The following is a 115,343-nucleotide window of genomic DNA, read 5'->3' as shown; positions in this document are numbered from 1 at the left end:
GTGCGCAACCTGTGCTCACGGGCCGCAACCGCAGCCCCCGCGATGGCACACACCTTGCGTAGCCCTGCGCCACGATGCTGCCGCGCTCCGACGGCAGCCGACCGGCTCGCCACCACCACCACGCCACGACTACCCCACCACGACTACCCCACCACGGCTAACAGACCATGAAACGACTCTTTCCCCGCCCCGCGCGCCGCGCATTGATCGCCGCACTGCTGTTCGCGCCCATCGCCGCCGACCTCGCCTTTCATGCGGTCGCCGCTCACGCCGATACGCTCGACACCATCGCGAAGGCCGGCGTGCTGAAAGTGGCCGTGCCGGAAGACTATCCGCCGTTCGGCTCGGTCGGCGCCGACATGAAGCCGCAAGGCTACGACATCGACACCGCCGCGCTGCTCGCGAAGTCGATGAACGTGAAGCTCGAACTCGTGCCGGTCAATAGCGCGAACCGGATTCCGTATCTGCAAACGGGCAAGGTCGACCTGGTGATCTCGTCGCTCGGCAAGACGCCGGAACGCGAGAAGGTGATCGACTTTTCGACTGCCTATGCGCCGTACTACCAGGGCGTGTTCGGCCCGGCCGACATCAAGGTGACCAGCCCCGCCGATCTGACCGGCAAGACGGTCGGCGCAACCCGCGGCGCACTCGAAGAAATCGGCCTGTCGCAGATGGCGCCAAATGCGACCATCAAACGCTTCGAGGACAACAACGCAACCATCGCCGCGTTCCTGTCGGGCCAGGTGCAGTTGATCGCCGCCGGCAACATCGTGGCGGCTGCGATTCTCGCGAAGAATCCGCCGCGCCGGCCGGAGCCGAAGTTCGTGATCAAGAATTCGCCCTGCTTCGTCGGCATGAACAAGAACGAGCCGCGCCTGCAGCAGAAAGTGGACGCCGCGATCGCGCAGGCGAAGCAGGACGGCACGCTCAACACGATGTCGAAGAAGTGGTTCGGCGCGCCGTTGCCGGCCGATCTGTAAGCGCGCCGTTAGCCGGACTTGATACCGTGGCTGGCTCGTCTGGCATTGCATCCGTCGTGGACTGATCGCGTGCGCCGCGTGCGCCGCGTGTCGATCGCGGCCGCGACGCGCAGCGCCTATGATGGTCGCCTCAGACCCTTGGCGAGACCCGCACCACAACCGTCGCAACCAACGCATACATTCGATGAAGCTGACACCTCGCGAGAAGGACAAGCTGCTGATCTTCACCGCCGCGCTGCTCGCCGAACGGCGCCGCGCCCGCGGCCTCAAGCTGAACTACCCGGAAGCGGTCGCGTTCATCAGCGCGGCGCTGATGGAAGCGGCCCGCGATGGCAAGACCGTCGCCGAAGTCATGCACTACGGCACCACGCTGCTCACACGCGCCGACGTGATGGAAGGCGTGCCGGAGATGATCCCCGACATTCAGGTCGAGGCCACCTTCCCCGACGGCACCAAGCTCGTCACGGTTCATCACCCGATTCCCTGATCTTCCCGATCCCTCCTGATCCGATAAGGCAAGCATGATTCCCGGCGAACTTCTGATCGACGACGGCGAACACGAGCTCAACGCGGGCCGCACCACCATCACGGTGGTCGTGTCGAACACCGGCGACCGGCCGGTGCAAATCGGCTCGCACTACCACTTCTACGAAGTGAATGAAGCGCTTTCTTTCGATCGCGATGCGGCGCGCGGCTTCCGGCTGAATATCGCGGCGGGCACCGCCGTGCGCTTCGAGCCCGGTCAGGAACGCACGGTCGAGCTGGTCGAACTGGCGGGCGAGCGTATCGTCTACGGCTTCAACGGCAAGGTGATGGGCAAGCTGTGATGCCCCTTAGGGCACTGGCCCAAATCGCACTGCTCATTTCCGGACCCACACCATGACACTACGCATTGGCCGCCGCGCATACGCGGAAATGTTCGGCCCCACCACCGGCGACCGCGTGCGCCTCGCCGATACCGAGTTGCTGATCGAAGTCGAGCGCGACTTCACCACCTACGGCGAAGAAGTCAAATTCGGCGGCGGCAAGGTGATTCGCGACGGCATGGGCCAGTCGCAGCGGGTGCATGCCGAGGTCGTCGATACGGTCGTGACGAACGCGGTGATCCTTGACCATTGGGGCATCGTGAAGGCCGACATCGGCATCAAGGACGGCCGCATCGCCGCGATCGGCAAGGCCGGCAATCCGGACATCCAGCCGAATGTGACGATTGCGATCGGCGCGTCGACCGAAGTGATCGCCGGCGAAGGCCTGATCGTGACGGCGGGCGGCATCGATACGCACATACACTTCATCAGCCCGCAGCAGATCGAGGAAGCGCTCGCGAGTGGCGTGACCACCATGCTCGGCGGCGGCACCGGCCCCGCCACCGGCACCAACGCGACCACCTGCACGCCGGGTCCGTGGCATCTCGAACGCATGCTGCAAGCGGCCGATGGTTATCCGATGAATCTCGGCTTTCTAGGCAAGGGCAACGTGAGCCAGCCGCAGCCGGCGCTCGAGCAGATCGCCGCGGGCGCGATCGGTCTGAAGCTGCACGAGGATTGGGGCACGACGCCCGCCGCGATCGACAATTGTCTGTCCGTCGCCGACGACACCGACACGCAGGTCGCGATCCACACCGACACGCTGAACGAAGCGGGCTTCGTCGAAGCGACGGTCGCCGCGTTCAAGGGCCGCACGATCCACACGTATCACACCGAGGGCGCGGGCGGCGGCCACGCGCCGGACATCATCAAGGTGTGCGGCGAAGCGAACGTGCTGCCTTCGTCGACCAATCCGACGCGCCCGTACACCGTCAACACGCTCGAAGAGCATCTCGACATGCTGATGGTGTGCCACCACCTGGACCCGTCGATCGCCGAAGACATCGCGTTCGCCGAATCGCGCATTCGCCGCGAAACCATCGCCGCCGAAGACATCCTGCATGATCTCGGCGCGCTGTCGATGCTGTCGTCGGATTCGCAGGCAATGGGCCGCGTCGGCGAGGTGATCATCCGCACGTGGCAGACCGCGCACAAGATGAAGGTGCAACGCGGCGCGCTGCCCGAGGACAACGCGCGCCACGACAATTTCCGCGCGAAGCGCTATGTCGCGAAGTACACGATCAACCCGGCGATCACGCATGGCATCGCGCATGAAGTCGGCTCGATCGAACCGGGCAAGTGGGCCGACCTGGTGTTCTGGGAACCCGCGTTCTTCGGCATCAAGCCGTCGCTGATCCTGAAGGGTGGCATGATCGCGATGGCGCAGATGGGCGATCCCAATGCGTCGATTCCGACGCCGCAACCGGTTCACTATCGCGAGATGTTCGCCACGCGCGGTGGCGCATTGGGGCGCACGTCGCTGACCTTCGTGTCGCAGCTGGCCGCCGACGCGGGCGTGGCCGAACGTTACGGTCTGAACAAGCGTATCGTGGCTGTGAAGAACTGCCGCAACATCTCGAAGGCGGACATGATTCACAACGCGTGGCGTCCGGCGATCAGCGTCGATCCGGAAACCTATCAGGTAATCGCCGACGGCCAATTGCTGACCTGCGATCCGGCTACCGTGCTGCCGATGGCGCAACGCTACTTCCTGTTCTGACCATGCGTACTCTCGACAAACTGCTCGCGCCGCATCTGAAGCTCGCACCGGTGCTGGTGAAGCGCGCGCCAACCCTGACGCTCGCGTTCGACGAGCGTCGCCGGAGCCGGCTCGCGGCCACGCTCGACAGCGGCGAAGAAGTCGCGCTGCTGCTGCCGCGCGGCACCGTGCTGCGCGACGGCGACGTGCTCGTCGCCGACGACGGCGGCCTCGTGCGCGTGGTTGCCGCGCCGCAAGCGGTGCTGGTCGTGCGCGCAAAAGATGCGTTGACGCTGACACGCGCCGCGTATCACCTCGGCAATCGCCACACGCCGGTCGAAGTGGGCGCGGATTACCTGAAGCTCGAATACGATCCGGTGCTGGCCGACATGCTGGTGCGCATCGGCACGACGGTCGATCAGGTGTCGATGCCGTTCCAGCCGGAGTCCGGCGCGTATGGCGGCGGGCACAAGCATGGGCATGACGAGACGTTCGCCGAAGACTATGCGCTCGCGCAGCAGGTGTTCGGTGAGCATCACGGGCATGAGCATGGCCACTCGCATGAGCATGGCAACGACCATTCGCACGACCACGGCCACTCGCACGATCACGACCACGATCACTCGCACGACCACGACGAATCGTGCGGCCACCCGCATCACTCGCATCATGCGCATCATGCGCATCGCTGAACTCACCGCGCTGCTGCATCTCGCGTCGCCGGCGCTGCCGATTGGCGCGTTCAGCTACTCGCAAGGACTCGAAGCCGCGATCGAAGCACAACTGATCACCGATGCCGATTCCGCCCGCGCGTGGATCGCGAGCGGCCTGACCGACGTGCTCGCGCACGGCGAGCTGCCGTTTCTCGCGCATCAGATGGAACGCTGGCGTGCGCATGACGCCGCGGGTCTCGCCGACGCCAACGGCGAATTTCTCGCGAGCCGCGAGTCCGCGGAGCTGCGCCGCGAAACCGAACAGATGGGCTGGTCGCTGCGGCAGTTGTGCGTGTCGCTCGAATGGGGCGATGCGGCAAGACGCGCGACGCTCGCAACGCTCACGCCGCTCGCGCAACCCACCGCGTTCGCGTTCGCCGCGTACGCGCACGACGCCGCCGTCGACGCCGCGCTCGCCGCTTACGCTTTTAGCTGGGTCGAGAACCAGGCCGCCGCCGCGTTGAAGGCCGTGCCGTTGGGACAGCTCGCGGGCCAGCGCATCATCGTTGCATTGCGCGAGACGATCGACGCCGCCGTCGCGCGTGCGCTCGCCACGTCGCCGGAAAACATCAACACGTTCGCGCCGCAACTCGGCATTCTGTCGGCGCGTCACGAGTCGCAGTATTCGCGGCTCTTTCGCTCATAACACGATCCATCATGAACGCACCTCATCAGCCAGCTGCCCGCACCAGGAAACTGCCGCCGTTGCGCGTGGGCGTCGGCGGTCCGGTCGGCTCCGGCAAGACCACGCTGCTCGAAATGCTCTGCAAGGCGATGCGCGACCAATATGATCTCGTCGCGATTACCAACGACATCTATACGAAGGAAGATCAACGTCTCTTGACAGTGGCGGGCGCGTTGCCGGCCGAGCGGATCATGGGCGTCGAAACGGGCGGCTGCCCGCATACGGCGATCCGCGAAGACGCGTCGATCAACCTCGAAGCCGTCGACCGCATGCTGTCGCGCTTTCCTGACGCCGATATCGTGTTCATCGAATCGGGCGGCGACAACCTCGCGGCGACGTTCAGTCCGGAGCTGTCGGACCTGACCATCTACGTGATCGACGTGGCGGGCGGCGAGAAGATTCCGCGCAAGGGCGGCCCCGGCATTACGAAGTCGGACCTGCTGGTGATCAACAAGACGGACCTCGCGCCGATGGTCGGCGCGAATCTCGACGTGATGGCTGCGGACGCAAAGAAGATGCGCGGCGAGCGGCCCTTCGTGATGTGCAATCTGAAGGCGCTCGACGGATTGAACGAGGTGGTGGCGTTTATCGAGAAGAAGGGATTGCTGAAGGTGTGAGGCGGGGAGTGAAGTGGGGAGTGAGGCCAAGGTTCGAAAGCCGCAGCCTCGATGCACGCTTCACGCACTTCACGCACTTCACGCACTTCACACGCTTCACGCACTTCACGCACTTCACACGCTTCACGCACTTCACACGCTTGACATGCTTCAAACGCTTCAAGCCCTTCAAACGCTTCGCGCACGTTGCGCACGCCGAGGCTTCACGCCCTCTGCGCCACAAGTCACTGATTCACTGCGTCACTCCATCACTGCATCACTCCGGCACCAACGCCATCAACACATCCACGGTGCGCGCGGTGGCGCCACGGTGACGCGCGGCGAAGGCCGACGCCGCGCCGCCCATCGCCAGCCGCCGCGGCTTGTCACCGAACAGCTCGCGTAAAGCTCGCGCCAGATCGGCTGGGTCTTGCACCTGCAAGGCGGCGCCCGCCGCGACCGCATCCGCAGTGGCCTGCGTGAAGTTGAACACGTGCGGCCCGATCAGCACCGGCACACCGACCGCACACGCTTCGATCAGATTCTGCCCGCCGAGCGGCAACAGACTGCCGCCGATAAACGCCAGATCCGCAGCGGCATAGTACGCGCCGAGTTCGCCCATCGAATCGCCCAGCAACACGTTCACGCCGGCAGGCAAAGCCGGCACGCGGCCGCTCGTGCTCAACGCCGCGGACGCCACCTTCGCGTCCGGCGCCCAGTTCGAGCGCCGCTCGAGCCGCAAGCCCGCCTTCTCGACCAACGCCGCCACTTCGTTAAAGCGTTGCGGGTGACGCGGCACCAGGATCAGCAGTGCATTATCGATGCCGAGCGCCGCGAACGTCTGCAATACCAACGCCTCTTCGCCTTCGCGCGTGCTCGCCGCGACCCACACTGGTCGCGTGCCGATCGCCGCGCGCCACGCATGACCGCGCGCCGCCAGTTCCGGCGGCGTAGTCATGTCGAACTTCAGATTGCCGAGCACCGCGACGTTGCGCGCGCCGAGCGCAGTGAGCCGCTCGGCATCGGCCGGGCTCTGCGCCAGCACGCGGGCGAAACCACCGAACACATCTCGGGTCGCGCCGCCGAATTTGGCCGCACGCTTATACGAGCGCGCCGACATTCGCGCATTGGTCAGCACGAGCGGCACATCCGCGCGACGGCATTCGTCGATCAGTGTCGGCCACACTTCGGTTTCCATCACCAGACCGAGCGACGGCCGCCACGTGCGCAGGAACCGCCGCACCGCATGCGGCATGTCGTACGGCAGATAGCTGCGCAACACGGTGTCGCCGAAAATCTGTGTGCCGGTCGCCCGGCCACTCGGCGTCATGTGCGTCAACAGAATGCGCGCGTCGGGACGCGCCTTGATCAGCGCGTCGATCAACGGCTGCGCGGCGCGCGTCTCGCCCACCGACACCGCATGCACCCAGATTAACGGCGCGTTGTCTTCGGGCAGCCGGCCGCGCGAATAACCAAAGCGCTCGCCGATATGCTCGCGATAACCGCGCTCCTTGCGCGAACGGATCAACAGACGCAGCACAGCAAGCGGCGCGATGAGCCACCAGAGCGCATGATAAATCGCCCTCAGCATGGGCGCTCCGCATGCTTCGCGTTATTCACGTGCCGCGCGTGCTTCACATGCTTCACATGCTTCACGTGCTTCACGTGCTTCACGTGCTTCACGTGCTTCACGCGCTGAACATGCTTCACATGCTGAACATGCTTCACGCGCTCCGGCGCACGGCGGCACGCGCGTCGCCCAATCCCCACCAGCACCGCGGCGCTCAAACCAGCGCCCTGCTCTGCAGGCGCTCGAGAATGCCGAGCGGCGCGCATTCGGGCTGCGCCATCGCCTTGACCGGCAGGAAGAAAGTCTGCTCCAGCATGAACTGGCCGGACATCACCGCATGCGAAGTCTGGTCGGAGAAACATACCCACACGCTGCCCGGCGGAAACGGCATGGTCTCCTGCGGGCTCGACTTCTGATAGTCGAGATCGGCCTTCATGCCGTCGTGCAAATGCAGCATCAGATGGTCGTACTCGCTGCGCTGCGACTTGGTGACGTGCAGCAGGTTCAGCAGCCACGCCGAACCCGGCATCTGCGGTTTGATGCGCGGCAGGAAGCGCCGCGCCATGTCCTCGAACGGCTCGCCGACGCGCCATACGCGCGGCACGCCGTGCGGGTTGACATTGGTGAACACGCGCAGAATCCGCTCGCCGTAGTTCGGCCGCGACGGGAATGCGTCGACGTGCAGACGGCTATCGTCTTTACGCCATGAGGTCTCGCGCGTCTCGACCCGATGCAGCCGCAGGCTGGTGGGCGCGACGCGCAGCCTGCCGTCGTATTCGGGAAAGAGCCCGTCGACCAGCGTGCGCGCATTGGCCTGGTAACGCGCGATCAACGCGCGCACCGCCGATTGCGTGACGGCGTCGCCGGCCACGCCATGCAGCGCGCCGCCGTTGGGTTCGAGGCTGATGTTCTTGCGGCTCGGATCGGCGAGCGCGGGATCGAGCAGCGCCTGTTCGCCGCCTTCGATCGCGAAGCGCAGGTTCGGAAAGTACAGCACCTTGCCGCGTTCAACGCCGGCGAGCAGCGTCTCGCGCGGCACGGACAGGTTGCGTCCGTGCCAGTCGGCGTTCGCTACTTCGATGATCTGGGTTTCGTTCATGGTTGCCCTGGAGAACGGAAGGTGCGCGGAGCGTACGCGCAAGCCGCGCCACGCGCTGCGCACCGAGGGGTTACAGCAGGCCCGGGTTACAGCAGACCATAACCGGCCAGCGCCGACTTGACCTGTTGCAGCGTGGGCGGCTGGCCCGCCGAGCCGAGATTGACGACGTCCGGCGACCAGTAGCCGCCGGTACGCCATGCCGTCGAGAAATTGTACAACTCGACCGTGGGCCGCTTCAGCGCCGCCGCGATGTGAACCAGACCTGTGTCAACCCCGACCGTCGCGGCCGCGCCTTCGATCAGGCCGACCACCGCGGGCAACGACAGCTTCGGCGGCACGATCGCCGCCGCGCCGAATTCCTTCGCGAGCCGCTCGCTGGTCGTGCGCTCGGCATCGCTGCCCCACGGCAGCACGATCGACGCGCCGCGCCGCACCAGCGACTGCCCAAGCTCGATCCACGCGGCGTCGGGCCATTGCTTGTCGGCGCGCGAGGTCGCATGCACGAACACCACGTACGGCACCGGCAGGTTCAGATTGGCCTGCGACAGCGCCAGCGCGGCGCGCCCGGTGTCGAGGCCGAAGTCGATGTCGTCGGTGGGTTGCGGCGGCGGGTCGTTTAGCGCCGCGGCCACCAGTTGCCGCGTGCGTTCCACCACGTGAGTGCGCGCCTCGATCGGCACGCGCCGGTCGTAGAAGAAGCGCACCGGCCATTCGAAGCCCGCGCCGTCGGTACGGTTCGCGAGGCCGACGAGCGGCCCGCGCGCCATGCGCGCGACCCAGGCGGTCTTGATGAGCCCCTGGCAGTCGATCACCAGATCGTAGTGCTCGGCGGCGAGCGCGCGGCGAAACGCGCTGATCTCGCGCCAGTTGTCGGCCGACAGGATGCGCTTGCGCCAGCGCCGCAGCGACACGGGAATCGCCCGCCGCACGCCGCTCACCAGTTGCACGAGTCCGACGAAGCTCTCCTCGACGAGCCAGTCGATCTCGGCCTCGGGATGGCGGCGTCGGATGTCGGCGATCACCGGCATGTTGTGAACGACGTCGCCCAATGACGACACCCTCACGATCAATATCTTTTGCACGCTCAAGAGTGGGAAAACCGGTTATCCGGCCCGAAGATGCATTGAAAGAGTCCCTGCCTGCCGCCTTGCCTTGGACCCTAGGCCCCACGAAGGGGTGGGAAGACCTGAGGCCGCCCGGCGTTTCAGCAGGAGCGCCCCCAACCTGCCGCCTTGCGCCAGGTTCCACGAGGGGATGAGAAAAGCGGGACGGCCCGGCGTTTTCTCACGAGGACGGCAATTCTAGCGCGTCGCATGTCGATTACACGAAAAAACGCGGCGCGGTAAGTGAAACCCGCGCCGCGTTCGACGGCGGCGGCGCTTCAAACCGGCTTGAACCGGATCGCAGCGCGCGCCGCTTCAATTGTTAAAACGGCAGCTTCGCGTCGGCCTTCTCCGCGAGGATCACGCGGCGAAAGTCTTCCTGGATGCGCTTGAGCGCCGCATCGTTATCCGCTTCGAAACGCATCACGACCACCGGCGTGGTGTTCGAAGAACGTGCCAGACCGAAGCCATCCGGATACTCGACGCGCAGGCCGTCGATCTTCACGACGTCGTCCGCGCCAGTGAATTTAGCGTTCTGCTGCAGGCGCGCGATCAGTTCGAAGTTCTCGCCTTCTTCGAGCTTCAGTTGCAGCTCCGGCGTGGAGTTCGAGTTCGGCAGCGAGTTCAGCAGCTTGCTCGGATCAGCCACGCGCGTGAGGATTTCGAGCAGACGCGCTCCCGTGTACAGGCCGTCGTCGAAACCGTACCAGCGGTCCTTGAAGAACACGTGGCCGCTCATTTCGCCCGCCAGCGGCGCGCCGGTTTCACGCAGCTTCGCCTTCACGAGCGAGTGGCCGGTCTTCCACATCAGCGGTACGCCGCCCTTGTCCTTGACCCACTTCGCGAGATTGCGCGTGCACTTCACGTCGTAAATGATCTGCGCGCCCTTGTTGCGCGACAGCACTTCTTCCGCGAACAGCATCAGTTGACGATCCGGATAGATGATCTGGCCGTCCTTGGTGACGACGCCGAGGCGGTCGCCGTCGCCGTCGAACGCGAAGCCGATTTCAGCATCCGTCTCCTTCAGCGCGCGAATCACGTCCTGCAGGTTTTCCGGGTGAGCCGGGTCCGGGTGGTGGTTCGGGAAGTTGCCGTCGATCTCCGTGAACAGTTCGACCAGCTCGCAACCGAGCTTCCTGAACAGCTTCGGCGCGAGGCCGCCGGCCACGCCGTTGCCGGTGTCGACCACGATCTTGATCGGGCGCGCGAGCTTGATGTCACTGGCGATGCGATCGAGATAGGCGTCGGCGATGTCGTACTCGGTGTACGTGCCGCTGCCTTGCGTGAAGTTCTCGTCGACGATGCGCTGATGCAGCGCGAGGATCTGTTCACCATAAATCGCGGCGCCGCGCAGCACCATCTTGAAGCCGTTGTAGTCCGGCGGATTGTGGCTACCCGTCACGACGATGCATGAGTCGACACGACGTTCGCCGCCCGCGAGCTGCAACGGCACGCTGGCCGCGAAGTAGCCGACCGGCGTCGGCACCATGCCGACGTTGACTACGTCGACGCCGGCCGCACGCAGACCGTCGGACAGCGCCTGAACCAGCTCGGGACCCGACAGGCGTCCGTCGCGGGCGACCACGACCGCGTCGCCGCCCTGCGCCCGCACTTCGCTGCCGAATGCACGGCCGATCGAGCGCGCAGCGTCGGCGTCGAGCGTCTTGCCGATTACACCGCGAATGTCATACGCCTTGAAAATGGATTTGGAGATCATGTTGGCTCACTTGCGTGCAATGGAAAATTTTGACCGGCGCACCGAAGACAAATCGGTAAAACATGGCGGTGTCACACCGCCGTGCGCCCTTGCCGGAAGCGATCCGGTTCCAACTTATAATTGCGTTTTTCTGACCAGCCTGAACAACGCCATTCTAATGCCTAGACGCCCTGCTTTTGTAAAGTTGCCGCGACGGCCGGCCAGGCGGGCGAACGCGCACGGTGCCGCTGCCCATTGCACCCATTGCGCCCATGCGGACCGGCGAGCGGCCCGCGGATGCTGACGCTCAAACGCTTCGCCAATCCCGACGTCACGCGCGCCTTCACGAATATCGTCTGGCTGGGCCTTGAACGGCTTACGCAGATCGGCGTGGCGATCGCGATCAGCGGTGTGCTGGCGCGTTACTTCGGAGCGGACGTCTTCGGCAAATGGCAATACGCGAACACGTTGCTGCTGGTGCTCTCGCCGATCACCTGGGTATGCGGCGCGGAGATCCTCGTGCCCACCATCGTCAGCCGGCCGCCCGCGCAACTCGGCACCGTGCTCGGCAGCGCGTTCGCGTTGCGCTTCGCGGTGTCGGTCGCGGCGTTGCTGCTCACGTGGCTCGGCATCGCGCTCAACGTCTTCGAGCCGCTGGTCGGCGCGATGCTCGCGGGCCTCGCGGTGACGATGCTGTTTCGCGAACCGTTCGTCGGCGTGATCAACGCGTGGCTGCAAAGCATGACGTACAGCAAGCCGCAGTTGCTCACCAGCATGAGCACCGCCGTGCTCAAGGCCGGGCTGGTCTATCTGCTGGTGCGCGCGGCAGCCGCGCCCGCACGCTTTGGCTGGCTCTGGGCGCTCGAATCCGCGGCGATCGGCGCGGTGCTGCTGATCTACTTCATGCGCCGACATGGCGGCCGGCTCGGCTGGCAATTCGACCGCGCGCTCTTCAGGCACTTCGCGAGCGCAGGCACGGTGTTCTGGCTCGGCCTGATCTGTATGTATCTCTTCCTGAAACTGGACCGGCTGATGCTCGAACGGGCGATTTCGTTCGCCGACCTCGGGCGCTATTCCGCCGCCCAGCAGTTGAACGAGAACTGGATCACGCTTGCGCTGATGCTAGCGCAGACTATCGCGCCCGCGTTCGTCTATCGCGTGCAGGACGCTGCGCAACTGCGGCGCAACCTGTGGCGGCTCACGGCGATGACCGCCGCGTTGATGGTGAGCGGTGCGCTCGTGCTGGACCTGCTGGCAGGGTTCATCATCCGCCGGGTGTTCGGGCCGGACTTCGAAGGCGCGATCGGCATCTTCCGCTGGGCCGTGTGGCTGTCCGTGCCCGCCGGCATCGAAGCGATCGGCAATCTGGTGGTGCTGAAGTACCAGGCCAAATTCGTCCTGCTCGCCAAGTGGCTGCTCGCGCTGGCCGTCGCGTTCGCGGTTAATCTGCTGGCGATTGCCAGGCTCGGCTCATACGGCGCGCTGGTGGGCCTCGCGGCCGGCTATCTGGCCGCTGCGTCGGTTAATCTTTATTACATTCGTTTCAAATTGCGCCCATGACGAACTCATCCGCCACCGCGCCGATGGCCCTCGATGATGTCGCGGTGCTGATGCCCGCCTACAACGGCCAGGCCGACGTCGATCTCACGCTCGCGTCGTTCAGCGAAAGCGCGCCGGTGCACGTACTGATCGTCGACGACGGCAGCACGCCGCCGATCGTCGCGCCAGCGCTCGCCAATCTGCGCATCGAGGTGTTGCGCCTCGCGCAGAACGGCGGCATCGAGCGTGCGTTGCAAACCGGCATCGACGCGCTTGCGCAGCGCGGCTTTCGCTATGCGGCACGCATAGATGCGGGCGACCGCGCGGTGCCGCAACGGCTCGCGAAGCAACGCGCGTTCATGGAACAGCATCCGCACGTGGCTGGCCTCGGCATGTGGACCCAGGTTGTCACGCGCGCCGGCAAGCCGCTCTTCATGCTGACGCCGCCCGCCGACCCTGACGCGATCCGGCGCATGCGGTTCTTTCGCTCGTGCCTCGCGCATCCGTCGATGATGCTGCGCATCGACGCCGTGCGCGCGGTCGGCAACTATCGCGCCGAGTATCGTGCCGCCGAAGACCTCGATCTGTTCGTACGCCTGATGGAACGCTACGACTGCGCGAATCTGCCCGAACTCGGGCTCTACTATGAGCTGAACGAAGGCGGCATCAGCGCGACCCGGCGGCGTCGCCAGATAGGTTCGACATTGCGTTTGCAACTGCGCTACTTCAACGCCGCCAATCCGTACGACTGGCTGGGTCTCGCGAAGAATCTGCTGCATCTGGTGATGCCGTACCGCGCGCTGCAGCGGGTCAAACGCGTGTTGCTCGCGCCGCGTGCCAGCCACTGATTCGTTCACCGTGTCCCTCACCGCGCGCTGCACTACGCCATGCCTCGCCCCATTCACCGCCAAGCCCGTTACCGCATGAAGCCTGCCCCGAAGTCGACGCCCGCGCTGCGCATCACACTGGTCTGCAACACCGCGTGGGCCATCTATACCTATCGGCAAGGACTGATCCGCATGCTGGTCGGACGCGGCGTCGACGTGACGGTGCTCGCGCCGCGCGACCGCACGTTCGCCCTGCTCGCCGCGATGGGCTGCCGCTGCATCGAACTGCCGGTCGCCTCCAAGGGCACCAATCCGCGCGACGACCTGCGCACGCTCGCCGCGCTGTACCGTCAATACCGGACGATCCGCCCGCATGTGGTGTTTCACTACACGATCAAGCCGAACATTTACGGTTCGATTGCTGCGAAGCTGGCGGGCGTGCAGTCGGTTGCGGTCACCACCGGACTCGGCTATGTGTTCATCCAGCAGAGCCGGGCCGCGCAGGTGGCAAAAAAACTGTATCGTTTCGCGTTCCGCTTCCCGCGTGAGATCTGGTTTCTGAATCGCGACGACCAGGCCGCGTTTGTCGAGCAGAATTTGTTGGTGCATCCTGAGCGTGCGCGGCTCCTGCATGGCGAAGGCGTCGATCTCGAGCAGTTTGCGTTCACGCCGTTGCCGCAGCGGCCGGACTTCAGGTTCGTGCTGATCGGGCGGCTCTTGTGGGACAAGGGCGTCGGTGAATATGTCGAGGCCGCGCGGCGTTTGCGTGAACGTTATCCGCACGCGCGGTTCCAATTGCTCGGTCCGGTCGGCGTCGACAATCCGAGCGCGATCACGCGCGACGAGGTGGCGGCGTGGGAACGGGAAGGCATCATCGAGTATCTCGGCGAGGCGCACGACGTGCGGCCCTTCATCGCCGATGCGGATTGCATCGTTTTGCCGTCGTATCGCGAAGGCGTGCCGCGCACGCTGATGGAAGCATCGGCGATGGGTCGGCCGATCGTCGCGACCGACGTGCCGGGTTGCCGCGAAGTGGTGACCAACGGCGTCAATGGATTGCTGTGCGAAGCGCGCAGCGCAGATAGTCTCGCCGCGCAGCTCGCGCGCATGCTCGACATGAGCGGCGCGCAGCGTCGCGCGATGGCGGAACGCGGCCGGCAGAAAGTCGCGCAAGAATTCGACGAGCGAGTCGTCGTCGAAACGTATAAGGACCTGGTGCAGAAAATAACGGGTGTCTTACTTTAACGGAGTGACAGCATGACCACGAAGGGCACGATTCTGGTAACGGGCGGCGCGGGCTTTATCGGTTCGCACACCTGTGTCGAACTGCTGAACGGCGGCTATGACGTCGTAGTGATCGACAATCTCGTGAACAGCAGCCGCGAATCGCTGCGGCGCGTGGAAAAAATCACCGGCCGCGCCGTGACCTTCTACGAAAACGATGCTCGCGAAGAAGCGGTGCTCAACCGTATCTTCGACGCGCACCCGATCACCGGCGCGATTCACTTCGCCGCGCTGAAGGCGGTGGGCGAGTCGGTGGCCAAGCCGATCGAGTACTACAGCAACAATGTCGGCAGCCTGCTGAGCCTGCTCGGTGTGATGCGCGATCGCAACGTCAGGCAGTTCGTGTTCAGCTCGTCGGCGACGGTGTATGGCGTGCCGAAGAGCTCGCCGATCGACGAGTCGTTTCCGCTCTCGGCCACCAACCCGTACGGCCAGTCGAAGCTGATCGCTGAACAGATCCTGCGCGATCTGGAAGTGGCCGATCCATCGTGGCGGATCGCCACGCTGCGTTACTTCAATCCGGTCGGCGCGCATGCGAGCGGCCTGATCGGCGAAGACCCGGCCGGCATTCCGAACAACCTGATGCCGTACGTCGCGCAGGTGGCGGTCGGCAAGCTCGAAAAGCTGCGCGTGTTCGGCGGCGATTATGAGACGCCCGACGGCACCGGCGTGCGCGACTATATCCATGTGGTCGACCTGGCGCGCGGACACCTGGCCGCGCTCGACGCGCTGGTCAGGCGCGATGCCAGCTTCGTCGTGAACTTGGGCACGGGCCAGGGCTATAGCGTGCTCGACGTGGTGCGCGCGTTCGAGAAGGCGTCCGGCAAGCCGGTGCCGTACGAGATCGTTGCGCGCCGTGCGGGCGACGTCGCGTCGTGTTTCGCCGATCCGGCCGCGGCCGAAGACATCATCGGCTGGCGCGCGCAGTTCGGCATCGAGCAGATGTGCGCGGATCACTGGCGCTGGCAGTCGGGCAATCCGCGCGGCTTTGCGTGAAGCTGAGGGGCTGGCAACGGGCCGGAGGTCGCGGGCGCGATTCGGAAGACGGGTGGCACACGGCCCTCGAAGACCGATATTCAGGGTCCTGTGCGAAGCGCAGCTTCCAGTCAGCGCATCCTGATCCCGACGGCCTTCTCAATCGGGGCCGGTGAAATTGCGCTCTGCCCACGATAGGGCTCGTCGAGGATCACGATCAACGCCACCACCATGCCGATTGCAGCCATGTGTAATGCAATCACGCCGAGCGTTGCTGGCGTGATTGGGAAGCGCCCGTTCATCACCATCGCGCCCAGCAGAAAGACCCAGATAACCCACCAGAATACGCGCGGCACCGTGCGCGTGGCATTTTCCAGCCGCATCTGGCGACTGTCTTCGATTTCGCGTAAGGACGTCTGCAATTCCTCCGCATAGGCCGGGGCGTGGACCGCGACACGCAGCGTTACTTCGACCAGGTGATCGAGCGCCTCGTTCGCGCTCGACGACAATTCCGGCTCGGCCCTGGCGAGTGCGGGCCAGTCGTCCTCCGCCACTTTCTGCACGTAATCTCTGAGTGCATCGCGCGCCACCTCAGCATCGGTTCCGCCAATCGAACGTAGCTGGCGGTCAAGCCGTGTCACGAGCGAGGCTTCGCGCAACGCCTGGTCTGCCGCCCGGCCTTCATTGGCACGTACGTCACTCAACACGTGTGCGAGGACGAATACGATGAACGCCAGCAGGCTGCCGTGGACCACATCCGTGATGGTGCTGCGTGGATTGCCATGACCGTACCGTCCGAGCACGCGCCGTGCAATCCACGCGATGGCCACGGCGATGGCGGCGGTCGAAATCCCACCCGTGAAGAGGATGGCGAAATCCGACAGATGCGCAACGACATCGATTATCCAGATCATCTTTTCCCTGCGCTGGAACCGGTGCCGCGTCGGTGCACGACGCGCGTACGCGGCTAGTGATCAGTTGTTTCCCTGCTAGAGCTTCAATATTAGAGGCAGCAATCAATCGGTGGAGGACCCAGAGGAACGGCTGATGGTGTTGGTCCAACGAAGTGGGCATCGCCCGTTGAACGCGACGCCCAGCCGCGCGGCCTCGCCTGCCTCGACCCCATCACTGTAGTACACCGATCGGTATTCAGGCTGGTTCCAGTCGCCTGACACTGCGCCGGGCCTGAGAACGCATGCAGAGCACGGTCGTGCATTTCCCAGAGACCGGTCGAGGCGCGCCACCGCAGTGCGAACGGCGGTCCGCCCGGAAAGTTTCGAAACGGGTACGTCTGCGGACGTGCTTCAAAACGTTTCGCGCACAACTGAGTGATCTGCTATAACACCACCAGAGCGAAAGTGTGACCACCTGCCGTTTGGCCCGCAGGTACGCTGTGCGCGTGCTGGAAGATCCGGCAGTTTGATTGGAGAATCCTATGGAGGATTCCGAATCATCCCGTGAAGCGATACGTCCGCTAAAGGGCCGGACAGGATCGCGCGGGCTGTGGCGAAGACTGGCCGTATCCGGTTGCGCGGTAGTGCTGGCCGCCGCGTGCGGGGGTACCCTCGACAGTGGCAGCAACGGTGGCGGTAATGGTGGTGGTGGTGGTGGCGGCGGTGGCGGTGGCGGCGAGCCGGCTCATCCCGGTGATCCACTCGTCATGTACCAGTGGTACCTGCAGAATGTTGGACAGGACGTGTTCACCGGTGTACCCGGAACGCCCGGCATCGATCTGGACGTGATGGTGCCTCTGGGCCAGGGGATCAACGGGCGCGGCGTCAATGTGATGGTCGTGGACTCAGGCGTCGAGATTGCACATCCGGATCTGAAGGACCGCATCGATGCATCGATGCTGCGCAATTTCGATCCTGTGGCTGCTGACGCGAACGATCCAACGCCGCCGGTCGGGAGTGTGGGCGACGCGCATGGGACAGCGGTCGCAGGGATTATCGCCGCCACGGCTGACAATGCCATAGGCGGGCACGGCGTGGCGCCACAGGCAACGCTCGGCGCGGCGCGCTATCTCTGTGATCCCGCGAACTGTCAGACGCCAGTCAACACCCTCAGCATCTTTGGCGGAGCCCCGTTTTCGCAGAACGTCGCGGTCTTCAACGCTTCGTACGGCGGTGCGGGATCATCGCCGCAAGAGTTTGACCTCGAGAGCGGTTTCGAAAGCATTCTGCTGCAGCACCTGGAGACCATGCGTGGTGGCCTCGGTGCGCTGATCGTCCAGTCGGCGGGCAACGAGTTTCAGAGCGCGGACGGCGTTGATTGCGAGAGCGCGAATAAAGAGGATGTCACCTGCGTAAACGCGAATTTCAGTCCGGAACGGGCGATGCCACAGGTCGCAACGGCGGCAGCCGTTAACGCGGTGGGCAAACGTTCCAGCTATTCATCTGGTGGCTCCAACATTCTCGTTTCCGGGCTCGGAGGAGAATTTGGCTTGCGGCCATTAAACGCCGGTGGGCGGCCTGCCGGGCCGGCGATGGTGACGACCGACCTGACCGGCTGCAATCAGGGATATTCAAGCACCCGGGGGGTTGATTCTGATACGAATCCATTCGACGTTCCGGGTTCCGACATAAACGCCGCGCTGAATCCCGATTGTGACTATACGGCGAGCATGAACGGCACGTCGGCGTCAGCGCCGACGGTCTCCGGTGTTGTCGCACTGGTGCTGCAGGCCAATCCGGCGCTGACGTGGCGTGATATACGCTGGATCCTGATGATGACAGCGCGCCGTATCGACACAACGCGCGTGCCGCCGACCGTGGAGTTGCCATCGGGCGAGGCGTACGTGCCGGAACCCGCCTGGACGCGCAATGCCGCCGGCAACTGGTTCGATAACTGGTACGGTTTCGGCCTCGTCGATGCGGCGGCAGCGGTCAACATGGCCCGCCAGTACAACATCCGTCTCGCAGGGTCCATGCTGACCAACACGGCGTCTGAGGAAGCGGATCTGCGTGGTGACCCAGCCGGCGTGGAGGTGGTGCCTCAAGGCAGCGCGCAGGGACTGGAGATCCCGATGAACGTGTCCGGGCCTGCGCAGGTGGTCGAATACGTGCAAGTGTCGATCAACATGGTATCGGCGAACCTCCGCGATCTCGCGGTCGAGGTAATCTCGCCAGCTGGCACCCGCAGCGTGCTGCAGAACGCCTATAACGGATTCGAGAACACCGGCGCAGCCGTTTCCAACTGGCTTCTCGCATCGAACGCGTTCAATGGCGAGGCTGCTTCGGGGGAATGGAAGGTCCGCTTCGTCGACGTGGATACTCGCGAAGGCGGGCCGATGGGGGTGGAGAGTGTCACCCTCAACGTGCTCGGTCACTGAGGGACGGGAGGGTCAGAAAGGATGAGCTGGTTTCGATTCGTCACCATGGCAGGTGCGATGCTACTGTGCGCAGTGCTCGCACACGCTCAGGGCACGGCACTCAGGCAGGGTGTCCGGGCCTCCGCGGCGCAGGTGCAGCCGTTGAGCCGGACTGCCCCGGTGACGATCGGCAGCACGAGCGTGTGGCCGATGCCGAATGCTGCGGCGCTCGACCAGGACGGTAACGTACAGCCGAATTCGACGCTGGTGATCCGGTCAAGCGACTGGTTCGCGGGCCTCAGCACGAACGATCTTGTCGTGATCTATCCGGACACGGGCGCAATCAGTGCGGCGGCCGGCGGCCTGGCGCAGCAAATACAGGCTTTCCCGCAAATGGGCATCACCGTACTGCACGTGAACACCTTTTCCAGCCTGCCTCCCCTCTATCAGACGCTTTCCACGAAGTTTCCGTCGGCCAGATTCGACTTGCCGGTCAGCTACGTCAAGCAGCGAACGCAGTGAGACGCTCGTAGTCAGGTGTCCTGACGATGGAGAAGTCCATGCAAAGTGCATTCTGCGCCATGTCAGCGCTTGCCTGACCGCGGTGGTTCATGGGTATGCTCACGGCCGGCCAGTTTTCGCCAAATTCGTCGTCCGGATATAACGCCTCGTCGCGTCGTGTTTCGCCGATCCGGCCGCGGCCGAAGACATCATCGGCTGGCGTGCGCAGTTCGGCATCGAGCAGATGTGCGCGGATCACTGGCGCTGGCAGTCGGGCAATCCGCGCGGGTTTGCATGAAGCGGTCGAAGTGGTCGAAGCGACCAAAGCGACCAAAGCGGCGGTGGCGCGCTGATGCGCGCTGAATTGGACTGAACATCGACGGCGGATCTGGCGAGTCGCGACGCACGGACTGCGCCGCCGTCGATTGCGGGATTGCACCACGCGGGTAAGTCCGAATATTACTCAGACATTACGGTTCCTATACTGCCTCACCGACGGACGGTCAGGTATCCTGAGAACGTCCGGTCGGCGCGCATGGGAGCCGCATCGAGGCTCCGTGCAAGAAAAGACATGCTACGGAGACAGTTATGGGAATTCGCTTGAAGAGCGTTGTGAGCGCGCTCGCGCTGTGCGCCCTCGCTAACGTCAGCTACGCAGCCGAGCCGATCAAGATCGGCGTCGACGGACCTTTCACCGGCGGCTCGTCTTCGATGGGCGTGAGCATGCGCGACGGCGTGCGTCTCGCCACCGCCGAAATCAACAAAGCCGGCGGCGTGCTCGGCCATCAGATCGTGCTGGTGGAGCGCGACGACGAAGCGAAAAACGAACGCGGCGTGCAGATCGCGCAAGAGCTGATCAACAAGGAAAAAGTCGTCGCGGTGGTGGGCTACATCAACACCGGCGTGGCGCTCGCGTCGCAGCGCTTCTTCCAGGAAGCGAAGATTCCGGTCTTCAACAACGTCGCGACCGGCAGCGTCGTGACGAAGCAGTTCACCGATCAACCGGACAACTACGTATTCCGCAACTCCGCCGCCGACCGCATTCAGGCGCCGATGATCGTCGACGAAGCCATCAGCAAACGCGGCTTCAAGAAGGTCGCGATTCTCGCCGACTCGACCAACTACGGCCAGCTCGGCCGCGAAGACCTCGAAAAGGCGCTGGCCACCAAAGGCGTGAAGCCGGTCGCCGTCGAGAAATTCAATATCAAGGACGTCGACATGACCGCGCAGCTGCTCAAGGCCAAGGAGGCCGGCGCTGAAGCGGTGCTGACCTACGGCATCGGGCCGGAACTCGCGCAGATCGCCAACGGCATGGCCAAGCTCGGCTGGAAAGTGCCGCTGGTCGGCAGCTGGACCCTGTCGATGGCGAACTACATCGACAACGCGAGCACCAACGGCGAAGGCGCGCGCATGCCGCAGACCTTCATTCAGGAAGCCAACACGCCGAAGCGCAAGGCGTTCATCGACGCGTACCTGAAGGAATTCAAGCCGAAGAACAACCGCATCGACTCGCCGGTGTCCGCCGCGCAAGGCTACGACTCGATCTATCTGCTGGCCGCGGCGATCACCCAGGCCGGTTCGACCGATGGCCCGAAGGTGCGCGCCGCGCTCGAAAACCTCAACGCCAAGGTGGAGGGCGTCGTGATGGTGTACGACAAGCCGTTCACGCACGACGACCACGAAGCGATCAGCCCGAACGTGCCGGTGGTCGGCGAGGTCAAGGGCGGCCGCGTGATCTATGCGTATGAGGCCGATCGCAAAGGCGGCAGCCAGTTGCGCAGCAAGCTGGCGTCGAACTAGGCGCTAAAGGCGCGAAGCCGGCGCGCAGCGCGCGCCGGACAAACGCCAATGCAAGCTCCTGTACAAGCGCCGTTGCAAGCTCCTGTACAAGCGCAAATGCAAGCGCAGACATACGCGCGAACCCAAGCGCGGCAGCATGCTCCGAAGCCGCACCCGCTTGCCAGCGGGGGCGGCTTTGCTTCATAGACGGTGAACTCCAAGGCGTTCGACGATGGTCATTCTTCTGCAGCTCATCTATAGCGGCATTGCGCTCGGCATGATCTACGCCGTGATCGCATTCGGCTACCAACTCACGTTCGCCACCTCCGGCACGCTGAACTTCGGCCAGGGCGACGCGCTGATGCTCGGCGCGCTGGTCGGCCTCACGCTGGTCTCGCTCGGCGTCAACTACTGGCTGATGATCCCGCTCGTGTGCGGGTTCGGTCTGTTGCAAGGCGCGTTCGTCGAACGGATCGGGGTGCGGCCCGCGATCAAGATCAAATCCGAATTCGGCTGGATCATGTCGACCATCGCGCTCGGCATCATCTTCAAGAACGTCGCGGAGAACATCTGGGGCCGCGACGATCTGCGCTTCCCGTCGCCGCTGCCGGAAGCGCCGCTCAAGGTGCTCGGCGCGAACGTGCTGCCGATGGAACTGCTGGTGGTTGGCGGCGCGCTGGTGATGATGCTGGCGGTCGAGTTCTTCAACCGCAAGACGATCTTCGGCAAGGCGGTGGTGGCCACCGCGAACGACCGCGACGCTGCCGCGCTGATGGGCATCAACACCGGCCTCGTGATCACGTTTTCGTATGCGCTCTCGTCGCTGACCGCCGCGTTCGCCGGCGTGCTGATCGCGCCGCTCACGCTGACCGGCGCGACCATGGGCGCGGTGCTCGGGCTCAAGGCGTTCGCGGTGGCGATCATCGGCGGACTGTCGAGCGGTCTGGGCATCGTGGTCGGCGGCGTGATTCTCGGCATCGCCGAGACCGCCACCGGCTTTTACATCTCCACCGGCTACAAAGATGTGCCAGGGCTCGTGCTGCTGCTGATCGTGCTCGCGATGAAACCCGCCGGGCTGTTCGGCAAGACCACGATCAAGAAAGTGTGAGGGCCGCCGTGAATCTGAAGAAACTCATTGCGTCGGCACTCGCGCTGATCGCGCTCGCGGTGTTCCCCGTGCTGTCGGGCAACCCGTACTACATCCATCTGTTCGAGACCATCATGATCTACGCGATCCTGCTGTTCGGTCTCGACATCGTGGTCGGCTACACCGGCCAGGTTTCGCTCGGGCATGCGGGGCTGTTCGGGGTTGGCGCTTACACGGCGGGCGTGCTGTTCATCAAGCTCGGCATGCCGTTTTTCGTCACCGCGCCACTCGCGATTCTCATCACGGCCGGCTTCGGCGCGATCCTCGCGTTGCCCGCGCTGCGCGTGTCCGGCCCTTACCTCGCGATGGTGACGCTCGCGTTCGGCACGATCCTGCAGATCCTCATCAACGAGATGGATTTTCTGACCAACGGGCCGATGGGCGTGAAGATTCCGAAGCCGTCGCTCGGCGCGCGGCCGATGAACGAAGTCGAATACTACTGGCTCGTCGCGGCGCTGCTGGTGGTGTCGCTGATCGTCGTGCACCGCGTGCTCAAGTCGCACCTGGGCCGGGCGTTCGAAGCACTGCGCGACAGTCCGATCGCGTCGGACTGCATGGGCGTGTCGGTGTACCGCTACAAGGTCTACGCGTTCGTGATCAGCGCGGGCTTCGCCGGTCTCGCCGGCTGCCTCTACTCGTATTCGGAGCAGTACATCTCGCCGAATACCTACAACTTCGAACTGACCATCCTGTTCCTGCTCGCGATCATCATGGGCGGGCGCAAGACGCGCAGCGGCGCGCTGCTCGGCTCGGCGATCATCGTGCTGCTGCCCAAGCTGCTCGATGACATCGACATGTTCCGCACCGTCGCCTCGGCGCTGGCGGCGGTGGTCGTGATCGGCGCGGGCGTGGCACTCGCGCGCAAGGTCTCGACACCGCGCAAGGTGGCGATTCCGGTGCTCGGCACGGTGGGGCTCGCCGCGTTCTCGTACCGCATCGACACACTCGCGGACTGGCGGCTGACCATCTTCGGCCTGATGATCCTGCTCGTGGTGTACTACCTGCAGGACGGCGTGGTCGGTTTCGTGCGCAAGATCGTGATGCACGGCCGGGTGCGCACGGTCACCGTCGACACCACCCAACCCGCGACGAGCGGCGGCGACGCGATTGCGGCCGTGCACGCGGGCGGCGCGGAAGACATCCTGCAACTGCGCGGCATCCTGATGCAGTTCAGCGGCCTGAAGGCGCTCAACAACGTCGATCTGACCGTGCGGCGCGGCACGATTCACGGACTGATCGGCCCGAACGGCTCAGGCAAGAGCACGATGATGAACGTGCTGACCGGCATCTATGTGCCGACTGCGGGCACGCTCGACTATCGCGGCACGTCGCTCGCGGGCAAGACCTCGGCGCAGATCGCGCTGGCGGGCATCGCGCGCACGTTCCAGAACGTGCAACTGTTCGGCGAGATGACCGCGCTCGAAAACGTGCTGGTCGGTCTGCATCACACATTCCGGACCAATCTCGCGGACGTCGGGCTGATGTCCGCGCGTTACCGGCGCGAGGAGCGTGCGGCCCGCGAGCGCGCGTTCGGCATGCTGCGGTTTGTCGGGCTGGAGCACGCCGCTGGCGAAGAAGCGCGCAATCTGCCCTACGGCAAGCAACGGCTGCTCGAAATCGCGCGGGCGCTCGCGCTCGATCCGCAAGTGCTGTTGCTCGACGAGCCGGCCGCCGGCCTCACCGCGCCGGACATCAAGGAGCTGGTCGCGATCATCCGCAAGGTGCGCGATCACGGCATCACCGTCGTGCTGATCGAACATCACATGGACGTCGTGATGAGCGTCTGCGATCGCGTGTCGGTGCTCGACTTCGGGCAGAAGATCGCGGAAGGCAATCCGGCCGACATCCAGTCGAACGAAAAAGTCATCGAAGCTTATCTCGGCGGCGAGACGGTCGGGCAACCAGCCTGAGCCGCGCCGGCCTCTTTCGGGACCCACGGGACCCAGGGGACCCACGAGACTCACAGGAACAGACATGCTATCGGTCAAGAATCTGCATGCAGGATACGGCAAGGTGAAAGTGCTGCACGGCATTTCGATCGACGTCCCGAAGGGCTCGGTCGTCACGCTGATCGGCTCGAACGGTGCGGGCAAGACCACCACGATGCGCGCGATCTCCGGCATGATCCGCCCAAGCGCCGGCGAGATCACGATGGGTGTGGGCGCGAGCGCGAAGCGGATCGACGCGCTCGACTCGCATCGTATCGCGCGGCTCGGACTCGCGCATTCGCCGGAAGGACGGCGCGTGTTCGCGACGATGAGCGTGACCGACAACCTGATTCTCGGCGCCTTTGCGCGCCTCACCTGGGCACGGCCGCGCGGCGATGTGAACGCCGATCTGGAGCGCGCGATCGAACTGTTTCCGCGTCTGAAGGAACGGCGCCATCAACTGGCCGGCACGCTCTCCGGCGGCGAGCAGCAGATGCTGGCGATGGCCCGCGCGATCATGCTGAACCCGGAACTCGTGCTGCTCGACGAACCGTCGATGGGGCTCGCACCGATTCTCGTCGAAGAGGTGTTTCGCATCATCGAGAATCTGAAGGGCCAGGGCGTGACGATGCTGCTGGTCGAGCAGTTCGCCGCGGCGGCCCTCAATGTGGCCGACTACGGCTACGTCATGGAAAACGGCCGGATCGCCGCGCATGGGCCGGCGCTGCAATTGCGCAACGATCCGTCGGTGAAGGCCGCGTATCTGGGTACGAGTCATTGACGCAACGCACGGGCTCGGCGATTGCCGAACCCGTGCCGAAGCGTACCTCGCGCGAACTCCGGCCTCGGTGCCGGGCCGCGTTAGCAACAGCCTCGGCTATGCCGCCTTCGCATCGAGCCGAAACACCGCCACCGCGTCGCACAGCGCAACCGCGTGCTCTTCCAGCGACTTCGCCGCGGCCGCGGCCTGCTCGACCAGCGCCGCGTTGTGCTGCGTGACTTCGTCGATCTGCGAGACCGCCTTGTTGACCTGCTCGATGCCGTCGCTTTGCTCGAGCGCCGACGCCTCGATCTCGTTCATCACGCCGGTGACGCGTTCGACCGCGCTCATCGCTTCGTGAATCGTCTTCTGCGCGTCGGACACGAGCGAAGCGCCCTCCTCCACCTTCGCCGCCGATTCGCCGATCAGTTCCTTGATCTCCTTGGCCGCCGCGCCCGAGCGCTGCGCGAGGCTGCGCACCTCCGAGGCCACCACCGCGAAGCCGCGTCCCTGCTCGCCGGCGCGCGCCGCCTCGACCGCCGCGTTCAACGCGAGGATGTTGGTCTGAAACGCGATCCCTTCGATCATGCCGATGATCTCCGTCACCTTGCGCGACGACTCGCTGATGCCATCCATCGTTTCGGTCACGCGCGACACCACCGTGCCGCCACGCGTCACCGTGTCGAGCGCGCCATGCGCGAGGCGGTTCGCCTGCTTCGCGTTGTCGGCGTTCTGCTTCACCGTCGCCGACAACTGCTCCATGCTCGCGGCCGTCTGCTGCAGCGCGGCCGCCTGCTGCTCGGTGCGCGCCGACAGATCCGCATTGCCCGAGGCAATTTCGTTCGCGCCCCGGGTGATCGCGGTGGTATTGCCGCGCACCTTGGCGACGGTCTCGACGAGTCCATCACGCATCTTCGTCAATGCGGCCAGCAACTGACCCATCTCGTTGCGTGACTTGACGTTGATGGCGACGCTCAGATCGCCGGCGGCGATGCGCTCGAAGTGCTTGACAGTCGCATTGACCGGCTTGATCAGCGCCGCCGACAACCCGACGCGCGCCACCACGCCGATCGCGAGCGAGATCGCGCCGATCGCGGCGAACAGCAGCGTCGCCAGCTGGAAGCGCTGCGCGCCGGTGGCGGCCTGCTGATGCTGATTGCCGATCTGCGCGGTTTCGAGCGCGTCGATGGCCTTCGAATAGGTCGCGTAGAGACTGTTCGCGGTGTCGCCCTGGATGGTGCGGAAGGTGTTGAAGTCGAAGTCGCTGAGCGCCTTGAACTCCGGCTCGATCGCCTTGTCGACCAGCGCGTTGCGCGCCTGTTCGACGCTCTGCGCGAGCTTGCGCTCGTCGTCGCTCACGAACGAACCGGCCATGTAGTTGCGGAAGTCCTTATTCGATTCGACCAGCACTTTGTGCGCGGCCGGCAGCAGTTCGTCGGTCTGCTTGCCGACGCTGAAGAGCGCTTGATAGCTGCCCAACGCGAGCTGCGCCTGCAGCAGCTTCTCCGAGCTTGCCTTCAGATGCGACAGCGCGATCGCGCTGCGCTGCGTGTCGTCGAGGCTGCTGTTGGCGAGCTTGAGCGCGCCGTAGCCGACCGCGATCACCGTCAGAAGAAAAGCGACGAACACGCTGATCACCAGCGTCAGCCCGCCACGAATTGTGATGTTGTTTAGCATTGGGTCTCCGGAACGTCTTGCCGAGTTGCGGCGCAACAGATTGGCGCACGCGCGTGCCGCGTTGTTGCGCGTTGTTGCGTGTTGTTGCGCGTGACGCACACTGCGCCGCATCCTGGTTTACGACCGTGCGCGACCCGCGCCACATAGGTGGAATCCATGACTGGCGCGCGTTTTCAGCCGTTTTCGGCCGCTCAAACCTCACTATCTGGGATTCGCGTGGGCTCGCGCGCCATCGACGCCCACGCGCCGCGAGCCGGGCGCCGCGCGTTTCGTTTGTATAATTCGGCGTCTTTGCTCAGGCCCACTTTCATGCTCAGTTTTGCGCTTGGCTTTCTCGTTTCACTGCTGATCACGCTGTTGATCGTGCGCTATGCGCATCTGCATGAAAAATTCTCCACCGATACCGATCTGGCCGGCGTGCAGAAATTCCATGTGCGCCCGGTGCCGCGCATCGGCGGGACCGGGATTCTGCTCGGGCTGATCGTCTCGGCGCTGCAGTTGCATCGTGCGTATCCGGCCGTGTCGGGCGGCATTCTCGGGCTGACCGCGTGCGGCATGCCGGCGTTCGGTTCGGGTCTCGTCGAGGACCTGACCAAGCGTGTGTCGCCGCTCGCGCGTCTCGTCTGCACGATGGCGGCTGCCGCACTGGCCTTTTTCCTGCTCGGTATCGCGGTCACGCGCATCAGTGTGCCGCCGCTCGACTTTCTGCTGTCGTACGCGGCGATCTCGTTCGTGGTCACGGTGCTGGCTGTCGCGGCGCTCGCTAATGCGATCAATATCATCGACGGCTTCAACGGTCTCGCGTCGATGGTCGCGTTCATGATGTTCGCGTCGCTCGCCTACGTGGCGTTCCAGGTGGCCGATCCGGTCGTGCTGTCGGCGTCGTTCATGATGATGGGCGCGGTGCTCGGCTTCTTCATCTGGAATTTTCCGGCGGGGCTGATCTTTCTCGGCGACGGTGGCGCCTACTTCATCGGCTTCATGCTCGCCGAACTGTCGATCCTGCTGGTGATGCGCAATCGCGATGTGTCGGCGTGGTATCCGGTGCTGCTGTTCATGTATCCGATCTTCGAGACCTGCTTCTCGATCTACCGGAAGAAGTTCATTCGCGGCATGTCGCCGGGGATTCCCGACGGCGTGCATCTGCACATGCTGGTCTACAAGCGGCTGATGCGCTGGGCGGTCGGCGCGCGCACCGCACGCGAGCTGACGCGGCGCAATTCGCTGACCTCGCCGTATCTGTGGCTGCTGTGCCTGATCGCAGTCGTGCCGGCCACGCTGTTCTGGCGGCATACGCTGCATCTGTTCTGCTTCGTGGTGGTGTTCGCGGCGACTTATGTGTGGCTGTATATGAGCATCGTGCGCTTCAAGTCGCCGAGGTGGATGGTGGTGAGGAAGGGGAAGCGGTAATTGAAAAAGGCGCTTGGGGCGCCTTTCCAATGGTTGACGTCAAGCGTCCGTCGCCGTACCTACGACACCCGCGTCGCCGGCGTCACGCTGCGCAGTGCGGCAGTGGTGGCCGGCTGGTACTCGGGCACCCAGCGGCGCAGGTCGCGGCGCACTTCGTCGTCGGTCGGCACGCGGTGCTGCATCAGCCACGGCAGCAGATTGTCGACCAGGCTGTCCGGCACTTCACGCGCACGCGCGATGCGCAGCTTCGAATGCGGTGTGCGAGTGGTCGTTTCATCGTCCGCCAGCAGTTCTTCGTAAAGTTTCTCGCCAGGCCGCAGACCGGTGAACACCACGCGAATCTGCTCCTCGCTAAAACCGTACAGGCGAATCAGATCGTGCGCGAGATCGGCGATGCGCACCGGCTTACCCATGTCGAGAATGAAGATCTCGCCGCCGCGGCCCATGCTCGACGCCTGCAACACGAGTTGCGACGCTTCGGGAATCGTCATGAAGAAACGGGTGATCTCCGGATGCGTAACCGTGACGGGACCGCCGCGCGCAATCTGCTCCTGGAACTTCGGAATCACGCTGCCAGCGCTGCCCAGCACGTTGCCGAAGCGCACGGTTTCGAACTGGGTGCGCCGCGTGCCCTGCTGCTGCAGCGCCGAGCAGGCCATCTCCGCGAGGCGCTTGCTCGCGCCCATCACGTTGGTCGGGTTGACGGCCTTGTCGGTGGAGATCAGCACGAAATGCGCGACGTCGTGGCGGATCGCTGCGCGCCCCACGCGATACGTGCCGAGCACGTTATTGCGCACCGCCTGCCAGGTGTTCACTTCTTCCATCAACGGCACGTGCTTGTAGGCCGCCGCATGAAACACGATGTGCGGACAGTAGCGCGCCATCACCTGATCGAGCAGCAGCGAATCCTTCACGTCGCCGATGATCGGCACCACCGACACTTCGGGATATTTGTCGCGCAGCTCTTCGTTCAGACGATAGATGGAAAACTCGGAGATATCGAACGCCACCAGTTGCACGGGGCCGAAGCGCAGGATCTGCCGGCATAGCTCCGAGCCGATCGAGCCGCCCGCTCCCGTCACCATGACGACGCGGTTCTTCAGCAGCGCTCCGACATGCTCCGTGTCGATCGTCACCGGGTCGCGGCCCAGCAGGTCTTCGAGGTCGATCTGACGCACTCGCGACAGGAACGCCTGGCCCTGGGTGAGCGGCGTGAGCGCGGGCAGCGTCATCGCCCGCACACCAGCGCGCACGCACAGCGTGGCGATGCGCCGATGCACTTCCACCGGCGCCGACGGCACGGCGATGATCACGTGCTCGACTTTCAGGTCGGCGGTGATCTTGTGCAGATCGGTGATCGCGCCGAGCACGCGGTAGCCGTAGATTTCGCGGCCCTGCTTGACCAGGTCGTCGTCGAGCAGACCCACGAGACGCCATTCGCCCGAGCGCTTCAGCTCGCGCACGAGGTTCGCGCCGGCATTGCCCGCGCCGAGCACCAGCACCGGCTTGCCCTGGCCAACCAGGCCGCCATAGCGGTAGAACTCCTTGGCCGCGCGATAGAGCGCGCGCGAGCCGCCCATCGCGAGGAACAGCAGCATCGGCGAGACGATCAGCACGGAGCGCGGCACGACTGGCACCGGTTGCAGCAGCGCCGAGCCGATCACGACGACCAGTGCGCCGACGCCAATCGCCTTGGCGATACGCACGAGATCGGGCAGGCTGGCGAACACCCACATGCCCCGGTACAGCCCGTAGCTGCGGAACATGACCGCGTAGATCAGCAGCACCCACACCAGCGCATGCATGCCGCTCGACCAGAACGGCGTTGGCACCGGACCGTTGAAACGGATCACGTATGCCAGCATCCAGGCCAGAGCCACCGCGCATAGATCGAACGCAAACGCACTGAACGAAAGCCATCGGGCTTTGAATCTTTTCATTGCGTATAACCTCAGGATTGCCTGGAACGGGACGCATAACGGCGCCAGCGGCAATCAATGCATAGCCCGGCGACCGCCAGCACGGCAGCCCAAACGACGACAACCAGCCATTGATACAGGACAGCAAATTGTAGTGCCCAGACAGCAAGCATTATGCCCGCCGCCATGAACAAATACCAAATCCATGCCGTTGATGCGTGTCCCAAACCGGACTGCACCAGTCTTTGATAGTAGTGTTCACGGTGCGCTTGCCAAAATTTTTCGCCGCGCACGAGGCGCTTGAGCAGCGTCACCGATGCATCGCCAATGAACGGCGCGAAGCACAGCGCCGGGAACCACACTGGCCACACGCCTTCGCGCCAGCCCCAGTAGCCGAGCGCGCCGGCGAGAAAGCCGAGCGGGATCGAGCCGGCGTCGCCGAGAAAAATCCGCGCGGGGTGGAAATTGAACAGCAGAAAGCCCGCCGCCGCGCCCGCCACGATCACGCACGCCAGCGCGAGCGCGAAGTCCGGATGGTTCGCGACAGACGCGGCGATCGCGTAGCCGCCGAAGCCGAACAACGCCATGCCGCCTGCGAGACCGTCCGAGCCATCCATGAAATTGTATAAATTGACCAGCCAGACCAGCAGCACCGCCATGGCCGCCAGCGCCCACCAGGGCACCTCGGCGGGGTAGATGGCGATCAGCGCCGCCACTGCCGCCGCGTGGCCGCCGAAGCGTATGCGCGCGGGCAGGCCGCGGCGGTCGTCGATTTGCGACAACGCGGCCAGCAGCGCCGCCGCCAGCGCAGGCAGCCAGAGCGCCGGCGCGGCCAGCCAGATCAGCACCACGGTCACCGGCACGATACCCCAGCCGCCGACGCGCGGTGTCGGCCGGGTGTGCAGCGAGCGGTCGTTGGGGATGTCCGTGGCGAGACGCCAGGCGAGACCGCTCGTGAGCAGCGCCCACAGAATCGCCGCGCACGCGCCCAGCGCGACGACGCCCCACAGCAACAGAGGGACGGCGGGAAAGGCAAGATCTGAAGCAATCGACATCGTTAGTCAGCAGTCCGGAGTCAGTTCAGTGCGGTTCAGTTCAGTTTGGTTGCAACGCGTTTCAATGCGTCGCGCGATACCAGGCGGCCGTCTCCAGCAAGCCATGCTCGACGGTATGCGGCGGGGACCAGCCAAGACATTCGCAGATGTGCGAACTATCGAGGCGCAGCTCGCCGATCAGACGGTCGACCTGCGCCGTGCGGCCGGTCAGGCGGCCGGCGACGCGCAGCACGCCGACCGGCACCGGCACGAGGCGCGCCGGCGCGTGCAGTTGCTGCGCCAGCGCCCGCGCCAGCTCCGCAACGCTCAGATCGCGGCCATCGGTGACGTGGAAGGTGTGGCCGGCGGCACGCGGGTCGGTGATGCAATGCACGAGCGCGTCCGCGAGGTTGTCGACGAACACGAGGCTGCGCCGCGCGGCGATCGCACCGAGCGGCAGCGGCACGCCTTTGGCGAGCGCGTTCATCAGTTGCAGGAAGTTGGCGCGCACGCCCGGACCGTAGACCAGCGGCGGTCGCACGATCACGATCTCGAGACCCGACTTGCGACCGTAGTCGACGAGCGCGCGCTCGGCTTCGAGTTTGGAGATGCCATAGGGATCGGATGGTGCGGGCTCGTCTGTTTCCGTGATCGGCCGGCCTACGCTGCTCTCGGCCACCGCCTTGATGCTGCTGACGAAAACCAGGCGGCGCGCGCCCGCGCGACGCGCCGCGGCGGCGACACGCAACGCGCCATCGACGTTAGTCGCGCGATAGGCCGGCAATGGATCGGCCAAGGTTTCGCGCATCATATGGACGCGCGACGCGAGATGGACGACCACATCGCAATGCAGCGCCACCGGCCAGCGCTGTTCGATGCCCTGAAAGTCATCCGCGTCGAGCAGCCATTCGCGCACACCGTCGACGACCGTTTGCGCGCGGCGCACCACACCGACGACGCGATCACCACGCTGCAGCAGTGCGCGCGAGAGCGCCTTGCCGACGAAGCCGTTAGCGCCGGTGATCAGAACACATAGGGTCATGGGCGCACTTCCTGTGAACCGACCGAGCCGACCCGCCATGCCAGGAAACGCGAGCGTGCGCGCTCAGAACTTGTCCTGATTGCATGCGACAGGAATGGCGGATGAGACACGATACAATCTGGCATCGGCGGTGCTTCTCTGGAAGTCTGATTGGGAACGTATTGTATGCGGTCAACTTGCGCCGCGGCCCGCTACACGCGATGTTTAGGCGCTAGAATGCGTCAGCGGCTAACAGACCGAAAGCAGAACTGAATGCATGGTGAAAGGCTTCGGCCGTGATAATAAAGCGGACGGACGCCCACCGGGGTGTAGCCCCTACATTTCGTAACAACTCAAACATATTCGCGCATGTGGAATTCGTGGTTTCGATCCGACGTGCTCGACGACAGCACACTCACGCTCGCCCCCGAGTGGCGTGAGCGACTAGCGGCCCGCACCGCGGTGAGCCAGCGCCTGAAGGCCATGAAGCCGCGCAGCGCGTCCCCGTGCGAAGATCGCGCAGCATACCGACCCGGGCGCACTCGCACCTCTCACGGATTGCCGTTCCGCATCGTTTAGGTCCGCAGTGTCCGACGCCGTGTCGGCACGCGTCGCACGATGCGCTGGTCTGACGAAAAGAAAACGTTTGAGCATATAGAGCCCATTCATGAAAGTGCTGTTCGCCACCTACCCCATGGCCTTCCACACCCCCGGCGGCGGAGAGATCCAGTTGCTCGCCTATCGCAGACACCTGCCCGCTCATGGCGTGGATGTCACGTTGTTCGATCCGTGGAACCCACGCTTTCTCGAACACGATGTGGTTCACTTCTTTTCATGCGTCGGCGGCTCGGTCCACTTCTGTAACTTTGTTAAACAATTGGGCTTGCCGCTGGTGGTTTCGTCTAGTCTCTGGGTGACCGAGGAGACGAAGCATCTTTATCCGATCGGCGAGATTCATCATCAGTTCTCGCTCGCGGACCGGGTGGTGGCGAATTCGGAAATCGAGTGCGAGACGCTCGCGCGAATCTTCGACCTGCCGCGCGAAAAATTCGTCAGCGTGCTCAACGGCGTCGAAGAGAGCTTTTATGAGCCGGTCGCGCCGGAGCTGTTCCGCAGCGAATTGAGGATCGAGGATCGCTTCGTACTGAACGTCGGCAATATCGAGCCGCGCAAAAACCAGCTGGCGCTCATCAGGGCGATGAAGTCGTTCCCCGACCTCAAGCTCGTGCTGATCGGCCATCAACGCGATCCGCAATACGCGCAGGCGTGCTTCGCGGAAGGCGGCGACCAGCTCATCTATGCGGGCACGCTCGCTCATGATTCGCCGCTGCTGCGCTCCGCCTACGCGGCCTGCGAAGCGTTCGTGCTGCCCAGCACGCTGGAGACGCCCGGGCTCGCCGCGCTCGAAGCGCATGCCGCGGGTGCACGCATCGCGGTGACGAAAGTTGGCTCTACCGAAGAATACTTTGCGCGGCACGTCGCTTATCTCGATCCGCAGGATGTGGAGAGCGTTGCGCGGTCGATCGGCGAGGCCCTCGCACAACCGCGCGCCGGCACTCTGGACACGGCGCGCGACCTGACGTGGCAAGCTGTCCTGTCTCCCCTGAAAGACCTCTACGATTCCCTGCTGACAAAATGAACTTCGAACTTCGTCCTCTGAATAACGTCGAGATATCCTCGAACCCCGCCTTCTCCTGGCAAGCCACCAACAACGACCCGCAGTTCGAACTGGTGGGTTGGGAAGCGCTGTCAGAACGAGCGGCGCATATTTCGTTCGAGCTCAAGGTCGACACGCCGGCGTCATCTCCTTGCATGATTTACGTCGATGCGGGATCGGGCATGTCCGAACATAGCGCGATTGGCCTGCTCGTCGACGCGAGCGGCAAGGTCGAACAGGACGTTGCGTTCCCCACGCTGGTCGGCCCGATTCGTTTCGACCCGATCGCACTTCCGGCGTCTTTCTCCGTGCAAAACCTGAAGATCGAACTTCTCGACGAATCGGAATGCTCGCAGGAACTTCTGGCGCGCGCGCGCCGGATCGCGGCATGGCGAGGCGGTCCTCTGCCGGCTACCGCGCCGATCGTCGGCGAGTCATATCAGGAATGGCTCGACGCACATGAACCGCCCGCGTCCATCTATCCGCGGTTGCGCGAACGGTCGAAAACGTTCGAGTTGCAACCCACGGTCAGCATTCTCATGCCGACGTACAACACGCCGGAGAAGTGGCTGCGCAAGGCGCTCGACTCGGTGATCGACCAGGTCTACGAAAACTGGGAAATCTGCATTGCAGACGATTGCTCGACCAACGCCGAAGTCAAAATTGTGCTGGACGATTATGTCGCCCGGTATCCGGAACAGATCAAGGTCGCCTATCGCACGAAGAACGGCCACATCAGCGAGTCGAGCAACACGGCGTTGCAGCTGGTGACCGGCGAGTTCGTCGGTCTGCTCGATCACGACGATGAACTGCATCCGCTGGCGCTCTATTGCATGGTCGAAATGATCAACGCGCATCCGGACGCAGCACTGATCTATAGCGATGAAGACAAGATCTCCGAAGAAGGTGCTCGCTCGGAACCGTACTTCAAGTCAGACTTCAACTACGACCTGTTCCTTAGCCAGAACATGATCTCGCACTTCGGCGTCTACAAAACGTCGGTAATGAAAGAGATCGGCGGTTTCCGCACCGGGCTCGAAGGCTCCCAGGATTACGACCTCGCGCTGCGCGTGATCGATCGGGCCGGGCATGACGTGGTCTATCACGTTCCACGCCCGCTTTATCACTGGCGGATCATTCCGGAGAGCACCGCGAGCGGCCATGAAGCCAAGCCATACGCGCACATCGCGGCAATGCGCGCGATCGACGACCACCTGCAGCGCAACAACATCAACGCGCACACGATCCACGCACCGGGCACTCACGCGTTCAACAAGGTGGTGTACGCGCTGCCGGACGTGCTGCCTTCAGTCGACATCATCATTCCGACACGCGACTCCGCGGCGCTGGTCGAACAATGCGTCGAATCGGTGCGCCAGAAGTCGAGCTATCAGAACTTCCGCATTACGATCATCGACAACGGTTCGGTGAAACAGGAAACGCACGATCTGTTCGCGCGTCTGCAACAGGACGAGCGTATCAAGGTCGTGCGCGACGACTCGCCATTCAATTACTCGGCACTGAACAATCGCGTCGCACTAGGCAGCAGCGCCGACTTCGTCTGCCTGATGAATAACGATATCGAAGTCATCAACGCCGACTGGCTGGAAGAAATGGTCTCGGTGGCATTGCAGAAGAGTGTGGGGGCAGTCGGCGCCAAGCTGCTGTATCCGGACGACACCATCCAGCACGCCGGCGTCGTGCTCGGCGTGGGCGGCATTGCGAGCCACGCCCACAAGCACTTCCCCAACACGATGGCAGGCTATTTTGCCCGCGCACGCCTGCGCAACGCAATGAGCGCCGTGACCGCCGCCTGCCTGTTGATCCGTCAATCGATCTACAAGGAAGTCGGCGGCCTCGACGAGGAACTGCACATCGCGTACAACGACATCGATTTCTGCCTGCGTGTGCGCAAAGCGGGCTACCGAAACGTTTTCACGCCGTATGCCGAGTTGTATCACCACGAGTCGGCCACGCGCGGCGCTGAAGACACGCCTGAGAAGATCATCCGCTTCAACCAGGAATCCGAGCTGGTCAGGCAGCGCTGGGGCGATCTGTTGATGAACGACCCCTGCTACTCGCCGAATCTGACGCTGAACGCCGACGACTTCTCTTTCGCATGGCCTTCGAGGATCGCAGATCTTGGTTAATCAGGCGGGGAGAACGAACAAGACCGGGTGGCTGGCCGAGTACCGCCACCCATCGCCGAGCGAGCTGTTTTGCCTGCCGAGCGCGATCTATTTTCTGATGAAGTTCAGAGCCGATCTGGCGCGCTTCAATTCGAAGGCGCTCGATGACCGGCTGACGCTCTATTTCTGGTGGGAAATGACGGCGCGGGAAACTTATCCCGACTTCGAGTGGGTCCTTCGTCCTGAGGACCTGGAGTACTTGCATCAACTCGATAACGAGTCGCTGATCGCGCGGCATCCACGCGCCGTCACCTATTGGCTGGGCTCGACCGCGCCGAGCGTGCTCGATACGAGGCATCTCGCCGAGACGATGCTCGAGTCGCAAACGGTGTGTGAACAAGCCGGGCTGCAACTGCCCAGGTTGATCACGATGATAGTCGGCACCCGGAACGATCTGTCCAGCGCGTTCGATCTTGGCACATTGACCGGCTATCTGAATTGCCTCGACTGGTGGGAAGCGCATGGTCAGGCTGCCTGTCCGAGAGTGACGTGGAGTGTGCCCGTCTCGTGGCCGAAACTGGTGGAGGCGATCGACGATGCCGATGCCGACGCAATGCCCTTTCCGCGTTTCCTCGCGCTCATTGCGACCGAACGCCCCGACCTGCGCAGCGCATTCGACCTGAACACGTTCACCGGCCGGTTGGCCTGCCTCAGTTGGTGGAAAGAGCACGGCCACCGCGAGTATGCGCGGATCAGGTGGGCGGCCCCGCCGATCGGCAGGGCCATGCTTGAGCCGGAACAGCCGGTCGACGACGAAGGTCTGGACATTCCGCGCTTCATCTCCTTGATCATCAAGGAGCGGCCCGACCTGCAAACCGCATTCAACCTGCTGAGCTTTACCGGGCGGATCAGTTGCCTTTCATGGTGGCTGGAACACGGACAACTCCAGTATCGGGCGATCAAGTGGGTACCGCCCGGCATGCCCGCGCCCCTGTTCGTGATGGAATGGGGCGCGCACCCCGACTGGCTGCCGGTGCCGCGATTCCTTCGGCTGATCCTCCAGGAGCGGCCGGATTTACAGGGCTCCTGCAATCTCGACAGTTTTATCGGCCGCCTCAACGCTCTTTCGTGGTGGGTCGAACATGGACAGTTCCAATACCCGGCGATTCTCTGGGACGCGTCGGCATTGCCCGCGGCATTGTTCGATATGGAGCCCGGCGAACATTGCGCTTTGCCACTCATTCCGCGATTCCTGCGTCTCATCTGGAGTGAACGACCCGATCTGCAGTCGGCATTCAACCTCGACAGCTTCGGCGCGCGCCTGAGCTTCCTGACGTGGTGGGACGACGACGGTAAAGACGAGTATCTCGCGATCAAGTGGGTGCCAGCCGGCGTGCCCGGCCCATTGTTCGAGATGGATTGGGGCGCGCACCCCGATTGGTTGCCCCTGCCGCGCTTCCTGCGGGCGATCCTCGACGAGCGGGTGGACCTACAGGCCTTTTGCGCCGAGGACAGTTTTATCGGCCGCCTTAACGCTCTTTCGTGGTGGGTAGAGCATGGACAGTCCCAGTACCCGTCGATTCGATGGGTCACACCAGGTTTGCCGGCGGAACTGTTCGAGATGGAACCGGGCGAACATTGCGCGTTGCCGCTTATCCCGAGATTTCTGAGCCTGATCCACAACGAACGCCCCGACTTGCAAACCGCGTTCAACCTCGACAGCTTCGGCGCTCGCCTGAACTACCTGTCATGGTGGAATCAGAGCGGTCAAAACGAGTACCACGCGATCAAGTGGTCCGCGAGAGGTCTGGCCGATGCGCTGGCTCGTATGGGCGACGAGCAGGCGGCCGGTGCGTCGCCGGTCGCTCGTTTCCTGGAGATGATCGCCAACGAGCGCCCGGACCTGCGGGCCGCCTTTGACATCCGCACCGACGCGGGCCGCGAACAGCTGGTGCATTGGTGGAATGAATTCGGCGGTCACGAGTATCCGCTGCTGGGCTCGCTGAAGGTCCATCGCGGGGAAACCCCCGCTGGTGCGAAGTCAGACGAACCGCCGCGTTACTACGCCCGTGTCGAACACGGATATGGTTTCGGGGTGAACATCGTGGGCTTTCCGCAAGGGGTGTTGGGCCTCGGCGAAGATGCACGGATGGCCGCGCGCGTTCTCCAACTGACGTCGACACCGGTCGTCCTCGTTAATGCGCCGATGTCCGGGCCGGCAAAGCTGGACACGTCGGTCGATCACCTGCTGAGCGACGAGCTCAAGTACGGCATCAGCCTGATTTGCCTGCCGGCGCCGGAGATGGTGCGCCTCGCGCTGGAAGGCGGCCGCAAGCTGATCGACGCGCCCACGCACAAGATCGGCGCGTGGCCGTGGGAGCTGCCTCACTGGCCCAGCGCGTTCGGCAAGGTCCATCAGATGGTCGACGAGATCTGGGCGCAAAGCAAATTCGTCCAGAGCGTTTACAGCCGGCTGGGCGACACGCCGGTCTATCGCATGCCGATGGCGGTCGAAGTGCCCGCGCCGGTGCATCCTGATCGCGCACGCTTCAACCTGCCGGCCAACGAGTTCCTGTTCTATCTGATGTTCGACGGCAATTCGTGGCTTAGCCGCAAGAATCCCCTCGCCGGTGTGCAGGCATTCCGGCAGGCCTTCGGTGAGACCTCGCCGGGCGTCGGGCTCGTCATCAAGGCGATGAACGTGCGCGACGACGATCCGGTATGGCGCGCCGTGTGCGATACCACCGCCGGCGATAGCCGCATTCACATCGTGTCGGAACGTCTGAGCCGCCAGGACTCAATCGACTTCATGGCCTGCTGCGACAGCTACATCTCGCTCCATCGTAGCGAAGGGTTCGGACGCGTGATTGCCGAAGCGATGGCGTTGGGTCAGCCGGTCGTCGTGACCAATTTCTCGGGCAACGTCGACTTCTGCGAACCCGATACGGCCTTCCTGGTGGACGGGGATCTCATCCCGCTGCGTGCTGGCGACTATCTGTTCTCCGAGGGCCAGTACTGGTGCGACCCGGACGTTTCGATCGCGGCTGAACAACTCAGGCGCGTGATCGACGACGTCGCGCTACGCGAGTGCATCGCGAAGGCGGGCCAGCAACGCATTGTTCGAGACTATTCGGTCGAAGCGGTCGCGCGCGCGTACGCGCGGAGGCTTGCGGAGGTAAAGGGCAAATGACGCTGCGCGTGTGTGCTCCGGATATTTTCTCTGGCGACGCGGTGGGCAACCACTGCCTGGGCATCGCCCGAGCGGCCTCGCGGCTGGGCCTTGCCGCGGAACTCTACGCGCAGTTCTACGACGTGGGCATGTCCGGTGTTCGACCGCTTGAAGAGTTGTTCGCCACCGTGGCTGAAGACGACGTGGTGCTGCTGAGCTATTCGATCTTCGATCCCTATCTCGAACGGCTGCTCGCACTGAACTGCAGAAAGATCTGCTACTTCCATGGCGTGACCGATCCGCAGCTGCTGCGCGAACTCGAACCGCCGACTGCACGCTTGTGCGAATTGGCCCTCGCGCAATTGCCCCTGCTCGCCGGATTCGATGTCGTGGTGGCCAATTCGCACAGCACCGCGGCAAGCCTTGCCGGCATGCTCGATGTCGCGGCGGTGAAAGTCATTCCACCGGTGTTTGCCGACATGCCGGTCTTCCAGCGCGAAGCGGCTGCGGCGGGCGCCAGTTCACGCGAGCCCAATCTGCTGATGGTGGGCCGCGTCGTGCCGCACAAGCGCATCGAGGACGGAATCGACATCCTCGCGCTGTTGAAACAGCGCGAGCTCGACGCGACGCTGACGATCGTCGGCGGCTCACCGAACTATGAGTACCAGAAGCTTCTGATCAATCACGCACGGCGGCTAGGCGTGCTGGAGCGCGTCGACTTCAAGGGCACGCTCGACGACGCGGATCTGTTCGACTGCTACGACGCCACCAGCGCGCTGCTCGCGATGAGCCGGCACGAAGGTTTTTGCGTGCCCGTGCTCGAAGCGATGCACTTCGGTAAGCCGGTCTTTGTCCGGGGCGGCACGGCGGCCCAGGAGCTCTGCCTGCCGGACTGGGTGTTCGCGCCCGAAGCCGATCTCTCCGTCTGGGCATTGGCGATCGCAAACCGCCTCAGCAAATCTGCAGCGGGGAACCGGATCGATTCGGCGTATGTCGCGCACGCAAACGAAATCCTTCAGCGCACCAGCGATTCTGCGTGGCAAGACTTACTTGTTGAAGCAGACGCACAGCGGAGCAACGCATGACCGGCCTTAAATTCATTCTGACAACGTACAGCACCGCTTTCACCGTTAGCGGAGGCGGCGAATCGGAACTCGTCCAGGTGGCGGAAATACTCAAGGCTTCCGGCGTCCACATCGACATCTATGGCATCGGCAGCCGCCCGCTGAGCTTCTACGACGGCGTGATTCATTTCTCCGTGCACGCCGACAGCCACGCGATCCTGCGCGAAGCAGCAGTCAGAAACAAGCGCATCTTCCTCTGGCCGAACGTCTGGTGGCTCGGCCCCATTCCGGCCAGCGAGGTCGAGCGCGTCGAGGAAATTACGCGGATTGCGCACAAGCTGCTATTCAAGTCTCAGGCGGAACTCGACAACTTCACGCAATACATCCGGGTGCCGGCGGAGAAAATCGAAATCCTGCCCACCTGCGTGTCGAACCGCTTTCTCGCGCAACCCGACAAAGATCTGCTGTCGACGGTTTCCAACGCTACGGACTTCGCACTATGCCTGGGGTTGATCGAACCCATCAAAAATCAGTTGCAGACCATCCGCGCGCTGAATCAACTCAAGCTGGACGCCCTGTTCGTGGGTGGAGCCCGCGACGACGACTACTATCGGCAATGCGTCGCGGAGGCTCATTCCGGAATCACCTTCCTGCCGTTCATCCAGCCTTGCAGTGCCCTGCTCCGCTCGATCATCGCCAATTGCAGCGTGATTGCGGAACCGAGCATCGATCCGCCTGGCCGATCTAGCCTGGAAGGCGCCATCATGCAGAAACCTCTGGTGATGTCCGACGGCCCCTGGCAGCGCGAGCACTTTGAAAACGGTGTCTGGTACGCGTCGCCGGACTCGGTGGACTCGATAGCTTCGGCGATCGCGGGCGCGATCAACGACACCGACCGGCACGCCAAGGTAGCTGCAACTTACGACCGTGCGATGGCCCATCACTCCGCATCCATCATCGGTCCGCAAATCGCTGCGCTGCTCGCACGGGAAAGTATCTGAAATGCCGAAGATTCCGCGCTTATTGGTGGTTCAGCGAATCTCGCTATCGCACGACAGATTGATGTCGCGCTCGATTGCCGCGCGCTTTGGCCCGTTACTGGGCTATATGGCCCACAACGGCATGCTCGAATGGGAAGAGATCGTTGAAAGCGAGGTCACCGTCGGGCAGTTGCGCCGGTTCGATGCCGTGCTGTTCAACAAGCACAGTTCGAATCGCGCAACCGATGTCATGCGCATGGCCAACGACCTCGGTCTGCGCACCATCTACGATATGGACGACTGGATCATCGATTTGCCGATGTACAGCGTCACCGATCTGAACGATGACTTGCTGGCCAACATCACCTGGCTGATCCGCCAGGCGTCGATTGCCACGGTCTCGAACGAGGCCCTGCGAGACAAGCTGCGCAAGATCAGGCCATCGGTCGTCGTCATCCCGAATGGGTTCGATCATCACGCGCTACCGTCCGACCCTTCGACGTGGCACGAAACGAATCCGCCCAAAATCCTGTTTTCCAACACGGACGGCATCAAGCTCGTCCAGTTCAGGAAAGAGTTTTTCAAGGTCGTCGTCGAATTCCTGGAACGCCATCCCGATGTCACTTTCGAGTTCTGGGGCGACGGGTTCCCCGAGATGTCGCGCATTCCGCGACTTGTTTCCAAGGGCTTTCTGGAAAACGCAGCGTACAAGGCGGCCATTCGCGACGCCGGCTATCTGTTCTCGATCGTCCCGCTGGGCGGTCGCGAGGATCCCGGCACGCTCTTCTTCAATAGCTGCAAATCGTGCATCAAGTACATCGACTACGGCAGCCTGGGTATTCCGGGAATCTACTCGCGCTCGCCCGTCTACGAAGAGGCGGTCTCGCACGGCGACACCGGCTTGCTCGTGAACAACACGGGGGAAGAATGGGCCAGCGCGATGGAAGCGTTGTATCAGGACCGGCAACTGCGTGATTCGATGCGACTCAAGGCTTACGTGGATACGCATGAGCGGTTCGGCCTCGCCGGACCAGCGAAGACTTTTCTGGAACTCGTGACCGACGAGAACCCAGCTTAATTGGAATACGCCCTATGGATCTCTTACTGATCAGACACGGCCAATCCGTCGCCAACGCCAAAGGATTGCTGATTTCGACGGACAAAGACGGACTCACCGAACTTGGCAAAGCCCAATCGGTCAATCTCGCCGCGACGCTCGAACGCTTTGCCTTTCAGCCGTCGCAGATTTACTGCAGCCCGTGGACTCGCGCGCGTCAAACCGCCGAACTGCTTTTCGGCGAGTCGCGGCCGATGGTATTCGACGCGAGGCTTGCAGAAACCCATCCCGGCATATACGGATCGTGGCTCGAGGCGGATTTCAATCAAGCCTATCCGGATTTCAACAAGAACATCCGGAACCGCTACGAACAGGGCGAATCGCATCTGGATATGGCCGAGCGAGTGCAAGCGTGGGTTGATTCGGAAGTCAAGCCACAGGTCCAGAACGCCGGCCTGATGGTTGCGGTCGCCCATGGTGGCCCCATCAGCGTGGTGCTGCAGCATCTGCTCGGAGTGCCGATCGAGACGCACTATCCCAGCTTCACCGTGCCGAATGCATCGTTTACCTATCTGAAATGGCGCGCGGACCTGAACCGCTACTGCCTCGAACGTGCAGGTCACGTATGAGCAAAACCGTCGCGGTATTCGAGCCGATCTACTCGCCGGATCAGACGCTGAACTGCGCGGAATTTTTACCCCTCGTGCGAGCCGATAATTCGCGCCCCGAGTGGCGCGAATTCAAGATCCTGATCGACATGTACCGCAACGGTGATCATCTTCGGCACGATTTCACCGGACTCTTTTCCCCGAAATTCACGCTCAAGTCGAAGATCTCCGGTGCCGCGTTCCTCGATTTCGTGCAACGCCATTCAGACTCCGATATCTGCTTCATCAATCCTTTTCCTCAACTCGCGTACTGGTCGTACAACGTCTGGATGCAGGGTGAACACGCACATCCCGGCTTGATGCAAGCGGCTCAGGCACTGCTGGATGCGAGCGGCGTGAGTGTGACGATTCGCGATACGCCACGGCATGGTCCGAAATCGTTGGCATACTGCAACTTCTGGGTGGGCTCGCAACGGTTCTGGGACGAGTACGTCGGCCGCACGCTGCTTCCAATTGCCGACTTTCTCGAAGCGAACCCATCGCACGATGCGGCGCTAGCCGTCATGACGGATACGATGCATACGGACCCGGCGCCGTTTTTGCCCTTTATTGTCGAACGGTTGTTCAGCACCTATATCTCCCTGCATCCCGAACTGCCCTGCTCGGCCTATGCATTCGGTGCGCAAGAGGTCCACGACTATTGCATCAATGACTATGAAAAGCTGCTGCTCGACCGCATGCGGGCGAAGATCGATGAAGCGGACGCGTCGACCGTGTTCGATGCTGCGCTAGTCGATCAGATGGATCTGGTCTGCGCATTGTGGCAAAAGCATTTTTTTGATTTCTATGCGACGCGGCCGCATCCTCATACCGGACAGCCAGTTCATCAATCATAATCAGAACCAGCCATCCTGCCGAGGGCGATCAAGTAAGAGCTTTCTTCGGTAGAAGCAGTACATGCACTGTGCGTGTCCGGCGCCGCTCCGCTGCCAGGCGATCTGTCTCTCCGTGCGCTCCAGACGTCCCACAAGGGCTCTAACTACGGTTGAAAAGAGGTACCATGCAGTCAGCACTCATCCACCCACACGACGACATGTTTCATGGGTCCACCGAGCACTACGCATCCGTCGGAACCCAGATGGCGGAGTTCGTTTCCTATGCGGCCAAACTTGCACAAGCCGATTCACCAAACGTGCTCGAACTGCCATGCGGTTACGGACGGGTCACACGTCACCTCGCCGCTCGATTCGATCCGCAAAAGGTACACGTGGCCGACATCATGGTGCCGGCCGTCGAATTCTGCGTGGCGACATTCGGCGTTACAGGCTACTCCATTGTCGATCCGGTCTATGAGTTCCAGAATGTCCCCGATTCGTTTTTCGAAGTCGCCGCGCTCGGCTCACTGATCACTCACCTGTCCGGGCACAATGCCCGTACGGTCATGAGGCATTTTTTCAAAAAATTGAAACCTGGCGGCGTCGCGGTCGTTACCACACATGGTGCCCGTTCGCGCGAGATTCTGGAGACGGCGGACTGCTATCAGATCGGTGAGACTGCACGCGCCCATTTGCTGAGCAGTTACGATGCGGGCCAGTTTGGCTTCGTCAACTACTTGCCCGACCACTCGCTTGAGGCGAAGACGGTCGATTACATCGGAGACAGCTATGGGATTGCGCTGATTCCGCACAATTGGGTCGGCGACCTTTGCAACGACAATGGCTTGACCATCCTCGAATATCGTCCCGGCGGCTGGGACAATCATCAGGATGTCTTTTTTATCACCCGTGCGTAATTGAAGAAATTACCGATTGCTGCCAAGGTACGGTAAAACAATCTCAAACACTGCCAGCGGTTGCTACTGACAAGTCGAATTCGACTCGAGGAGGCAACATGCGGAAGGAAGATAACGGTCACGAGATTCCTGGTGTTAAAGAAAAACGCCGAAACCATCTGCTAAACGGTTTGGATATTCAAAGCAGTGTCGGTGTGGAAATAGGTCCGCTCTGTTGCCCCCTCGTACGGCGAAGCGATGCCGGGACGATTATCTACGTCGACCACACCGACACTGAGCGGCTGCGTCAAAAATATCAAAACGACGCTCATGTCATTGCCGATGAAATCGTCGACGTCGACGCCATCTGGGGCAAAAACACCCTGCACGAAGCCATTGGCGGCCGGTATGTCGATTATGTGATCGCGTCACACGTGGTGGAGCACGTTCCGGATCTCGTGACTTGGCTACGCGAACTGGCGGCTGTGCTCAAACCGACAGGCGAAGTCCGCCTCGTCGTTCCCGACAGACGTTTTACTTTCGACTATTTTCGCCGGGAGAGTCGTCTGCCTGAAGTCTTGACGAGCTATATCGAACGCGCACGGATTCCTCATCCCTATTCTGTGCTCGATTTTTGCCTGAATGCCGTTGAAGTCAATACCGTGGAGGCATGGCAAAAGCGCATTGATCCTCAGTCTGGGGGGCAATCTCACGCTGCAGAGGGTGCGATCCACGTCGCGCGCGATGCGTTCGAGAATGGCGTGTACTACGATGTGCATTGCTGGGTTTTCACGCCGAGGTCGTTCGCAAAACTCATGGGCGACCTATGTCAACTCGGTCTGCTCGATTTTGCATGCGAGCATTTCAGCGATACGGTCAAGAACGAACTGGAATTTTCAGTCATCCTGAGACGTTCCCTCGACCGGAAACATATAGCCGACAGCTGGCTGCGAATGGAACACGCAGCCAGCAACGCAACGCCAGGCGTTCCCTTCTGGCGGCTTCGCCGCAAGCTGGAAGCATTGCGCGCGAGGCGGCTCGACGCATGGCCCACTCAACGTATCTCAGGACAAAGCAGCGACCTCGACCCTGTCGAACCCACCATCTTCCCACCTGGTTTTGTTCCTGCCGATTATCTCGCGGCCAACCCGGATGTTTTCCACGCGGGCGCGGACCCGGTCACTCATTACAAGCATTTTGGTTGGCGTGAAGGACGTCCAATCCGCCCGTCATCCACGGCTGCGGCTGCAAAGCCTCCGGTTGAATTAGGAACGATGTGATGGCCACGCTCGCCAAGCCGCTCGTCGCACAGAACGCCTGGCTATCGTAACGGCTCAACTAAGACCTGGATAACTTGCCTGGCGCAGGAGACCCATGATTTCGACAGTCCGTTCTTCCCTCACCCGAAAGCAAAAGCTCCTCGCCGGCCTCAATCAGAAGGACAGTCTCGGCCTGGAGATCGGCGCGTTATGCCGGCCGTTTCTTCTCAAGGACGACGGGCCCGTCATCTACGTCGATCACGCCGATACGCAGACACTGCGTGACAAGTACAAGGACGACCCCAACGTACACGCGGACGCGATCGTCGAGGTGGACGCCGTCTGGGGCGCCAACACGCTCGAACAGGCACTGGGCGGAAGGCAGGTCGACTACGTGGTCGCGTCACATGTCATCGAGCACGTGCCGGATCTCATAGCATGGTTGAGCGAACTGCGTTCCGTCCTGAATCCCGGCGGCGAGGTGCGGTTGATCGTCCCGGACAAACGCTTCACGTTCGATTACTTCCGTGAAGAGACGCGCATCGCTTCGGTCCTGTACAGCAACCTGATACGCGCACGGGTTCCCCAGCCACAGATCCTGATCGACTATTGCCTCAACGTCGCCAAGGTGGATTGCATCTCGGCCTGGAAGTCGCCCCTCGACCCCTTCTCGACCGAGCGGCACCACGACGTCAAAACCGCATTGGATGTGGCGCGAGACTGCCTCGAAAATGGGGCCTATCACGACGTGCACTGCTGGGTATTTTCGCCCCGCTCGTTTGCGCGTCTATTCCGTGAAATGGCGGAACTCGACCTGATCGATCTTGCCTGCGTCAACTTCTTCGACACCGCGCGAAATGATATGGAGTTCTTCGTTGCGCTCAAGCCGTCTAACGACAAATCTCACATTGTGAATAGTTGGCGCCGGATGGAAACGGGAGTCCGCGACGATGCGCCCGGACGTCCGTTCTGGAAAGCCAGACGGGCGTTGCACTTCGCGCTCGCTCCCTGTTGATCCTTGCAATCAGCAGAGAGCGACCGCCAAAGCCAGTTCATTGCTAGCGGAAAATATTGCGCTGATACAGCGCCACGTTCCTGATGCCAAATGTCCCGCACGCGTTCGCGTCGGCGAGGGTCATTTGCAGACCCAGCACTCGTTGCAGCGTGAGCCATCGCGGATAGGCATCCAGCGGGACGATCAGCACGCCGTCGTCGCCCGTGAAGGTCAAATGGGCAGCCTCGGCCGGACCCGACTGCGCGTCGCCCCACCACGCCACTTTGAACCGCGGCGTCGCGCGGCGGTCCATGCAGGCAAACTCGAAGCGCAGCAGCCCAGCGCCGTGACCCGAAACGTTGAGCGTAGACAGGTCGAAGCTCAATTGCGGATTGCCGCCCGTCACCTTGTAGACGCCTGACTCCGCTTGCAGATCGTGCAGGGTCGGCGGCAACGCGTCGAGCGTCGTGACCTGGGTCATTTTCTTCGACAGCGAGCGGTCCGAACGCCCCCAAGCCACCGGAATCTTGCCCAACTCAGGCTTCGCAAACGATGTGTCCTGCAGCGCCAACCGGTATTGCGCTTGCAGTGCCGGTTCCAGCGTCACATCAATGACACCCGGATAGCCAGCCTGCGCAGGGTCGAGCGGTCCGCCGTCGAGCCAGATCACATGCTGTTCAGCCGACAGCTTTGCGACCTTGTGCGTCTCGCCGTTATGCAAACGAATTTGTGTGCCGGGCGCGAACGCGGACATCGGCGTGCTCACGTCCAATGACAACGCGGCTTCGGTGCGGCTCACGCCCCGGTCCCATTTGTCGTCCGTCAGGTCTCTCATTCCGACGGTCAGGCGTTGCCCCTGCGTGGCGGCCATCGCCGGCGCGCTAAAGCCGAGGATGGCGCCGTCCGCCCACACCGGCGTATAGCGATCCATCACGAACCGGTACAACACAGGGTCTCTCAACGCGAGGCCGCCGCCATCGTACGTGATGTTGTCCGCCGAGAGCAGCGCGATGCTGGGCAAATCGCGCGACAGCCTTTCGACCGCTCGTTGCTGCTGTCGAACCGGCGCCATGTTGTAAGCCGCCGTCACCGCCATCGTGACCGGCCTGCCGAAATAGAACGTCTGCGCATTGTGCGACGTCAGATCGAGGTAGCCCGCACCCGGCGCCAGCTTGCTATTGAGCAACGTGTTGAGCTTGATGAGCCGCGCCCATTGCTCATCTTGCACCATCGCGTGCCCGACGTTGGGCATCCCCACGTCCGCGCCGTTTTTCAGCGGCCCGATCGGCGTAAATGACGATACCGCAGATACGGCCGTGGAAAAGGCGAGCGTCGTGTACGTCAACGTTGCGCTCATCCCCGCGACAAGCACGACCAATGCCACGCGGTTGAACCTCAGAGTCGAGTGCCACGCAATGATGGGAATCAACACGGACCAGCCGAAAATTGCCGCCAGGCCCGCGCGAGACATATCACCTGGATCGATACGCCCCATCGAGTAAGGCGTCAGCAGCAGCGCGAACAGCATCACCACGACCGCCGGCAGAAACGTCGCGGTTTTGGTCGCGCGATTCTTGATGCCTGAGTACACCATCATCAAACAGAATGCCGGTGCACCAAGCCACAACATCCTGATCGATTCGAAAACAAGGCCGGACTTAGGGCTGCCTGGCTTCCAGCTGTTCTCCCACGCAATGCCGTACGCAACCTGATTGATGGGACCGTTTTCGAGTACATACCGGATCGCGCCGATCAACATGGCGGCCAACGGAGTCGCCAGCGCAAGCACCAGAAACGCCACGCAGACCGCTGCCAATGTTTTCCAACCTTCGCGCTCGCCGCCACGCCACATGCGCCATACCGCTTCGAGCGCCAATATGCCGGACGCCGCAGCAAGCAGCAGACCCGCCGGCGGCACGCCCAGCACTACCATCGACGCCGTCACAAGCCATACCGCAAGCCAACGCGCAGGCTGCGCCCGCAGTGCGCCACTGAACCACAAGCACATGAACGGCGTGAAAAACAGAAAAGCCGTTCTGCCGCCAATAAAGAATGTCGAGACCAGCGCGAGACCCAGGCTCCCGGAAAATTCAAAGAGCGCGAAGAAAGCGACGAGCGCCAGCAGCGTCGAGCTCAGCCGGGTTGCATCGAAAATGCTGGCCGCCGTGCCGTCATAGAACACGACCGAGAGTAGTCCGGGTAAATCGTCCTCCATGAAGCCGTGAGGAGAGATATAGCCGACATAGGGAGCCACACCCTTCAGGTACGACGACCAGCCGAGCAGGTTCTGTCCAAACTCGTAGTCATTCGGGGAAATTGACGGGCCGATCGTATTGCCAAACTTGAAAGCAATCAGCAGCCCAAACAATGCAAGCGGCGAGAACAGTACCTTGTAGCTCTGCCTGTCATCGCGGCAATAGCCGACGTAGCGCCGAAACACGTCGACCACACCGGCGACGACCAACGCGATCGCGAGCGCCTTCAACGCCCACGTCGTCGAATATTTGGTCAGTGAGCCGTCCGGCAGCGCGAGCCGCGCCGGATAAAGCGTCAGGAAAAACAGCGGTAATCCCAACTGGCCGACGACGACGCTTTTGGGCAGGATGCGCAACACGAGTCGGGGCGTGAAGGCCGAAGCCAACACCAGCAAAAACAGCCCGCCGATCAGCAGATGCGATACCTTGGCGTAGCGTGTCACGTCGATCGGTCCCGCGAGGCCAACCGGCGCGCGGCCCAGCACGAGCGCAATTTCGAGCGGTACGAGTGCCAGCAGGAATGCCGAGAACAGACTCAGCCCGGTCACCCATGGCGACACGCGCTCCGACTTATCCGCCTGCAACCACGCCGATACGCCGAGTATCAGCAACCCAGCCGCGGAAACCAGCTGTATGGTCCTGTCGATCGATGAGCCGGCAATCAGTCCCGCGATCACCACGACCGACGGAATCGACCACCACAGCAGTTGCTCCGCAAGATCTTGCGCGTATGCAGACTGCGTACCATGGCTCTTAAGTTTCCTGATCTGCGCCGACAGAAATGCCAGGCCGGCAAGCAACACGCCCATGAAAAACAGCGGCGCGAACATATCCTGAAACTTCGTATTGGCTCCCCATGTAATGCTGCCGACAATGAAATCGGCATACGTCGGCGCAAGCGTAAAGCGCAAGCCCAGCGCCAGCGCGGCAGCGGCCAGCGAGGCCGACGCCACCACCACGCTGGTCTTTTCTGTGTTTGTTAGTTGGTTTTGCATTGAACAGCTCATTCGTCGCAGCTTACGCGCGTGCGAGTCGCGCTTTCATTTCACACCGGGTTATAAGCCCCAAAGCACGCCTTGAACAGCACCTGCAACACCGACAGATTGCCCTTCACACTACTGATCTTCGTCGGCACCTCGCCCTTCGGATAACGTCGCGTGGTCGCGACTTCGAGACACCGGTAGCCGAGCTTCGGCGCGCGATACGACAGATACGCGAGCAACTCGTACGTCGAGAAGACATCCCTGAACGGTGCGACACGCGAATCGAGCAGCATCTTGCGGCTATAGGCCCGGAAGCCCTGGGTCGTATCGGTCCAGTGAAAACCGGAAAAGAGACTGAGCATTGGCGCATGAATCAGCCGGATTGCCAGATCGCGCGACTTGGGCGTGTTCTCCGCGATGCCGCCAGCCAGATAGCGTGACGCCTGCACGAAATCCACACCACGCTTTAACTCTTCGATGAAGCGGGGAATCGCGTCAGGGTCGTCCTTGTCGTTGCCGTCGATCGTGACGATGCCCTCGTACCCTTGATCCAGCGCCAACGCGTAAGCGCAGCGCAATTGCGCGCTCAGCTTGCCGGGCCCCGTCTTGAGCAACAGCGTGTGAACGCCCTTGCTCTTCAGGAACTCGAGATCGAGCGAACCATCGGTACTGCCGCCGTCGACGATGATCACATCCGCTGCGACGGGAATACCGAGTGCCGCCATCCGTTCGAGCAGATTGCGAATGCGCGCGCCTTCGTTGATCACCGGAATCACGACGCACCATGGGCTGCGCGATTCCGACGTCATCTGAATCCTGCAAGCGGGAACCTGCCACGTCGCGCGGACTTGCTGGGGAATGTCGAGTTTCATTGAAGTCTGTGATCCTTTTATCTCACCCTACGCGGGCCGTAATGAGCGCAACGCCTGCGATGATGAACAGGATTCCCGCACCGACGGTCCACGGAAAAGGCTCACGAAATATCACCACTGACAGAACCGCCACACTCGCAATCGCGCCGGCGGTCAGCACAGGTTGTGCCACGTTCAACGGCAGCCGGCTAAGCGCCGCGGCGTACAGCAGAAAGGCCGCGCCGTACAGCGCGAGGCCCAGCCAGAACGGCCCATTCTTCAGCGCGCCGATCGGATCGCTAAGACTCGGGAAGCGCCGCGGCGGCATCATCGCGATCTTGACCAGCACGCTTGCGGAAGCATTCGACGCAATCCCCAGCACCAGAATCAGCCACTTCATGCGCACGCTCCCCCATCGGAGCGGTAGCACCGAACGGCCTCGCCGACGGCACGACGAACCGCGTCCATGGCCGAGCCGGATTTCGGTGCGAGCATTTCGATCGACACCACCTGCTGCGGCAACAGCTCGGTCAATACGTCGGCGACCGCGCGGTGATTCGTTCCGCCTTCGCCAAGCGTGACGAGATTGGGTTCGCTCGCGTGGACATGGCCGATCAGCTGCGCGTATTGCGTCACGACATCGCGCACGTTTTCTTCGTTGATCGTGACCGCGCCCGTGTCAAGCTGCATGCGGATCGCAGGATGCGCAACGGCCGACACGACCGTGGCAGTATCGCGGCTATTGGTCATGAAGTTCGCTCCATAGCACGGTGGATTGGGTTCGAGGCAAACGAACACCCCCTGCTCGGCAGCGATGTCGCCGACGCGGCGGAAGAACGTCACCGCGATATCGTGCGCGGCATCATCGGTGAGTCCGGTGCGATCGCGATTGCGCGGTGAACCGAATACGAGCCGTTGTGCGCCCAGGCCCGCACCGACCCGGCACACCGCGCGCAAATGCTCGAGCATCGCCTGCTGAGATTCGGCCGTGCCGAACACATTCAGCCCGGTGGTCCCGAACAGCAGCGACTGCATTCCGGTGATGGCGATACCGCGCCCCGACCACCATCCGCGAACGCGTGCGATGTCGGCCGCCTCGGCGGTCTTCGGGTCCGGAAAATACTTGCCCGGCGCAACGTCGATTGCATCGACGCGATACTGTTGCAAAATGTCCGCGACGTGTTGATCGTCGGCGACTTCCCATGCAATGTTCGAAATGGCGATTCTCATGCGTGCCCCGCCGATCCGGCAGCGGCCTTCAGCGGCTCGGATTGCGCATACGCGCGGACCGCCTGAATGGTCTCCCGCTTGCTGTATTGATACGAGCCGGTGGCGCCGAACAGCCCCGCATGCACGGTGCGGAAGTCGTAGCTGGCGGGTTGCGCCACGGTCGCCTGATCGAACGGTCTGCCGAAGCCCGCCTCCGACACTTCGGCCACCGTGATCGGCTCGGCGGTCAGATGCACGAGCTTCAGACCCGCAGCGAGCGCAGTCTGAATGTCATGCCAGAGATTCACCATCGGATAGAACTGGAAGGAGCCGCGGCTATCGATCGCATGAAGATTGTTGCCGTTCAGAAAATCGAAAATCACGTTCTTGCGAAGTCCCGGTCCAACGAGCCCTGGCAGACGGACGATCAGATGGCTGGGAAAGTGCGTCTCGACGAATTTCTCCAGCAGGCGCCGATGCAAGCCATACGCATGCAAGCCTTGCTCGTCCACCGGCGTGTTCTCGTCGACGCCGACCGGATTGCGAAACACGTCGACCGTGCTGATCAGGACGAACGTATCGCACTTCACCGTCGACAGATGCGCGATCAACCCTTCGATCTTCTCGCGGTCCGCCTCGGGTTGCGCGTTCGCAATCCACTTCTGCGCCGGTGCACCCGCGCCGACCACCAGACCGAACGACGACCCGCGGATCTGTTCAATGTTGGTCGAGCGGAATTGCGCGTCGAAATGCTTTTGCTTCAGCAGGGTCGATCCTACGAACCCCGAATATCCAATCAATGCATCGTTCATTTGCCTGTTCCCAATACCGTGTGTGTTTGCGAAGTGGCAACGAAGGTCTCCGCGTCCAGCTTCTCGAGCACGTCGTAGATGTTATCGATCTTGCCGCCCAGGATCGAATAGAGGCCATTCGACGCCGGATACTGCTCGAACAATATCGGGCGACCGTCGTCACCTTCGTTTTTCACGAGGACCGTTTTGACCTCGAACAGCGAGTCGACGTAACGCGCATCATAAACTGCCGGAAAGTAGCGCCCGACGTCCCGCATCATGCGGTCCACGCGGCTGTCGCGCTGATACTCGTGCAATCTTTTGTACGGGTCTTCGCCCGGCGCATCCATCCAGCTCGAATGCGGCGTATAGCGCACGTGCGAGAGCGTGTGCAGGCCGCGAGCCGGAAACGGCATCATCGAGAAGAACGGGCCGTCCATCACGGTCACGCCAAGCCCGCGCAATTCCGGTGGCGTCTCGACCAACGCCATCTCGGTGATCTCGTGCTTCAATTTCGTCTGCGTGCCATGAAAGTCGCCGGCGAACTGGTTCAGACCGCTATACGTGCAGTTGAAAACGTATCGGGCGTGCAACGCCGAACGGTTCGCATCGTCGCACTCCAGCACGAAACCGTCGCCCTGCCGGTGAATTCGCTCAACTCGCGTATTCAGCCTGACCTCGACGTCGAGTTCGGCGAGTTCGCGCCTTGCCCAGTCCGCGAGCCGGGTTGAATCGAACGCGTACTCCTCCACCAGAAACACCTGCTCGATCAGGCGCGGTTCGAACAGATCGCGAATCGCCTGCGGAGCGGGTTCGAGACTCGCGCCGATCTCGCGGCAAAACCGCTCGAACTGCCGCGCCGTCACTTTGGAATTGCGCCGCGCGATCGCGTAGACCTTGGTGAAGTCGCGCTTTACGGCGTCGGGAAAGTCGCGCACGAAGCGAGGTAGATTGACGCGACTGCGAAAGGCCGTCGTGAAGCTGCGCGGATAGTGATAGCCGTTGTGAACGCGCGCCTGATTGTTGTACGAAGCGCGCACCAGCAAGGCCGGCTCACGTTCGATCAACGTCACCGTCTTCAGCCCGCGCTGCTTCTTGAGGTAAATCGCGATCGCCGTTCCGTAGAAACCGCCGCCGATGACTACAGCATCTTGCATGAGCCAATCCTCCCGTTCAGTCAGGAGGAATGCATCGAGTCGTTCACGTTCGCGCGATGTGGCTCAGGCAATCTGACGTCTTCGATATTCAGTTTCTGACGACGCGTCATCACGCTGCTCGTGAATTCCTGCGCGACATGGTATAGGGGACCTTCGTTGCTCAGCCGCGCCATCTGCAGAATGTACTCGCCGAGCACCAGCAGCACGAGCGAGATCAGAAAGAACATGCCGGACTGTTGCAGCGACAACGTCACCCAACCTGGCGCCACATCCGCCTTCAGCAGCGCAATCGCGATCACGTAAGCCGAGTAGATCAGGTTCGACACCGCGCCGAATAGCGACAGCGCGGTCACGAGCCGCATCGGCGCCCGCGTGGTCGACACGAGCAGGCGGATGCCGCGATCGATGCTATGCCACAGGTGCTTCGCATGCGCGGCCTTGGGCGGCACACTATAGGTCAGGTTCACGCGCGCAAAGCCGCCAGTGGCCGGCAGATACCGGTAAGTCATCGCGGGCATCGGATGCTGCAGCATGAAATTGATCACGCGTTTGCTGAGCAGCCGGTACTGGGGCGCATCCTTGGCCAGGTGCACGCCGTTGGACCATTTGTACATCGCATTGAATGCGCTCAGGCACGTACGGTACGCCCAGCTTTGCACCGGCTTCTGTTCGTTGTCGGCGAAGACCACGTCCGCGCCGCTTGCCGCCCTGTCGAGCATGGTCGGAAGGAAGCGGATGTCGTCGACCAATGGGTCGACCACCGCGACGAAATCGCCGAGCGCATTCTCGAGCCCCACCCACGAGGCCGTGTCTGAATCGACCTCCTTGGTCAACGCATATACCTGCAGATTCGGCAAGCCGCGCTCGCTCGCCAGTTGCTTGAGTACGGCGACACTGTCGTCCGCGGACGCGTTGTCCACGACAATCAGTTCGTAGTCGCTGACGAGCGTCCCCATGACCGCGGCGGCATCCTTCAGCATGACTTCGAGCTCTCGCGCCTGATCGCGAACGACAAATACGACGGACAAAAACACCGGGAAAAACACGACCTGCCCCCTGGCAATAAATCGGCCTAAGCGCAACGCTCCGTGAACCTGCAACGCCAGCCTCGCGCAGAACATTTATCGGCAAGGATCGACATTTTGTGCGGCATTGCGAAAAGCGCAATGCGCAAAATGAGCGTCGGCGCTCGGAGAGGCATTGAACACGCCCCCGCCGTGTACGGATGCGCGCAAACAGCGTTGGAAAATTGCTTCCGGCGCTTTGCCTGGCCGGAAAAATGAGTCCAACTATGCCGTTACCCGCTATTTATTGCAAGTTGTTTCAGGGTGTAAGAAGTATGCGCGACACCGCGCGCCAGCGCACCCGCCGGCCGCTTTATAGCCCCAATACCTCCTCATACAGTCCGCGATACGCGTTGCCCAACGCCGGCCCGGAAAACAGCCGCTCATAGCGCTCACGCGCCGCCGCCCCCATTTTCAGCGCGAGCGGTTCGTTCTGCACCAGTTGATTGACCGCCGCCGCAAACTGCGCTGGCGATTCAGGCGGGACCACGAACCCGGTCACGCCATGCTCGTTCACATACGAGGTGCCCGAGCCGACCTCACAGCAGACCATCGGCTTGCCGAACATTTCGGCCTCGACGAGCACCATCCCGAACGCCTCCGAGCGCAAGTGCGATGGCATCGCCAACGCGCGGCAGCCGCTCAGCAACGCGACCTTCTCCTCGTGCGACACCTGCCCCGCGAACACGACATTCGACGCACCTACCTGCTTCGCCAATTCAGTCAGCCGCTCCATCTCGGGCCCGGAACCCGCGATGACGATGTTCGAAGCGATCGACGGCGCCGCTTCGATCAACGTGTGCAGTCCCTTGTAGTACCGCAGCACGCCAAGTGCCAGCACGTACGGCCGGTCGCCGAGTCCGAGGCGCTCGATGCATTGCGGCCTGAAGCGCCCGAGTTGCGGATCGTCGCGATAGTCGATGATGCCAAGCGGTATCGCCTTCAGTCGCTGCTCGTCGACCATGCCGGTCAACACCGCGCTGCTGCGCGCATAGACGGCCGAAGTGGCGACCACCGCCGACATCGAGCGCAACGTCGAGCGCATCAACGGTCCATACACGTAGCCCAGCGCGCGCTGGCGCACCACGTCGGAGTGATACGTCATCACGGCCGGCTTCTTCACGCGCCCCAGCAGATGCAGCACATCCGCAAAGGGCCACGGAAAGTGAAAATGCAGCACGTCGGCCCATTCGGCCTGGGCCCGATACTGCCGCAGCGACTCGAAGCCGCCGAGGTCGCAGGAAGCCGGCGCCGCCCATGACCGCGAACGTGTCACCACGCCCTCGGGAAACTGGATGTCGCGCGGCACCGGATTCGGCGACAACGTGAAAATCCGCGGATCGACCCCGCAGGCGCGCGTGGACAGGCTGATCTGGCGGATCGCCTCCTGCAGCCCACCGGGCGGGTCGGGGAAATACGTGCGATAGATGTGCAGAACTTTCATGCTCGCGCCACTCACGCCACCGCGTCCAGCGAAGCCGGGCTGCCATTGCCCTCGGCACGGCCACGGAACGTGATCGCCAGCATCTTGTCCAGGCGCGCGTCCCACGTGTTCTCGCCCACGGCCGCACGCACTTCCTCGGCGCTCAGCTTGCCGCGCGCAAGCTGCTTTTCGATCGCGGTGATAAACGCGTCGGTATCGCCGCCCACTTCGAGACCCGCACGCGGCTCCTTCGCGAAGTCGAGCGGGGTCGACACGACCGGCAAACCGGCCGCGAGATATTCGTAAAACTTCATCGGGAACATCGAGCGGGTGTAGTCGTTCAGCAGCGTCGGCAGCACGCCGACCTGCATGCCGCGCAAATACTGCGGCAGGATTCGATAGGGGCGATAGCCGAGCAGATGCACGTTCGGCAAGCGCGCCAGTTGCGCGAGCAGATCGCTGCGCTGCCCTTCGCGCTCCTCGCCGATAATGATCCATTGCCAGTGCGGCCGCGCCTGCGCGGTCTGCAACAACAACGGGAAGTCCACCTTGAAGTCCGACAGCACGCCGTGATAGATGAGCCGTGGCTCGGGGATCGCGGCCAGCTCGGCAGGCAGCGGTCCTTCGGCGCGCGCTTCGCCAAAGTGCGCATCGTCCACCACGTTGCCGAAAAAATGCGTGTTGCGATTGAACGGCAAACAGGTTTCCTTCAGCGACAGCGCGGTCGTAAACACCGCCTCGCACTGCCCGAGCAGCGCCTGCTGCGCACTGCGAAACGCGTCCACGTCGACGCCGGGAATCTCCGCGATATCGTCGACGCAGTGATACACGAGCGGCCCGCGCGGCAACGTTGCGATCGCGTCAAGCATGTATGGGTGATACGTCCAGACCACCGGCTTACTGAAGCGTCGCGACTTCGCGAAGCGTTGCACCTTATAGCGCAGCAGCGCCTGATTCAGCGCACGCACGAACGGCAGGTGATGGCCGGCCGGCACCATCAGCGGCGACAGCACCCAAACGTTTTCCGCACGTCGCGGCGGGCCGAGCACGAGCGACTGCACGCCGCGCCACAAACGGCGCCACAACCGCGCCCAGTCGCGGCCGCTGCCGACCTTCGGCGAGCGGAAGCCGACGCTCTCCACATAGAGAATCCGCCAGCCGCGTGCGGCCAGAATGCTCGCCGTGTGCTGCTTGTTGGTCCAGTAGGGCTCGTCCCAGTCGGCGGTCGAAAATAGTATGCAGTCCTGCGCGGCCAACGCCGTGTTCTTGCCGTCAACCAATGAACACCTCGACCGGTCGGCCTTGCAGGCTCTCGACGATACGCTGGGAAGCCAGGCCATCGCCGTACGGATTCGCGCGATTGCGCAGCGCCGCGCGCCGCGCCGGATCGTCGAGCCAGCCGCTCACCGCGCTCTCGATACTCGCCGCGGCCTGGCCGGCCAGCGTCGCGAAACCGGCATCGACGCCTTCGCGGCGTTCCGTGTGATTGCGCATCACGACCACGGGCACGCCAAAGGTCGGCGCTTCTTCCTGAATGCCGCCGGAGTCGCTGACCACGACCGCGCTGCCGCTGATCAGATACAGGCTGGTCGGATAATCGACCGGCTCGATCAGTGCGAGGTTCGCAATGCCGTCCAGCTCGCGATGCACGGGGCCGCGCACGGCCGGATTCAGATGCACCGGAAACACCCACCGGTAAGCGCTGTAACGCTGACACAGATCGCGCAGCACCCGGCAGATCTCCTGCAGCACGTCGCCGAAATTTTCGCGCCGGTGACAGGTGACGAGCACATGTTCCTTCTGCGCGCCGTGCCATTGCGGCAGCGGACTTTGCGGCGGGCTCACGCGCCAGCTCTCGCGCACCTCGGCAATCGCATCCACCACCGTATTGCCCGTCACGACGATCTTTTGCGCCGCGACGCCTTCGCTCAGCAAACTGCGACGCGCCGATTCGGTCGGCGCGAAATGCAGCGTGGCGATGCGGCCAAGCAGACTTCGATTCGCTTCCTCGGGAAACGGGCTCGACAGATCGCCGGTACGCAGTCCCGCTTCGACGTGGCCCACCCGGATCCCGCGATGAAACGCCGCGAAGCCCGCGCAAAAAGCTGTCGTCGTATCGCCCTGCACGATCACCCAATCGGGACGCACTTCGTCCATCGCCCGATCGAGCGCAGCGATCAGACGCGACGACAACGCATTCAGCGATTGCCCCGGGCTCATCGTGTCGAGCGTGATGTCCGGCTCGATGCCGAAGAACGCGAGCGCCTGCGCGGCCATGTCCTTGTGCTGCCCGCTCGCGCAAACGATCGTGTCGAACTCGTCACGCAAGGCCCGCACGACCGGCGCCAGCTTGATCACCTCGGGCCGCGTGCCCATCACCACCATGACTTTCATTGCAGTGCTTTCCCCGCCTCGACCTGCGTGTGTGCGCCCCGGAACTCGACGCCGAGCGTCAACGGCGTTGTTTCACTGGACGGCGTCACGACGCGAAACGCGCCGCCTTCTTCGATGATCTGCGTGAGCGAGCGGAACCTGAGGAAGTCGAGCGCGGCTTCTTCATGCAGGAACAACGGCTTGCGCGCCGTCCTGCGGATATACGCGATGAACTGCTCGTGCGCGTCGATGCGCGACGCCTCGTCGCGCCAGCCATACGCGTAGCGCTCCGAGAACGGGTGATCGAGATAGCCGAACAGCGTGTTGGTCGCGTACGCATGGTCGAAGGCCTGCTTGAAAATGGCGAGCGGGTCGCCCCCTTCGAGCATGCAGTCGCCATGCAGCATGCACTGCTGGCTGTGTCCGACGAAGCCTGCCGGCAGTCCGGCAAGCGCGCCGCCACGCGCGCTCAGGAACTCCGGATCGTTGCGAATGATTCCGCCGATGCAGCCGGCGTAGCCGGCGTCGATGAGGCCGCGCATCGCGTAAGGAGGCGACTGGTGAAACGGCGACACCGCATAACGCACCGGCACGCCCGTCACCCGTTCGAGCAGCTCGGCGGACTGGCTGCCTTCGGCGAGCGCGGTGTCGTAGCTGCCGCCCCAGTTCGGCGCGTGCGTGGCCGTATGCGACAGCACCGCTCCCTGCTGGCGATCGGCCAGCAACTCGCGAAGAATGCCGAGCTGATCCGCGCGATTCAGGTTCTGCGTATGGACCGCCAGCGTGAACGGCACGCCGAGGCGCTGATACGCTTGCCACAACGGCCGCGCCGATTCGATCTCCTCGTCGCAATCGAGGCGCGATGTGATCGCCGCGTCATAGCCCCACGGCAGCTCGCTCAGAACCGGCTGACACGGCAGCGCGTCGGGCCGGTAGCCCGACACGAACTGCTCGACCATGCGCCACTCGAACGAATCGCATGGGCCGACCGGCCGGTTGAACCACAGCACGCTCGACGCGCCGGCGTCCCACAGCGCGGCATACGCGAACTTCCGCTCGCCGTTCACGACGACCGCTGCGAGTTCCGCTTCGGCGGGCACCTGCGCCGCCTCCGTCACCGCCCAGATCGAGCCGTCGGCGCGAATCGCGCCGTAGCCGAGGTTGTTCCATTCGTCGGTGAAGTCGAAGCGCTCGAACGGGCGTTGCCACGCCTGCCCGCCAAGCGTCTGCGCGAGTGCGCCGTAGCGCACCACCGCCGCGCTCGCGCGTGCCTCGCCGGCGGGCGCGGGTGCGCTGCGGCTCGCCTGCGCGAGGTCGCCCGGCAAGTCCGCGGGCCGGTAGCGCAGATAGTCCGCGAGCGCGATCGGCATGTGACCGAACACGATCAGCTTGCGTGGCCGCGCGGTGACCAGCGCGATGAGGTCGGCGCTCCAGCCATCCGGCGCGTCGATGGCGACCACCACGTCCGGCGCGATCTCGCGCAGCATGTTGCGCGAGATCGCCTGAGCCTGGGTCGTACTGACCGAGCGCCGCAGCGCCGCCAGCACATGCTGGCCGGCGTCGGCGCGAGCGTCCGGAAACACGACGCCGATCATGCGCTCACCACGTGACGGAATTTAGCCCGGCTGCCGACCCGCACGAAATCGTCGTGACCGACATACGCGATCGTGAACGCGTCCTGCCAGAAGTGGCGCAGCTTGGCGGTCGTTTCGTCCGCGTTGGCGCTCGGCTCGAGAACGATGCGCAAGGTCGGCGGCGTGGTGCGCAGATCGATCTGAAATTCCTGGATTCCGCCGACGCGATGATCGAGCATGTCCTGAATGTGGTGCGTCGGGTGCGCGACGCCGTTGATCGGCACGACGTCGTGAATCCGTCCGACCACCTCGGTCAGGAAAAAGCCTTTGTCCGTTTCCTGCACACGCGCGAGGTCGCCGGTCGCATAGCGGATCAGCGGCATCAGCCTGTTGCGAAAGCCCGTGAACACCAGTTCGTGCGCGCCGTCGGGATTGTTCTCCGACACGCGGCTCTCCGGCCAGCCTTCGGATTCGAGAATCTGGAAGCCGCCTTCACGGCCGTCGAGTTCATAGGCCATCACGCCCAGCTCGGCGAGGCCATAGCGGTCGATCACGCGGCAACGCAACGCCGACGCGATCATCTCGCGAGCGTGCGGTTCGAGCAGCTCGCCGCTCGACTCGAACACCTCGAACGCCTTGCCGCCGCCATACTTGCGCTGCACGTAGCATGCGAGCGCGTACATGGTCGACGGATGCGAGTGCGCGAGATAGGGCTTGCGACGCTTGAGCGTGCGCCACATTTCCTCGAGACCCTGATCGTCGATGCGGTCGAAGAAGATGTTGCTGCGGTTCATCGCGAAACATTTGAAGTCTTCGCGCGACGGCCACTCGGGCACGACCTGGTCCGGGAAGCGGCACGCGAAGTGCAGCTCCGAGCGATGCCGCAGCTTGCCGATCCGTTCGCGGCAATAATTGGTGACCGCCGACGAGTAATCCGCGCCTTGCTGGTCGTAGTAGATCGTGGTGGACAGCCCGGTCGAGCCGCCGGTCTTGCACGCGTGATGGCGGCCCGCTTCCAGCGGTCCCGACAACAGGCGCGGGCCCTGCTCGCGGATGATGTCCTTGGTCAGATACGGCAGCTCTTCCAGATAGCGCGGGTCCTGTTTGACCTTGGCCGGATCGAACTGCCTCGCCTGAAACAGATCGCGGTAGTAAGGCACCTGCGCGCCGGCGAATTCCAGCATGCCGGCGAGGCGTTCGAGCGCGATGCGGCGGCGCTGCGGCATCGGCAGCGTGTAGTGCTCGCGCAGCTCCTGGATCTTCGGACGCACGCTGCGTTTCTCGCGGCTCTCGGCAATCGGATACGCGACATAGCCGCCCGCGAATCCCTTCAAGGTGCGAAACGGCTGACGCACCAGCAGGGATTCGGAGTAGCGCAGAAATGGGTGATTAGCTCGCATGAAATTCGAACCTTGTTGCGCCTATGGCGCGCCTATATTGCGCATGGGCTCATGCCCCTGAATTGCGCTGTTGGGTTACGCCTGTCCGACTCCCACCGAGTGCGCCGCGATGAATTCGCGGCCAGCATCGGCAGCGCGATCGCATGGCCGCGAAGCCTCGCCGGGAACCGGAAACATTCGATTCGCGCAGCACGTCATGGCGCGTGCGGTGAGCAACGATGCAGCGACCTGACGACGCAATGCTGCGTGAGCGCCGCCGCTCACGCTCGCAATCTCAATGCGGTATTTGCGCCGCGTGACTGACGAGCGGTGCGTCGCTTTTCTCGGGCGGGCTCACGGGCTCGTCGGCAACCATCCGGCCGTGCTCCATCAGGATCTTGCGATTGCACACGCGTGCCACCAGCGAGGGATCGTGCGACGCGACCACCAGCACCGACGCCTTGCCAACCAGGCCCTCCAGACGCTCGGCGGCCTTGATGCTGAAGGCCGCGTCGCCCACGCTGAGCCACTCGTCCATGATCAGGATGTCGGCTTCGACACTGGTCGAGATCGCGAACGCGAGACGCAGCATCATCCCGCTCGAATAGGTGCGCACCGGCAGATTCAGGTAGTCGCCCAGTTCGCTGAAATCGGCGATCTCGTCGATCTTGCTGCGGATGCGCGCCGGCTTCAGGCCGTCGAGGATGCCGCGCAGATAGATGTTTTCGAAGCCGGTCGCGTCGGGGTCGAGGCCCATCGACACGTCCAGCAGCGACGCAATCTTGCCCTGCACCTTCAGCTCGCCGCGCACCGGCGCGTAGACGCCCGACAGCGTGCGCAGCAGCGTCGTCTTGCCGGAACCGTTGTGGCCGATCAGGCCCACGCGCTCGCCTTCGGTGAAGCTGAAGCTGAGGTCGTCGATCGCCCTGACGATCGCATGGCGGCCTGCATCCTGGCCGATCCGGCCACCCGTCGTGAGATTGAGCACCGCCTTTTTCAGCGAGCGATGCGAGTTCTCGTAAATCGGAAATTCGACGGAGATGTTACGAGCGACAATCGATGAAGAACTCACAATATCAAAGCCAGTAAGGAACGCGATTACGGAAACGTTTCATCAGCAGTTGCGCGAACGCGAAGCCGACGATCAACAAGCCGATCGACCAGGCCCACGATTCCCAATGGGTCGGACGGCCGGTGAGCGGCGCACGCACCGTTTCGATCAGGTGATACAGCGGGTTGTATTCGGCGACCCACGCGCGGTCCTTCAGGATTTCCGGCGACCACATGACCGGCGTGAAGAAGAACACGACCTGGATCAGGTTGGTGACGATCGGCGGAATGTCGCGAAAGCGCGCGCACAGCACACCGAGCGTCACGCCGAGCCACACGCCGTGCAGCAGCAGGATCAGCAGCGCGAGCGGCACCAGCACGAATTCCCAGCCGGGCCAATGGCCGAAGGCGAGCAGCAGCACCACGACCACCGGCAGGCTGTGCAGCAGGATCACGAAGTTGCGCCACGCGATCCGGCATACGTGGATCGTGAGTGGCAGACGGATCTGCTTGATCAGATAGGCGGCGCCAATGAACGCCGAACAGCCTTCATTGGCCACCGATGCCAGGTAGGCCCATACCACCAGACCCACCGCGAGAAACGGCAGATAGTCCGAGATCTCCTGGTGCAGCAAGGTGGAGTACAGCGCGCCGAGCACCACGACCATGATGATCGTGCTCAACGTGAACCAGAACGGTCCCAGCACCGAGCGGCGATAGCGTTGCCGGATGTCGTGCCAGCCGAGCGTGCCCCAGACCCGCACCGATTTCATGCCGACGATCAGATCGTCGCTCTCGGTGTGACGCGTCAGGTCTTCTGTGTCATTGGTAAAGCTGATATCCATCTCAAGTACGTCCGTAAATGTCGTCGAAGCGGACGATATCGTCTTCGCCCAGATATTCGCCGCTCTGCACTTCGATCATCACGAGCTCGACCACGCCCGGATTTTCGAGCCGATGTTTGTGACCCGCCGGGATATAGGTCGACTCGTTGGTCGACACAAAGAACTCCCGTTCGCCGTTGACGACCTTGGCCATGCCGCTCACCACCACCCAATGCTCGTTGCGGTGATGATGCATCTGCAGGCTGAGGCTCGCGCCCGGCTTGACCTCGATGCGTTTGATCTTGAAGCGCGGACCTTCTTCGAGCACCGAGTACGTGCCCCACGGCCGGTGCACCGTGCGATGCACCTTGTAGGTTTCATGGCCGCGCGCCTTGAGCTCGGCGAAAATCTGCTTCACGTCCTGCGCGCGATCCCGGTCTGCGATGAGCAGCGCATCCGGCGTGTCGATCACGATCAGGTTCTCGACCCCGACCGCGCCGATCAGCCGGTCGCCGCCGCGCAGATAGGTGTTCTTCACGTCGAACAGCAGCGCCTCGCCTTCGACGCGATTGCCGTTCGCGTCCGCCGGCGACAGGTCGCTCAGCGCGGTCCACGAACCGACATCGGTCCAGCCGATAGCGCAGCGCACCACCGCCGCGTGTTCGCATTTCTCCATCACTGCGTAGTCGAACGACAGCTCCGGCACCGCGCCGAAACAGCCCGGTTCGAGCCGCACCTGGGCGCCTTCCTTGCCCGCGGCGGAGGGCGACTTCTCCATGCACTCGGCCGCCGCGCCGAGAATGTCGGGACAGTGCTGCTGCATCTCCTTGAGGATCGTGCCCGCGGTGAAGCAGAACATGCCCGAGTTCCACACGAACTTGCCCGACGCGAGATACTCGCGGGCCTTCTCGAGCGACGGCTTCTCGACGAAACGCACCACCTTGTCGCCATCGGCCTCGATGTAGCCGTAGCCGGTTTCAGGCGTATCGGGCTGCACGCCGAAGGTCACGACCTTGCCCGCTTGCGCGAGCGTCTGCGCCTGCGCCACTGCCGCCATGAAAGCCGTCTGGTCGGCGATCAGATGATCGGCGGCGAGCACCAGCATGACGGTCTGCTCGCCGTGCACCCTGGCCGTATGCAAGGCCGCGGTGGCGACCGCCGCGGCCGTGTTGCGGCCGAACGGTTCGAGAATGAACGAGGTGGCGCAGCCTTGCGCGTTCACTTCGCGGAAATCGTCTTCCGTTTTGAAGAACAGATCGCGATTGGTTACCGTCAGCACTTCCTGCACACCGGGTAGCGCCACCGCGCGCAAGAAGGCTTTCTGCAGCAGGCTCTCGCCATCCGCCAGACGGATGAACGGCTTCGGGTGCAATTCACGCGAGACGGGCCATAGTCTGGACCCCGCCCCGCCACACAGGATGATCGGTAACAAACTCACAGAGCCCTCTCAGTACAGTACTTATTACGCAGTCACACCGACGATCCGACGATCAATAATCAGCACAACCCATGAAATCAGCGGCTCGTACGATCGTTCGCGCGCCGCAGCCGGCTGATGGGCTGGCGCGGGTCCTGGTCGTTGATCGGTATTCTAACCTCGCCCCCTTTCACTATCGTCAGACAGCTCGAGTGCGGCGGCGCTGTGCGCTGTGGCAAGCGCCCTGAAACCTGGCGTCAGGAACGCACGGCGGGCGACTTCGGAAACCCGTCGGTCAGGCACAGCTTCAAGGCGTCGCGCCAATGCGGCGCGGCCAGTCCGAACACACGCGCCAGCTTCTCATTCGACATCCTCGAATTGGCAGGACGTTTCGCCGGCGTCGGATAGTCGGCGGCGGGGATCGGCAAGGTGTTCGGCCGGTTCGGCAAGTCCGCGAGTTCGAAGATGGCCGACGCGAAGCCGTGCCACGAAGTCGAGTCGCCCGCGCACAGGTGATAGACGCCCGAGCGCTCGCTCCACCACTTCGCGCTGTCTTCGGCGGCGAAGGCCTGAGCCGCCAGATGCGCGGTCAGCGTGGCGATCGTGTTGCACCAGGTGGGCGCGCCGAACTGGTCGGCGACCACCTTCAACTCGGGCCGCTCGGCGCCCAGGCGCAACATGGTCAGCAGAAAATTCTTGCCGCGCGTGCCGTACACCCAGCTCGTGCGCAGCACCAGATGATTCGCGCCGGTCGCGGCGATCGCCTGCTCGCCGGCGAGCTTGGTGCGGCCATACGCGTTCTGCGGATCGGTGCGATCGTCTTCGACGTACGCCCCTTCTTTGGTGCCGTTGAACACGTAATCGGTCGAATAGTGGATCAGCGCCGCGCCCAGCTTTTTCGCTTCTTCGGCGAGCACGCCCGGTGCATCGCCGTTGATGCGCAGCGCGAGATCGGACTCTTCTTCGGCCTTGTCGACCGCGGTATAAGCTGCCGGATTGACGATCAGCGCAGGCCGCAGTTCGCGAACCACGCTGCGGATCTGATCGGGATTCGACAGATCCAGCGTGGCGCGGTCCACCGCGACCACCTTGCCGAGCCCTTGCAGCGTGCGCGCAAGCTCGTAGCCCACCTGGCCGTTCACACCGGTGACGAGAATCGTCCGGGCATCATGTGCGCTCATGCGGCCGCCCCTTATGCGTAGAGTTCGGCGTCGGCAAGGCGCTTGCCCGCCGCGTCTTTCGCCGCGAGCAGCGGCTCGAAGCCGATCGGCCATTCGATGCCGATCGCCGGATCGTTCCAGACGATGCTGCGCTCGTGCTCCGGGAACCAGTAGTCGGTGGTCTTGTAGAGGAATTGCGCGGACTCCGACAACACCACGAAGCCATGCGCGAACCCGGGCGGCACCCACAGTTGCCGGTGATTCTCGACCGACAGATGCACGCCCGCCCACTTGCCGAAATTCGGCGAGCTTTTGCGGATATCGACGGCCACGTCGAACACTTCACCCTCGACCACGCGCACCAGTTTGCCCTGCGCATGCTGGATCTGATAATGCAGGCCGCGCAGCACGCCCTTCGCGGAGCGCGAGTGGTTGTCCTGCACGAACTCGACGCCCGCCTCGACCTTCTCGGCAAACTCGAGCGCATTGAAGCTCTCGAAGAAAAAACCACGCGCGTCGCCGAATACCTTCGGCTCGATGATCTTGACTTCGGGCAGCGCGGTAGCGGTTACCTGGATGGCCATGCGACGTGATCCGTAAGAATGTTTTGCAGATACTGCCCGTAGGCGTTCTTGGCGAGCGGTCTCGCGAGCGCGAGCAGCTGTTCGCCGTCGATCCAGCTGCGCCGGTACGCGATCTCTTCCGGACACGCGACCACCAGACCCTGGCGCTTTTGCAGCGTCGCGATGAACGTGGCCGCTTCGATCAGCGAATCGTGCGTGCCCGTGTCGAGCCACGCATAGCCACGGCCCATGATCTCGACGTTGAGCGCGCCATTGGCGAGATAACGCGAATTCACGTCGGTGATTTCGAGCTCGCCGCGCGGCGACGGCTTGATGTCCGCCGCGATATCGCAGACCTGCTTGTCGTAGAAGTAGAGACCGGTGACCGCGTAGTTCGAGCGCGGCTTGGCCGGCTTCTCTTCGATCGACAGCGCACGGAACTGCTTGTCGAATTCGACCACGCCATAGCGCTCCGGATCGTGCACATGATAGGCGAACACGGTGGCGCCTTCAGGCTGGTGATAGGCGCGTTCGAGCTGCTTCGCGAGATCGTGGCCGTAGAAGATGTTGTCGCCGAGAATCAGCGCCGACGGATCGTTGCCCACGAAGTCGCGGCCGATGATGAACGCCTGCGCGAGACCGTCCGGTGAAGGCTGAACCGCGTACTGGATGTTCATTCCCCACTGGCTGCCGTCGCCGAGCATCGCTTCGAAGCGCGGCGTGTCTTGCGGCGTGGAGATGATCAGCACATCGCGAATGCCCGCCACCATCAGCGTGGACAGCGGATAGTAGATCATCGGCTTGTCGTAGACCGGCAGCAACTGCTTGGAGACGACATGCGTGATCGGATACAGGCGGGTGCCCGACCCGCCCGCGAGAATAATGCCTTTGCGCGCCATTGCCGTGCCTTTACGCGCGCTGCGCGTAGTTGGTCTCAACCCACTTCCGATATTCGCCCGAAGCGACTTCGTCCGACCATGCCTGATTGTCCAGATACCACTGGACCGTTTTGGCGAGACCCGTCTCGAACGTTTCCGCCGGCGTCCAGCCGAGTTCGCGTTCGAGCTTGCGAGCGTCGATTGCATAACGGCGGTCGTGGCCCGGACGATCCTTCACATAAGTGATCTGATCGCGATACGACGCGCCCGCCTTTGGACGCAGTTGATCGAGCAGGTCGCACAGCGTGTGCACGACGTCGAGGTTCTTCTTCTCGTTCCAGCCGCCGACGTTGTACGTCTCGCCCGGCGTGCCGCCCGCGAGCACTTCGCGGATCGCGCTGCAATGGTCGCCGACATACAGCCAGTCGCGCACGTTCTGACCGTCGCCGTACACCGGCAGCGGCTTGCCGCTGAGCGCGTTGGCGATCATCAGCGGAATCAGCTTTTCGGGGAACTGGTACGGGCCGTAGTTGTTCGAGCAGTTGGTGGTCAGTACCGGCAAGCCATACGTGTGATGATAAGCGCGCACCAGGTGATCGGAACCTGCCTTGGTGGCCGAGTAAGGGCTATTCGGCGCGTACGGGGTGGTTTCGGAGAATTGTGGATCGGTGGCGGACAGCGAGCCGAACACTTCGTCGGTCGAAACGTGCAGGAAACGGAACGTCGCCTTGCCGGCTTCGCCAAGCGTGTTCCAGTAGCTGCGGGCGGCTTCGAGCAACGTGAAGGTGCCGACCACGTTAGTTTGCACGAAATCGGCCGGGCCGTGAATCGAACGGTCCACATGACTCTCGGCGGCGAAGTGCAGCACGGCGCGCGGCTTGTGCTCGGCGAACAGCGCGTCGAGCGCGGCGCGGTCGCAGATGTCGACGCGCGCGAAGATATGCCGCGGATTGCCCTGCAGTGACCTGAGCGTGCCCAGATTGCCCGCGTAGGTCAGTTTGTCCACGTTGAGGACTGCTTCGTCCGAGGCATCGAGCCAGTCAAGCACGAAATTGGCGCCGATAAAGCCGGCGCCGCCCGTTACCAAAATCATGAAATTACCTTCTAGATGTTAGCGGCAGATCGAGTTCAGTTCGCCGATCTGCTCACCCCGCGTGGTGGTTTCCGATTCTGCTGCCGCTCACCGCCTCCGCTTGCACTGCCTGCGGACGCTTGGACGCCAATCTTATGGAGCGCCAATTATAAAGCGGCCCGGAACAAAAACTAGAACACTAACAACTTGAAACAGCTTGACAAGATTGGTTGCCAATGATTCACACAGCGGGATTTTGGGCGCGAACGCGCCCGCGCAATGTGTGCGGGCGCACGAAAGCTGGCTGTCAGCCTGAGTTGTCAGCGGGGAACGTTGGAGGCCCGCGTCGGCTGGAATGAGCGGCGCGAGGGGAATGCGGTTGCCTGTTGCGGATGCGGCACGGCAGGTGGGCACGGGCGCAGGCGCAGGTGCAGGCTGGTGAAACGTGGTCCGCGCGGCCGGCGCCGCGCACGGCACACAACGGACACACAACGAGCACGCAACACCCGAAGCCGCGTGTCAGGCCGCGAGCATCCAGCGCAGCGTGTCGATGAACGGAATCGACTCGATCTTCGGCACCAGCGCGCGCAGCTTGGCTGGCGAGCCGGCCAGCATTTTCACGTCGGTGTGCCGGACGAAAGCGGGATTGACGCGGATATCGAGTTCATGGCCGGTCAGATCGCTTGCCGCGGAAAGAATTTCCCGCAACGTGTACGGCGTGCCGGTGCAGACGTTGACGGTTTCGGCCGTGGCTGCGGAATCGAGCAGCGCTTCATACGCGTTCGCCACATAACGCACGTCCGAAAAATCACGCGCGACATCGATATTGCCGAGCTCGATGGACGCTTCGCGGCGCGCGTAATGCTCGACGATCTTCGGCACCAGGAAGTTGGACGCCTGCCCGCGGCCGGTGTAATTGAACGGCCGCACGATCAGGAGCGGCAAGCGGTCGAACCAGGTGCGCACCATCGTTTCCATCGCCGCCTTGCTGGCCGCATAGTGATTGACTGGCGTGAGCGGAAAGGTCTCGTCGATCGCATCGCTGGTCACGTTGCCGTAGACGTTCGCACTGCTAGCGATCAACAGCTTGCGCGGCGTATGGCCGATCGCGGCGCAGGCCTCCAGCAGATTCAGCGTGCCGATCACGTTGACACGATAGAAGTCGAGCGGATCGTTGTGGCCGACGAAGCTGATCGCGGCCAGATGCACGATGTAATCGGGCCGCGCGATCTCGAGCACGCGCCGGCACGCGTCCGGCGACGTGATGTCGAGCCTGAGCCGGGTCGGCGTTTCAGGCTCGTTGCGACCGGCCATCGTTTCGATCACGGTGTGGCCGCGACCGAGCAGCTTCTCGACCAGATAGCGGCCGGTAAAACCACTTGCACCGGTGACGAGCGTGCGGATAGGTTGCTGCGCATGAGAAGTCGACATGCTTGCTCCGTTCACGAGGGTCATCCTGTTGTGTTGCCGTATCGCGCGAGGCCGTCGCGGCGCGGCTCGCGAGCGAGCGCCCGACGCTGCACGGCGCGATACCGCAACGTCAAACGGGCTATTATGTCACGCTACTATGTCGCACCGTCCAACGCGGCGCGTCGCCCGCGTCGCTGTGAGTATCGAACTGCATTGACTCCTTGATGACTCCCTCCACCACTTCAAGCGCCACGTCCAGCGCCACCGCTGCGTTGGCTCCTCTTGCATTCGGCGATCTGCAGGGCTGCCGCTCGCCGTTCCAGCGGCTGCTTGCCAAGGCCGCGCCGCCGGCCGGCACACCGCTGTGGTTCGCGGGCGATCTGATCAACCGGGGCAGCGAATCGCTCGCCACGCTGCGCGATGTGATCGCGCTCGGCGACCAGGCGGTGCCGGTGCTCGGCAATCACGATCTGCATCTGCTGTCGGTATCGGCGGGGATTCGCAAGTCGAAGAAAGGCGACACGATCGACGACATCCTCGCCGCGCCCGACGCCGCCGACCTGCTCGAATGGATCCGTCACCGCCCGCTCGCGCATTACGACAACGGCATGCTGATGGTGCATGCGGGCATCCTGCCGCAATGGGATGTGAACCTGACACTCGAACTCGCCGACGAACTGCAGCGTGCGCTGCGCGCGCCGAACTGGAAGGAAACGCTTGCCGGTTTATACGGCAACCAGCCGGATCGCTGGGCGCCCGAGCTCAAGGGCATCGAGCGCTTGCGCGTGACGTGCAGCGCGCTGACACGCATCCGCTTCTGCACGGCTAAAGGCGCGATGGATTTCAGCAGCAGCGGCACCTTGAACTCCGCGCCGCCGGGTTGCATGCCGTGGTTCGATGTGCCGTCGCGCAAGACCGCGGATGTCACCGTGGTGTTCGGCCATTGGGCCGCGCTCGGTTTGACCATGCGCGACAACCTGATCGGGCTCGATTCGGGGTGCGTGTGGGGAGAAAAACTGTCGGCTGTGCGTCTTGCGCAAAATCCCGTCGAACGCACGTTGACGCAGGTCGACTGCGAGTCGTGCGGCGCGCCTGACGGCGGCAACTAGACCCCGAGACCCGGAGACCCCGCTAAGAATGCGGCCGCGCGACGCGCGTCACGTCAAGCCGAACGCTCCGAGCCGTCGGACGGCTCGATGAGTGGCGCGGTGCCGGCCGGCGAGACCGCGCCTTGCGCCGCCTCCGTCACCGTGGCACCGGCCTTCGCCGTGCCGCCCTGCAGTTCCTGCAACGCCGCGGCAACCACCTGCTGCGCTTGCGCGGCCAGCGAGCGCCGGTCCGCGGCCGGCGCGAGCGGCTCGCCGACGTACACATGCGCGCTCAGCGGGCCACCGCGCAGCAGCAGATTCAGCGATTCGGCGAGCGACAGATCGTCGATATAGGCGGGCGCGGTGGACTGCCGGCCCTGCGCGTCTTCATACAGGATGCACAGCGGCTGCACCGGCGCCCCCGCCGACACCGCCGCCTGGAACATGTTCGCGTGAAACGGCAACAGCGCGAGTCCATTGGACGTGGTGCCTTCAGGGAACACGCACATCAGTTCGCCCGCGCTCAGACGATCCGACAGCTCATGCATGATCCGCTTCGCGTCGCTGCGCTTTTCGCGCTGGATGAACACCGTGTCCAATTGTTGCGCGAGCCAGCCGACCAACGGCCAATGCCGGATCTCCGCCTTCGACACGAACGGCGTCGGCCGCCACGCATTGATCACATAGATATCGATCCACGAGATGTGGTTGGCGACCACCAGCGCGCCGCGGTCGAGCCGCGCGGCATCGTTATGCACGACGAGCCGCATGCCGCACAGGCGCAGCATTTTCAGCGACCACGCGCGATTGAGCGCGTGACGCCGGTCCGCGCTCGCGCCCGGAAAGCGCGTCGCCACGACCCACATGCCGTGCAGCAGATGCGCGATGAGACGGGCCTTGCGTAACGCGAGCTTCATGGTTGGCGCTTTCCGTAACTGTGCGATGAGCTGGACACTAAGCGAGGCAAGGTGGGCAGATCAGCGCTGCTCGAACGCGACGTGACCCGACACGATGGTTGCCCGCACGCGCGCCGGCAGTTCGTAGCCGAGGAACGGCGTGTTATGCCCCTGGCTCTTCAGCGCACGCGGCTCGACGCGCCAATGCGCGTGACGGTCGAACACGCAGAGGTCGGCCACCGCACCCACCGCAATACGGCCGGCCGCGGGCAGTTCGAGCACCTGCGCCGGCGCCGCCGTGATGCGGTTCAACGCCTTGGCGAGCGGCACACCGGCTTCGTCGGCCCACTTGAGCGTCAACGACAGGAACAGCTCCAGGCCGGTCGCGCCCGGCGTGGCCTCGGCGAACGGCAGCAGCTTTTCGTCTTCGTCGACCGGCGTGTGGTCGGAGCAGATCGCGTCGATCGTGCCGTCGAGCAGACCCGCGCGGATCGCTTCACGATCGCGCTGCTGACGCAGCGGCGGGTCGAGCCGGAACTGCGCGTCGAAATAGCCGATGTCGAGGTCGATCAGATGCACGTGATTCACCGTGACGTCGCACGATACCGGCAGGCCCTCGGCCTTGGCCGCGCGCATCAGCGCAATGCCCGCCGCCGACGACAGATGCGACAGATGCACCCGCGCGCCCGTCACGCGCACCAGTTCGAAAATGGTGTGCAGCGCGATCGTTTCAGCCGACACCGGCACGCCCGACAGTCCGAGCCTCGACGCCAGCGCGCCGCTCGCGGCCACGCCGCCCTTGCCGAGATAGGCGTCGACGGGACGCAGCCACACGGTGTAGCTGTAGGTCTTCGCGTATTGCAGCGCGCGCATCAGCACCTGGGTGTCGACGATCGGCACGTCGGCCTGCGAGAAGCCGACGCAGCCCGCCTCGGTCAGCTCAACCATCTCGGTGATGACCTGCCCCTTGAGGCCGACCGTCAGCGCGCCGAGCGGATACACGTGTGCCTGGTTCAGGTTGCGCGCACGGAACTTCAGCATCTCGACGAGGCCGGGTTCATCGAGCGTCGGGTCGGTGTCCGGCGGACACACGAGGCTCGTCACACCGCCCGCGAGCGCCGCGGCCATTTCGGATTCGAGCGTCGCCTTGTGCTCGTAGCCGGGCTCGCGCAGGCGCGCGGACAGGTCGACGAGACCCGGCGCGATATGCAAGCCGCGAGCGTCGACCGTCTTTGCCGCGTGGAAGTCGGCCGGCGCGTTGCCGATGGCGACGATCTTGCCCGCCGCGATAAAAACGTCCTGCTGTTGTTCGGTGCCCGCTGCCGGATCGATCAGCGTGCCACCTTGAATATGAATCTTCATGCGCTGCCTTTTTTCAGCTTGGTTCAGCCTGGTTCAGCCTGGTTCAACCTGGTTCAACCTGGTTCAACCTGGTTCAACCTGGTTCAACCTGGTTCGGCTTGATATTCAGCCAGGTTCCGCCTTATTCGTCGCGTTACTCGCAGCGTTATTCGCCACGTTGTTCGCCACGTATTCGCCCTGTGCCGGCGTGTCTGGATAACGGCATGGTCCGGTGCCGCCGCGCTCGTGGCGGCGCGGCGCCTGCCCCCACCCGCTTCGCTCAGTCGTTATTGCCCGCGACGATACCCATCACCGCCATGCGCACCGCGATACCGAAAGTCACCTGATTCAGGATCACCGATTGCGGACCATCGGCCACTTGTGAATCGATTTCGACGCCGCGATTCATCGGACCGGGATGCATCACGATTGCATCGGGCGCGGCGAGCGCGAGGCGCTCCGGCGTCAGGCCCCAGCTCTTGAAATACTCCTGTGCCGAGGGCAACAACGCGCCGCTCATCCGCTCGTTCTGCAAGCGCAGCATGATGATCACGTCGACGTCCTTCAGGCCTTCGTCGAGGTTGTGAAAGACCTGCACGCCCATCTGCTCGAGGCCGCCCGGCAACAGCGTGCGCGGACCGACCGCGCGCACTTCCGGCACGCCGAGCGTGGTCAGCGCGTGAATGTCGGAGCGCGCGACCCGCGAATGCAGAATGTCGCCGACGATCGCCACACGCAGCTTCGTGAAGTCCTTCTTGTAGTGACGGATCGTGTACATGTCGAGCAGACCCTGGGTCGGGTGTGCGTGACGGCCGTCGCCGGCATTGATCACGTGCACGTGCGGCGCGCAATGCTGGGCGATCAGGTACGGCGCGCCGCTCGAAGCATGGCGCACGACGAACATGTCGGCATGCATCGCCGACAGGTTGTTGATCGTGTCGAGCAGCGATTCGCCCTTGCTGGTCGACGACGCATTGATGTTCAGATTCAGCACGTCCGCCGACAGACGCGTCGCGGCGATTTCGAAGGTGGTGCGGGTGCGCGTCGAGTTCTCGAAGAACAGGTTGAACACCGACTTGCCGCGCAACAGCGGCACCTTCTTCACTTCACGATCGGTCACGCTGACGAACTGGTCGGCGGTGTCGAGAATGTGGTTGACGATCGCCTTCGGCAGGCCCTCGATCGACAACAGATGTTTGAGCTCACCGTTTTTCGTGAGCTGCGGGTTGCCCTTCAGGAAGCCATAACGGAAGCGCTCGGTGGCGCTGTCGGCGGAATCCGTGGGGGCCTGGGTGGCGGTGTTCATCCTTCTGCGCGGGAAACCTCGGCCTTCAGGCCGGGGAGGGATGGCCCGGGCTGCGTAGCAGCCCCTCCTCCCGCTTCTCCTTTGTCAATTGCCATCCTTGAGTAGCCGTAGCCGTCCGCGCGCTGCAAAACCCGGCAATAGCGGTGAGCAACGCCCTGTACGACCTGATCATGGGTTTGAATGTTGAAACTGCCGGTGGCGCGCACGGCCACACGGCCACGGTGCGTGCCTGCTTTTCTGCCCGAGGGCACGTCGGCCCGCACATGGTCTCCCGTTCCGAACCCACGCACGCGCCTGGCGCGCATCAGATAGCCCCGCGGAAAACCGTACCTGTCCAGTAGTGTGCGCTGATAGCTGCCGCGCCCAGTGCACTTCACCCGCAGGGTCGGCTTGCGCCACGCAACGACGGCCGAAACCTCACCCACGCACACTGCATCCAGCGCATGCGTCTTCGGGATGCCGAGCTGGCTACGGTTGTATTTCGTTCGCCCCCCGGAAGCGGTTTCGACCGGAAGGCCGGTGGCGCGCAAGGCATTGACCAGCGCCCAGCGAGTGGCGTTGACGGCCGAGGCATCCTTGAGCGGGCGCCGGACCTGGGCCGTGAGGCGCGCCTTGTCCTTCACGAAGACGTCCAGAGGTTGCGCAGCCTTTCGGATGTTGCACGGTACGCAGGCAATTGCCAGGTTCGAAACCCGGTTCGAGCCGCCGCGCGCACGTGACACCAGGTGCTCGATGTTGAGCGGCACGTTCTGCACGTCACAGTAGCAGCACTTCCGCGTCCACTTCTCCAGAAGGTACTCACGCAACTCATACCCGAACAGGGTTCCCTGCTGGTACTCGATGCCGGTGACTTCTGGATTGTCGGGCACCTGCATGTCAAAGCGCACGAGTTCAGTGCTCGCCGCCGTTATCGGGGCCCAACGCTGGAGCCGCTTGACCCAAGCGAGCGTCGTATCCACTCGATGTTGCAGAGATGGCGCAAGCCATCGTGTAGGCCGGGTACGGTTCAGAAAGCGCGGTGCGCGGTAGCGCAGGGCACCGCGCCGACGGCGACGCATGGCGCGCCGCGCGGTGAGCGCCTCGCTGATTTGCCGGCCGCGATGGACCAGTTCGAACAAGTTAAGGACCACTGCGCCGCGATGGATTTCTCCCGTCGACGCGTCGACCTGTTCAATGTCGCGGACCAGCGCCAATCCCGTGGCCTTGCTGCCCGGGTCCAGCTTGATGCGCAGGGGTTGCGCTGCACTGCTGAGGAGTTCGCGGTCGACGAGTCGGATAGCGAAGGGCATGAGCCGATGAACGCGCGCACGCCGGCGCGCGAGCAACAACCTCGCACGCTTCTCGCTGCACGGCATCAACGGCTTGCCCAACCTGTCCAGAACGAATACCGCCAACTGCAGCTCCTGGTGTTCAACCGGAAAACGTCCGGCGCGTTGCCCTTACGGGCCTGGTGACGGGCGCCTTGCGGCGCCGCTCCCCTCGACCATGTTGTACAGCAGGGGGCAAGAAAACCTGCCGGTCGCAGCCCGTTTCGTGCCTACCCGGGGCTTGTCTGCTGCTGCGACTTCCAGAGCGCCAGACTCAGGAAGCATCTGGCGGTGGGTCTGCTGTCTCCTGCACAACGGTGCGTCCCGCGACGGCTGGTCTGGTCAACCCCAGACTTGCAGATTGCTACCCTACAAGCCTCGGCCCTTAGGCCGGGGTGATTGACGGTGTACCTGCTTCAAATACGGACTTCAACGGAATCGGTGTCGACGCGGACTGCTTGCGATGGTTTTGGGCTACACCGGCCCTTCGCGCGAAACGCGGCGCGCCGGATACGGTGTTGCGCAACGCGCAAAGTGCATTCAATCGACGCGTGCCTCGGTGTGAAAAGAAAAACGCGGGTGGCCTGCCGCGCCGTCCTCTTCGCGCGCCAGCACGAGCGTCGCGTCGGCGGGCACGTTCACCACGCCGCCGACAAAACGCGCCGCCACCGGCAACTCGCGGCCGCCGCGATCGGCGAGCACCGCCAGTTCGACCGCGGCCGGCCGGCCATAGTCGTACAGCTCGTTGAGCGCCGCGCGAATCGTGCGGCCGGTGTACAGCACGTCGTCGACCAGCACGATGCGGCGGCCGTCGACCGAAAACGGCAGCGAGGTCGGGCTCGCCTGCGCGTGCAGGCCCTTTTTTGCGTAGTCGTCGCGATGCAGCGCGACGTTCACCACGCCAAAGCTCGGCAGGTGCAGATCGTGCGCGAGCCGCTCGGCAAGCCACGCGCCACCACTGTGGATGCCGGCCAGCACCGCGTTTTCCGCACCTTCGGCACCTTCCTGAGCGGCGCCGAGCCGGTCGCCGTAGGCCGCGCGAATCTGGTCGAGCAACGCGCGATAAAGCGCTTCGGCGTCAATGGAGCTCATGATCGTCGGAAAGTCCGTCTAGATATTGCTGGAGGATGATGCTGGCGGCTTCGGCGTCGAGCATGTCGGCGCGGCCGTGGCCGGCGCGGATACCCGCCTTCGCTTCGACCGACGAATAGCGCTCGTCGACCCACGTCACCGGCAGATTGAAGCGGCCGTTCAGCTGATTGCCGAAGCGCTTCGCGAGTTGCGTCATTTCGTGCGGCGTGCCGTCCGGGTGCATCGGCAAGCCAACCACCAACGCGTCCGGCTTCCATTCGGCGATCAGCTTGCCGACCGCCTCGAACCGGTATTCGCGGCTGTGGTTCGGCACGATGACGAGCGGCCGCGCACGCCTGGTCAGCGAATTGCCGACCGCCACGCCGATGCGTTTTTCCCCGTAGTCGAACGCCAGCAGCGTCGCCTCAGGTCCGGCGCCGCTCATGCGTGCCCAGCCTCGCCCGACAGCATCGACAGCGAAATGCCGAGCAGCGCGAGCGCAGCTTCGAAACGCTCTTCGGCGGGCACGTCGAAGACGATTTTCGGGTCGGCCTCGACCGTCAGCCAGCCGTTCTTCGAAATCTCTTCTTCGAGCTGACCCGCGCCCCAGCCGGCGTGGCCGAGCGTGAGCAGGAAGCGTTCCGGGCCGGTGCCGCTCGCGACGGCTTCGAGCACGTCTTTCGAGGTGGTCATTTCGAGCCCGCCCGGCACCGACATCGACGACGTGTAGGTGTTGCCGTCTTTCGGATCGTGCAGCACGAAGCCGCGCTCGGTTTGCACCGGGCCGCCGAAATACACGGGCACATGGAGAAGGGGTTCGATCTCGAGCTTGAGATCGATGCGACTGAAGAGCGCTTGCAGGTCGATGTCGGTCGGCCGGTTGATCACGAGGCCGAGCGCACCACGCTCACTGTGATCGCAAAGGTAGACCACCGTTCCTGAAAACGTCGGATCCGCCATGTTCGGCATGGCGATCAGGAACTGGTTGGTCAGGTTGATGCGATCGTTACTCTTGGACATGTTTCTGATTTTAGCAAAGACGATGCAGGATGGCGGGCTTTGAGCGTGGAATCGCGATGCGTGCGATGAAGAGACATGCCGCGAGCCATCGCCGACGAATCAGCTTGCACTCTATCACGCACGCGAGCCCTCGCCACTGTGAGCGGTGTTCGGCAGGCACGCGGGCTGCGTGCGGCCAGCGTTGCAGCATGGCGACGCGCCGCCGCGGATCGATCGCGCTTGCCGCCGTCCCTGCCGATGCAACCGGCGTGGCTCGGCTACCGCGGCGCCGGACGCGCCGGACGCTTACACCCCACCCTGCTCGATCGCGCGGGTAAGGGTGGCGAGCGTCGCCTGCGCGGCGCCGCCGCCGGCTGGCGCGACTCCTGCGGCGACCTTGTGCAGCGTCGCGCGTAGCGCTTCGGCGGCCTGTTCGAGCGTGCTCGCCGCCGGCGCGCCGACCACCACATGCGCGCGAACCGCTGGCGTCGACACCCCCGCATGCGCGCGACGACGCCATGCGAGGCCCAGCGCATCGGCCAGCAAGGCCACGTGACCGAGGCCCAGCGCACTTGCGGCGGAGCCGAGCCGGTAGGCGGCGTCGCCCGCCTGCAGCGCTTCGCCGGGATCGGCTTTCTCGGGCTGGTCGGCCGCGCGGGCATGCTCGGCCAACGCGGAGATCGACGCATCCGCCGTCTGCAGGAAGTCTTCATAGGCGTTCGCGTTGACCGTCAGCACGCCGAGATCGCGCGTTGGCGACCCGCCGAACGCGCTGACCGACTGCGCCTCGAGCGCGCCCGCTTCCCACAGCATTTCGGATGACTGGGTGGCGGCCACGTGCCAATCGACGGTCAGGCCGTAATCGTGCAGCACCTCGACCTGGTCGGCGTCTTCCGCCGCCGCGCCGAACAATGCGTAGTCGCGCCACAAGAGCGCCAGCGCCGCGCGCACCAGCGAGCGCGGCGCACGCTCGATGCCGCGCGCATGATCGGCCAGCGCCAGATTGCAGCGGGCGTAGAAGCGCCGCGCATCGGTGTCGCCGGTCGCGTGGCCGCCGACTCGCAAGGCCTTGCCACAGGCCCTCGCGAGACGCCAGAAGTCGTAGGGGTCCGGACCGGCGAGTTCGGTGAAAATGGCGTCCAGTTCGTCGAGCGCCGCGTTCGTGACGGCCAGCGCGGCCGCGCTACCAGTATCGGCCTGCGAGCGCAGCACCGGCAGCAGCGCACGCTCGTAGCGCACCCGCAAATGAGCCAGCTGATCGGCGGACTGTGCGTGCAGCGACACCGGCGGCACCGGCCGCGCGGCCAGCGCGAGATCCTCGAAAGCGGCGGTGGAACCGGGCGTGTGCTCGGATAGATGTGCGCAGAGCGTCCGGTAGTGACCGAACAGCGCGGGCGAGCAGGCCAGCTCGCGCAAATTGTGACGCTCGAGCGCCGCGCGGAAATCGCGCAACGCCGCGCCGAACACCGGCCGCGCGCTTTCCGCGTCGATGGGGTCCCCCGCGGCGAGCGGCGACAACCGCACCAGCGCATCCGCGAAACGCTGCGCGCTCAGCCAGCCGGCGGCGCGCAACGCGTGCGACGCACGCAGCAACGCCGAGGTGCTCTCGTGGTCCTGTTCGAATGCTAACGACGCCTCCGCCAGCGCCAATTCCGCGGGACGGACGGCTCCGCCACGCGGGTTCGGCAAGGCGTCAAAGGGAACGGGTGCGGCGGATCGAAGAGTCATGGGCAGGCAACACGAAGCTGACGGGCCGTCGCTTCGTGTCGCACGCAGACTGATCGGCTAACGCGCAAACCGGCGACAGGACAATGACAGACTACCTTTGCGACACGGCATGGCCGGCGACGTTCCGCGCCGACGCGATGGAGCATGATTCTGGGCGCAAGCGGCGCATTGCTGGACGCATTGGGCATCTTGGGCACGCTGGCGGACGCCGCCTGCCATACCGGCCACGGGCCCAGCCGGCATAGCCGGCTGCGCCGTGGACTTCAGATCTGGACCATCTCGAAGTCTTCCTTGCGGGCTCCGCACTCCGGGCAGGTCCAGTTGATGGGAACGTCTTCCCAGCGCGTGCCCGGCGCGATGCCCTCCTCCGGCAAACCGGCTTCTTCGTCGTAAATCCAGCCGCAAATCAGGCACATCCAGCTTTGATATTCCATTCTTGTGTCGCGTCGTAAAGTCCGTGGAAACGGGAGCCATGATGGTACCGTGTTGCCGCCCCAATGCCTAGCAATCGGAAACGCGCAAGCGTAGCGTGCAGCGGCCTTTGGCGCGTCAGGCCGGGGCGGCCGCGCGAGATGTCGCGGCGTGATGCCGCGCTCGTGCCGCGCTCGTGCCGCGCTCATGTCGCGACCCGTTTGCGGCGAGCAGCCGAAGTGTGCGAAAAAACGCCCCTGCGGCAGTTTAGGCCGCATAATTGAGCCGATTGCGCACTCCCTGCGCCGAAATCCCGCTTCTTTTTGTCAATCTTCATGCCCAGCGACACGCCTCCGATCGTCCTCACCTTCGGCCTTTCCGATCCCACCGGCGGCTCCGGCCTGCAAGCCGACCTGATGACCCTTGCCAGTATGGGCTGCCACGGCGTGTCCGTGCTCACCGGCTACACCGTGCGCGATTCGGCCAGCTGCGATGAAGTGACTGGCCTCGACCCTGAAGTCGTCGCGACCCAGGCGCGGATGCTGCTCGAGGACATGCCGATCGCCGCGTTCAAGGTCGGCGCATGCACTCGCGCGGAAGTGGTGAGCGCGATCGCCGAAGTGGTCGCCGATTACGACGACGTGCCGCTGATCCTTGCCCCCGATTTCACGCTCGACGACGAGCACGTGCTCGCCGCCGACGAACTGCGCGAAGCGATCGCCGATCTGCTGGCGCCGCAAACCACCCTGCTGGTGGCCGACTCGGCCACGCTTGTCGCGCTCGCGCAGCCAGACGGCGACGCCGAGGCGCCGAGCCTGGACGCGGCGATCTCGCACCTGCTGTCGCAAGGCTGCGAGTACATCCTGTCGACCGAAACCGGCACGCACCGGCACGTCAATACGCTATTTAGCGAAGAGGGCCAGTTGCGCCAGGACATGTGGGACCGCGGTAGCAATCGGCTGATGGGCTTGACGGATACGCTGGGGTCCGCGATCGCGGCGTTGCTGGCCAATGGCCAGGAACCGGCGGAAGCGGTGCGCGAGGCGCAGGAGTATCTGTACCAGGCGGTGCGCAACGCGTTCCGGCCCGGCATGGGGGCGTATCTGCCGGATCGTTTCTTCTGGGCGCGCAGCAGCGACGACGACACACCGCCGACAGCAGGCAAGGACGCCGCGCCGGGCGAAGCGCGGCACTGAAACTCGCGGCACCGTGCGCATGAAACCCGCGTTGAGGCGGGTTTTTCTATTTGCGGCGGCGTTTCTGCAGCCAACTAGCATAAATTTTGCGTTCGCCGCGTTACCAGATGTTCTATCGCGTAATCAAACGTTACAACGCCCGCGCGATCATCACGCTACACTTGATGCGTCATAAGTTTGTAATACAGCCGCATATGTCTTTTCCAATCTTTTTCGTCCATCCTCCGAAAAGCGGCGGAACTACGGTGATTTCCTTTTTCGATTTGAATAAGGGTAAAGGCCAGTTTGTCAACTTCGAATGGGACCGGGACGGCTGGGAAAGCTGCCGCGCTAAATTGCTGGCAACCCGCATCGGCGGTGGGCATCACGCATATGGCATTCACCGCCTCCTCAAGCACCCTGTCAGCTATTGCACCATTCTGCGCGACCCGCTCGCGCGCCAGGTATCGCACTACTGGTACGCGGCGAACGGTAAGAACGGCGAGGTGGAACGGGGTGCGGGCGTATCGACGGCCGAAGCGCTCGTGCGGCGCGGCGCCATCTCGCTCGACGAATGGGTCGCTGAGTCGCTGGGCGGAAAGAATCTGTTTGTCCAGATGCTGAGCGGCCATCCCGTACTCAATGAAACCAGTCTCGAAGTCGCGCAAGATCATCTTCGCCATCACATCGCCACGGTCGGCGTCTGCGAAAACATGAGCGAATTTTTACTCCGGCTTTGCGGAATGACCGGACTGAAATTGCCGTTCTATTTCGAAACAAACCGGACGTCCGGCTTCGCTAAAGACCGAAGCCAATTGAGCGAAATGGCCAGGCAAAAGTTTGTCGAAGACAATAGCCTCGACTACCAGATATTTCGCGACGCCAACCGGATGATCGAAACGCATGCGGATGAAGCCGGGAAGATCTTTTCGAATGCGCTGGAATTGGTTCGCGTGATACAAGCGGAAATTGACCGGCTTGAAAATCCGCACGTCCACAGTTCGATGGTTTTCGGTTTCGAACAATCGTTCCTCTCGGAAGTGGCGCGCGTCATCCGCCGATTCGACCTTGCCCCCATCAACGCGTACCTCGAGTTCGCACAAAGCCGCCCGCCCGCGCTCGCCGACATGTTCGACGGTTTTGTCGACGTGGTTCGCGACGGCGTCGTGTCGGGCTGGGCCGTCAATCTCAGCCGGCCGGAACAGAACGTTCACCTCGAAGTCCGGGCTGGCTCGCAGGTGGTCGCGAGCGGTTGCAGCGGCGAGTATCGGCCCGACGTAGCTAATGCAGGATATCCGAGTTCCCACGCCGGATTTTCAATTCCGCTGCCTGCCGATGTTCGGGACGGCTTTCACGTCACGATCGCGAATTCGACCGAGAGCCTGCACAATGCTGGCGTCTGGCAGCAAGGCTGGCACTGCGCCTGAGCCTCGAACGAACTCACCATGAAACAGCCTCACTCCCTCGTACAAAGTTTCCACGGCGCGATCGGCATTCAGGACAGAATGCAGATCTTCCATCAAACGCCGGTCACGATCTGGCTCACCGGTCTTTCCGGAGCGGGCAAATCGACCATCGCCTTCGAACTCGAAGCGCACCTCGTCTCCCTGGGCCACGCGTGCTATGTACTCGATGGAGACAATATCCGCCATGGCCTCGCAAGCGACCTCGGCTTCGAGCGGAAAGACCGCCGCGAAAACATACGCCGGGTCGCGCACGTCGCCCAGTTGATGAACGACGCGGGCCTCATCGTCATTACCGCGCTCATCTCGCCGATGCGCGAAGACCGCGCAATGGCGCGCGATATCATCGGGCGAGGCAACTTTATCGAGACCTATCTCTCGGCACCTGTCGATACCTGCGCCCGTCGCGATCCAAAAGGCCTTTACGCGAAAGCCAGGTCCGGGGAAATCGCTTCGTTTACCGGCGTGTCGGCCCCCTATGAAGCCCCGCACGATCCCGAGCTCCACATCGACACGGCAACGCTAACGTCTGCGGAGAGCGTCGCGCGCATATTCGCGCATTTGCGCAGGAAGACGTTGGCCACCGCCCATCACGAAGCCGGCGCGTAATCTGAAGGATTTTGCCTACCGTCGGCCCCAAAAGAAAAAACCCGCAGCTGCGGGTTTTTTCTTTTGGGAGGTACGCCTCGCGGCGTACTTCCCGATGTATTCCCAACTGGGCCTCGCAATGAGGCTCGACTTCGAGGCTCGACTTCGAAGCTCGACTTCGAGGTTCAACCACGAGGTCCAACCACGAGGCCCAACCGGAATTACATGTCCATGCCCATGCCGCCCATGCCGCCGGGCATGCCGCCAGCCATCGGTGCTTCTTCCTTCGGCAGTTCGCAAACAGCTGCGTCGGTCGTCAGCAGGAGACCAGCAACCGATGCTGCGTTTTGCAGCGCCGTGCGCGTCACCTTCGTCGGATCCACCACACCTGCGTCAACCAGGTCGACGTACTCGCCGGTTGCTGCGTTGTAGCCGAAGTTGCCCTTGCCAGCAGCAACTGCCGCCACCACGACGCTCGCTTCTTCGCCGCCGTTCGTGACGATCTGGCGCAGCGGCTCTTCCATCGCGCGCAGCACGATCTTGATACCTGCGTCCTGATCGGCGTTGGCGCCCTTCAGGCCAGCGATTGCCGTACGTGCACGGATCAGCGCAACGCCGCCGCCAGCCACGATGCCTTCTTCCACCGCTGCGCGCGTTGCGTGCAGAGCGTCTTCGACACGTGCCTTCTTTTCCTTCATTTCGACTTCGGTCGCTGCACCGACCTTGATCACCGCAACACCGCCTGCCAGCTTGGCAACGCGTTCTTGCAGCTTTTCACGGTCGTAGTCCGACGTCGCTTCTTCGATTTGCTTGCGAACCTGCTTCACACGCGCTTCGATGTTGGCCGCTTCGCCAGCGCCGTCGATGATCGTGGTGTTTTCCTTGCCCACTTCGATGCGCTTTGCCTGGCCCAGTTCAGCCAGCGTTGCCTTTTCGAGCGTCAGGCCGGTTTCTTCAGCGATGACTTGACCACCGGTCAGGATGGCGATGTCTTCCAGCATGGCCTTACGACGATCGCCGAAGCCCGGAGCCTTCACAGCAACAGTCTTCAGGATGCCGCGGATGTTGTTCACCACCAGCGTAGCCAGCGCTTCGCCTTCGACGTCTTCCGCGATGATCAGCAGCGGACGGCCAGCCTTCGCGACCTGTTCCAGCACCGGCAGCAGATCACGGATGTTTGACACCTTCTTGTCGTGCAGCAGCACGAACGGGTTGTCCAGAACGGCGACTTGCTTGTCCGGGTTGTTGATGAAGTACGGCGACAGGTAGCCGCGGTCGAATTGCATACCTTCGACAACGTCCAGCTCGTCTTGCAGCGACTTGCCGTCTTCGACGGTGATGACGCCTTCCTTGCCGACCTTGTCCATTGCTTCAGCGATACGGTCGCCGATCGACGAATCGCTGTTCGCCGAGATCGCGCCGACCTGAGCGATTTCCTTGTTGGTCGTGCACGGCTTGCTGATCTTGCGCAGTTCTTCGATCGCAGCAGCCACTGCCTTGTCGATACCGCGCTTCAGGTCCATCGGGTTCATGCCCGATGCGACGTACTTCATGCCTTCGCGGACGATGGATTGCGCGAGGACCGTTGCGGTCGTCGTACCGTCGCCTGCGTTGTCGCTGGTCTTGGAAGCCACTTCCTTGACCATTTGCGCGCCCATGTTCTGGAGCTTGTCTTTCAGTTCGATCTCTTTTGCGACCGACACACCGTCCTTGGTAACCGTCGGGCCGCCGAAGCTGCGTTCCAGCACAACGTTGCGGCCCTTCGGACCCAACGTGACCTTCACAGCGTTCGCGAGAATATTCACGCCTTCAACCATCTTGGCACGGGCGGAATCACCGAATACGACGTCTTTAGCTGCCATCTTCTAACTCCTTGAATTCTTGAGATATAGCCGGGGAAGTAGCGAGCTTGCGCTTACTTCTGCACCACGGCCATGATGTCTTCTTCGCGCATCACCAGCAGTTCGTTGCCATCGACCTTGACGGTCTGGCCTGCGTACTTGCCGAACAGGACGCGGTCGCCGACCTTCACGTCGAGCGCGATGGGCGCGCCCTTGTCGTCACGCTTGCCCGGGCCGACTGCGAGAATTTCGCCCTGGTCCGGCTTTTCCGCTGCGGCTTCGGGGATCACGATGCCCGACGCGGTCTTGGTTTCTTGATCCAGACGTTTGACGATCACGCGATCATGCAAAGGACGAAGGTTCATACATACTCCTCTCTGATTGAGACTGAAGAACGCTGAGAAAACCCGGCTGGCCAAGCCAACCGGCGATGTTGTTAGCACTCTCGTGCAGCGAGTGCTAATTATATGGACGGGTGGTGACAAATTCAAGAAGGGGATGGCGCGTCGCTGCCGGCGTTCACTCGACCTCGAACCCGCTGGACTCGAGTCCGAACATCCGCACCCGCGATCCGCTGCACGCTGACGAGTAATTCCCGCCAAAACAATGATTTACGAAAAGCTCGACGGCGATCTCCGGATGCGGCCAACCAACCGTGCCGGCCGTAAGCTCGCTTGCGTCAACGAAGTTGGCATCGAGATCCAGGCTCCTGGGGAAATCCCTGAAACACACATCACCCGACGCACACCTGCGAATTCCAGGGTCACATTCGAGCAGCGAATCACCAACTCGTTGCCTATGATTAGGCTAAGCCAGTTCAGTGCTTTGCAGCGCAGGGTCCAGCGCACCCGGCTTACTCACTTATATCGGCAGACCCCTGGGCTTATGTCTATCGGCTTTTGCGAATACCAGGCTCGCGCCGCGCAAATCAACTCGTTTCAGTCGAACGCAAGCCACAAGGAGTCTGCAGATGAAAGCTCCTCAACGTCCAGTACGCGTCGAGTTGCTGGCGCCGCTCTCGGGCGTGCTGGTACCGATAGAGACCGTGCCGGACCCGGTTTTTGCGCAAAAGATGGTCGGCGACGGCATTTCGCTCGACCCCACGTCAAATGAACTGCTCGCGCCCGCGGCCGGCGTCGTCACGCAACTCCACGCAGCGCACCACGCGCTGACGATCACGACAGACAGCGGCATCGAGATCCTGCTGCACATCGGCATCGACACCGTCGGCCTCAAAGGCGAAGGTTTCACCCCTCTCGTCACGCAGGGCGAGCACGTCGAACGTAGCCAACCGGTGATCCGCTTCGATACCGATCTGGTCGAGCGCAAGGCAAGCAGCCTGCTCACCCAGATCGTCATCGCCAATGGCCATCAGGTCGCACGGATCAAGCCGCACACCGGCGTCGTCGAAGCCGGTCGCAGCGTGCTGCTCGAAGTCGAACTCAACCACGCGGGCGCTGCGGGTATCGAACTCACCGAACTGCGCGCGCCGCTCTCGGGCGTCGTGGTGCCACTGGAGACCGTGCCCGACCCGGTCTTCGCGCAGAAGATGGTCGGCGACGGCGTTTCGATCGACCCGACCTCGAATGAGCTGCTGGCCCCGCTGCCCGGCAAGGTCACGCAACTGCACAGCGCCAGCCACGCCGTGACGATCACTGGCGACAACGGGCTCGAAGTGCTGCTGCACATCGGGCTCGACACCGTGATGCTGCGTGGCGAAGGCTTCACTCCGCTGGTCAAGGTCGGCGACACGGTCACGACGGGTCAGCCGCTGATCCGGTTCGACCCACTCCTGATCGGCGCCAGGGCGGTGAGCCTGCTGACCGAGATGGTGATCACCAACGGCGATCTCGTGACGCGCTATGTGCCCGCGAAGGGCCTCGTCATTGCCGGCGAGGACACGGTACTGTCCGTCGAGCTTGTCGGCGGTGCGCTCAAGGAAGAGACAGGCGCCGCGACCGGCGCCATCGTCTCCGATGAAGTCATCCTGCCCAATCCCTCGGGCCTGCATGCACGGCCCGCCGCGGTCTTCGCCGCCGAAGCGAAGAAGTACAAGTCCAACCTCCGCCTGCTGCGCGGCAGCGAGAGCGCGAACGCCAAATCGGTCGTATCGGTCATGGGACTCGCGACGAAGTTCGGTGACAAGGTACGCGTTGAGGCCACCGGTCCTGACGCCGGCGAAGCCGCCAGCAAGCTCGCGACTCTGCTCGCCGCAGGTTCGGGCGAGAAGCCGGGCGAAGCACCGGCACCGGCAGCAGCACCAGCACCAGCACCAGCACCTGCAGCGGCAGCAGCACCAGCACCTGCAGCGGCCGCGGCAGCCGCAGCCGCACCGGTGAGCGCGGCGCCCGCCGCCACGCCTGCCGACGCCAACGAACTCACCGGCGTATCGGCCTCGCCAGGACTCGCGGTCGGCAAGATCGTGCAGTTCCGCCAGCAAGTCATCGACGTCAAGGAAGCCGGCGAATCGCCGCAGCGCGAACGGGCGCGGCTCGAATCGGCCCAGCACGAAGCACGTCAGCAGATCGAAGCGCTCAAGGCGAGGCTCACCGATCCGTCGAAGGCGCAGATCCTCGACGCGCACCTCGAACTGCTCGACGACCCCGACCTCAACGACATGGCGATCGGCAGCATCAGCGCGGGCAAGAGCGCGGGCTTCGCGTGGCGCGGCGCGTTCGAGCAGCAGGCGAGCATGCTGGAGAAGCTCGACAACCCGCTCTTGCGCGAACGCGCCGGCGACATCCGCGACGTCGGCCGCCGGGTGCTCGCGCTGGTTGCCGGCGTGGAGCAGGCGCAGATCGAAGTGCCGAGCGACTCGATCCTGATCGCCGAGGAACTCTCGCCGTCCGACACCGCCTCGCTGGATCGCAGCAAGGTGCTCGGCTTCTGCACGACGACGGGCGGCGCCACCAGCCACGTTGCGATCCTCGCGCGCTCGCTCGGCATACCGGCCATCTGCGGCATCGACGAGAACGCGCTGCAGCTTGCCAACGGCACGCTCGTCGTGCTCGACGGCACGCGTGGCAGCTTGCGGCGCAATCCGAGCGACGACGAACTCGACAAGGCGCACGAGCGCATCAAGCGTCAGACGGCCAAGCGCGCAGAAGAGCAGCTCGCCGCGAGCAAGCTCGCGGTGACGGCCGACGGTCACCGCGTCGAAGTCGTCGCGAACATCCGCAACGCGCAGGAAGCGCGCGATGCGGTGGCGGCCGGCGCCGAAGGCGTGGGCCTGCTGCGCTCCGAGTTCCTGTTCGACGACCGCGACACCGCGCCGTCCGAGGACGAACAGGCCGCCGAATATTGCGCGGTGGCCGAAGCGCTTGGCCGCGAGCGTCCGCTCGTGGTGCGCACGCTCGACGTCGGCGGCGACAAACCGCTTTCCTACATGCCTCTACCGAAGGAAGACAACCCCTTCCTCGGGTTGCGCGGCGTGCGGGTGAGCCTCGACCATCCGGACATGTTCCGCACGCAGCTGCGCGCGATCTTGCGCGCGGCCCCGCTCGGCAACCTGCACGTGATGTTCCCGATGGTCGCCGCGATCGAGGAAGTGCGCGCCGCGAAGAAGATCCTGCTCGAGGAGGCCGGCGATCGCGCGAACAGCGTGAAGGTCGGCGTGATGATCGAAGTGCCGTCCGCCGCGTTGATCGCCGAACCGCTCGCACGCGAAGTGGACTTCTTCTCGATCGGCACCAACGATCTGACGCAATACACGCTTGCGATGGATCGCGGCCATCCGAAGCTCGCCAAACAGGCCGATGCGCTCCACCCCGGCGTGCTGCGGCTGATCGGCATGACGGTCGAAGGCGCACACCAGCACGGCAAATGGGTCGGCGTCTGCGGCGGCATCGCCTCGGATGCGATGGCCGTGCCGGTGCTGGTGGGTCTTGGCGTCGATGAGCTTTCGGTCAGCATTCCCGCGGTCGGTTCGATCAAGGCCCAGCTTGCGCGGCTGACCATGGACAAGGCGCGCCAGCTCGCCGCCGAGGTGGTGCGCCTCGGTACCGCCGCCGAAGTCCGCGCCCTGCTCGCTCCGTTCGGCGAATAGGCAGACCAGTAGGAGATCCGTCATGTTCAAGCATGCCTTTGGAGTTCTACAGAAGATCGGCAAATCACTGATGCTGCCGGTCGCGGTGCTCCCAGTGGCTGGCCTGTTGCTCGGCCTCGGCTCGACCGATTTCCACGGCTACGTGCCGACCATCGTGCTCGGGCTGATGAAGAACGCGGGTGACGTAATCTTCGCCAACCTGCCGCTGATCTTCGCCATCGGCGTTGCGCTCGGCTTCACCGAGAACGACGGCGTATCGGGCGTCGCCGCGACGATCGGCTACCTCGTGATGACCGCGACATTGGGCGTGATTGCCAAGGCGGAAGGCCTCGAGGCAGACACGATCATGGGCATTCCGTCGATCCAGACCGGCGTGTTCGGCGGCATTCTGGCCGGTGCTCTGGCGGCCTGGATGTTCAATCGCTACTACAAGATCGCGCTGCCGCCCTATCTGGGCTTCTTCGCGGGCAAGCGCTTCGTGCCGATCGTGACGGCGATCGGCGGGATCGTGCTCGGCGCCCTGCTGTCCTTCGTGTGGCCACCGATCGGCGGCGCGATCAAGGCGTTCTCGCAGTGGGCGGCGGTGTCCGATCCGCGCACCGCAGCGACGATCTATGGCTTCGTCGAGCGTCTCTTGATCCCGTTCGGCCTGCACCACATCTGGAACGTGCCGTTCTTCTTCGAAATGGGCAGCTTCACGGACCCGACGAACGGCAATGTGGTCCACGGCGACATCAACCGCTTCTTCGCCGGCGACCGCACCGCCGGTATCCTGGCGGGCGCGTTCCTGTTCAAGATGTTCGGCTTGCCGGCCGCGGCGATCGCAATCTGGCACTGCGCCAGGCCCGAGAAGAAGGTCGCTGTCGGCGGCATGATGGTCTCGGCTGCGCTGACCTCGTTCCTCACCGGCATCACCGAGCCGATCGAATTTGCCTTCCTGTTCGTCGCCCCGGCCCTCTACTTCATCCACGCGTGTCTCGCGGCGACCGCGCAGTTCGTAGCCAACACCCTCGGCATGCACATGGGCTTCACCTTCTCGCAGGGCGGCATCGACTTGCTCGCGTTCAACCTCATCGGCAACAAGGCGACCCATGCGTGGTACGTCTTCATCCTCGGTCCGATCTACGCGGTGATCTACTACGGCGTGTTCCGCTTCGTGATCACCCGGTTCAACCTGAAGACGCCCGGTCGCGAGGATGACACCGTCGAAGCCGCCACGGTCAGCGCGGCCGGCGCCGGCGGACGTTCGCGCGATCTCGTGCTCGCCTTCGGCGGGCGTTCCAACATCGCGAGCCTGGATGCGTGCATCACGCGTCTGCGCGTGTCGGTCAATAACCCGGCGCTCGTCGACGAAGGCAAGCTCAAGGCGCTCGGCGCAGCAGGTGTCGTGCGTGTCGGCGACAGCGTGCAGGCGATCTTCGGGCCGCTGTCGGACAACATGAAGACCGACATGCAGGATTACCTGAAGACAGCGGGCAGCGAAGCCGACCTCGCACCGGGCGGCATGCCTGCTGCGGGCGCGGCACCGACCGCAGCAGCGACGGCCTCGGCGGCCGCGGCGCACGGTCCGGCGCAACAGACGGCGCGGGCGGAAAAGATCCGCGCGGCGCTGGGTGGCGCCGCCAACATCAAGAAGCTCGAAGCGCTCGCGGCCACGCGCCTGCGCGTCGCGCTGTCCGACGCATCCCGGCTCGACACCGCCGCGCTGAAGGCGGCCGGCGTCCCCGCGACGCAATCGCTCACCAACGGCGAGTTCGACCTGATCGTCGGGCTGGGAGCGGAGAACCTGGCAGGCGCGATGCGCTAGGCGCCGGGCAGCGACCCTTCTTGCGAAGGGCACTGCCTCAAAACAGGAGGGGCACGCTGATCAGAAGGAACACGACAATGTAGATGACGCCAAAGATCGCGCCGAGTCTCCAGTAGTCCCCTGCCGGCAGATAACCGCTGCCGAAATAAACCGGACTCGGCCCGGTTCCGTAGGGCGTCAGAATCCCCATGATGCCAAGCGTCAGCGCCAGCAACAGCGCGAACGCCTCCATCGGCATGCCGGGAATGGTCGTGCCCACGGCCAGCATGACCGGGAGCATCGCCGTTGCATGGGCGGTGACGCTGGCAAACATGTAGTGCGTGAAGAAGAAGATCAGCACCAGCACCACCGCCGCCATGGTCGGCGAGACACCGTTCATGTGCGCCGCGATCGTATCGGCGAACCACTTGACGAAGCCCGTCTTGCTGAGCCCGTCGGCGAGCGCAACCAGCGTCGCGAACCACGTGAACGTGTTCCACGCCTGCTTGTTCGCGAGCATGTCGTCCCATGTCACGACCCCGGTGAACAGCATGAACGCAATCACCATCAGTGCGGCAGTCGTGGCATTGACGTACTTGTCCCCGAAGATCCACAGCGCTAGCGCAATCAGCACCAGGATTGCCAGCACCAGTTCGCTTCGGGTGAGCCGCCCCATCTTTTTCAGCTCCTGCGCAGCCCACGCCGGCACCTCGTTGCCCTGCTTCACTTGCGGTGGATAGAGCACGTACGTGAGGAGCGGTACGGCGAGCAGCAGCACGATGCCCGCTGGCGCGGCGGCGAGGAACCACTGCGTCCAGCTCAGATCGACATGGACAGTCTTCCTGATGAGCTCGGTGGCGAGCAGGTTGGGGGCGAGCGCGGTGAGAAACATCGAGCTCGTCACGCAGGTGGTGGCGACGGCGGTCCACATGATGTACGAACCAATCCGTCGCGCCGAGGGATCGTTCGGCTTCGATTCATAAAGAGGCGGCAAATTGCGGATCACGGGGAAGATCGTCCCGCCGCTGCGTGCCGTGTTGGAAGGTGTAAACGGCGCAAGCACAACGTCGACCACCATGACCGCATAGCCCAGGGTGAGCGTCTTGCGGCCCATTGCCCGCACGAGCAACAGCGCGATACGCCGGCCGAGTCCCGTCTTCTCATAGCCGAGTGCGAACATGAAGGCGCCAAAGATCAGCCACACCGTGCCATTGGAGAAACCGGACAGCGCCCAGGCGAGACTCGCATTCGCCACATTGAAGCCCGGCTTGGCGAGTTGCACGGGACTGAAGAACACCCATTCACAGAACACGCTCACGACGGTCACGGCGATGAGGCCGATGGCCGCGCCTGGAATGGGCTCCAGCATCAGCCCGACGATCACGCCGGCAAAGATCGCGAAGTAATACCACGCGTGCTGCGCGAGGCCCTCGGGTGCGGGAATGATCGCGACCACGATCACTACGATGAGCGGCGCGAGGGCTTTCCAGGCAGCTTTCATGCGACCTCCGCTTGGCAATAACCTCAGTTGTGCTATCGTTTATATGATGTTTTCCATGGGTTCGCCAGTGTGGTGACAGCGCCACGCAAGGACACAGTGCGAGAAGATGGTTTGCTTGAGCATCGAAGGGCGCGAAGTTGAAGCCCCGGACAACTGCTCGATCCTGCAGGCTTTCGTGCATGCGGGAGAGACACTCGTCGAAGGTGTCGGCTGCATGGGTCAGGGGGTATGCGGCTCATGCCGCGTCATGGTCCGCAGACAGGGCGAGCAGGAGGTCAAGACCGCGCTTGCTTGCGAGACCCTGATCGAAGATGGTATGCAGGTCGCCTTCCTCGATTACTTCACCACCTCGTCGCATCATGTGTATCGCATGGAGGATATCGGCGACAGCTGGCAGACACTGCGCACGATCTCTGAAATTTTCCCGGAAGCCTCTCATTGTCGTCACTGCAGTGGCTGCGATCGCGCCTGTCCGAAGGGCCTTGATGTGCAGCGCGGTGTGAACCTCGCGGTGGAAGGCAAGCTCGCTCCATCGAGTGAAGTCTTCGACGAATGCGTGATGTGCAACCTCTGCACACTTGCCTGCCCCGAACATATCCGACCGAACCATCTCGGCCTGTTCGTGCGGAGGATGATCGCCGCGTCGTCGCTGCGGCCCGCAAATCTGATGCGGCGGCTCCAGCAGATCGAAAGCGGTGAGATGAAGATCGATTTCGATGCGCCGGGCGCGCAACCTCCGCACTGATCGGGCGAACCATCATGCCTGCCGGCGTTCCTTATGACGACGCGCTCAAGCGCTACCGCCCCGGTGTGCTGCCCACCTTACGCCGCGACGACAGCTCCGTCGATGAACTCCTCAAGGGCTATCATCCCGACCACGGCGCCAACGCACACGTTGCGCTGAGCGTCGGCGTGAACCGCGCCGAGCCCTGTCAGCCGGATCTTGCGCGCTACCTTCAGGCCAACGCGCTGGTCGACGACGTCGACCTCGCCGGTGCGCAGCTGGTGACCACCGACGTGCTGGTCATCGGTGGCGGCGGCGGCGGATGCGCCGCGGCGCTCACGGCTGCAAAGCAAGGCGCGCGGGTGATGCTCGCCACCAAGCTGCGGCTCGGCGACAGCAACACCGTGATGGCCGAAGGCGGCATCCAGGCGGCCATCGGAGAGGACGACAGCCCGCAGTTGCACTTCGAGGATACGTTGCGCGCCGGCCATTTCTGCGGCGAGCCCGAACTCGTTGCGCAGATGGTGATGGATGGCCCCGATGTGATTCGCTGGCTGATCCAGCTCGGCATGATGTTCGACCAGGAGGAGGCCGGGCCCATCGGCGGCAACCTTCTGCGCAAGAAACCCGGCGGCGCATCGGCCGCGCGCATTCTCTCGTATCGGGACTACACCGGGCTGGAGATGATGCGCGTGCTGCGCGAGGCGGTCGACCTCGATCCAGGCATCGAGGTGTGGAACCGCTGCCCAGTGGTCGAACTGCTTTCCGACGAGTGGGGGCACTGCGCCGGGGCCGTGATCTACAACCTCGAGTGGCGAACCTTTGTGCTGGTGCGTGCGCGTGCTGTGATCCTCGCGACCGGCGGCGCCGGGCGATTGCACCTGAACTCTTTTCCGACCTCCAACCACTACGGCGCCACCGCCGATGGCCTCGTGCTGGCCTATCGGATCGGCGCGCGCCTGCGCGAGCTCGACTCGTTCCAGTACCACCCCACTGGCATCGCTTACCCGCCCCACCTGGCGGGCGGGCTGATCTCCGAAGCGGCGCGCTCCGCCGGCGCGAAGCTGATCAATGGCGAGGGCGAGCGCTTCGTGGACGAGCTCAAGCCCCGCGACGTCGTGGCTTCGGCGATCCTGCGCGAATGTGCGCAGGGCCGCGGCATCGAACGCGATGGTCAGATCGGCGTATTCCTCGACACACCGACGCTCGAACTGGAGAACCCCGGCATTCTGGCCAAGCGTCTCGTCACGCTGACCCATCTCGCTCACAAGTGCGGTCACGATGCGGCGCAGGAGCCCTTCCTTGTCTATCCGACGCTCCACTATCAGAACGGTGGCGTGGCGATCGACAAGCATGGCGCCACGAGCGTGCCCGGGCTCTATTGCGTCGGTGAAGTCACGGGAGGCATACACGGGCGCAACCGGCTGATGGGCAACGCGTTGCTCGACATCCTGAGCATGGGGCGCCGCGCCGGGACCCACGCAGCGGAACTCGAGGGACGCGTCACGGCGAGCCGCGCCGGCATCGGCCACGTGCACGCGTGGCAGCGCGAACTGACGTTGGCCGGTTTACCTCTGGACGTCAAGGCACCGCAGCTCTTCCCCACCTATGCCCATTTCGATCTGCGAGTCGATGCCGGCGTGCGCTCGAGCGAGCGGGAGCGCGTGGTCGGCGGCATCCGGTGATGCGATCCACGGAGCGCGACGATGGAAAAGCTGAATCAGGTTCTTCTGAAAGACGATATCCGTGTTGGCGCCGACCTCGATGCCTGGCTTGCGCGTGGTGGCGGTGAGGGACTTGCCAACGCCTTGCAGGATCCGCACGTAATCATCGCCGAGATCGCCCAGGCGGATTTGCGCGGGATGGGGGGCGCCGGCTTTGCGACACATCGCAAATGGGCGCCGGTCGCGGCTGCACCCGAAGGCGACAAGTACATCATCTGCAACGGCAATGAGGACGAGCCCGGCACCTTCAAGGACCGCTTCCTGCTGGAGCACACGCCGCATCAGGTGATCGAGGGCGCGCTCATCGCCGCGGTGGCGACGCGCTCCAACCACGTCGTTCTGTACGTGAACCCGCACCAGACACTGGCCCTCGCGGTGACGCGCGAGGCGGTGCAGCAGTGGCAAGCGCACGCGCTCTTTGCCGCGGTCGAGCGGATAGTCGGCAGGTCAGTCGCACTGCGCGTCGTACCCAGCTCCGGCCTGTACATCGGCGGCGAGGAAACGGCGGTGATCGCGAGCGTCGAAGGCGGATTTCCGTTTCCGCGGCGCAAGCCGCCCTTCCCGGCTGAGCAAGGCGTGCATGGCGCGCCGACCATCGTGAACAACACCGAGACGCTCGCACACGTACCGGGAATCCTGCGTCATGGTGCGCAATGGTATCGCGACCTCGGCCTTGGTGATGCGGCGGGAACCAAGCTCTACTCGCTCTCGGGCGACGTCTTGCATCCCGGTCTGTACGAACTGCCGATGGGCACGAGCCTCGCGTCACTGGTCTTTCAGCATGGCGGCGGCATGCTGCAAGGCAAGGAGTTCAAGGCGGTCTTTACGGGTGGCCCTTCCAACACCTTGCTGACGAAGCGCGACCTCGATGTCGCACTGGACTTCGACTCGGTGCGGCAACGTCGTTCGCGTCTCGGGACCGGCGCGATGATCGTCGTGTCGGAAGGCACCAGCATCGTGCGCAAGGTCGCTGAGTACGTGAGCTTCTTCGCCCAGGGTTCGTGCGGCCAGTGCCCGCCCTGCAAGGGCGGAACCTTTCAGCTGATGCGGCTTCTCAACCGGATCGACACCGGCCGCGGCGTGCACGCCGATCTGGAAGCATTGGAGAACTTATGCCGCATCCTTCCCGGCAGCGGACGCTGCGGTCTCATCGACGGCGCGGTGACGGTGGTGGAGAGTTCGGTCAATCAGTTCCGCGACGAGTATGAGGCGCTTTTGATGGCGTAGGCGCGTCGTGGGCAGAGTGTGGGGGCGTGAGGTTCTCGCAGGAGTTGCTCGGCTTCATCAACTCGGTGTTGCACAAGAGCTACTCGCTGCTGTTCAATCTCGCAACACCGGAGAGCACACGCTCGGAACGCGGAGCGACCTTGCACAAACGCTACGCGTTGCTGGAGCAGCATTTTGCGAAGCAGCCGCGGTTATTGGAAGACGACTTGTCCGCAGCAACGCTTCGACACAAAGCCCCTCAAGTAATGTCAGAATTCGTGGTGCTGCATTCACCCTGGGAGTCTCCAGAATGAGTGATTCGATCTCTGACACATTCGCTGTCGAACGGCTGATCCAAGGCTTTATCGCACCAGTGCTGCCGCAAGGCCGACCCGATCAGGCGTCAATCGACGTGGCAGACCATAATGCCCGGCAGTGGACGAGCAATGTCGCTGGCCCGCTGATGCCGGGCTCCGATGCGCATCGCCGCGAGATGTGCCGAATGTTTCGCGAGACTTTCAATCCGTACCGTCCATCGGTGCTCGAATGGCCTAGTCTCGAGCCCGACGCGCTCGAGCGAATTGTTTCCCTGCCGATATGGGACATCGCGGTGCAAACCGAAGGCAGGGCACGGCTGAACATGGCCGCGTATGCCGCTACCGTCAACGAGCCTGACGTGCGCGAAGCCCTTGCGCTGAACGCATGGGAAGAAAGCCGCCATAAGGAGGTGCTCGCGCGGATGGTGGCCGCCTACGGCATTCCGCTCGCGAGCGAAGCGCCCTACCCCTATCCCCAGGACACCGAGTGGGCCTATCTCGTGACTGGTTACAGCGAGTGCATCGATAGTTTCTTCGCGTTCGGTCTGTTCGAAGTCGCTCAGCGCTCGGGACTATTCCCACCTGAGTTGATCGACACCTTCGAGCCGGTCATGCAGGAAGAATGCCGCCATATCCTGCTGTTCGCAAACTGGGTAGCGTGGCAACGCGCACAGTTGTCCTGGTGGCAGCGCATCCGCTTCGAGCTGAAAGTGGCCGCCGTGTGGGCGTTTCTCGGCTGGGAGCGGATGACCCTTGCGCGGACGCTCGACGCCGAAGGCAACGAGCACAGACACGATAACAACTTTACGGTGAACGGCGCGCAAGCTGTGTCTTCAGTCGAGGTCAGCGTGCGCGAGCTGATGACGCTGTGTCTCACGGAGAGCGAGCGACGCTTCGCTGGCTACGACCATCGTCTGCTGCGCCCCGAGACGATGCCGAAGCTGGTGCGCTTTGCGCTGCGTTTCATGCGTGCGGACAAGAAGAATTAGCCGGACGTGAAGTTCAAGACCGATCAGTCGCCGTGGCGGCTGACCGATGCACACCCGCAAGGGTGTCAGACGCCATGCTATGCGGCGCCGCGGCTTCGATCGCGCCGAGCCCATGAGCGCGCCGCGCCTGATTGCATTGATCGGAGCCCGCCGCGAAGTCGCGGCATGTCGTGGAACGAAGCTCGTAAATGGAGCAGGCCACCGAGCACCCGATCTCGCCGGTCAACACCGATGCTTTTTGGGACCGGCGGCAAAGCCGGCAACCTTGTCGGGGCGGGTTAGAAAAGTGGCATGTTCTGGGCATTCGACGCAGATACAGGCGCCCTGCATTGGTCGAGGCAAGTCGCCCCCGGCGGACTGACAGGCGGACTGCAGTGGGGGTCGGCCAATGACGGCCCGTCTATTTATGTTGCGGTATCGAACAGCGGGCTGACCGGTTCGGGCACGACGCCAGGCGTATGGCATTTGGCGCAAGGCGGCACCACCACGTCTGGAGGCTGGGCATCGATTAACGTCAACTCCGGCACAGTCCAGTGGACCACGCCTGATCCGCTCGGAAGCCGCACAGAGGCAGCGGTTAGTACTGCCAATGGCGTGGTCTTCGGATGCAATCTCGACCCGAACAATGGCACGATGTACGCACTCAATGCTGCTAACGGAAAAGTGCTGTGGTCGTTCAATAGCGGCGGTGCGTGTAATGCCGGACCGGCAATTGCTGACGGTGCGGTGTTCTGGGGCAGTGGCTCGTCGAACGGAACGGGGCCGCTGAAGTTTTTCGCCTTTGGTCTGTAGCGGGTACGTTGTTCTCAGCAGGAAACTCGCAGGGTGACGGCGAGGTATGCGGAACAGCAATCGAAAATCCGGTATCTCTGACGGCGAGATTCGAGCTCATCAAAAAGGCGAACCAACCGTTTCCCTGCTTCACTACGCCAGGTCCAGTGAGTCGCCAACTCGACACACACGGTTACGAGGTCACCACCGGTATGGGTCCGGATCTGATGTAACGCGGCGTGCCACAAGAATACGACCAACTCCCCTCGTCAATACCGTCGCTTAAGCGGCGCTTCGCGCCATGGCATGCCGACTCGACCTGCGCCGTGCTTCACTCGTTGAAGTGAAATCAGTTGCCCGAAGTAAGAACCGTGCTTGAACTGGCGACCGAACGCTTCGTGCCGACTTGAGCCAGAATGCAATTCAGATACCGATAGAAGTGTTCGAGTTGTCTCGCGTCAGAAGCGCGCGGCTCGAGGTCGAACGCATCTTCGAGTACGCGGCGCGATACGTGGAAATGTTGAAGTCCGAGGAAATTAGCCCACTACAAGACGATGCCGTCACTATCGTGCGGCACCGCCGCCCAAACGAGCGAATGGCTAGCCATGCAGCCACTGTGAAGCAAGTTAGAACAAAAGCTTATCGGCCCATGTTCACACAGCTGCGCGAGAGGCGAATCTTTTCAAAATTGTGACGCTCCACGATTTGACATTTTTACCACGGTCGGCATATTGCAGCGCAGCAAAAATTCTGTAGACTAGGGACAGGCGTTGCAATCGTTCGCCTACGCAATATGACGGGAGAATGCGCCATGATGACTTCTCAGGCTTACAAGCCAACCGCCCCCGTATTGCATGTCTTCGAGCAAGCTGGAGGCTGGCATTGGGGCATCACGGTCCCGCGTACGCGCGGCAGTGGATTCAAACTCATCGCTTTCAGTGAGAAAACTTTCCCCGTTGAGGACGCCGCCCGCACGGACGGACGTCAAGCGCTGGACAACTTGGCGGATAGCGGCACGCGCGACCCACCCGACGCCGACGCCGCGGGAACAGGTCTTTTGTAAGTTCGCTGTGCAAGAATTGAAATCCCCTTTCGGTCAGGAAGTGACAGCCATGGACCAGCCTCGTACAAACCTGACGGCACCCGTCCTTTCCGGCGATTCGACACTATGGTTTTCGGCCTACGGCTTCGGTTGGGGATACTGCGCCTTTGCGCTCCCTGCTGAAACGGTTTGTGAAAAACTCGGTGCAGCGAACGAGACCCCGAAACAATTGATGCTTGCCTTCGAACTCGGCAGGCGCCGGCTTTTGCAGGTAGTAGAGAAGAAATCGTTGCCCGACACGGGCGAGCGGATAACGCTTTCGGCCGCCGATCTCTGACAACGGACTGACATGTCGCTGTATCTGGATGTGGCGACACCGGGTGCGCGACGCGCGACTGCGAATATCCGCTGAGGCGCGCAGAGCTGACCTTTGACTGTCCGTTTATATGCGCCGACAAAAAACTGCAAGCGGCCGAACTCTGCGTCACGATTGACAGCCGCGGCCGCCTTTGGCCCCACGTCGTTAAAGTCCCGCTCGAGAAAAGGAACCGGTTCGCACGGCCCTGGACAACTGCGTTCGGCCGCGATTTGAGCCATGGCCGTCGAAGCGATCGCGCCTTCGATACCGACCTTCGCCACCACGATTGCAAATTGCCGCCCAAGTCAGTGTGGCCAATGAGTCGGCGCGGCAACGGCCGCGGATAAGTGCAACAATTGAAAGCCGTCAGCGCCCTTTGAAACTCATCCTGTGACACGGAGGCGAGCATGTTGGCGATCGCGAGGGAACGGGTTGCGGCAACGGTGAACAAGATGCTCGACGCAGGTCTGGCATTGTGGTTTGCGTCTGCTCTGGCGAGCGCTGCGCTCACCATCGGGCCCGCACAGGCACAAGCGCAGCCTCCTTCCTTCGAGAGCTTCGCCCTGCCGGCCGGCAGTGCGCCGCATGACGTCGCACCGGCGCCCGACGGCACCGTGTGGTACACCGCGCAGGCGCAGGGCGCGGTAGGACGGCTCGACCCGCGCAGCGGCAGGATCGACAGGATCGCGCTCGGCGCCGGCTCGGCGCCGCATGGCGTAATCGTGGGTCCCGATCGCGCGGCGTGGGTGACAGACGGCGGCCAGAACGCGATTGTGCGCATCGATCCCAAGACGCTCGCCGTCACGCGTTTTCCGCTACCTAAGGACCGGCCTGATGCCAACCTGAACACCGCCGTGTTCGACAAACAAGGGCATCTGTGGTTTACCGGGCAAAGCGGCATTTATGGCGAACTGAATCCGGCGCAGGCCCACATGCGAGTCTTCGATGCGCCGCGCGGACGCGGGCCCTACGGAATCTGCGTGACCCCGCGCGGTGATCTGTATTTCGCATCACTGGCGGGGAGCTATCTTGGTCGCATCGACCCCGCGAGTGGTGCGGCGCAGGTCATCGAGCCGCCAACATCGAATCAGGGCGCGCGTCGCGTATGGTCCGATTCGAAGGGGCGCGTCTGGGTCAGTGAGTGGAACGCGGGAAAAGTCGGCGTATTCGATCCCGTGACACATCAATGGCGCGAATGGCGACTGCCCGGCAACGATCCGCACGCGTACGCAATCTTTGTCGACGATCAGGATATCGTCTGGCTCAGTGAATGGAGCGCCAATTCACTAGTGCGCTTTGATCCGCGTGCCGAGCGGTTCGACGTGTTTGCATTGCCGCGTCCGCATGCGAACGTGCGTGAGATGATGGGCCGTCCGGGCGAAGTCTGGTTGTCCGAATCCGGCACAGATCATCTGCTGCTCTACCGGTCCCGCGCCGCCGATGCGAGCGGGAATTAACGAACACTGCGAACGAACACTGCGGACAAACACCGCGCACGACACGCTGCGCCGACACTGAAATCCGCAGTCCACTCCGCCCACGCGCGCACAGGCTCAGCGCAAGCATGGCCTAGAGCAGTTGCAGAGTTCGCGGATCGGGTTCACCGTCGAAATACTTGCGCAGAGCTTCGACAAATACATCGTTGTCGCTCGTGGCGCGTGCGAACAGGCTAATCGACGATCGGAACTTGAGGTAGTCCGGATACCCGAAAATTTCCTCTATCGAACGCTCTTTGACAAGGTTGACCAGTTGCGTCGATTCGCGCAGCCGTGGGCCGAGTATCGGGTGGCGCAGATAGGCTTCGGCCTCCGCCAGCGACGAAAGCGCGAATTGCTGCGCCATTGCGCTTGCCCCGAGCCCCTGGATTTGCGGAAACACGAACCACATCCAGTGGCTGCGCTTGCGTCCGTGCCTCAATTCATCGCTTACCTGTGCGTACACCGGGTCCTGGGCGTCGACAAAACGCTGAAGGTCATATGGATCGTCCATATCGTGTTCCATTGATGGCGGTGTTGAAATCCACCCGTGAACCCCGATTCTCGCACCGGTTTTCCAGCTCGTTAGCGGCGCGGTGCGCGCCATTACCTGTTGCTCCATGATGCATCGGGAGATCGCTTTTAACGATAGCGCATTCGCGCCCTTAGCGCTCGCTCGGTGTTAGCGGTACAGTGCGGTCGGCAGAGTCCCTGCTTCATCGGCAACCCGCCCGCCGCTCACGCGGCTTTCATTGCGTTGCATCGACCGGTTGAACCTGCAGCCCACAATGGACACCCAATTTTGCCGAAAGCGGGCACCGGCACTCACCGGCTCAGTTGCTGAATGGCGCGGGCCCGGTTTGACTGCGCTTCAGTGAGGAGGCGATAAGACGCGTAGTACTTATAGATGTTTCGCACATACGTAGTCGTTTCGAAGCCGATCTTCTCGGCTACTACGATTTCGACGTTGTTGAACCAGACGTCGGGGTTAAGACCGCGGTCCGCGGCCACCTTGCGCATCTTCGCGATGTTCGCCGGTCCGGCGTTATAGCTGGCGAATGCAAACAGCGGCCGATCCATATGGGAAAAGTGAGCATCCTCGAAGTAGCGCGTCATCAGTTGATCAAGATACTTCGCGCCGGCATGAATATTTGGTTCCGCAATCCGGACGTCCCCGACGTCGAGTTCCTTGCCCGTGGCCGGCATCACTTGCATGATGCCCAAAGCGCCGACGCGGCTCTTCGCGTTCTGATTGAGCTGCGATTCCTGAAACCCTTGTGCCGCGAGCATCAGAGGATCGAAAGCGTATTGCTGGCCATACTTGTCGAAGTAAGCCACGGTCTGTCTGAAACGCTTGAGCTCGCCACTCTCCGTGTTGTTGTGGATCTGCTTGATGCCTTGCAAATACTGCTTCAACCGGATCTCCGCCACACTTTGCTTCTTGATGAAATTCTCGTAGAAGTTGCTGATCAACGCCTGCAGCTGAGGGCTCTGCTTGCGGATGGCCCAACCGACCCGACCGCCCTCGCGCACGGCAAGGTCGTCGTGCACCTTGATCTGCGGCAACACCTGCGCCCACATGTTCGCCTTCCAGTCATCGACTACCAGAATCTGAAGCATGCCGACGTTCAACATCTCCATCGCATCTTCATCTTCGAGCGCGTCGGGCAGCAGCACGAGCCGCATCGGCGGCTTGTTCTCCTTTTGAAACCGCTTGTTCAGTGCGTTCAGGCTCTCGTAATAGCTGCTGGAGCGGCGAACGTGTACGGTCTTGCCGCTCAGGTCGTCGAGCTTCGACAATGCGGGTGACTTGGGACCGGTCAGAACGAGTTCGCGCGTTGGCTTGAGCGCGCTCGCCGTCACGAAGTCGGCCTGCTTCAGGCGATCTTCGGTCACCGTCAGGTTGCCGGCGGCGATATCGCCAAGACCATCTGCGAGGCCGGGCAGCAGCCGGTCGCGTGTCGTGGGAATCATGATGACCGTGATTGGGCGCTTGCCGAGGCGATCACGGTAGGTCTTGTTGAGGAATCGTTCGAAGTCGCGCACGAAGTCCGCGGTCAACCCACGCTCATGTCCGCGGTCGTTGAAGTACAGCGTGCGGCTATACGGGACGAGCACGCGAATCACGCGGCGATCGAGCATTGCTTCAAAGTCGCCCCGCCAAGGCTTGTTCGTCAGATTGAGCCGGCGCGGAGCGCTCGCCGCAACGGGGGCGGAAGCCGCCGGTGGCGACGACGCCGATGAAGCCGATGAAGCCGCAGGCGCTGGCGCTGGCGCTGGCGCAACCGCCGCGCACAGTGTGCTCCACACGCACAGCAAAACGCTAAGTACGCTCGAGGCCATCCATGCGCGAGAGAAGTACATCATGCACACCGTCGCCGTTCGTCGTCACCCTGTGGCGCCGGCCTGCGTGACCAGTCGTCACGCGTAGCCTGGTGAACTGAGCTTCAGAGGCATGACGCGTATCAGGTTCGACTTTTACAGCATAGTTGCACATGGAGCCTATTCAAGGCTTGTCGTGGCGTCGTCCGCTGCCGCGCAGCATGACGGCGAAACATCCGCGCGTCGCGAAGAATTCCGCTGCATGACGAGCGCCTGGTCGGCATCAACGCAGCGTCGTCTTCCCACTCAATTTGCGGGCTTGGAAACGCTGCACTCGACGCCAGCGGACGTGCTACTGGTGGCGGTATTCTTCAGCGTAAGCGTGAGTCTGCTTCCTTTGGTCGCCGTGATGATCTGGCCGTAACTGACGGTCGGGATGAACTGGATATCCGGCGCAACTGCCACTGGAGGATTCCTGCTGCCGTCCACTGTCAGATCGAGCTCCACGGTAATCGAGTCGATAGCCACGCCAAAGTCCTGTTTCCGTGCGGCCAGATTCTTCTTCGCATCGCACAGGCCCGCAAGAACCTGTTCCAGAGCGGTGGGAATATCGACTGGCTTACCCGGCGGAATCGGCGGCGTGTTGCAGCCCGCAACCAGAAACGGCAGAACGCATAGGGGAAAAGAGAGGTAGGCGCGCATCAAGATCCCCTGTTGGCCCTCGTACGACTGCGAGTATTCGGCCGTCGTGCCCCTCGGTCAGTTCGCTGCCGAACGGACGACGCAAATGGCTGCGTATAGTGAAGCGTGTTCTGGCGAGGGCGCGTCAAGGGCGCAGCGGCGGCACTCGCGGTCCGTCAGGGTCAGGGGTGCGGTGCCGTGCCGTGCGGTTGGCTGGGGTCGAGCCGCATCAGTCATTCGAGCGGAAGCAACATTAACGGCCGCTTCCGGCCTGAAAGCCCGTCAATCACGCTCGATACCCAAGGCCGTAATCAAGCGCTCACGCCGTGACAGCGCCTCTAGCGAGCGCTTTCCAAGATGCGTCGCGACGAGGTTGAGCAAGCCTTCGCAAAAGATCAGATACGCGCCCATGCTGTTGCTGAAGAAGCTGCTGTCGTGCGGAATCAGAAAGGCGTGACGCGCGGGCGGCACGAGCGGCGAGGCGAGCGTATCCGTGATCGCGATTACGGTCATGCCAGCCTCAGCGGCTGCCACAGCCGCCTCGGCGACGCTGCGCGTATAGGGTGCTACGCTGGTCGCGACGACTACATCACCTGGCTGCAACTGTGCGAGTCCTTCCGCGACGCCGAGCCCTTGCGCATCGAGCAACGCGACATCGGTGCGGATCATGCCGAGGCCATAGCACAGGAAACTGGCAAGCGCACTGAACTGCCGCAAACCATGCACGCGCACGCGCGGCGCATCGGCGAGCAAGGTCGCCGCGCCACGCAGATCGACGGGCGACAGCCGCGCGAGGAACGTCTCGACATTGCCGATCGATTCATGCGCGAGTTGCGCGACGACATCGACTTCAGGCGAGCTCTCGGCATCGGCGCCGGCATGCGCGCCCGTCTTCAGCCCGGACACGAGCCGTTCCGCCTGATGCGTATAGAAATGCCGATGCCGCTGCGCAAGAGAATCACGGAACACGCTCTGAAAATCCGCGAAGCCGGTGTAGCCGAGCTTCGTACTCAGGCGCGTCAGCGTGGACGCGTTCACGTCGAGCGCCGTCGCGAGATCGGTGATCGTGCGCACGGCCACTTCCTCCGGCCGTTCGAGCAGCCACGCCAGCACCGCGTGCGCCTTGCCGCCGAGCGACAATCCCGCCTCGTCGCGGCCGATGCGCACCACCAGCTCGCGCAGTCCGTCGACACTGCGTGGCGCGCTCGCTTCAGACGCGTTCGCCTCGTCCTTGTTCGCCGACTTGCGGCGCTTCATGCGTAGGTTTGTGTCCATTGATAAATCGATATCGGGGCGGCGTCCCAGGCTGTTCATAAACGTCCCATTCTATGTGAGACGCTGCGATCACGATATCGGCGGTTGCGAGCGTGTTTTCGTCGTCGGGATCATCGGGATCGGCGCGGTAGATCGGCAGCGACGCGTCGTGGGTGTCGGCAAGGATTGCGAGCGGATCGGGCGCGTGGCCAGCTTCGCGGGCGTCGTGCAATAGCGCATCGCCACGCGTCTGCCGGTGCTGCGACGAATCCGTCACGACCTGAGCGAAGCCGCGCATGGACGGATGAATCGCGTGATTCGCATGCAGCGACGGCTGCGCGATCTCCTGCACGGAACAACCCTGCGCGCTGTACTCGACGCTGAGCAACGCGGCGCTCGCGCAATGCGCGAGCGTCAGATGGAAACCGCCCGCCCGCGGGTTGTCGCGCACCACGGCAACGGCCGCATCGAGATCGTACGCATCCAGCACGGCGCGCGTGAGCACCATACGCGGCACGCCCGCTTCTGTCTGGCGCACTCGCAGATTGTTCACGGTGACGACGAGCCCCGCGTCCGTCACGGCAAACGTATGCCCCGGCAGCGAGCCCGGATACACGAAAGCCGCAAAACCCGGACTGCCGTCGATACGGCACGCGGCAATCGCGCAATGTCCCGCGAAGCCGGGATCGCCGTCTTCGTTGTGACAGATGCGCCGGCGATCAACGGAAGGCAACTGCACGGTCGTGCATCCATCGGGCGACGCGGCCCAGACATCGCCGCGACAGTTCCAAAGGAACACATCCTCAAAGGCCAGGCCGAGACCAACGGCCAGCCCTTGCAATTCCGCCCAGATGCGCGGAAAGCGCTGCTGCGTATGCGCGGCGAGCGCGGCGGCGAGCGGCGTCCCTCGCCATTGCATCAAGTCGCGCCAGGCCGCCGACTGCACCAGATGACGATGCACGGCCGTCGCGCCAAACCGCCCTAGCGCCTCGCCCGCGTCGAACGGCGAGCCGGAAATTTCGATGAATCCAATTGCAGGCATGAGTACAAGATCATTCGACGTGTTGAAGGAAATCGCGCAGGCGCTGATTCGGCGGATTGTCTATCAATTGCGCGGGCGGTCCGTCGACGGTGATATGGCCGTGCTCCATGAAGATCAGCCGCGTGCCGACCTTGCGCGCGAACGTCATTTCGTGCGTCACGACGACCATCGTCATGCCCTCTTCCGCCAGCGACTGCATCACGCGCAGCACTTCCTGGCGCAGTTCGGGATCGAGCGCGGAAGTCGGCTCGTCGAACAGCATCAGCTTCGGCTTGACGGCCAGCGCACGCGCAATCGCGACGCGTTGCTGCTGCCCCCCCCCGACAACTCGCCTGCATAGTGCCCGACGCGGCCCGCCAGGCCCACTTTCGTGAGCAGCTCGTGCGCGAGCGTTTCCGCCTCGGCCTTGCTCATGCCGCGCACCTGACGCGGACCGAACGCGACGTTTTCGAGCGCCGTCAGTTGCGGGAACAGGTTGAACTGCTGGAACACCATGCCCGCTTCGCGGCGAATCTCGCGCACCTTCTTCGAGCCGCCGTGCACGCTGATGCCATCGACGAGCAGATCGCCGCCGTCGATATGCTCCAGCGCATTGATACACCGCAGCAGCGTCGACTTGCCCGAACCCGACGGACCGATCAGCACCACGACTTCGCCCGCGCGAATGTTCAGATCGACGCCATCGAGCACGGTGGTCTGCCCGAAGCGCTTCGTGACCTGCTTGAACTGCACCATATCGAGCGCGCTCATAGTATCCGCATCCTCTTTTCCATCGTGCGCAGACAGAACGTCAGCACACCGATCATGCACAGATAGATCGCGGCCACGGCCGTCCAGATTTCAACGGCCCGAAAATTCGCCGCCATGATTTCCTGACCCTGACGCGTGAGTTCACCGACGCCGATCACGATGAAGAGTGACGTATCTTTCAGGCTCACAATGAACTGGTTGCCAAGCGCAGGCGTCATGCGGCGAATCGCAACGGGCCCGATGACGAATCCAAGCACGCGCCACATCGGCATGCCCAGCGCGAGTCCCGCTTCCTTCAACCCGCGCGGCACCGACAGGAACGAGCCGCGCACGATCTCGGCGATATACGCGCCCGAATTGACGATGATCGCTACGACGGCGGCCGTCAATGCATCAACGCGCACGTTCAGCAGCACGGGCAACGCGAAGTAGATGAACATCACCTGCACGACGATTGGCGTGCCGCGCACGAACTCGACGTACGCGAACGCGATCTTCTGCATGAATGCGTTCCCGTACGCGCGCATCAGGCCGAACAGAAAGCCGACCGCCAGGCCTCCCGCAAGGCCCGCGATGGTGATGAGCACCGTCAGCTTCGCGCCCTGCAACAGCGCCGGCAACGCGTCGACGACGACTGACAGATCGAACTGCATGACTTGCCTCCCGCAGCTGTTGTGTTATCAGGACTTCGTCGGCTCGACGCCGAACCACTTCTTGTAGATCGCCGCATAGCGACCGTCAGCCTTGATTTTCGCGAGTGCCGCATTGACCTTCGGCACGAGCGGGCTGCCCTTCGGGAAGCCGATGCCATATTGCTGCGCCATCATCTGCGGACCGACCGCCTTCACGTGGCCCTTGCCCGCCGTGTTGATGTAGTAGAGAACGTTCGGCGTGTCGTGCATCGCGGCATCGACGCGTCCTGTCTGCAACTCCAGATACGCGTTGTCGATGTTCGGAAACTGGCGCAGATCGGTGCCCGCGAAGTGCGCCTTCGCGTAATCCGCCGCCGACGTGCCCGTCTTGATTGCGAGCGACTTGCCCTTCAGGTCGTCCGGGGTCCTGATCGTGCTCGTGGCCGGCACCATCAGCGTGAAGCCGCTGTCGTAGTAGCCATCGGAGAAATCGATCACTTTCTTGCGCTCGTCCTTGATCGTGATGCCCGCGAGCGCGACGTCGACGTTATGTGTTTGCAGCGCCGGCAGGATGCCGCTGAAGTCCATCGGCTGCAGCTTGTAGTCGAGCTTCAGGTCCTTCGCGATGGCTTCCCACAAGTCGATATCGAAGCCGACGTATTTGTCGCCCTGCTTGAATTCGAACGGCACGAACGCTGTGTCGCAGGCGACCAGCAAGGTCTCGGCCCGCGCGGCATGACCGAGGACGGAAACGGCGACGAGTGCAGCCGCGGCGAGCTTTGCTACAAGTTTCATGACGACCTCTTCGAGGTTGGGTTGACGAACGACAGCAAGTGGATTTGCGTTGAGTATCCTCGCGCAATTTAATTTGCGCAATAGGGATGTGCGCAATTTGACTTGCAAATTGGGTTTACCCTGGGAAAACGCTGAGAGGGTTGGGCGGTGCAGTCTAGGCGCGGTTTATTCACAATCGCGCGCATCTGGCGCATCAGATCTGGCCGTTCTCGAAGTGCGCGGCAGCATCGAGATCTGCATGAACATCATCAGGGTGCAATCCGCCAACGCTCGTGCATCTCGCTCAGGCATGTGCCTTGCACCGAACGTCTCTTTGGGGAATTCCCGCCGTGAAGGCCAAGTTCATCGTTGCACTGTTCGTGCGTCGAAAGCATGTGTTCATGCGGTTGGTCTGGATCGGGGCCGTAGATATACAGGTATCCTCACGACTTGCACGTCGACACTTTGCCGTGTGCGCCGCATGGCTTAGCCCACGGTCCTGACGCGCAGTGGCGTGTCGTTCGAAGCGCTGTCTTCGCCGACGCAGCATTTTGACGTCAAACGATTCAACGTTTGAAGTCCAACGGTGTTAACTTCTCGGCCCCGATTTTCAAATTCCATGCTGCTTGCCTGGCGTCCGCGGCCAGGGTTTTGTCCGCAGGTTCATAGACGCATGGCTAGCAGTGGATGACCGGCGATGCCATCATTAATAGTTCACGCCCCGTGTGTGAACGTCTCTCGTGCTTCACGCAAGTGAACAGGAGGATGAAATGCCTCGCTATATCGTAAAGTGGTTAAACCAGAGCCACGTGATTGCCGCGCTCGCGGTGTTGCTGACGATACCGTTTTTCGCCAATGTGGCGCACGCGGATTCTTCTGCGGCCGCTGCGGTTGGAAACGCACTTGTGGCTGCGCAGTCTGTTACGTGCCAGCCCACGTCCACGCCCAGGCCGCAACCAACGCTTCCAAAGGGATTCACCGAGCAGGTTTTGTACAGTGGCTGTCTCACTCAGCCGACCGCGATAAGTTTTAACAGCGACAGGACCAGGGTTTTTGTCGCCGAGAAAGGCGGCAGGGTTTGGAATTGTGATTTGGCCTCGCCCAACTGTACTTTGTTTGCCGACCTTAGCAGTGAAGTCTGCAATCAGGGCGATCGGGGGCTGCTCGGACTCGCGGTCGATCCCCAGAACGATGCCAACGTCTACGCGCTCTACTCGGCGCCGCGCGCTACTGGAACGTGTAGCGGAAACTTTCTTACCGGCGGGCAACTGTCACTCTTGACGGCGTCGGGCGAAACGAAGATCCTGCCCCCCGCCGGCGCCACCAGCCAGACGTGGTGTTTTTTCTACCAGTCCCACAGTATCGGAGGGCTGGTGTTCGGGAGCGATAACAAAACGCTATACGTCAGTGCCGGCGACGGTGCAAGCTTCGATCAAGTCGACTACGGGCAGTTGGATAACGCTTGCGGCGACGGTACAAATCTGCCCCAGGGCGCGTTTCGCAGCCAGGGGGTTTCGCCTTACAGCGACGGCGTTATTCTGCGGATCACGGACCCGGGCACGGGAACCCAAAGCATTGCCGTCGTCGCAAGCGGCTTGCGCAATCCTTTCCGCTTTGTCCGTCTGCCGGGCCTAACGGATGAGCTGTATGTCGGCAATGTGGGTTGGAACGCCTGGGAGGCCATCGATCACGTCAGCGTCGCCGGACAGAACTTTGGCTGGCCATGCTACGAAGGTCCGGGTCCTCAGCCTGACTACCAAAGCACGAATTATTGCGGGAGCGTTGGCGGTGTCACCGCACCGTTCTTTGCGTACGCTCACCAAAGCTATGTCACAACCGACGACAGGAAGGGAAGGACCTGCGGCGCCAGGCCAATCGGCGGGGGACCGGATAAGAACGGTAGTGTGATCTCCGCCATCGGCTTCACTGACGGCACGAGCACGACCTATCCTGCTCCGTATAACGAGGCTTTGTACTTTGGCGACCTTCTGCGGCAATGCATCTGGACAATGCAGCCTCCGGACAACACGCCTCAGCCATTTGAAAAGGGTTTGCAGGGAGGACCGGTGGATTTGAAAGTCGGACAGAACGGCGACCTTTTCTACGTAGATTTCGTTACCAGTACGGTGAGGCGAATTATTCACAAATAGAAATAGCCCGTTGCGGCCCTTCCCGCCGCGGTGTACCAAACGACGCCCTCCAAGGCTGCAACGGGCATTCACGCGGACAGCGGCTCAGTCGTTGCTGAGCCGCCCCTTTCCTCACTCAGACAGCAAAGTCAGTCGAGGCCGATAACACCTTCCAGGCTTCCGTTTCCTGCGTCACGTAGGCGTTTTTCGCAGCGATGGCAGCCAGTGTGTCCGTGCCAAGCGGAAGGCGCAACGGTGGGTTCGGCGCGTCGGCCAGCGTGATCATGGCGGCCGCAAGCTTCGTCGGGTCGCCAGGCTGGTTGTGATTGATTTGCACGGCCTTGCGGCGAACCGCACCCGAGGTTTCGTCGTAGTCGTCGATCACGTCCCGCGCAACAACCAGTGACGACGCATCCAGAAAGTCCGTACGAAAATACCCCGGCTCGATAACTGTCGCGTGAATGCCTAGCGGTTTCAACTCCGCATGCAACGCTTCCGTAATACCCTCGACGGCGAACTTCGTCGACGAATACACGCCGAAACCCGCTGCGGCCCGATAGCCGCCAATCGATGAAATATTGATCACGCGGCCCGAGCGGTTCGCGCGCATGGTCGGCAGCACAGCACGCGTGACGTTCAGCAAGCCGAATACGTTCGTGTCGTACATGCGACGGACGTCCTTGTCGGTGGATTCTTCCACCGCACCCAGCAGACCAAAGCCGGCGTTGTTGACCAACACGTCGACGCGGCCGAATTTTTCAACCGCGGCCTGTACGGCCGCCTTTGCCTGGGCCTCGTTGGTCACGTCCAGCTCAACCGGCAGCAACGCACCCGACTCGCCAAGACGCTCGACGATGGCCGCGACGTTGCGTCCGGCGGCCACGACCGCGTTGCCGTCCGCGAGCGCCGCTTCGGCGATCAATGCGCCGATACCCCGCGACGCGCCGGTGATGAACCATACGCGCTTGAAACCACCTCGTTGGACGTCAGCCATGATGTCTCTCCTACGTGTGTGATGAAGTGATGCCATGGTAGGCGCGACGATTGACACAAACTAGCCGTGCATTACTGGAGTCATAATCAACTTTTATTTGCGAATCTGGGGCGCCAGAAATGAACGGAATTCGTGCGATTACCATTTTCGTGCGCGCCGCGACGCTCGGAAGTCTGCGCAGCGCGGCGGTCGATCAAGGCATCTCGCCACAGGCCGCGAGCCATGCGGTGATGCAATTGGAGAAGGAACTGGGCGTGCGGCTCTTTCATCGGACCACCCGCAAGCTGAGCCTGACAGAGGAAGGCCAACGGCTTCTCGACAGCGTGAAGCCGGCGCTCGCGATGCTGTCGTCTGCACTCGACGAGGCCCGGCGCTCGAAGGAAGAAGTGAGCGGCATGCTGCGCGTGAGCGCGCCGCGCGCACTCGGGCTCCCGGTCCTGTGGCCGTACTTCGAGGAATTCCAGAAGCTCTATCAGAACGTGCAACTCGAAGTGCAATTCGATGATCAGTTCACGGATCTCGTGACCGACCGCGCCGATGTGGGATTTCGCGGTGGGCCGCCGCCATCGGGCGGCTCGATCGCACGCCGACTGGTGCCGATTCAGCTGATCGTGTGCGCATCGCCGGAATATATCGAACGCAACGGCGCGCCGCGGACCATCGAAGAACTGGCTCAACATCGCTGCACCGGGTACCGGCGCGCAAACACGGGCAAGCTCGCACAGTGGCAATTCCGAATCGGCGATGAGATCGTCTATCGCGACGTGCCCGCAGCCATCTGCGTGAACGACACGGAAATGGAAACGCAGGCGGTGCTATCGGGCCTCGGCATCGGGCAGTTGGGTAGCTTCAACGCAACGACTCATATCAGAAGCGGCCGGCTCATTCCGCTACTGACACGGCACGTCACCGAGTACGGCATGGTCTATATCTACTATAAGCATCGAACAGAACAGTCGCTGCGCGTGAAGACGTTCATTGAATTCATGGTTGAGCGCATGGCCGGCAACCGAAACTTTTTCCTCGATCCGTCGGAGCTTCGCGCTGCGCAGCCGCCGCAGCAGCAGCAGCAGGACCGCGCAGCGAGGAAACGTGGCTAGTTCCAACCACGCAGCCGCTACTCTATGGCCGACCTTGTTCGCGCTTCAATATTTGATGTCACGGGCCGTTTGCCGCCCATGCTGCTTGGTTTGCCGCTTGTCCTGTCGGCATTGTGCATTGCTTGTCTGGTCGGAGGCGCGACATTCCTGCTTTGTATTTCGTGCGCCCTGGCGGGTTTCCTGGCGAACATCACGCCCGGCGCGACGCTGTTGAGCCTGTTGCGTCGCCCAGCATGTTCCCAAGCTACCTGCCAGGAGCATCGCAGCGACAAATACCGCCGGCAAACGGACATGTTGGTTCATGATGCGATCTCCCGGCGACAACGTCCAGAACGGTAATAATCGCTTCACCTCATCGTTTAGTCTAGCCAACAACGGGCGTTATATCGTCAGAGATGCAGCAGATGCACCTGAGGACGTGGCGTTGGCCCGTATTCCCGACTCGCAGGGCTCGGAGGTTCGGCGTTGTGTCATGCCGGACGACTGACCTAGCTCCGCTACACCGCGAGAACCCGATCAAGCTCCCGCATCACCCTGGCCTCTCATCGCTCGCGGGATGAGCAACCGATGACGTCAGTATCGGGTCCCCTCTCTCAACCGCATTGACGTTGGCAAAGCGACAAGTCCCAGAACATCACGATTTTGTGCGGTCCTTGTCCAAGCCGCCCGGACTGGCACGTCATTGTATCGAGTGGCAAATCTGCCGCTCGCACCTCTGAAAAGGATTGCCATGAACTTTTCGATGCTGGTCTACGAAGGCCCAGCCGCTTTCGCGCTTCGCTCCGAACAGGATGCTGCCATGCGGGAAGCCTATATGTCGGCGTGGTCCCGCTACACGAAGGCGTTGCGGGACGCGGGCGTGCTCGTCACGGGCTCCGGTTTGCAACTCCCAGACACCGCGACCACCCTGACCTTGCAGGAGAACGGCAAACGCCGGGTGCAGGATGGGCCCTATGCCGATACCAAGGAACAGCTCGGTGGCTTCTACATCATCAATGTTCCTGATCTGGACACCGCGCTTGACTGGGCCTCACGCATTCCGGCTGCGCCGGCAAGCGTGATCGAAGTGCGGCAGTGCCTGATGCCACCGGCCCCGGCCTGAGTGCCGGCCCATTCGAACGACAGGAGGACTGCGCTATGTGTCCGATTTGTGCTTCCGCCACTGTTGCCCTGCTTGGGAAAGCGGTGACATCAACCGGCGGTAGCCTCGCCGTGCTTGCGGTGAAGAAATACCTCGCTCGCCGCGGCAAGAAGGCCGATACCCCTTTACTGCAGGCCAAAGGAGGCCAACATGAACTACCCCGTGGTGTCGCGGACTGAGTGGCTGGCCGCCAGAAAACAGCTTCTCACAAAGGAAAAGGAACTTACCCGGCAGCGCGACGCGTTGAGCGCCGCGCGTCGTGCCCTGCCGATGGTCAAGCTCGACAAGGTCTACAGGTTCGATGGCCGGAACGGCCGCGCAACGTTGCGCGATCTGTTCGGCAGCCACCGTCAGTTGATTGTCTATCACTTCATGTTCGCCCCCGAATGGGAGGCGGGCTGTCCAAGCTGTTCGCACTGCGCCGACAATTTCGCCGGCGCCGTCGTTCATCTGAATGCACGCAACACAGCGTTCGCGGCCGTGTCGCGTGCGCCGCTCGCGAAAATCGACGCGTTCAGCAAACGCATGGGGTGGACGTTTCCGTGGTATTCGTCGGCGGGCAGCGACTTTAATTACGACTTTCATATAACGCTGGACGAAGCCGCCGGCAGTGTCGAGTACAACTTCGAAAACGCCGCCGCGCTCGTGAAGGCCGGCAAGCTTTGGGCAGCAGAAGGCGAATTGCCCGGCCTGAGCGTTTTTCTTCGCGATGGCGACGACGTATTCCATACTTATTCGGCGTACCAGCGCGGCCTCGACCTGTTGCTGAACACGTACAACTATCTCGACCTGACGCCGCTCGGACGCCAGGACGACGACGGGCCGAATCCGCAAGCCTGGATTCGCCACCACGACCGCTACACTGCGTAGCAGGAGCAGCAATGTGGACTCGCACCGCGCCGCCGAAAAAGCGGCGCGCGATTCTTATAGCGGGCATCTTGAAGCAAGCGCCCGCCGATGTGCGTTGTATTCCTTGCAGGCGACACATGGGGTGTCAGGCCGCGGTTAGTCTGGCATCAAAAGGGCAGATGTCGTTTAGGTTTATTCGATGCCTGCCATCGGCCGCATGAATGTGCATACCTCCGCGCATGTCGGCAGGCGTCGAATAAACCCGATGGAGGAAACCGCGGAGT

The 115,343-nt window shown here is 63.0% G+C and carries 99 protein-coding genes and 2 pseudogenes; 49 read left to right on the top strand and 52 right to left on the bottom strand.

Features of this window, described 5'->3' with window-relative positions:
• Positions 1-167: 167 nt before the first annotated feature.
• The 7 genes from BN2475_RS03650 (at position 168) to ureG (ending at position 5,560) form a co-directional block, all read left to right on the top strand.
• The gene (locus BN2475_RS03650) at positions 168-980 is read left to right on the top strand and encodes a transporter substrate-binding domain-containing protein (RefSeq protein WP_094778218.1); all 813 of its coding nucleotides are present in this window, start codon (positions 168-170) and stop codon (positions 978-980) included.
• A gap of 184 nt (positions 981-1,164) precedes the next feature.
• Positions 1,165-1,467, top strand: a complete 303-nt coding sequence (ureA, locus tag BN2475_RS03645) for an urease subunit gamma (protein WP_063495016.1) — start codon at positions 1,165-1,167, stop codon at positions 1,465-1,467.
• Positions 1,468-1,501: 34 nt separating this feature from the next.
• On the top strand, positions 1,502-1,807 hold the full coding sequence (locus BN2475_RS03640; RefSeq protein WP_094778217.1) for an urease subunit beta: 306 nt from the start codon (positions 1,502-1,504) through the stop codon (positions 1,805-1,807).
• Between the two features lie 52 nt (positions 1,808-1,859).
• On the top strand, positions 1,860-3,566 hold the full coding sequence (ureC, locus tag BN2475_RS03635) for an urease subunit alpha (RefSeq protein WP_094778216.1): 1,707 nt from the start codon (positions 1,860-1,862) through the stop codon (positions 3,564-3,566).
• Positions 3,567-3,568: 2 nt separating this feature from the next.
• On the top strand, positions 3,569-4,237 hold the full coding sequence (gene ureE / locus BN2475_RS03630; protein WP_094778215.1) for an urease accessory protein UreE: 669 nt from the start codon (positions 3,569-3,571) through the stop codon (positions 4,235-4,237).
• Positions 4,224-4,904, top strand: coding sequence for an urease accessory protein UreF (locus BN2475_RS03625; protein ID WP_094778231.1), 681 nt, complete (start codon positions 4,224-4,226; stop codon positions 4,902-4,904). The genes ureE and BN2475_RS03625 overlap by 14 nt, the downstream gene beginning before the upstream one ends.
• Positions 4,905-4,915: 11 nt before the next feature.
• Positions 4,916-5,560 carry an urease accessory protein UreG gene (gene ureG / locus BN2475_RS03620; RefSeq protein WP_094778214.1) on the top strand — a complete coding sequence of 215 codons (645 nt, stop codon included), beginning with the start codon at positions 4,916-4,918 and terminating at the stop codon, positions 5,558-5,560.
• A gap of 256 nt (positions 5,561-5,816) precedes the next feature.
• On the opposite strand, the gene waaA is transcribed toward ureG, so the two are convergent.
• The 5 genes from waaA to BN2475_RS03595 all read right to left on the bottom strand — a co-directional run bounded on the left by waaA (position 5,817) and on the right by BN2475_RS03595 (position 11,028).
• On the bottom strand, positions 5,817-7,130 hold the full coding sequence (gene waaA / locus BN2475_RS03615) for a lipid IV(A) 3-deoxy-D-manno-octulosonic acid transferase (protein ID WP_094778213.1): 1,314 nt from the start codon (positions 7,128-7,130) through the stop codon (positions 5,817-5,819).
• Positions 7,124-7,267, bottom strand: a complete 144-nt coding sequence (locus BN2475_RS34970) for a hypothetical protein (RefSeq protein ID WP_218023681.1) — start codon at positions 7,265-7,267, stop codon at positions 7,124-7,126. Before BN2475_RS34970 ends, waaA begins: the two co-directional genes overlap by 7 nt.
• Before the next feature lie 56 nt (positions 7,268-7,323).
• On the bottom strand, positions 7,324-8,208 hold the full coding sequence (gene kdoO / locus BN2475_RS03605) for a Kdo hydroxylase KdoO (protein ID WP_094778211.1): 885 nt from the start codon (positions 8,206-8,208) through the stop codon (positions 7,324-7,326).
• A gap of 86 nt (positions 8,209-8,294) precedes the next feature.
• On the bottom strand, positions 8,295-9,296 hold the full coding sequence (gene waaC, locus BN2475_RS03600; protein WP_094778210.1) for a lipopolysaccharide heptosyltransferase I: 1,002 nt from the start codon (positions 9,294-9,296) through the stop codon (positions 8,295-8,297).
• A gap of 337 nt (positions 9,297-9,633) precedes the next feature.
• Positions 9,634-11,028: a phosphomannomutase/phosphoglucomutase gene (locus tag BN2475_RS03595; protein ID WP_094778209.1), complete on the bottom strand. Its 1,395-nt coding sequence runs from the start codon at positions 11,026-11,028 to the stop codon at positions 9,634-9,636.
• A gap of 276 nt (positions 11,029-11,304) precedes the next feature.
• On the opposite strand from BN2475_RS03595, the gene BN2475_RS03590 reads away from it, so the two are divergent.
• From BN2475_RS03590 to galE, 4 genes are all read left to right on the top strand, one after another.
• On the top strand, positions 11,305-12,567 hold the full coding sequence (locus BN2475_RS03590; RefSeq protein ID WP_094778208.1) for an oligosaccharide flippase family protein: 1,263 nt from the start codon (positions 11,305-11,307) through the stop codon (positions 12,565-12,567).
• The gene (locus tag BN2475_RS03585) at positions 12,564-13,394 is read left to right on the top strand and encodes a glycosyltransferase (protein WP_094778207.1); all 831 of its coding nucleotides are present in this window, start codon (positions 12,564-12,566) and stop codon (positions 13,392-13,394) included. The genes BN2475_RS03590 and BN2475_RS03585 overlap by 4 nt, the downstream gene beginning before the upstream one ends.
• A 75-nt stretch (positions 13,395-13,469) precedes the next feature.
• Complete coding sequence (locus tag BN2475_RS03580; protein ID WP_094778206.1) at positions 13,470-14,618, top strand: glycosyltransferase family 4 protein; 1,149 nt, start codon at positions 13,470-13,472, stop codon at positions 14,616-14,618.
• Positions 14,619-14,630: 12 nt separating this feature from the next.
• Complete coding sequence (galE, locus tag BN2475_RS03575; protein ID WP_094778205.1) at positions 14,631-15,653, top strand: UDP-glucose 4-epimerase GalE; 1,023 nt, start codon at positions 14,631-14,633, stop codon at positions 15,651-15,653.
• A 110-nt stretch (positions 15,654-15,763) separates the two neighbouring features.
• Here galE and BN2475_RS03570 read toward each other — a convergent pair whose 3' ends face one another.
• Positions 15,764-16,546, bottom strand: coding sequence for a bestrophin-like domain (locus BN2475_RS03570; protein ID WP_094778204.1), 783 nt, complete (start codon positions 16,544-16,546; stop codon positions 15,764-15,766).
• A 521-nt stretch (positions 16,547-17,067) separates the two neighbouring features.
• On the opposite strand from BN2475_RS03570, the gene BN2475_RS03565 reads away from it, so the two are divergent.
• The 7 genes and pseudogenes from BN2475_RS03565 (at position 17,068) to BN2475_RS03535 (ending at position 25,078) form a co-directional block, all read left to right on the top strand.
• The gene (locus BN2475_RS03565; protein WP_143325723.1) at positions 17,068-18,963 is read left to right on the top strand and encodes a S8 family serine peptidase; all 1,896 of its coding nucleotides are present in this window, start codon (positions 17,068-17,070) and stop codon (positions 18,961-18,963) included.
• A gap of 21 nt (positions 18,964-18,984) precedes the next feature.
• Positions 18,985-19,464, top strand: coding sequence for a hypothetical protein (locus BN2475_RS03560; protein ID WP_143325722.1), 480 nt, complete (start codon positions 18,985-18,987; stop codon positions 19,462-19,464).
• A gap of 148 nt (positions 19,465-19,612) precedes the next feature.
• Positions 19,613-19,741, top strand: a pseudogene (locus tag BN2475_RS03555) (UDP-glucose 4-epimerase); the annotation flags it as partial.
• 290 nt (positions 19,742-20,031) lie between these two features.
• On the top strand, positions 20,032-21,243 hold the full coding sequence (locus BN2475_RS03550; protein WP_094778201.1) for an ABC transporter substrate-binding protein: 1,212 nt from the start codon (positions 20,032-20,034) through the stop codon (positions 21,241-21,243).
• A 211-nt stretch (positions 21,244-21,454) separates the two neighbouring features.
• On the top strand, positions 21,455-22,330 hold the full coding sequence (locus tag BN2475_RS03545) for a branched-chain amino acid ABC transporter permease (protein ID WP_094778200.1): 876 nt from the start codon (positions 21,455-21,457) through the stop codon (positions 22,328-22,330).
• An 8-nt stretch (positions 22,331-22,338) separates the two neighbouring features.
• The gene (locus BN2475_RS03540) at positions 22,339-24,279 is read left to right on the top strand and encodes a branched-chain amino acid ABC transporter ATP-binding protein/permease (protein WP_094778230.1); all 1,941 of its coding nucleotides are present in this window, start codon (positions 22,339-22,341) and stop codon (positions 24,277-24,279) included.
• A 64-nt stretch (positions 24,280-24,343) separates the two neighbouring features.
• Positions 24,344-25,078 (top strand): ABC transporter ATP-binding protein, encoded by a 735-nt coding sequence (locus tag BN2475_RS03535; RefSeq protein ID WP_094778199.1) that lies wholly within the window; start codon positions 24,344-24,346, stop codon positions 25,076-25,078.
• 96 nt (positions 25,079-25,174) lie between these two features.
• Here BN2475_RS03535 and BN2475_RS03530 read toward each other — a convergent pair whose 3' ends face one another.
• Positions 25,175-26,734, bottom strand: a complete 1,560-nt coding sequence (locus BN2475_RS03530; protein WP_094778198.1) for a methyl-accepting chemotaxis protein — start codon at positions 26,732-26,734, stop codon at positions 25,175-25,177.
• Between the two features lie 309 nt (positions 26,735-27,043).
• Between BN2475_RS03530 and BN2475_RS03525 the strand changes: the two genes are divergently transcribed.
• Positions 27,044-28,144, top strand: coding sequence for an MraY family glycosyltransferase (locus BN2475_RS03525; protein ID WP_094778197.1), 1,101 nt, complete (start codon positions 27,044-27,046; stop codon positions 28,142-28,144).
• A gap of 59 nt (positions 28,145-28,203) precedes the next feature.
• Here BN2475_RS03525 and BN2475_RS03520 read toward each other — a convergent pair whose 3' ends face one another.
• The 3 genes from BN2475_RS03520 to BN2475_RS03510 form a co-directional block, all read right to left on the bottom strand.
• Complete coding sequence (locus BN2475_RS03520) at positions 28,204-30,084, bottom strand: polysaccharide biosynthesis protein (RefSeq protein ID WP_094778196.1); 1,881 nt, start codon at positions 30,082-30,084, stop codon at positions 28,204-28,206.
• Between the two features lie 11 nt (positions 30,085-30,095).
• Complete coding sequence (locus tag BN2475_RS03515) at positions 30,096-31,118, bottom strand: MraY family glycosyltransferase (protein WP_094778195.1); 1,023 nt, start codon at positions 31,116-31,118, stop codon at positions 30,096-30,098.
• Positions 31,119-31,179: 61 nt separating this feature from the next.
• Complete coding sequence (locus BN2475_RS03510) at positions 31,180-32,139, bottom strand: NAD-dependent epimerase/dehydratase family protein (RefSeq protein WP_094778194.1); 960 nt, start codon at positions 32,137-32,139, stop codon at positions 31,180-31,182.
• A 646-nt stretch (positions 32,140-32,785) separates the two neighbouring features.
• Between BN2475_RS03510 and BN2475_RS03505 the strand changes: the two genes are divergently transcribed.
• The 11 genes from BN2475_RS03505 to BN2475_RS03455 all read left to right on the top strand — a co-directional run bounded on the left by BN2475_RS03505 (position 32,786) and on the right by BN2475_RS03455 (position 46,827).
• Entirely contained in the window at positions 32,786-33,757 is a 972-nt protein-coding gene (locus tag BN2475_RS03505) for a glycosyltransferase family 4 protein (RefSeq protein ID WP_094778193.1), read from the top strand.
• Positions 33,754-35,925, top strand: coding sequence for a glycosyltransferase family 2 protein (locus tag BN2475_RS03500; RefSeq protein ID WP_094778192.1), 2,172 nt, complete (start codon positions 33,754-33,756; stop codon positions 35,923-35,925). Before BN2475_RS03505 ends, BN2475_RS03500 begins: the two co-directional genes overlap by 4 nt.
• Positions 35,918-39,094, top strand: coding sequence for a glycosyltransferase family 4 protein (locus tag BN2475_RS03495; RefSeq protein WP_094778191.1), 3,177 nt, complete (start codon positions 35,918-35,920; stop codon positions 39,092-39,094). The genes BN2475_RS03500 and BN2475_RS03495 overlap by 8 nt, the downstream gene beginning before the upstream one ends.
• Complete coding sequence (locus tag BN2475_RS03490) at positions 39,091-40,158, top strand: glycosyltransferase family 4 protein (RefSeq protein WP_094778190.1); 1,068 nt, start codon at positions 39,091-39,093, stop codon at positions 40,156-40,158. Before BN2475_RS03495 ends, BN2475_RS03490 begins: the two co-directional genes overlap by 4 nt.
• Positions 40,155-41,138, top strand: a complete 984-nt coding sequence (locus BN2475_RS03485) for a glycosyltransferase family 4 protein (protein WP_094778189.1) — start codon at positions 40,155-40,157, stop codon at positions 41,136-41,138. The genes BN2475_RS03490 and BN2475_RS03485 overlap by 4 nt, the downstream gene beginning before the upstream one ends.
• 1 nt (position 41,139) lies before the next feature.
• On the top strand, positions 41,140-42,195 hold the full coding sequence (locus BN2475_RS03480) for a glycosyltransferase family protein (RefSeq protein WP_094778188.1): 1,056 nt from the start codon (positions 41,140-41,142) through the stop codon (positions 42,193-42,195).
• A 14-nt stretch (positions 42,196-42,209) separates the two neighbouring features.
• A complete protein-coding gene (locus tag BN2475_RS03475) occupies positions 42,210-42,803 on the top strand; it encodes a histidine phosphatase family protein (RefSeq protein ID WP_094778187.1) in 594 nt (197 codons plus the stop codon).
• Positions 42,800-43,678 (top strand): hypothetical protein, encoded by an 879-nt coding sequence (locus BN2475_RS03470; protein WP_094778186.1) that lies wholly within the window; start codon positions 42,800-42,802, stop codon positions 43,676-43,678. The genes BN2475_RS03475 and BN2475_RS03470 overlap by 4 nt, the downstream gene beginning before the upstream one ends.
• Before the next feature lie 164 nt (positions 43,679-43,842).
• Entirely contained in the window at positions 43,843-44,574 is a 732-nt protein-coding gene (locus BN2475_RS03465) for a class I SAM-dependent methyltransferase (RefSeq protein ID WP_094778185.1), read from the top strand.
• 98 nt (positions 44,575-44,672) lie between these two features.
• Positions 44,673-45,833, top strand: a complete 1,161-nt coding sequence (locus BN2475_RS03460) for a methyltransferase domain-containing protein (RefSeq protein ID WP_094778184.1) — start codon at positions 44,673-44,675, stop codon at positions 45,831-45,833.
• A 94-nt stretch (positions 45,834-45,927) separates the two neighbouring features.
• Complete coding sequence (locus tag BN2475_RS03455) at positions 45,928-46,827, top strand: methyltransferase domain-containing protein (RefSeq protein WP_094778183.1); 900 nt, start codon at positions 45,928-45,930, stop codon at positions 46,825-46,827.
• Between the two features lie 43 nt (positions 46,828-46,870).
• Here the strand turns inward: BN2475_RS03455 and BN2475_RS03450 are convergent, their stop codons facing one another.
• The 20 genes from BN2475_RS03450 to BN2475_RS03355 form a co-directional block, all read right to left on the bottom strand.
• On the bottom strand, positions 46,871-50,056 hold the full coding sequence (locus BN2475_RS03450; RefSeq protein WP_143325721.1) for a hypothetical protein: 3,186 nt from the start codon (positions 50,054-50,056) through the stop codon (positions 46,871-46,873).
• Positions 50,057-50,106: 50 nt separating this feature from the next.
• Positions 50,107-50,916: a glycosyltransferase family 2 protein gene (locus BN2475_RS03445; protein ID WP_094778181.1), complete on the bottom strand. Its 810-nt coding sequence runs from the start codon at positions 50,914-50,916 to the stop codon at positions 50,107-50,109.
• A gap of 22 nt (positions 50,917-50,938) precedes the next feature.
• Entirely contained in the window at positions 50,939-51,295 is a 357-nt protein-coding gene (locus BN2475_RS03440) for a DMT family transporter (RefSeq protein WP_094778180.1), read from the bottom strand.
• Complete coding sequence (locus BN2475_RS03435; RefSeq protein ID WP_094778179.1) at positions 51,292-52,125, bottom strand: sugar phosphate isomerase/epimerase family protein; 834 nt, start codon at positions 52,123-52,125, stop codon at positions 51,292-51,294. Before BN2475_RS03435 ends, BN2475_RS03440 begins: the two co-directional genes overlap by 4 nt.
• Entirely contained in the window at positions 52,122-52,916 is a 795-nt protein-coding gene (locus tag BN2475_RS03430) for an NAD-dependent epimerase/dehydratase family protein (protein ID WP_094778178.1), read from the bottom strand. The genes BN2475_RS03435 and BN2475_RS03430 overlap by 4 nt, the downstream gene beginning before the upstream one ends.
• Complete coding sequence (locus BN2475_RS03425; RefSeq protein ID WP_094778177.1) at positions 52,913-54,052, bottom strand: NAD(P)/FAD-dependent oxidoreductase; 1,140 nt, start codon at positions 54,050-54,052, stop codon at positions 52,913-52,915. The genes BN2475_RS03430 and BN2475_RS03425 overlap by 4 nt, the downstream gene beginning before the upstream one ends.
• A 20-nt stretch (positions 54,053-54,072) precedes the next feature.
• A complete protein-coding gene (locus BN2475_RS03420) occupies positions 54,073-55,086 on the bottom strand; it encodes a glycosyltransferase (RefSeq protein ID WP_281254178.1) in 1,014 nt (337 codons plus the stop codon).
• Between the two features lie 343 nt (positions 55,087-55,429).
• A complete protein-coding gene (locus tag BN2475_RS03415) occupies positions 55,430-56,560 on the bottom strand; it encodes a glycosyltransferase (RefSeq protein WP_094778175.1) in 1,131 nt (376 codons plus the stop codon).
• 11 nt (positions 56,561-56,571) lie between these two features.
• Positions 56,572-57,819 carry a glycosyltransferase gene (locus BN2475_RS03410; RefSeq protein ID WP_094778174.1) on the bottom strand — a complete coding sequence of 416 codons (1,248 nt, stop codon included), beginning with the start codon at positions 57,817-57,819 and terminating at the stop codon, positions 56,572-56,574.
• A complete protein-coding gene (wecB, locus tag BN2475_RS03405; RefSeq protein WP_094778173.1) occupies positions 57,812-58,933 on the bottom strand; it encodes a non-hydrolyzing UDP-N-acetylglucosamine 2-epimerase in 1,122 nt (373 codons plus the stop codon). Before wecB ends, BN2475_RS03410 begins: the two co-directional genes overlap by 8 nt.
• The gene (locus BN2475_RS03400; RefSeq protein ID WP_094778172.1) at positions 58,930-60,507 is read right to left on the bottom strand and encodes a polysaccharide deacetylase family protein; all 1,578 of its coding nucleotides are present in this window, start codon (positions 60,505-60,507) and stop codon (positions 58,930-58,932) included. The genes wecB and BN2475_RS03400 overlap by 4 nt, the downstream gene beginning before the upstream one ends.
• Positions 60,504-61,886 (bottom strand): phenylacetate--CoA ligase family protein, encoded by a 1,383-nt coding sequence (locus tag BN2475_RS03395; protein WP_094778171.1) that lies wholly within the window; start codon positions 61,884-61,886, stop codon positions 60,504-60,506. Before BN2475_RS03395 ends, BN2475_RS03400 begins: the two co-directional genes overlap by 4 nt.
• Before the next feature lie 274 nt (positions 61,887-62,160).
• The gene (locus tag BN2475_RS03390) at positions 62,161-62,937 is read right to left on the bottom strand and encodes an ABC transporter ATP-binding protein (RefSeq protein WP_094778170.1); all 777 of its coding nucleotides are present in this window, start codon (positions 62,935-62,937) and stop codon (positions 62,161-62,163) included.
• Between the two features lie 4 nt (positions 62,938-62,941).
• Positions 62,942-63,760 carry an ABC transporter permease gene (locus BN2475_RS03385; protein ID WP_094778169.1) on the bottom strand — a complete coding sequence of 273 codons (819 nt, stop codon included), beginning with the start codon at positions 63,758-63,760 and terminating at the stop codon, positions 62,942-62,944.
• A 1-nt stretch (position 63,761) separates the two neighbouring features.
• Positions 63,762-65,177, bottom strand: coding sequence for a mannose-1-phosphate guanylyltransferase/mannose-6-phosphate isomerase (locus BN2475_RS03380; RefSeq protein WP_094778168.1), 1,416 nt, complete (start codon positions 65,175-65,177; stop codon positions 63,762-63,764).
• A 236-nt stretch (positions 65,178-65,413) separates the two neighbouring features.
• On the bottom strand, positions 65,414-66,337 hold the full coding sequence (gene rfbD, locus BN2475_RS03375) for a dTDP-4-dehydrorhamnose reductase (protein WP_094778167.1): 924 nt from the start codon (positions 66,335-66,337) through the stop codon (positions 65,414-65,416).
• An 11-nt stretch (positions 66,338-66,348) separates the two neighbouring features.
• Positions 66,349-66,900 (bottom strand): dTDP-4-dehydrorhamnose 3,5-epimerase, encoded by a 552-nt coding sequence (rfbC, locus tag BN2475_RS03370; protein ID WP_094778166.1) that lies wholly within the window; start codon positions 66,898-66,900, stop codon positions 66,349-66,351.
• Positions 66,885-67,778 (bottom strand): glucose-1-phosphate thymidylyltransferase RfbA, encoded by an 894-nt coding sequence (gene rfbA, locus BN2475_RS03365; RefSeq protein WP_094778165.1) that lies wholly within the window; start codon positions 67,776-67,778, stop codon positions 66,885-66,887. The genes rfbC and rfbA overlap by 16 nt, the downstream gene beginning before the upstream one ends.
• Positions 67,779-67,788: 10 nt before the next feature.
• Positions 67,789-68,850, bottom strand: coding sequence for a dTDP-glucose 4,6-dehydratase (rfbB, locus tag BN2475_RS03360; protein ID WP_094778164.1), 1,062 nt, complete (start codon positions 68,848-68,850; stop codon positions 67,789-67,791).
• A 498-nt stretch (positions 68,851-69,348) separates the two neighbouring features.
• Positions 69,349-70,260, bottom strand: a complete 912-nt coding sequence (locus tag BN2475_RS03355; protein WP_094778229.1) for a GDP-mannose 4,6-dehydratase — start codon at positions 70,258-70,260, stop codon at positions 69,349-69,351.
• Between the two features lie 203 nt (positions 70,261-70,463).
• Between BN2475_RS03355 and BN2475_RS03350 the strand changes: the two genes are divergently transcribed.
• Positions 70,464-71,348, top strand: a complete 885-nt coding sequence (locus tag BN2475_RS03350; RefSeq protein ID WP_094778163.1) for a symmetrical bis(5'-nucleosyl)-tetraphosphatase — start codon at positions 70,464-70,466, stop codon at positions 71,346-71,348.
• 53 nt (positions 71,349-71,401) lie between these two features.
• On the opposite strand, the gene BN2475_RS03345 is transcribed toward BN2475_RS03350, so the two are convergent.
• The 9 genes from BN2475_RS03345 to BN2475_RS03305 form a co-directional block, all read right to left on the bottom strand.
• Positions 71,402-72,244 carry a lysophospholipid acyltransferase family protein gene (locus BN2475_RS03345; protein ID WP_094778162.1) on the bottom strand — a complete coding sequence of 281 codons (843 nt, stop codon included), beginning with the start codon at positions 72,242-72,244 and terminating at the stop codon, positions 71,402-71,404.
• Positions 72,245-72,304: 60 nt separating this feature from the next.
• Positions 72,305-73,585 (bottom strand): dihydroorotase, encoded by a 1,281-nt coding sequence (locus BN2475_RS03340; RefSeq protein WP_094778161.1) that lies wholly within the window; start codon positions 73,583-73,585, stop codon positions 72,305-72,307.
• A gap of 259 nt (positions 73,586-73,844) precedes the next feature.
• Positions 73,845-74,870 (bottom strand): aspartate carbamoyltransferase catalytic subunit, encoded by a 1,026-nt coding sequence (locus BN2475_RS03335; RefSeq protein WP_094778160.1) that lies wholly within the window; start codon positions 74,868-74,870, stop codon positions 73,845-73,847.
• The gene (gene iscB, locus BN2475_RS03330; protein ID WP_094778159.1) at positions 74,867-76,264 is read right to left on the bottom strand and encodes an RNA-guided endonuclease IscB; all 1,398 of its coding nucleotides are present in this window, start codon (positions 76,262-76,264) and stop codon (positions 74,867-74,869) included. The genes BN2475_RS03335 and iscB overlap by 4 nt, the downstream gene beginning before the upstream one ends.
• A 453-nt stretch (positions 76,265-76,717) precedes the next feature.
• Complete coding sequence (gene pyrR, locus BN2475_RS03325; protein ID WP_094778158.1) at positions 76,718-77,269, bottom strand: bifunctional pyr operon transcriptional regulator/uracil phosphoribosyltransferase PyrR; 552 nt, start codon at positions 77,267-77,269, stop codon at positions 76,718-76,720.
• Positions 77,256-77,693 (bottom strand): Holliday junction resolvase RuvX, encoded by a 438-nt coding sequence (gene ruvX / locus BN2475_RS03320; protein ID WP_094778157.1) that lies wholly within the window; start codon positions 77,691-77,693, stop codon positions 77,256-77,258. Before ruvX ends, pyrR begins: the two co-directional genes overlap by 14 nt.
• Complete coding sequence (locus BN2475_RS03315; protein WP_094778156.1) at positions 77,690-78,268, bottom strand: YqgE/AlgH family protein; 579 nt, start codon at positions 78,266-78,268, stop codon at positions 77,690-77,692. The genes ruvX and BN2475_RS03315 overlap by 4 nt, the downstream gene beginning before the upstream one ends.
• 285 nt (positions 78,269-78,553) lie before the next feature.
• Positions 78,554-79,975 (bottom strand): FimL-related protein, encoded by a 1,422-nt coding sequence (locus BN2475_RS03310; RefSeq protein WP_094778155.1) that lies wholly within the window; start codon positions 79,973-79,975, stop codon positions 78,554-78,556.
• 263 nt (positions 79,976-80,238) lie between these two features.
• A complete protein-coding gene (locus BN2475_RS03305; protein ID WP_007178992.1) occupies positions 80,239-80,409 on the bottom strand; it encodes a rubredoxin in 171 nt (56 codons plus the stop codon).
• Positions 80,410-80,721: 312 nt separating this feature from the next.
• Here BN2475_RS03305 and BN2475_RS03300 point away from each other — a divergent pair, with 312 nt between their 5' ends.
• From BN2475_RS03300 to cysC, 3 genes are all read left to right on the top strand, one after another.
• Positions 80,722-81,582, top strand: a complete 861-nt coding sequence (locus BN2475_RS03300; protein WP_094778154.1) for a hydroxymethylpyrimidine/phosphomethylpyrimidine kinase — start codon at positions 80,722-80,724, stop codon at positions 81,580-81,582.
• Between the two features lie 86 nt (positions 81,583-81,668).
• Positions 81,669-82,988, top strand: coding sequence for a chondroitin 4-O-sulfotransferase (locus BN2475_RS03295; RefSeq protein WP_342744579.1), 1,320 nt, complete (start codon positions 81,669-81,671; stop codon positions 82,986-82,988).
• 18 nt (positions 82,989-83,006) lie between these two features.
• Complete coding sequence (gene cysC / locus BN2475_RS03290; RefSeq protein WP_094778153.1) at positions 83,007-83,633, top strand: adenylyl-sulfate kinase; 627 nt, start codon at positions 83,007-83,009, stop codon at positions 83,631-83,633.
• A 200-nt stretch (positions 83,634-83,833) separates the two neighbouring features.
• Here the strand turns inward: cysC and groL are convergent, their stop codons facing one another.
• Both groL and BN2475_RS03280 read right to left on the bottom strand, forming a co-directional pair.
• Positions 83,834-85,474: a chaperonin GroEL gene (groL, locus tag BN2475_RS03285; protein WP_094778152.1), complete on the bottom strand. Its 1,641-nt coding sequence runs from the start codon at positions 85,472-85,474 to the stop codon at positions 83,834-83,836.
• A 53-nt stretch (positions 85,475-85,527) separates the two neighbouring features.
• Positions 85,528-85,818: a co-chaperone GroES gene (locus BN2475_RS03280; RefSeq protein ID WP_094778151.1), complete on the bottom strand. Its 291-nt coding sequence runs from the start codon at positions 85,816-85,818 to the stop codon at positions 85,528-85,530.
• Positions 85,819-86,423: 605 nt separating this feature from the next.
• Here BN2475_RS03280 and ptsP point away from each other — a divergent pair.
• Positions 86,424-89,498 (top strand): phosphoenolpyruvate--protein phosphotransferase, encoded by a 3,075-nt coding sequence (ptsP, locus tag BN2475_RS03270; protein WP_094778149.1) that lies wholly within the window; start codon positions 86,424-86,426, stop codon positions 89,496-89,498.
• Positions 89,499-89,520: 22 nt separating this feature from the next.
• Complete coding sequence (gene ptsG / locus BN2475_RS03265) at positions 89,521-91,305, top strand: PTS glucose transporter subunit IIBC (RefSeq protein ID WP_094778148.1); 1,785 nt, start codon at positions 89,521-89,523, stop codon at positions 91,303-91,305.
• Positions 91,306-91,342: 37 nt separating this feature from the next.
• Here the strand turns inward: ptsG and BN2475_RS03260 are convergent, their stop codons facing one another.
• The gene (locus BN2475_RS03260; protein ID WP_094778147.1) at positions 91,343-92,785 is read right to left on the bottom strand and encodes an anion permease; all 1,443 of its coding nucleotides are present in this window, start codon (positions 92,783-92,785) and stop codon (positions 91,343-91,345) included.
• 106 nt (positions 92,786-92,891) lie between these two features.
• Between BN2475_RS03260 and BN2475_RS03255 the strand changes: the two genes are divergently transcribed.
• The 9 genes from BN2475_RS03255 to BN2475_RS03205 all read left to right on the top strand — a co-directional run bounded on the left by BN2475_RS03255 (position 92,892) and on the right by BN2475_RS03205 (position 101,373).
• Complete coding sequence (locus BN2475_RS03255; protein ID WP_094778146.1) at positions 92,892-93,530, top strand: 4Fe-4S dicluster domain-containing protein; 639 nt, start codon at positions 92,892-92,894, stop codon at positions 93,528-93,530.
• 14 nt (positions 93,531-93,544) lie between these two features.
• Positions 93,545-95,194, top strand: coding sequence for an FAD-binding protein (locus BN2475_RS03250; protein ID WP_094778145.1), 1,650 nt, complete (start codon positions 93,545-93,547; stop codon positions 95,192-95,194).
• Positions 95,195-95,215: 21 nt separating this feature from the next.
• Positions 95,216-96,460 carry a complex I 51 kDa subunit family protein gene (locus BN2475_RS03245; protein ID WP_094778144.1) on the top strand — a complete coding sequence of 415 codons (1,245 nt, stop codon included), beginning with the start codon at positions 95,216-95,218 and terminating at the stop codon, positions 96,458-96,460.
• 26 nt (positions 96,461-96,486) lie between these two features.
• Positions 96,487-96,753 carry a glutathione S-transferase family protein gene (locus tag BN2475_RS03240; protein WP_094778143.1) on the top strand — a complete coding sequence of 89 codons (267 nt, stop codon included), beginning with the start codon at positions 96,487-96,489 and terminating at the stop codon, positions 96,751-96,753.
• Between the two features lie 149 nt (positions 96,754-96,902).
• The gene (locus tag BN2475_RS03235; RefSeq protein ID WP_425435465.1) at positions 96,903-97,745 is read left to right on the top strand and encodes a ferritin-like domain-containing protein; all 843 of its coding nucleotides are present in this window, start codon (positions 96,903-96,905) and stop codon (positions 97,743-97,745) included.
• Positions 97,746-98,036: 291 nt separating this feature from the next.
• Entirely contained in the window at positions 98,037-98,537 is a 501-nt protein-coding gene (locus tag BN2475_RS03230) for an outer membrane protein assembly factor BamB family protein (protein ID WP_094778141.1), read from the top strand.
• A gap of 790 nt (positions 98,538-99,327) precedes the next feature.
• On the top strand, positions 99,328-99,579 hold the full coding sequence (locus tag BN2475_RS03215) for a hypothetical protein (RefSeq protein ID WP_094778227.1): 252 nt from the start codon (positions 99,328-99,330) through the stop codon (positions 99,577-99,579).
• Between the two features lie 49 nt (positions 99,580-99,628).
• Entirely contained in the window at positions 99,629-99,895 is a 267-nt protein-coding gene (locus BN2475_RS03210) for a hypothetical protein (protein ID WP_094778140.1), read from the top strand.
• Between the two features lie 428 nt (positions 99,896-100,323).
• On the top strand, positions 100,324-101,373 hold the full coding sequence (locus BN2475_RS03205) for a Vgb family protein (protein WP_094778139.1): 1,050 nt from the start codon (positions 100,324-100,326) through the stop codon (positions 101,371-101,373).
• Between the two features lie 112 nt (positions 101,374-101,485).
• Here BN2475_RS03205 and BN2475_RS03200 read toward each other — a convergent pair whose 3' ends face one another.
• The 8 genes and pseudogenes from BN2475_RS03200 to glnH all read right to left on the bottom strand — a co-directional run bounded on the left by BN2475_RS03200 (position 101,486) and on the right by glnH (position 108,867).
• The gene (locus BN2475_RS03200; RefSeq protein WP_094778226.1) at positions 101,486-101,905 is read right to left on the bottom strand and encodes a DUF1810 domain-containing protein; all 420 of its coding nucleotides are present in this window, start codon (positions 101,903-101,905) and stop codon (positions 101,486-101,488) included.
• Positions 101,906-102,216: 311 nt separating this feature from the next.
• On the bottom strand, positions 102,217-103,758 hold the full coding sequence (locus tag BN2475_RS03195) for an MltF family protein (protein WP_174641861.1): 1,542 nt from the start codon (positions 103,756-103,758) through the stop codon (positions 102,217-102,219).
• A 261-nt stretch (positions 103,759-104,019) separates the two neighbouring features.
• The gene (locus tag BN2475_RS03190) at positions 104,020-104,415 is read right to left on the bottom strand and encodes a hypothetical protein (protein WP_094778137.1); all 396 of its coding nucleotides are present in this window, start codon (positions 104,413-104,415) and stop codon (positions 104,020-104,022) included.
• Between the two features lie 261 nt (positions 104,416-104,676).
• Positions 104,677-105,669, bottom strand: coding sequence for a MurR/RpiR family transcriptional regulator (locus tag BN2475_RS03185; RefSeq protein ID WP_094778136.1), 993 nt, complete (start codon positions 105,667-105,669; stop codon positions 104,677-104,679).
• Positions 105,605-106,690, bottom strand: a complete 1,086-nt coding sequence (locus tag BN2475_RS03180) for a C45 family autoproteolytic acyltransferase/hydrolase (RefSeq protein ID WP_094778135.1) — start codon at positions 106,688-106,690, stop codon at positions 105,605-105,607. The genes BN2475_RS03185 and BN2475_RS03180 overlap by 65 nt, the downstream gene beginning before the upstream one ends.
• A 10-nt stretch (positions 106,691-106,700) precedes the next feature.
• A pseudogene (gene glnQ / locus BN2475_RS03175) lies at positions 106,701-107,440 on the bottom strand (glutamine ABC transporter ATP-binding protein GlnQ).
• A complete protein-coding gene (gene glnP / locus BN2475_RS03170) occupies positions 107,437-108,093 on the bottom strand; it encodes a glutamine ABC transporter permease GlnP (RefSeq protein ID WP_094778134.1) in 657 nt (218 codons plus the stop codon). The pseudogene glnQ and the gene glnP overlap by 4 nt, the downstream one beginning before the upstream one ends.
• Before the next feature lie 27 nt (positions 108,094-108,120).
• Positions 108,121-108,867: a glutamine ABC transporter substrate-binding protein GlnH gene (gene glnH / locus BN2475_RS03165; protein ID WP_094778133.1), complete on the bottom strand. Its 747-nt coding sequence runs from the start codon at positions 108,865-108,867 to the stop codon at positions 108,121-108,123.
• A gap of 749 nt (positions 108,868-109,616) precedes the next feature.
• Between glnH and BN2475_RS03160 the strand changes: the two genes are divergently transcribed.
• Positions 109,617-110,996: a PQQ-dependent sugar dehydrogenase gene (locus BN2475_RS03160; protein WP_094778132.1), complete on the top strand. Its 1,380-nt coding sequence runs from the start codon at positions 109,617-109,619 to the stop codon at positions 110,994-110,996.
• A gap of 115 nt (positions 110,997-111,111) precedes the next feature.
• On the opposite strand, the gene BN2475_RS03155 is transcribed toward BN2475_RS03160, so the two are convergent.
• Positions 111,112-111,969 (bottom strand): oxidoreductase, encoded by an 858-nt coding sequence (locus tag BN2475_RS03155; protein WP_094778131.1) that lies wholly within the window; start codon positions 111,967-111,969, stop codon positions 111,112-111,114.
• A 119-nt stretch (positions 111,970-112,088) separates the two neighbouring features.
• Between BN2475_RS03155 and BN2475_RS03150 the strand changes: the two genes are divergently transcribed.
• On the top strand, positions 112,089-113,069 hold the full coding sequence (locus tag BN2475_RS03150) for a LysR family transcriptional regulator (protein WP_094778130.1): 981 nt from the start codon (positions 112,089-112,091) through the stop codon (positions 113,067-113,069).
• Positions 113,070-113,114: 45 nt separating this feature from the next.
• Here the strand turns inward: BN2475_RS03150 and BN2475_RS03145 are convergent, their stop codons facing one another.
• Positions 113,115-113,372: a hypothetical protein gene (locus BN2475_RS03145; RefSeq protein ID WP_094778129.1), complete on the bottom strand. Its 258-nt coding sequence runs from the start codon at positions 113,370-113,372 to the stop codon at positions 113,115-113,117.
• A gap of 427 nt (positions 113,373-113,799) precedes the next feature.
• On the opposite strand from BN2475_RS03145, the gene BN2475_RS03140 reads away from it, so the two are divergent.
• Together BN2475_RS03140 and BN2475_RS03135 are read left to right on the top strand one after the other, a co-directional pair.
• Positions 113,800-114,171, top strand: coding sequence for a YciI family protein (locus tag BN2475_RS03140; RefSeq protein ID WP_094778128.1), 372 nt, complete (start codon positions 113,800-113,802; stop codon positions 114,169-114,171).
• Between the two features lie 189 nt (positions 114,172-114,360).
• Entirely contained in the window at positions 114,361-115,080 is a 720-nt protein-coding gene (locus BN2475_RS03135; RefSeq protein WP_094778127.1) for a DUF899 domain-containing protein, read from the top strand.
• Positions 115,081-115,343 lie beyond the last annotated feature (263 nt).

Source organism: Paraburkholderia ribeironis, from assembly GCF_900019265.1.
GTDB lineage: Bacteria > Pseudomonadota > Gammaproteobacteria > Burkholderiales > Burkholderiaceae > Paraburkholderia > Paraburkholderia ribeironis.
This window is presented reverse-complemented; position numbering and strand designations above follow the sequence as displayed.

Excerpts from the sequence above, each read along its gene's own strand:
- BN2475_RS03525 (WP_094778197.1), top strand. The coding sequence starts at position 27,044 with ATGCTCAGTTTTGCGCTTGGCTTTCTCGTTTCACTGCTGATCACGCTG.
- rfbA (WP_094778165.1), bottom strand. The coding sequence starts at position 67,778 with ATGGCGCGCAAAGGCATTATTCTCGCGGGCGGGTCGGGCACCCGCCTG.
- BN2475_RS03190 (WP_094778137.1), bottom strand. The coding sequence starts at position 104,415 with ATGCGCGCCTACCTCTCTTTTCCCCTATGCGTTCTGCCGTTTCTGGTT.
- BN2475_RS03145 (WP_094778129.1), bottom strand. The coding sequence starts at position 113,372 with ATGAACCAACATGTCCGTTTGCCGGCGGTATTTGTCGCTGCGATGCTC.
- BN2475_RS03570 (WP_094778204.1), bottom strand. The coding sequence starts at position 16,546 with ATGATCTGGATAATCGATGTCGTTGCGCATCTGTCGGATTTCGCCATC.
- BN2475_RS03505 (WP_094778193.1), top strand. The coding sequence starts at position 32,786 with ATGAAAGTGCTGTTCGCCACCTACCCCATGGCCTTCCACACCCCCGGC.
- wecB (WP_094778173.1), bottom strand. The coding sequence starts at position 58,933 with ATGAAAGTCATGGTGGTGATGGGCACGCGGCCCGAGGTGATCAAGCTG.
- ureC (WP_094778216.1), top strand. The coding sequence starts at position 1,860 with ATGACACTACGCATTGGCCGCCGCGCATACGCGGAAATGTTCGGCCCC.
- BN2475_RS03150 (WP_094778130.1), top strand. The coding sequence starts at position 112,089 with ATGAACGGAATTCGTGCGATTACCATTTTCGTGCGCGCCGCGACGCTC.
- rfbB (WP_094778164.1), bottom strand. The coding sequence starts at position 68,850 with ATGATTTTGGTAACGGGCGGCGCCGGCTTTATCGGCGCCAATTTCGTG.
- BN2475_RS03500 (WP_094778192.1), top strand. The coding sequence starts at position 33,754 with ATGAACTTCGAACTTCGTCCTCTGAATAACGTCGAGATATCCTCGAAC.
- BN2475_RS03440 (WP_094778180.1), bottom strand. The coding sequence starts at position 51,295 with ATGAAGTGGCTGATTCTGGTGCTGGGGATTGCGTCGAATGCTTCCGCA.
- BN2475_RS03140 (WP_094778128.1), top strand. The coding sequence starts at position 113,800 with ATGAACTTTTCGATGCTGGTCTACGAAGGCCCAGCCGCTTTCGCGCTT.
- BN2475_RS03585 (WP_094778207.1), top strand. The coding sequence starts at position 12,564 with ATGACGAACTCATCCGCCACCGCGCCGATGGCCCTCGATGATGTCGCG.
- BN2475_RS03300 (WP_094778154.1), top strand. The coding sequence starts at position 80,722 with ATGCCCAGCGACACGCCTCCGATCGTCCTCACCTTCGGCCTTTCCGAT.
- BN2475_RS03305 (WP_007178992.1), bottom strand. The coding sequence starts at position 80,409 with ATGGAATATCAAAGCTGGATGTGCCTGATTTGCGGCTGGATTTACGAC.
- BN2475_RS03480 (WP_094778188.1), top strand. The coding sequence starts at position 41,140 with ATGCCGAAGATTCCGCGCTTATTGGTGGTTCAGCGAATCTCGCTATCG.
- kdoO (WP_094778211.1), bottom strand. The coding sequence starts at position 8,208 with ATGAACGAAACCCAGATCATCGAAGTAGCGAACGCCGACTGGCACGGA.
- BN2475_RS03210 (WP_094778140.1), top strand. The coding sequence starts at position 99,629 with ATGGACCAGCCTCGTACAAACCTGACGGCACCCGTCCTTTCCGGCGAT.
- BN2475_RS03160 (WP_094778132.1), top strand. The coding sequence starts at position 109,617 with ATGCCTCGCTATATCGTAAAGTGGTTAAACCAGAGCCACGTGATTGCC.
- BN2475_RS03355 (WP_094778229.1), bottom strand. The coding sequence starts at position 70,260 with ATGTCGACTTCTCATGCGCAGCAACCTATCCGCACGCTCGTCACCGGT.
- BN2475_RS03230 (WP_094778141.1), top strand. The coding sequence starts at position 98,037 with ATGTTCTGGGCATTCGACGCAGATACAGGCGCCCTGCATTGGTCGAGG.
- BN2475_RS03530 (WP_094778198.1), bottom strand. The coding sequence starts at position 26,734 with ATGCTAAACAACATCACAATTCGTGGCGGGCTGACGCTGGTGATCAGC.
- ureE (WP_094778215.1), top strand. The coding sequence starts at position 3,569 with ATGCGTACTCTCGACAAACTGCTCGCGCCGCATCTGAAGCTCGCACCG.
- glnP (WP_094778134.1), bottom strand. The coding sequence starts at position 108,093 with ATGCAGTTCGATCTGTCAGTCGTCGTCGACGCGTTGCCGGCGCTGTTG.
- BN2475_RS03155 (WP_094778131.1), bottom strand. The coding sequence starts at position 111,969 with ATGGCTGACGTCCAACGAGGTGGTTTCAAGCGCGTATGGTTCATCACC.
- BN2475_RS03595 (WP_094778209.1), bottom strand. The coding sequence starts at position 11,028 with ATGATCTCCAAATCCATTTTCAAGGCGTATGACATTCGCGGTGTAATC.
- BN2475_RS03385 (WP_094778169.1), bottom strand. The coding sequence starts at position 63,760 with ATGGATATCAGCTTTACCAATGACACAGAAGACCTGACGCGTCACACC.
- BN2475_RS03565 (WP_143325723.1), top strand. The coding sequence starts at position 17,068 with ATGGAGGATTCCGAATCATCCCGTGAAGCGATACGTCCGCTAAAGGGC.
- BN2475_RS03235 (WP_425435465.1), top strand. The coding sequence starts at position 96,903 with ATGCCGGGCTCCGATGCGCATCGCCGCGAGATGTGCCGAATGTTTCGC.
- BN2475_RS03310 (WP_094778155.1), bottom strand. The coding sequence starts at position 79,975 with ATGACTCTTCGATCCGCCGCACCCGTTCCCTTTGACGCCTTGCCGAAC.
- BN2475_RS03345 (WP_094778162.1), bottom strand. The coding sequence starts at position 72,244 with ATGAAGCTCGCGTTACGCAAGGCCCGTCTCATCGCGCATCTGCTGCAC.
- BN2475_RS03455 (WP_094778183.1), top strand. The coding sequence starts at position 45,928 with ATGATTTCGACAGTCCGTTCTTCCCTCACCCGAAAGCAAAAGCTCCTC.
- BN2475_RS03255 (WP_094778146.1), top strand. The coding sequence starts at position 92,892 with ATGGTTTGCTTGAGCATCGAAGGGCGCGAAGTTGAAGCCCCGGACAAC.
- BN2475_RS03535 (WP_094778199.1), top strand. The coding sequence starts at position 24,344 with ATGCTATCGGTCAAGAATCTGCATGCAGGATACGGCAAGGTGAAAGTG.
- BN2475_RS03395 (WP_094778171.1), bottom strand. The coding sequence starts at position 61,886 with ATGCGAGCTAATCACCCATTTCTGCGCTACTCCGAATCCCTGCTGGTG.
- BN2475_RS03400 (WP_094778172.1), bottom strand. The coding sequence starts at position 60,507 with ATGATCGGCGTCGTGTTTCCGGACGCTCGCGCCGACGCCGGCCAGCAT.
- ruvX (WP_094778157.1), bottom strand. The coding sequence starts at position 77,693 with ATGAGCGGCGCCGGACCTGAGGCGACGCTGCTGGCGTTCGACTACGGG.
- BN2475_RS03625 (WP_094778231.1), top strand. The coding sequence starts at position 4,224 with ATGCGCATCGCTGAACTCACCGCGCTGCTGCATCTCGCGTCGCCGGCG.
- BN2475_RS03215 (WP_094778227.1), top strand. The coding sequence starts at position 99,328 with ATGATGACTTCTCAGGCTTACAAGCCAACCGCCCCCGTATTGCATGTC.
- BN2475_RS03180 (WP_094778135.1), bottom strand. The coding sequence starts at position 106,690 with ATGCCTGCAATTGGATTCATCGAAATTTCCGGCTCGCCGTTCGACGCG.
- BN2475_RS03460 (WP_094778184.1), top strand. The coding sequence starts at position 44,673 with ATGCGGAAGGAAGATAACGGTCACGAGATTCCTGGTGTTAAAGAAAAA.
- rfbD (WP_094778167.1), bottom strand. The coding sequence starts at position 66,337 with ATGAGCGCACATGATGCCCGGACGATTCTCGTCACCGGTGTGAACGGC.
- BN2475_RS03435 (WP_094778179.1), bottom strand. The coding sequence starts at position 52,125 with ATGAGAATCGCCATTTCGAACATTGCATGGGAAGTCGCCGACGATCAA.
- groL (WP_094778152.1), bottom strand. The coding sequence starts at position 85,474 with ATGGCAGCTAAAGACGTCGTATTCGGTGATTCCGCCCGTGCCAAGATG.
- BN2475_RS03590 (WP_094778208.1), top strand. The coding sequence starts at position 11,305 with ATGCTGACGCTCAAACGCTTCGCCAATCCCGACGTCACGCGCGCCTTC.
- BN2475_RS03450 (WP_143325721.1), bottom strand. The coding sequence starts at position 50,056 with ATGCAAAACCAACTAACAAACACAGAAAAGACCAGCGTGGTGGTGGCG.
- BN2475_RS03185 (WP_094778136.1), bottom strand. The coding sequence starts at position 105,669 with ATGGACACAAACCTACGCATGAAGCGCCGCAAGTCGGCGAACAAGGAC.
- ptsG (WP_094778148.1), top strand. The coding sequence starts at position 89,521 with ATGTTCAAGCATGCCTTTGGAGTTCTACAGAAGATCGGCAAATCACTG.
- BN2475_RS03200 (WP_094778226.1), bottom strand. The coding sequence starts at position 101,905 with ATGGACGATCCATATGACCTTCAGCGTTTTGTCGACGCCCAGGACCCG.
- glnH (WP_094778133.1), bottom strand. The coding sequence starts at position 108,867 with ATGAAACTTGTAGCAAAGCTCGCCGCGGCTGCACTCGTCGCCGTTTCC.
- galE (WP_094778205.1), top strand. The coding sequence starts at position 14,631 with ATGACCACGAAGGGCACGATTCTGGTAACGGGCGGCGCGGGCTTTATC.
- cysC (WP_094778153.1), top strand. The coding sequence starts at position 83,007 with ATGAAACAGCCTCACTCCCTCGTACAAAGTTTCCACGGCGCGATCGGC.
- BN2475_RS03515 (WP_094778195.1), bottom strand. The coding sequence starts at position 31,118 with ATGTCGATTGCTTCAGATCTTGCCTTTCCCGCCGTCCCTCTGTTGCTG.
- BN2475_RS03520 (WP_094778196.1), bottom strand. The coding sequence starts at position 30,084 with ATGAAAAGATTCAAAGCCCGATGGCTTTCGTTCAGTGCGTTTGCGTTC.
- BN2475_RS03335 (WP_094778160.1), bottom strand. The coding sequence starts at position 74,870 with ATGAACACCGCCACCCAGGCCCCCACGGATTCCGCCGACAGCGCCACC.
- BN2475_RS03195 (WP_174641861.1), bottom strand. The coding sequence starts at position 103,758 with ATGATGTACTTCTCTCGCGCATGGATGGCCTCGAGCGTACTTAGCGTT.
- BN2475_RS03260 (WP_094778147.1), bottom strand. The coding sequence starts at position 92,785 with ATGAAAGCTGCCTGGAAAGCCCTCGCGCCGCTCATCGTAGTGATCGTG.
- BN2475_RS03510 (WP_094778194.1), bottom strand. The coding sequence starts at position 32,139 with ATGACCCTATGTGTTCTGATCACCGGCGCTAACGGCTTCGTCGGCAAG.
- BN2475_RS03545 (WP_094778200.1), top strand. The coding sequence starts at position 21,455 with ATGGTCATTCTTCTGCAGCTCATCTATAGCGGCATTGCGCTCGGCATG.
- BN2475_RS03250 (WP_094778145.1), top strand. The coding sequence starts at position 93,545 with ATGCCTGCCGGCGTTCCTTATGACGACGCGCTCAAGCGCTACCGCCCC.
- BN2475_RS03640 (WP_094778217.1), top strand. The coding sequence starts at position 1,502 with ATGATTCCCGGCGAACTTCTGATCGACGACGGCGAACACGAGCTCAAC.
- waaA (WP_094778213.1), bottom strand. The coding sequence starts at position 7,130 with ATGCTGAGGGCGATTTATCATGCGCTCTGGTGGCTCATCGCGCCGCTT.
- BN2475_RS03280 (WP_094778151.1), bottom strand. The coding sequence starts at position 85,818 with ATGAACCTTCGTCCTTTGCATGATCGCGTGATCGTCAAACGTCTGGAT.
- BN2475_RS03465 (WP_094778185.1), top strand. The coding sequence starts at position 43,843 with ATGCAGTCAGCACTCATCCACCCACACGACGACATGTTTCATGGGTCC.
- BN2475_RS03430 (WP_094778178.1), bottom strand. The coding sequence starts at position 52,916 with ATGAACGATGCATTGATTGGATATTCGGGGTTCGTAGGATCGACCCTG.
- BN2475_RS03340 (WP_094778161.1), bottom strand. The coding sequence starts at position 73,585 with ATGAAGATTCATATTCAAGGTGGCACGCTGATCGATCCGGCAGCGGGC.
- BN2475_RS03445 (WP_094778181.1), bottom strand. The coding sequence starts at position 50,916 with ATGAAACTCGACATTCCCCAGCAAGTCCGCGCGACGTGGCAGGTTCCC.
- BN2475_RS03205 (WP_094778139.1), top strand. The coding sequence starts at position 100,324 with ATGTTGGCGATCGCGAGGGAACGGGTTGCGGCAACGGTGAACAAGATG.
- BN2475_RS03650 (WP_094778218.1), top strand. The coding sequence starts at position 168 with ATGAAACGACTCTTTCCCCGCCCCGCGCGCCGCGCATTGATCGCCGCA.
- BN2475_RS03560 (WP_143325722.1), top strand. The coding sequence starts at position 18,985 with ATGAGCTGGTTTCGATTCGTCACCATGGCAGGTGCGATGCTACTGTGC.
- BN2475_RS03580 (WP_094778206.1), top strand. The coding sequence starts at position 13,470 with ATGAAGCCTGCCCCGAAGTCGACGCCCGCGCTGCGCATCACACTGGTC.
- BN2475_RS03350 (WP_094778163.1), top strand. The coding sequence starts at position 70,464 with ATGACTCCCTCCACCACTTCAAGCGCCACGTCCAGCGCCACCGCTGCG.
- BN2475_RS03490 (WP_094778190.1), top strand. The coding sequence starts at position 39,091 with ATGACGCTGCGCGTGTGTGCTCCGGATATTTTCTCTGGCGACGCGGTG.
- BN2475_RS03415 (WP_094778175.1), bottom strand. The coding sequence starts at position 56,560 with ATGAAAGTTCTGCACATCTATCGCACGTATTTCCCCGACCCGCCCGGT.
- ptsP (WP_094778149.1), top strand. The coding sequence starts at position 86,424 with ATGAAAGCTCCTCAACGTCCAGTACGCGTCGAGTTGCTGGCGCCGCTC.
- BN2475_RS03475 (WP_094778187.1), top strand. The coding sequence starts at position 42,210 with ATGGATCTCTTACTGATCAGACACGGCCAATCCGTCGCCAACGCCAAA.
- BN2475_RS03135 (WP_094778127.1), top strand. The coding sequence starts at position 114,361 with ATGAACTACCCCGTGGTGTCGCGGACTGAGTGGCTGGCCGCCAGAAAA.
- BN2475_RS03315 (WP_094778156.1), bottom strand. The coding sequence starts at position 78,268 with ATGTCCAAGAGTAACGATCGCATCAACCTGACCAACCAGTTCCTGATC.
- BN2475_RS03550 (WP_094778201.1), top strand. The coding sequence starts at position 20,032 with ATGGGAATTCGCTTGAAGAGCGTTGTGAGCGCGCTCGCGCTGTGCGCC.
- ureA (WP_063495016.1), top strand. The coding sequence starts at position 1,165 with ATGAAGCTGACACCTCGCGAGAAGGACAAGCTGCTGATCTTCACCGCC.
- BN2475_RS03470 (WP_094778186.1), top strand. The coding sequence starts at position 42,800 with ATGAGCAAAACCGTCGCGGTATTCGAGCCGATCTACTCGCCGGATCAG.
- BN2475_RS03425 (WP_094778177.1), bottom strand. The coding sequence starts at position 54,052 with ATGCAAGATGCTGTAGTCATCGGCGGCGGTTTCTACGGAACGGCGATC.
- BN2475_RS03245 (WP_094778144.1), top strand. The coding sequence starts at position 95,216 with ATGGAAAAGCTGAATCAGGTTCTTCTGAAAGACGATATCCGTGTTGGC.
- ureG (WP_094778214.1), top strand. The coding sequence starts at position 4,916 with ATGAACGCACCTCATCAGCCAGCTGCCCGCACCAGGAAACTGCCGCCG.
- BN2475_RS03485 (WP_094778189.1), top strand. The coding sequence starts at position 40,155 with ATGACCGGCCTTAAATTCATTCTGACAACGTACAGCACCGCTTTCACC.
- pyrR (WP_094778158.1), bottom strand. The coding sequence starts at position 77,269 with ATGAGCTCCATTGACGCCGAAGCGCTTTATCGCGCGTTGCTCGACCAG.
- rfbC (WP_094778166.1), bottom strand. The coding sequence starts at position 66,900 with ATGGCCATCCAGGTAACCGCTACCGCGCTGCCCGAAGTCAAGATCATC.